100 protein-coding genes and 4 tRNA genes (2 of these 104 running past the window's edge) are annotated in these 115,343 nt (G+C 60.6%); 48 read left to right on the top strand and 56 right to left on the bottom strand.

Annotation, left to right across the window (positions count from 1 at the left end; translation table 11 throughout):
- From QMK55_RS23935 to QMK55_RS23915, 5 genes are all read right to left on the bottom strand, one after another.
- Positions 1–809, bottom strand: the 5' portion of a protein-coding gene (locus tag QMK55_RS23935; protein ID WP_007961985.1) for a DHA2 family efflux MFS transporter permease subunit. Its footprint begins 721 nt before the window's first position; 809 of the gene's 1,530 nt are visible here — the first part of the coding sequence; its start codon is at positions 807–809; its stop codon lies off the left edge, out of view.
- A 139-nt stretch (positions 810–948) separates the two neighbouring features.
- Positions 949–2,151, bottom strand: coding sequence for an efflux RND transporter periplasmic adaptor subunit (locus QMK55_RS23930; RefSeq protein ID WP_102356908.1), 1,203 nt, complete (start codon positions 2,149–2,151; stop codon positions 949–951).
- 14 nt (positions 2,152–2,165) lie between these two features.
- Complete coding sequence (locus QMK55_RS23925; protein WP_320330084.1) at positions 2,166–3,635, bottom strand: efflux transporter outer membrane subunit; 1,470 nt, start codon at positions 3,633–3,635, stop codon at positions 2,166–2,168.
- Positions 3,625–4,107 carry a MarR family winged helix-turn-helix transcriptional regulator gene (locus QMK55_RS23920; protein ID WP_064586973.1) on the bottom strand — a complete coding sequence of 161 codons (483 nt, stop codon included), beginning with the start codon at positions 4,105–4,107 and terminating at the stop codon, positions 3,625–3,627. The genes QMK55_RS23925 and QMK55_RS23920 overlap by 11 nt, the downstream gene beginning before the upstream one ends.
- Before the next feature lie 229 nt (positions 4,108–4,336).
- Positions 4,337–5,656 (bottom strand): HdeD family acid-resistance protein, encoded by a 1,320-nt coding sequence (locus QMK55_RS23915; protein WP_102356906.1) that lies wholly within the window; start codon positions 5,654–5,656, stop codon positions 4,337–4,339.
- 179 nt (positions 5,657–5,835) lie between these two features.
- On the opposite strand from QMK55_RS23915, the gene QMK55_RS23910 reads away from it, so the two are divergent.
- From QMK55_RS23910 to QMK55_RS23875, 8 genes are all read left to right on the top strand, one after another.
- Positions 5,836–6,807: a fimbrial protein gene (locus tag QMK55_RS23910; protein ID WP_320330083.1), complete on the top strand. Its 972-nt coding sequence runs from the start codon at positions 5,836–5,838 to the stop codon at positions 6,805–6,807.
- Between the two features lie 54 nt (positions 6,808–6,861).
- Complete coding sequence (locus QMK55_RS23905) at positions 6,862–9,675, top strand: ATP-binding protein (protein ID WP_320330082.1); 2,814 nt, start codon at positions 6,862–6,864, stop codon at positions 9,673–9,675.
- Positions 9,662–10,849 (top strand): EAL domain-containing protein, encoded by a 1,188-nt coding sequence (locus tag QMK55_RS23900; protein ID WP_102356903.1) that lies wholly within the window; start codon positions 9,662–9,664, stop codon positions 10,847–10,849. Before QMK55_RS23905 ends, QMK55_RS23900 begins: the two co-directional genes overlap by 14 nt.
- 86 nt (positions 10,850–10,935) lie before the next feature.
- A complete protein-coding gene (locus QMK55_RS23895) occupies positions 10,936–14,103 on the top strand; it encodes a hybrid sensor histidine kinase/response regulator (RefSeq protein ID WP_320330081.1) in 3,168 nt (1,055 codons plus the stop codon).
- A 21-nt stretch (positions 14,104–14,124) separates the two neighbouring features.
- Positions 14,125–14,772, top strand: coding sequence for a response regulator (locus tag QMK55_RS23890; RefSeq protein ID WP_102356901.1), 648 nt, complete (start codon positions 14,125–14,127; stop codon positions 14,770–14,772).
- A gap of 105 nt (positions 14,773–14,877) precedes the next feature.
- The gene (locus QMK55_RS23885; protein ID WP_102356900.1) at positions 14,878–15,471 is read left to right on the top strand and encodes a fimbrial protein; all 594 of its coding nucleotides are present in this window, start codon (positions 14,878–14,880) and stop codon (positions 15,469–15,471) included.
- A gap of 72 nt (positions 15,472–15,543) precedes the next feature.
- The gene (locus QMK55_RS23880) at positions 15,544–16,293 is read left to right on the top strand and encodes a molecular chaperone (RefSeq protein WP_320330080.1); all 750 of its coding nucleotides are present in this window, start codon (positions 15,544–15,546) and stop codon (positions 16,291–16,293) included.
- A gap of 85 nt (positions 16,294–16,378) precedes the next feature.
- Positions 16,379–18,865, top strand: coding sequence for a fimbria/pilus outer membrane usher protein (locus QMK55_RS23875; protein WP_320330079.1), 2,487 nt, complete (start codon positions 16,379–16,381; stop codon positions 18,863–18,865).
- Positions 18,866–19,070: 205 nt separating this feature from the next.
- On the opposite strand, the gene QMK55_RS23870 is transcribed toward QMK55_RS23875, so the two are convergent.
- From QMK55_RS23870 to QMK55_RS23860, 3 genes are all read right to left on the bottom strand, one after another.
- Positions 19,071–22,745 (bottom strand): translocation/assembly module TamB domain-containing protein, encoded by a 3,675-nt coding sequence (locus QMK55_RS23870; RefSeq protein WP_320330078.1) that lies wholly within the window; start codon positions 22,743–22,745, stop codon positions 19,071–19,073.
- On the bottom strand, positions 22,742–24,469 hold the full coding sequence (locus tag QMK55_RS23865; protein WP_102356896.1) for an autotransporter assembly complex protein TamA: 1,728 nt from the start codon (positions 24,467–24,469) through the stop codon (positions 22,742–22,744). The genes QMK55_RS23870 and QMK55_RS23865 overlap by 4 nt, the downstream gene beginning before the upstream one ends.
- Positions 24,470–24,535: 66 nt before the next feature.
- Entirely contained in the window at positions 24,536–25,186 is a 651-nt protein-coding gene (locus QMK55_RS23860) for a GNAT family N-acetyltransferase (RefSeq protein WP_102356895.1), read from the bottom strand.
- Between the two features lie 303 nt (positions 25,187–25,489).
- Between QMK55_RS23860 and xthA the strand changes: the two genes are divergently transcribed.
- Complete coding sequence (xthA, locus tag QMK55_RS23855) at positions 25,490–26,302, top strand: exodeoxyribonuclease III (protein WP_102356893.1); 813 nt, start codon at positions 25,490–25,492, stop codon at positions 26,300–26,302.
- 159 nt (positions 26,303–26,461) lie between these two features.
- Positions 26,462–27,796, top strand: a complete 1,335-nt coding sequence (locus QMK55_RS23850) for a phosphate ABC transporter substrate-binding/OmpA family protein (RefSeq protein WP_320330077.1) — start codon at positions 26,462–26,464, stop codon at positions 27,794–27,796.
- Between the two features lie 145 nt (positions 27,797–27,941).
- Here QMK55_RS23850 and QMK55_RS23845 read toward each other — a convergent pair whose 3' ends face one another.
- Positions 27,942–29,171 carry an acyl-CoA dehydrogenase gene (locus tag QMK55_RS23845; protein WP_102356891.1) on the bottom strand — a complete coding sequence of 410 codons (1,230 nt, stop codon included), beginning with the start codon at positions 29,169–29,171 and terminating at the stop codon, positions 27,942–27,944.
- A 157-nt stretch (positions 29,172–29,328) separates the two neighbouring features.
- Here QMK55_RS23845 and QMK55_RS23840 point away from each other — a divergent pair, with 157 nt between their 5' ends.
- The 3 genes from QMK55_RS23840 to QMK55_RS23830 all read left to right on the top strand — a co-directional run bounded on the left by QMK55_RS23840 (position 29,329) and on the right by QMK55_RS23830 (position 31,901).
- Positions 29,329–30,258 carry a LysR family transcriptional regulator gene (locus QMK55_RS23840; RefSeq protein ID WP_027614626.1) on the top strand — a complete coding sequence of 310 codons (930 nt, stop codon included), beginning with the start codon at positions 29,329–29,331 and terminating at the stop codon, positions 30,256–30,258.
- 197 nt (positions 30,259–30,455) lie between these two features.
- Complete coding sequence (locus QMK55_RS23835; RefSeq protein ID WP_064117756.1) at positions 30,456–30,857, top strand: MerR family transcriptional regulator; 402 nt, start codon at positions 30,456–30,458, stop codon at positions 30,855–30,857.
- A gap of 144 nt (positions 30,858–31,001) precedes the next feature.
- Complete coding sequence (locus QMK55_RS23830) at positions 31,002–31,901, top strand: hydroxymethylglutaryl-CoA lyase (protein WP_102356889.1); 900 nt, start codon at positions 31,002–31,004, stop codon at positions 31,899–31,901.
- Between the two features lie 667 nt (positions 31,902–32,568).
- Here the strand turns inward: QMK55_RS23830 and QMK55_RS23825 are convergent.
- A complete protein-coding gene (locus QMK55_RS23825; RefSeq protein WP_102356888.1) occupies positions 32,569–34,266 on the bottom strand; it encodes an AMP-binding protein in 1,698 nt (565 codons plus the stop codon).
- A 298-nt stretch (positions 34,267–34,564) separates the two neighbouring features.
- On the opposite strand from QMK55_RS23825, the gene QMK55_RS23820 reads away from it, so the two are divergent.
- The 4 genes from QMK55_RS23820 to QMK55_RS23805 all read left to right on the top strand — a co-directional run bounded on the left by QMK55_RS23820 (position 34,565) and on the right by QMK55_RS23805 (position 40,194).
- Positions 34,565–35,728: an isovaleryl-CoA dehydrogenase gene (locus QMK55_RS23820; protein ID WP_102356887.1), complete on the top strand. Its 1,164-nt coding sequence runs from the start codon at positions 34,565–34,567 to the stop codon at positions 35,726–35,728.
- 83 nt (positions 35,729–35,811) lie between these two features.
- Positions 35,812–37,416, top strand: a complete 1,605-nt coding sequence (locus QMK55_RS23815; protein ID WP_102356886.1) for a carboxyl transferase domain-containing protein — start codon at positions 35,812–35,814, stop codon at positions 37,414–37,416.
- A 13-nt stretch (positions 37,417–37,429) separates the two neighbouring features.
- A complete protein-coding gene (locus QMK55_RS23810) occupies positions 37,430–38,245 on the top strand; it encodes a gamma-carboxygeranoyl-CoA hydratase (protein WP_102356885.1) in 816 nt (271 codons plus the stop codon).
- Positions 38,245–40,194, top strand: coding sequence for an acetyl/propionyl/methylcrotonyl-CoA carboxylase subunit alpha (locus QMK55_RS23805; protein WP_102356884.1), 1,950 nt, complete (start codon positions 38,245–38,247; stop codon positions 40,192–40,194). Before QMK55_RS23810 ends, QMK55_RS23805 begins: the two co-directional genes overlap by 1 nt.
- Positions 40,195–40,234: 40 nt before the next feature.
- Here QMK55_RS23805 and QMK55_RS23800 read toward each other — a convergent pair whose 3' ends face one another.
- The gene (locus QMK55_RS23800; protein WP_102356883.1) at positions 40,235–40,894 is read right to left on the bottom strand and encodes a LexA family protein; all 660 of its coding nucleotides are present in this window, start codon (positions 40,892–40,894) and stop codon (positions 40,235–40,237) included.
- A 130-nt stretch (positions 40,895–41,024) separates the two neighbouring features.
- On the opposite strand from QMK55_RS23800, the gene QMK55_RS23795 reads away from it, so the two are divergent.
- Entirely contained in the window at positions 41,025–41,363 is a 339-nt protein-coding gene (locus tag QMK55_RS23795) for a DUF6124 family protein (protein WP_025108948.1), read from the top strand.
- A 219-nt stretch (positions 41,364–41,582) separates the two neighbouring features.
- Here the strand turns inward: QMK55_RS23795 and QMK55_RS23790 are convergent, their stop codons facing one another.
- The gene (locus QMK55_RS23790; RefSeq protein ID WP_158242601.1) at positions 41,583–41,747 is read right to left on the bottom strand and encodes a hypothetical protein; all 165 of its coding nucleotides are present in this window, start codon (positions 41,745–41,747) and stop codon (positions 41,583–41,585) included.
- A 97-nt stretch (positions 41,748–41,844) separates the two neighbouring features.
- On the opposite strand from QMK55_RS23790, the gene QMK55_RS23785 reads away from it, so the two are divergent.
- Both QMK55_RS23785 and QMK55_RS23780 read left to right on the top strand, forming a co-directional pair.
- Positions 41,845–42,996, top strand: coding sequence for a M14-type cytosolic carboxypeptidase (locus QMK55_RS23785; protein WP_320330076.1), 1,152 nt, complete (start codon positions 41,845–41,847; stop codon positions 42,994–42,996).
- A 151-nt stretch (positions 42,997–43,147) separates the two neighbouring features.
- Positions 43,148–44,347 carry an MFS transporter gene (locus tag QMK55_RS23780; RefSeq protein WP_102356881.1) on the top strand — a complete coding sequence of 400 codons (1,200 nt, stop codon included), beginning with the start codon at positions 43,148–43,150 and terminating at the stop codon, positions 44,345–44,347.
- On the opposite strand, the gene QMK55_RS23775 is transcribed toward QMK55_RS23780, so the two are convergent.
- Together QMK55_RS23775 and QMK55_RS23770 are read right to left on the bottom strand one after the other, a co-directional pair.
- A complete protein-coding gene (locus QMK55_RS23775) occupies positions 44,344–44,889 on the bottom strand; it encodes a cytochrome b (protein ID WP_102356880.1) in 546 nt (181 codons plus the stop codon). The genes QMK55_RS23780 and QMK55_RS23775 overlap by 4 nt on opposite strands.
- Positions 44,886–45,980, bottom strand: coding sequence for a catalase family peroxidase (locus QMK55_RS23770; protein ID WP_320330075.1), 1,095 nt, complete (start codon positions 45,978–45,980; stop codon positions 44,886–44,888). Before QMK55_RS23770 ends, QMK55_RS23775 begins: the two co-directional genes overlap by 4 nt.
- A 157-nt stretch (positions 45,981–46,137) precedes the next feature.
- Here QMK55_RS23770 and QMK55_RS23765 point away from each other — a divergent pair, with 157 nt between their 5' ends.
- On the top strand, positions 46,138–46,644 hold the full coding sequence (locus tag QMK55_RS23765) for an RNA polymerase sigma factor (RefSeq protein ID WP_102356878.1): 507 nt from the start codon (positions 46,138–46,140) through the stop codon (positions 46,642–46,644).
- Entirely contained in the window at positions 46,641–47,396 is a 756-nt protein-coding gene (locus QMK55_RS23760) for an anti-sigma factor family protein (protein WP_102356877.1), read from the top strand. The genes QMK55_RS23765 and QMK55_RS23760 overlap by 4 nt, the downstream gene beginning before the upstream one ends.
- 120 nt (positions 47,397–47,516) lie before the next feature.
- Here QMK55_RS23760 and QMK55_RS23755 read toward each other — a convergent pair whose 3' ends face one another.
- The 7 genes from QMK55_RS23755 to QMK55_RS23725 all read right to left on the bottom strand — a co-directional run bounded on the left by QMK55_RS23755 (position 47,517) and on the right by QMK55_RS23725 (position 54,127).
- Positions 47,517–48,488, bottom strand: a complete 972-nt coding sequence (locus QMK55_RS23755) for a spore coat protein U domain-containing protein (protein WP_102356876.1) — start codon at positions 48,486–48,488, stop codon at positions 47,517–47,519.
- A complete protein-coding gene (locus QMK55_RS23750) occupies positions 48,485–50,842 on the bottom strand; it encodes a fimbria/pilus outer membrane usher protein (protein ID WP_320330074.1) in 2,358 nt (785 codons plus the stop codon). Before QMK55_RS23750 ends, QMK55_RS23755 begins: the two co-directional genes overlap by 4 nt.
- 240 nt (positions 50,843–51,082) lie before the next feature.
- Positions 51,083–51,871 carry a molecular chaperone gene (locus QMK55_RS23745; protein ID WP_102356874.1) on the bottom strand — a complete coding sequence of 263 codons (789 nt, stop codon included), beginning with the start codon at positions 51,869–51,871 and terminating at the stop codon, positions 51,083–51,085.
- Positions 51,872–51,905: 34 nt separating this feature from the next.
- Complete coding sequence (locus QMK55_RS23740) at positions 51,906–52,406, bottom strand: spore coat U domain-containing protein (RefSeq protein WP_102356873.1); 501 nt, start codon at positions 52,404–52,406, stop codon at positions 51,906–51,908.
- A 4-nt stretch (positions 52,407–52,410) separates the two neighbouring features.
- Positions 52,411–52,947 (bottom strand): spore coat U domain-containing protein, encoded by a 537-nt coding sequence (locus QMK55_RS23735; protein ID WP_102356872.1) that lies wholly within the window; start codon positions 52,945–52,947, stop codon positions 52,411–52,413.
- 20 nt (positions 52,948–52,967) lie between these two features.
- A complete protein-coding gene (locus QMK55_RS23730) occupies positions 52,968–53,501 on the bottom strand; it encodes a spore coat U domain-containing protein (RefSeq protein ID WP_102356871.1) in 534 nt (177 codons plus the stop codon).
- 104 nt (positions 53,502–53,605) lie between these two features.
- The gene (locus tag QMK55_RS23725; protein WP_320330073.1) at positions 53,606–54,127 is read right to left on the bottom strand and encodes a spore coat U domain-containing protein; all 522 of its coding nucleotides are present in this window, start codon (positions 54,125–54,127) and stop codon (positions 53,606–53,608) included.
- Between the two features lie 286 nt (positions 54,128–54,413).
- On the opposite strand from QMK55_RS23725, the gene zapE reads away from it, so the two are divergent.
- Positions 54,414–55,535, top strand: coding sequence for a cell division protein ZapE (gene zapE / locus QMK55_RS23720; protein ID WP_102356869.1), 1,122 nt, complete (start codon positions 54,414–54,416; stop codon positions 55,533–55,535).
- A 215-nt stretch (positions 55,536–55,750) separates the two neighbouring features.
- Positions 55,751–57,064 carry a leucine-rich repeat-containing protein kinase family protein gene (locus QMK55_RS23715; protein ID WP_102356868.1) on the top strand — a complete coding sequence of 438 codons (1,314 nt, stop codon included), beginning with the start codon at positions 55,751–55,753 and terminating at the stop codon, positions 57,062–57,064.
- A 94-nt stretch (positions 57,065–57,158) separates the two neighbouring features.
- Here QMK55_RS23715 and QMK55_RS23710 read toward each other — a convergent pair whose 3' ends face one another.
- Positions 57,159–57,863: a YebC/PmpR family DNA-binding transcriptional regulator gene (locus QMK55_RS23710; protein WP_102356867.1), complete on the bottom strand. Its 705-nt coding sequence runs from the start codon at positions 57,861–57,863 to the stop codon at positions 57,159–57,161.
- A gap of 221 nt (positions 57,864–58,084) precedes the next feature.
- Between QMK55_RS23710 and QMK55_RS23705 the strand changes: the two genes are divergently transcribed.
- A complete protein-coding gene (locus QMK55_RS23705; RefSeq protein ID WP_320330072.1) occupies positions 58,085–59,473 on the top strand; it encodes a type VI secretion system Vgr family protein in 1,389 nt (462 codons plus the stop codon).
- A gap of 559 nt (positions 59,474–60,032) precedes the next feature.
- On the opposite strand, the gene QMK55_RS23700 is transcribed toward QMK55_RS23705, so the two are convergent.
- Together QMK55_RS23700 and QMK55_RS23695 are read right to left on the bottom strand one after the other, a co-directional pair.
- Complete coding sequence (locus tag QMK55_RS23700) at positions 60,033–61,424, bottom strand: FAD-dependent oxidoreductase (protein WP_320330071.1); 1,392 nt, start codon at positions 61,422–61,424, stop codon at positions 60,033–60,035.
- Positions 61,425–61,495: 71 nt separating this feature from the next.
- Complete coding sequence (locus QMK55_RS23695; RefSeq protein WP_102358955.1) at positions 61,496–62,821, bottom strand: MFS transporter; 1,326 nt, start codon at positions 62,819–62,821, stop codon at positions 61,496–61,498.
- A gap of 269 nt (positions 62,822–63,090) precedes the next feature.
- Between QMK55_RS23695 and QMK55_RS23690 the strand changes: the two genes are divergently transcribed.
- Positions 63,091–63,963, top strand: a complete 873-nt coding sequence (locus QMK55_RS23690; protein ID WP_102358954.1) for a LysR family transcriptional regulator — start codon at positions 63,091–63,093, stop codon at positions 63,961–63,963.
- A 108-nt stretch (positions 63,964–64,071) separates the two neighbouring features.
- On the opposite strand, the gene QMK55_RS23685 is transcribed toward QMK55_RS23690, so the two are convergent.
- A complete protein-coding gene (locus tag QMK55_RS23685; RefSeq protein WP_320330070.1) occupies positions 64,072–64,932 on the bottom strand; it encodes a LysR substrate-binding domain-containing protein in 861 nt (286 codons plus the stop codon).
- A gap of 113 nt (positions 64,933–65,045) precedes the next feature.
- Between QMK55_RS23685 and QMK55_RS23680 the strand changes: the two genes are divergently transcribed.
- From QMK55_RS23680 to QMK55_RS23670, 3 genes are all read left to right on the top strand, one after another.
- Complete coding sequence (locus QMK55_RS23680; RefSeq protein ID WP_102358952.1) at positions 65,046–66,155, top strand: 2-aminoethylphosphonate--pyruvate transaminase; 1,110 nt, start codon at positions 65,046–65,048, stop codon at positions 66,153–66,155.
- 147 nt (positions 66,156–66,302) lie between these two features.
- Complete coding sequence (gene phnX, locus QMK55_RS23675; protein WP_102358951.1) at positions 66,303–67,130, top strand: phosphonoacetaldehyde hydrolase; 828 nt, start codon at positions 66,303–66,305, stop codon at positions 67,128–67,130.
- Positions 67,131–67,322: 192 nt separating this feature from the next.
- Positions 67,323–67,874, top strand: coding sequence for a cytochrome b (locus QMK55_RS23670; RefSeq protein WP_102358950.1), 552 nt, complete (start codon positions 67,323–67,325; stop codon positions 67,872–67,874).
- A 158-nt stretch (positions 67,875–68,032) separates the two neighbouring features.
- Here the strand turns inward: QMK55_RS23670 and QMK55_RS23665 are convergent, their stop codons facing one another.
- Positions 68,033–68,956 (bottom strand): 1-aminocyclopropane-1-carboxylate deaminase/D-cysteine desulfhydrase, encoded by a 924-nt coding sequence (locus QMK55_RS23665; protein WP_102358949.1) that lies wholly within the window; start codon positions 68,954–68,956, stop codon positions 68,033–68,035.
- 162 nt (positions 68,957–69,118) lie between these two features.
- Positions 69,119–71,158: an NADPH-dependent 2,4-dienoyl-CoA reductase gene (locus tag QMK55_RS23660; RefSeq protein ID WP_102358948.1), complete on the bottom strand. Its 2,040-nt coding sequence runs from the start codon at positions 71,156–71,158 to the stop codon at positions 69,119–69,121.
- 206 nt (positions 71,159–71,364) lie between these two features.
- Here QMK55_RS23660 and QMK55_RS23655 point away from each other — a divergent pair, with 206 nt between their 5' ends.
- Both QMK55_RS23655 and QMK55_RS23650 read left to right on the top strand, forming a co-directional pair.
- A complete protein-coding gene (locus tag QMK55_RS23655) occupies positions 71,365–72,495 on the top strand; it encodes a nitrilase-related carbon-nitrogen hydrolase (protein WP_102358947.1) in 1,131 nt (376 codons plus the stop codon).
- A gap of 3 nt (positions 72,496–72,498) precedes the next feature.
- Positions 72,499–73,539 (top strand): AraC family transcriptional regulator, encoded by a 1,041-nt coding sequence (locus tag QMK55_RS23650; protein ID WP_320330069.1) that lies wholly within the window; start codon positions 72,499–72,501, stop codon positions 73,537–73,539.
- 4 nt (positions 73,540–73,543) lie between these two features.
- On the opposite strand, the gene QMK55_RS23645 is transcribed toward QMK55_RS23650, so the two are convergent.
- The 3 genes from QMK55_RS23645 to QMK55_RS23635 form a co-directional block, all read right to left on the bottom strand.
- Complete coding sequence (locus tag QMK55_RS23645; protein ID WP_178082180.1) at positions 73,544–73,693, bottom strand: hypothetical protein; 150 nt, start codon at positions 73,691–73,693, stop codon at positions 73,544–73,546.
- Positions 73,694–73,926: 233 nt separating this feature from the next.
- Entirely contained in the window at positions 73,927–74,796 is an 870-nt protein-coding gene (locus QMK55_RS23640) for a DUF2242 domain-containing protein (RefSeq protein WP_102358945.1), read from the bottom strand.
- 91 nt (positions 74,797–74,887) lie between these two features.
- A complete protein-coding gene (locus tag QMK55_RS23635) occupies positions 74,888–75,787 on the bottom strand; it encodes a LysR family transcriptional regulator (RefSeq protein ID WP_102358944.1) in 900 nt (299 codons plus the stop codon).
- A 120-nt stretch (positions 75,788–75,907) separates the two neighbouring features.
- Between QMK55_RS23635 and QMK55_RS23630 the strand changes: the two genes are divergently transcribed.
- Positions 75,908–77,104: an MFS transporter gene (locus QMK55_RS23630; protein ID WP_320330068.1), complete on the top strand. Its 1,197-nt coding sequence runs from the start codon at positions 75,908–75,910 to the stop codon at positions 77,102–77,104.
- A gap of 258 nt (positions 77,105–77,362) precedes the next feature.
- Positions 77,363–78,310, top strand: a complete 948-nt coding sequence (locus QMK55_RS23625) for an IS110 family transposase (RefSeq protein ID WP_320329975.1) — start codon at positions 77,363–77,365, stop codon at positions 78,308–78,310.
- 565 nt (positions 78,311–78,875) lie between these two features.
- Here QMK55_RS23625 and QMK55_RS23620 read toward each other — a convergent pair.
- The 10 genes from QMK55_RS23620 to QMK55_RS23575 all read right to left on the bottom strand — a co-directional run bounded on the left by QMK55_RS23620 (position 78,876) and on the right by QMK55_RS23575 (position 88,276).
- Positions 78,876–80,747, bottom strand: coding sequence for a SurA N-terminal domain-containing protein (locus QMK55_RS23620; RefSeq protein WP_102355838.1), 1,872 nt, complete (start codon positions 80,745–80,747; stop codon positions 78,876–78,878).
- A 236-nt stretch (positions 80,748–80,983) separates the two neighbouring features.
- Positions 80,984–81,256 (bottom strand): HU family DNA-binding protein, encoded by a 273-nt coding sequence (locus QMK55_RS23615; RefSeq protein ID WP_008077714.1) that lies wholly within the window; start codon positions 81,254–81,256, stop codon positions 80,984–80,986.
- A gap of 148 nt (positions 81,257–81,404) precedes the next feature.
- A complete protein-coding gene (lon, locus tag QMK55_RS23610) occupies positions 81,405–83,801 on the bottom strand; it encodes an endopeptidase La (RefSeq protein WP_102355837.1) in 2,397 nt (798 codons plus the stop codon).
- 163 nt (positions 83,802–83,964) lie between these two features.
- Positions 83,965–85,248 carry an ATP-dependent Clp protease ATP-binding subunit ClpX gene (gene clpX / locus QMK55_RS23605; protein ID WP_003223632.1) on the bottom strand — a complete coding sequence of 428 codons (1,284 nt, stop codon included), beginning with the start codon at positions 85,246–85,248 and terminating at the stop codon, positions 83,965–83,967.
- A gap of 112 nt (positions 85,249–85,360) precedes the next feature.
- On the bottom strand, positions 85,361–85,996 hold the full coding sequence (clpP, locus tag QMK55_RS23600) for an ATP-dependent Clp endopeptidase proteolytic subunit ClpP (RefSeq protein ID WP_003223631.1): 636 nt from the start codon (positions 85,994–85,996) through the stop codon (positions 85,361–85,363).
- 92 nt (positions 85,997–86,088) lie between these two features.
- A complete protein-coding gene (gene tig / locus QMK55_RS23595; RefSeq protein ID WP_102355836.1) occupies positions 86,089–87,399 on the bottom strand; it encodes a trigger factor in 1,311 nt (436 codons plus the stop codon).
- Positions 87,400–87,797: 398 nt separating this feature from the next.
- Positions 87,798–87,873: transfer RNA gene (locus tag QMK55_RS23590), tRNA-His, on the bottom strand.
- Between the two features lie 76 nt (positions 87,874–87,949).
- Positions 87,950–88,034 (bottom strand) — tRNA-Leu (locus QMK55_RS23585).
- A 57-nt stretch (positions 88,035–88,091) separates the two neighbouring features.
- A tRNA-His gene (locus QMK55_RS23580) sits at positions 88,092–88,167 on the bottom strand.
- A gap of 32 nt (positions 88,168–88,199) precedes the next feature.
- A tRNA-Arg gene (locus QMK55_RS23575) sits at positions 88,200–88,276 on the bottom strand.
- A gap of 275 nt (positions 88,277–88,551) precedes the next feature.
- Here QMK55_RS23575 and folD point away from each other — a divergent pair.
- Together folD and pbpG are read left to right on the top strand one after the other, a co-directional pair.
- Positions 88,552–89,406, top strand: coding sequence for a bifunctional methylenetetrahydrofolate dehydrogenase/methenyltetrahydrofolate cyclohydrolase FolD (gene folD, locus QMK55_RS23570; protein WP_320330067.1), 855 nt, complete (start codon positions 88,552–88,554; stop codon positions 89,404–89,406).
- Positions 89,407–89,635: 229 nt separating this feature from the next.
- Positions 89,636–90,574: a D-alanyl-D-alanine endopeptidase gene (pbpG, locus tag QMK55_RS23565; protein WP_102355835.1), complete on the top strand. Its 939-nt coding sequence runs from the start codon at positions 89,636–89,638 to the stop codon at positions 90,572–90,574.
- 53 nt (positions 90,575–90,627) lie between these two features.
- Here the strand turns inward: pbpG and QMK55_RS23560 are convergent, their stop codons facing one another.
- From QMK55_RS23560 to QMK55_RS23550, 3 genes are all read right to left on the bottom strand, one after another.
- Complete coding sequence (locus tag QMK55_RS23560) at positions 90,628–90,834, bottom strand: hypothetical protein (protein ID WP_102355834.1); 207 nt, start codon at positions 90,832–90,834, stop codon at positions 90,628–90,630.
- A gap of 12 nt (positions 90,835–90,846) precedes the next feature.
- On the bottom strand, positions 90,847–91,053 hold the full coding sequence (locus QMK55_RS23555; protein ID WP_320330066.1) for a DUF6021 family protein: 207 nt from the start codon (positions 91,051–91,053) through the stop codon (positions 90,847–90,849).
- 88 nt (positions 91,054–91,141) lie between these two features.
- Complete coding sequence (locus QMK55_RS23550; protein WP_102355832.1) at positions 91,142–91,813, bottom strand: hypothetical protein; 672 nt, start codon at positions 91,811–91,813, stop codon at positions 91,142–91,144.
- A gap of 234 nt (positions 91,814–92,047) precedes the next feature.
- Between QMK55_RS23550 and QMK55_RS23545 the strand changes: the two genes are divergently transcribed.
- On the top strand, positions 92,048–92,215 hold the full coding sequence (locus QMK55_RS23545; protein ID WP_178082123.1) for a hypothetical protein: 168 nt from the start codon (positions 92,048–92,050) through the stop codon (positions 92,213–92,215).
- Positions 92,216–92,287: 72 nt separating this feature from the next.
- Here the strand turns inward: QMK55_RS23545 and QMK55_RS23540 are convergent, their stop codons facing one another.
- Positions 92,288–93,037, bottom strand: coding sequence for a TerC family protein (locus tag QMK55_RS23540; protein ID WP_102355831.1), 750 nt, complete (start codon positions 93,035–93,037; stop codon positions 92,288–92,290).
- 29 nt (positions 93,038–93,066) lie between these two features.
- Positions 93,067–93,309, bottom strand: coding sequence for a hypothetical protein (locus tag QMK55_RS23535; RefSeq protein WP_320330065.1), 243 nt, complete (start codon positions 93,307–93,309; stop codon positions 93,067–93,069).
- Positions 93,310–93,462: 153 nt separating this feature from the next.
- Here QMK55_RS23535 and nhaR point away from each other — a divergent pair, with 153 nt between their 5' ends.
- Entirely contained in the window at positions 93,463–94,362 is a 900-nt protein-coding gene (gene nhaR, locus QMK55_RS23530; RefSeq protein ID WP_064586920.1) for a transcriptional activator NhaR, read from the top strand.
- Here the strand turns inward: nhaR and QMK55_RS23525 are convergent.
- On the bottom strand, positions 94,357–95,520 hold the full coding sequence (locus QMK55_RS23525) for an MFS transporter (RefSeq protein ID WP_320330064.1): 1,164 nt from the start codon (positions 95,518–95,520) through the stop codon (positions 94,357–94,359). The two genes, nhaR and QMK55_RS23525, sit on opposite strands and share 6 nt — an antisense overlap.
- A 335-nt stretch (positions 95,521–95,855) precedes the next feature.
- Here QMK55_RS23525 and sstT point away from each other — a divergent pair, with 335 nt between their 5' ends.
- Positions 95,856–97,088 (top strand): serine/threonine transporter SstT, encoded by a 1,233-nt coding sequence (sstT, locus tag QMK55_RS23520; RefSeq protein ID WP_102355828.1) that lies wholly within the window; start codon positions 95,856–95,858, stop codon positions 97,086–97,088.
- A 155-nt stretch (positions 97,089–97,243) separates the two neighbouring features.
- Here the strand turns inward: sstT and QMK55_RS23515 are convergent, their stop codons facing one another.
- Positions 97,244–97,753 (bottom strand): DUF1993 family protein, encoded by a 510-nt coding sequence (locus QMK55_RS23515; RefSeq protein ID WP_025108902.1) that lies wholly within the window; start codon positions 97,751–97,753, stop codon positions 97,244–97,246.
- A gap of 125 nt (positions 97,754–97,878) precedes the next feature.
- Here QMK55_RS23515 and QMK55_RS23510 point away from each other — a divergent pair, with 125 nt between their 5' ends.
- Positions 97,879–98,523, top strand: a complete 645-nt coding sequence (locus tag QMK55_RS23510) for a YceH family protein (protein WP_025108901.1) — start codon at positions 97,879–97,881, stop codon at positions 98,521–98,523.
- 115 nt (positions 98,524–98,638) lie between these two features.
- Here QMK55_RS23510 and QMK55_RS23505 read toward each other — a convergent pair whose 3' ends face one another.
- Both QMK55_RS23505 and QMK55_RS23500 read right to left on the bottom strand, forming a co-directional pair.
- Positions 98,639–99,157 carry a cupin domain-containing protein gene (locus QMK55_RS23505; RefSeq protein ID WP_320330063.1) on the bottom strand — a complete coding sequence of 173 codons (519 nt, stop codon included), beginning with the start codon at positions 99,155–99,157 and terminating at the stop codon, positions 98,639–98,641.
- A 176-nt stretch (positions 99,158–99,333) separates the two neighbouring features.
- On the bottom strand, positions 99,334–100,152 hold the full coding sequence (locus tag QMK55_RS23500) for a shikimate 5-dehydrogenase (RefSeq protein ID WP_102355825.1): 819 nt from the start codon (positions 100,150–100,152) through the stop codon (positions 99,334–99,336).
- 256 nt (positions 100,153–100,408) lie between these two features.
- Here QMK55_RS23500 and QMK55_RS23495 point away from each other — a divergent pair, with 256 nt between their 5' ends.
- From QMK55_RS23495 to QMK55_RS23485, 3 genes are all read left to right on the top strand, one after another.
- Positions 100,409–100,753 (top strand): hypothetical protein, encoded by a 345-nt coding sequence (locus QMK55_RS23495; RefSeq protein ID WP_025108898.1) that lies wholly within the window; start codon positions 100,409–100,411, stop codon positions 100,751–100,753.
- A 228-nt stretch (positions 100,754–100,981) separates the two neighbouring features.
- Positions 100,982–101,176, top strand: coding sequence for a hypothetical protein (locus tag QMK55_RS23490; RefSeq protein WP_025108897.1), 195 nt, complete (start codon positions 100,982–100,984; stop codon positions 101,174–101,176).
- A 102-nt stretch (positions 101,177–101,278) separates the two neighbouring features.
- Positions 101,279–101,461 (top strand): hypothetical protein, encoded by a 183-nt coding sequence (locus tag QMK55_RS23485; RefSeq protein WP_320330062.1) that lies wholly within the window; start codon positions 101,279–101,281, stop codon positions 101,459–101,461.
- On the opposite strand, the gene QMK55_RS23480 is transcribed toward QMK55_RS23485, so the two are convergent.
- Together QMK55_RS23480 and QMK55_RS23475 are read right to left on the bottom strand one after the other, a co-directional pair.
- Positions 101,458–102,519: an AI-2E family transporter gene (locus tag QMK55_RS23480; RefSeq protein ID WP_102355823.1), complete on the bottom strand. Its 1,062-nt coding sequence runs from the start codon at positions 102,517–102,519 to the stop codon at positions 101,458–101,460. The two genes, QMK55_RS23485 and QMK55_RS23480, sit on opposite strands and share 4 nt — an antisense overlap.
- 110 nt (positions 102,520–102,629) lie before the next feature.
- Complete coding sequence (locus QMK55_RS23475) at positions 102,630–103,316, bottom strand: cysteine hydrolase family protein (protein ID WP_320330061.1); 687 nt, start codon at positions 103,314–103,316, stop codon at positions 102,630–102,632.
- 209 nt (positions 103,317–103,525) lie between these two features.
- Between QMK55_RS23475 and yegQ the strand changes: the two genes are divergently transcribed.
- Positions 103,526–104,869 (top strand): tRNA 5-hydroxyuridine modification protein YegQ, encoded by a 1,344-nt coding sequence (gene yegQ / locus QMK55_RS23470; RefSeq protein ID WP_320330060.1) that lies wholly within the window; start codon positions 103,526–103,528, stop codon positions 104,867–104,869.
- Here the strand turns inward: yegQ and QMK55_RS23465 are convergent.
- Positions 104,860–105,726 (bottom strand): LysR family transcriptional regulator, encoded by an 867-nt coding sequence (locus QMK55_RS23465; RefSeq protein WP_102355820.1) that lies wholly within the window; start codon positions 105,724–105,726, stop codon positions 104,860–104,862. The genes yegQ and QMK55_RS23465 overlap by 10 nt on opposite strands.
- Positions 105,727–105,827: 101 nt before the next feature.
- Between QMK55_RS23465 and QMK55_RS23460 the strand changes: the two genes are divergently transcribed.
- Entirely contained in the window at positions 105,828–106,721 is an 894-nt protein-coding gene (locus QMK55_RS23460) for a DMT family transporter (protein WP_320330059.1), read from the top strand.
- Positions 106,722–106,925: 204 nt separating this feature from the next.
- On the opposite strand, the gene QMK55_RS23455 is transcribed toward QMK55_RS23460, so the two are convergent.
- Positions 106,926–107,642, bottom strand: coding sequence for a FadR/GntR family transcriptional regulator (locus tag QMK55_RS23455; RefSeq protein ID WP_102355818.1), 717 nt, complete (start codon positions 107,640–107,642; stop codon positions 106,926–106,928).
- Between the two features lie 368 nt (positions 107,643–108,010).
- Here QMK55_RS23455 and QMK55_RS23450 point away from each other — a divergent pair, with 368 nt between their 5' ends.
- Both QMK55_RS23450 and gudD read left to right on the top strand, forming a co-directional pair.
- Positions 108,011–109,357, top strand: coding sequence for an MFS transporter (locus QMK55_RS23450; RefSeq protein WP_320330058.1), 1,347 nt, complete (start codon positions 108,011–108,013; stop codon positions 109,355–109,357).
- Between the two features lie 35 nt (positions 109,358–109,392).
- Positions 109,393–110,736, top strand: coding sequence for a glucarate dehydratase (gene gudD / locus QMK55_RS23445; RefSeq protein WP_320330057.1), 1,344 nt, complete (start codon positions 109,393–109,395; stop codon positions 110,734–110,736).
- Positions 110,737–110,864: 128 nt separating this feature from the next.
- Here gudD and QMK55_RS23440 read toward each other — a convergent pair whose 3' ends face one another.
- Positions 110,865–111,737 (bottom strand): LysR family transcriptional regulator, encoded by an 873-nt coding sequence (locus QMK55_RS23440; RefSeq protein WP_102355815.1) that lies wholly within the window; start codon positions 111,735–111,737, stop codon positions 110,865–110,867.
- 159 nt (positions 111,738–111,896) lie between these two features.
- On the opposite strand from QMK55_RS23440, the gene ampC reads away from it, so the two are divergent.
- The gene (ampC, locus tag QMK55_RS23435) at positions 111,897–113,063 is read left to right on the top strand and encodes a class C beta-lactamase (protein ID WP_320330056.1); all 1,167 of its coding nucleotides are present in this window, start codon (positions 111,897–111,899) and stop codon (positions 113,061–113,063) included.
- Between the two features lie 101 nt (positions 113,064–113,164).
- Here the strand turns inward: ampC and QMK55_RS23430 are convergent, their stop codons facing one another.
- A complete protein-coding gene (locus QMK55_RS23430) occupies positions 113,165–113,431 on the bottom strand; it encodes a hypothetical protein (RefSeq protein ID WP_320330055.1) in 267 nt (88 codons plus the stop codon).
- A 16-nt stretch (positions 113,432–113,447) separates the two neighbouring features.
- Positions 113,448–113,777, bottom strand: a complete 330-nt coding sequence (locus QMK55_RS23425; protein ID WP_320330054.1) for a DUF6124 family protein — start codon at positions 113,775–113,777, stop codon at positions 113,448–113,450.
- A gap of 490 nt (positions 113,778–114,267) precedes the next feature.
- Here QMK55_RS23425 and QMK55_RS23420 point away from each other — a divergent pair, with 490 nt between their 5' ends.
- Positions 114,268–115,343, top strand: partial view of an AAA family ATPase gene (locus QMK55_RS23420; RefSeq protein ID WP_320330053.1) — the 5' portion only. It continues 292 nt past the right edge of the window; the window shows 1,076 of its 1,368 coding nt (coding positions 1–1,076); its start codon is at positions 114,268–114,270; its stop codon lies beyond the right edge, outside the window.

Below are 115,343 nucleotides of genomic sequence, written 5' to 3'. Positions count from 1 at the left end.
AAGTTGCGGTGCGCGAACAAGCGCAGGTTGACCACCGGATGCTGGTCAGTCATTTCCCAGATCACGAACACCGCCAGCGCAATCACCGAAATCGCCGCGCCGATGATGATGAAGTTCGACTCGAACCAGTCCAGATCATTGCCCTTGTCGAGGATCACCTGCAACGCGCCGACACCAATGATCAGCGTGATCAGACCGACGTAATCCATCGGCTGACGGCTGGTTTCCACCGGGCGTTTGGCCAGTTGCGAACGCACCACCATTACCGCAAAGATGCCGATCGGCACGTTGATGAAGAAGATCCACGGCCAGCTGTAACTGTCAGTAATCCAGCCCCCGAGAATCGGCCCGGCAATCGGCGCGACCACCGTGACCATCGCCAGTAACGCCAGGGCCATGCCGCGCCTCGCCGGCGGATAGACCGCGATCAACAGGGTTTGCGTCATCGGATACAGCGGCCCGGCGACCAACCCTTGCAGGACGCGGAAGCCGATCAATTCCGGCATCGACGTCGAGATACCGCAGAGAAACGAGGCCAACACGAACAGAATGGTGGCCCACAAAAACAGCTTCACCTCACCGAAACGCCGACTGAGCCAACCGGTCAGCGGCAGCGCAATGGCGTTACTTACGGCAAACGAGGTGATCACCCAGGTACCCTGCTCCGAGCTCACCCCGAGGTTGCCGGAAATCGTCGGCAGCGCCACGTTGGCAATGGTGGTGTCGAGCACTTGCATGAATGTCGCCAGCGACAGGCCGATGGTGCTGAGCAACAGGCTGGGCGGCGTGAAAGAGGCGTTATTGCTCATTGTCAATCCTGTGAAACCTGATTAGCGCCGGGCCCTCTGTAGGAGTGAGCCTGCTCGCGATAGCGGTGTATCAGTCGTGGAAACTGGGTCTGACACACCGCTATCGCGAGCAGGCTCGCTCCTACAAGGTCAGTGCAGGTCAGCGTTGCGCGGTTTTGCTGACCGCAGCGCTGTTGTCGTGGATCAGTTGCGCGATCATCGCGTCGGCTTCGGCCAGTTGCCGGTCGTAGACGTTGGTGCTGAACGAGGCCTTTTGTGGCGGCTGCTGGGCCAGCACCGGACCGCTCTGGTCGTGCAGATTCACTTCAACGTTGGTCGACAGGCCGACCCGCAGCGGGTTTTTCGCCAGCTCTTCGGCATTGATGTGAATCCGCACCGGCACGCGCTGCACGATCTTGATCCAGTTACCGGTGGCGTTCTGCGCCGGCAGCAAGGCAAACGCGCTGCCGGTCCCGGCGCCGAGGCTGTCGACGGTGCCGCTGTACTTCACGCTGCTGCCGTAGATGTCGGACTCGATGTCCACCGGTTGGCCGATGCGCATGTCACGCAGTTGGGTTTCCTTGAAGTTGGCGTCGATCCACAGCTGATCCAGCGGAATCACCGCCATCAGCGCCGTGCCCGGCTGGACGCGTTGACCGAGTTGCACGGTGCGCTTGGCGACGTAACCGGTGACCGGCGCGATCAGGGTGCTGCGCGCATTGGTCAGGTAAGCCTGACGCAGGTCGGCAGCCGCCGACATCACGTCCGGGTGCGACGAGACCACCGTGTCATCGACCAGTGCACTGGTGGTTTTCAGTTGCTGTTTGGCATTGGCCAGGGCGTTTTGCGCCGAGGTCAGGTCGTCGCGAGCGTGGGACAGTTCTTCCTGGGAAATCGCCCCGCCAGCGGCGAGGTTTTTCCGGCGGTTGAAGTTGTCCTGCGCCTTCTGCACTTCAGCCTGTTGCGCGTTGACCTGGGCTTTCATGCCATCGACGTTGCTGTACAGGCCGCGCACCTGACGCACAGTGCGCGCCAGTTTCGCCTGGGCACTTTGCAGGCCGACTTCGGCATCGTTCGGGTCGAAGTTGATCAGCACCTGGCCTTCGTGAACCAGATCACCATCGTCAGCGCCAATGCTGACCACGGTGCCGGTGACCAACGGGGTGATTTCCACCACGTTGCCGTTGACGTAGGCGTCATCGGTGCTCTCGTTCCAGCGCCCGATGAATTCGTGATACGCCCAGACGCCGGCACCGGCGAGCAGGACCACGACGGCCAGCACCAGCAGCATCACTTTGCGCTTGCGCGGATTGCCGGTGTCGGGGGTGTTGTCTTGAGTTTGAGTGTTTTCGGCAGTGGCCATGACAAATACCTGAATTAGTTGTGCGGCGTGGCTGGGGTGGCGTTGGCTGCGGTCAGGGTGTCACCCTGGAAGCCGCCGCCCAGCGCTTGCATCAGTTGAATCGACAGGTCGATCTGCTCGGCATTGAGGTTGGCCAGCTGACGCTGGGCCTGCAGCAATTGCTGCTCGATGCTGAGCACGTCCAGGTAGTTGCCGATGCCGGAACCGTAACGCTGGACGACGGTGTTGTAAGAATCCTGAGCAATGTCGGTGGCGTGTTGCTGCGCACCGATCTGCCGGCCGATATCACGCAACTGGTTGATCGTGTCGCTGACATCGCCCAGTGCTTTCACCAGGCTTTTGTTGTACTGCGCAACCGCCAGGTCGTAATCGGCGTCGCGCGCATCGAGGTTGGCGCGCAGGCGCCCGCCATCGAAGATCGGCAGCGAAATGGTCGGGGCGATGTTGAAGAAACGACTGGCCGAACCGAACATTGCGTCACCCAACAAGGATTCGGCACCGGCGGACGCCGTAAGGTTCAGGTTGGGATAGAAGCGGGTTTTCGCCGAGTCGATGTCTTTGCTCGCTGCTTCCACGCGCCAGCGCGCGGCGACCAGATCCGGACGGCGGCCCAGCAGCTCCGCCGGCAGCACCGACGGCACCGCTACAGCGCTGGCTTGCAGAACTTTCGGCCGGGCGATTTCGTTGCCACGATCCGGGCCTTTGCCGAGCAACACGGCCAGGGCGATCTTGGCGCTGTTCAGGCGTTTTTCCGCATCGATCAGGCTGGCTTCGGAACTGGCCTCAAGGCTTTGGGTTTGCTGGAACTGGTACTGGCTGTCGATCCCGGCACTCAAGCGACGCTGGCTCAGATCGAGCATCTGTTTGGTGCGTTTGAGGTCGTCGTTGGACAGGTCGTAAACAATGTGCGCCTGGCCCAGATCACTGTAGGCACGAGCGACGTCGGCGGCGAGGGTCAGTTGTGCAGCCTGACGATCGACTTCGGCGGCGCGAGCCTGACCGAGTGCGGCTTCCCAGGCATCACGCTGGCCGCCCCACAGGTCGAAGTTGTAATTGAAACCGGCGCTGACGTTCCGCACGGTGGCATAGGCATCGCCCTGCCCTCGCGGGTCCTGGTCCTTGGCCAGACGCGAACGGCTGATGCCGGCGCTGGCGTCGAGGGTCGGATAGCGTTCGGCGTCGGCGGCATACGCGGCAGCGCTGGCCTGATGCGCACGGGCTGCAGCGATCTGCATGTCCGGGCTGTCGTGCAGCGCTTCGCGGATCAGGCCGTCGAGTTGCGGATCGCCGAGACTTGCCCACCAGTCGCTTTTCGGCCACGCGGCCGGCGACAGGGTCACGCCGTTGAGGGACTGGCTGACGTTCAGGCTCTTCGCATCAAGGTTTTTGCCTTGAGTGTCGAGGCCGCTGTAGTTGGCGCAGCCGGCGAGGATCATCGCCGACAGCACCAGGGTCAGGCTGCTGCGCAAGGTTTTACCGCTCATTGTGTTCACCTAACCGCTGGATAGTGATCGGGTCACCGGCTGCCAGCAGGATTTTCTTGAGGATGTATTCCAGGGTCTTCAACTCGTCCGTGGTGACGGCGCCGGCCAGTTCATTCATTGCGTCGGCGCCGATGTGCGGCAGGCGATCGGCCAGTTGCTGGCCTTGTTCGGTCAGCTTGAGTTGCACCTGACGACGATCGCCTTCGCTGCGCTGGCGAGCCAGAAAGCCTTTCTGCTCCAGACGATCGAGCATGCGCGTCATCGAACCGCTGTCCAGCGACAGGTGTCGGCACAGCTCGGCCGGGGTATCGACGCCGAACTGGGCCATGATGATCAGCACCTTGAACTGCGCGGCGGTGATGCCGTGGGGTTCCATGTGGGTGTCGATGATCCGATCCTTGAGCAGCGCGGCACGGCCAAGCAACAAGCCGAGATGGCAATGTTTGAATTCGTCCGGGGTGAAGTGCTTCATGTGCTCACCTAATAACTGCCTAGGCAGTGAATGTATGTCGAGATGTTACTGCCTAGGCAGCGAATGTCAACGTAATAGTTAGGAAGCTTGGTAATTAGTTGACCAGTGGAGTGGGTTTTTGTGTCGCACAGGCGGACGCCATCGCGAGCAGGCTCACTCCTACAAGGGAACGCATTTCAAATGTAGGAGTGAGCCTGCTCGCGATTGGAGCGACTCGGTGTGAAGTCGGTCAGGACTCGTCGGAAGGATGCACTGGTGGCGGCTGCACCGGATGCACCTCACGCCCGCGCAAGGCAGTCGCCACATACCCAAAGGCACGCTTGCTCACCGCATAAATGCTGTGCCAGCCCGGCGGCGCGGGCTCGATGGCAGCGTGCAACGCTCGCGCATAGTCGAGCACCAGACCGGGCGTCCAGGCCATCACCTCGGCGCGTTTACGCACCTGCGCTGCCACCCAGAACTCAGGGCTGATGATGACTCGGACGAAATCCCGCATGCTCGAATGCCCCCGGTTCATCGCCCCTTCCAGGGCCGCTTCAAGGCTATGGGCAACGGCACTCGAACAATTGCGGCTGGTGAGGTTGTAGGTGCTGTTCTGCCGATACTCAGTCCAGAACGCCTGCAACCGCCGGGCGTCGTAGTGGGCGAAACTGACCTGAACCGAAGACGGGCACCAGTCAGCCACCTCGCCGGCATAGTCCGGCAGAAACCGACCGGCGACGTCGTTGTTCGGCGTTGCCCGCAACAAGCGCACAAAATCCCCTGCCGACCGGTCGATGTCGTCCAGCGGATAATGGCTGATGTAAATGTCCGGGCCACATTCGAGGGCCGCGTGGCCAGCGGAAATCACACCGTTGATGTCAACCGCCGCGATATATCGGTTGAGCAGGCGGTTGCGCACCAGGGTGTCATCAACGGTGCCGCTGGGTGTCCAGACATGAATCACCAGCGCCGCGCCGTCGGCCGGCACACTGACCGAGGAAGGGTTTGTCAGCGCCGGCTGTTTTTTGAAGCGCACGGCCTGCTGCAACAAGGCACAACCGGAGAGGAAAATGCTCATGCCAATGCAGAACGGCACCGTGCCCTTATAAAGCGTCGGATACGGTTCGAGGATAAACACGCCAAAGCCGATTTCGAACAACCCCGCCAGCAGCGACACTTGCCAACCGACAAAGCGCACCACCACCGCAGCCGCCAGCCGAAAGACCCCATCGATTATAAAAGCCCCGCCAAACAGCACCGCCAGAATCAGCCCGGCAGCATGTTGCCGGTCGACGATCAGCAACCCCAGCAAGAGAAAAGCCATACCTCGCGCTTTACGCAGGGCAGCAGCGGTACCGGTTTGCGGTGCAGGCACCAGCAGAAGGATCAGCGCTTCCAGCAACAACAGATAGCCGAAAAGATGCAGCGGAAAATACAAAACACCGTCCAGCGCATCAATGAAGATGCCCACACCGGCCGCACCCCAGACAACGCCCGTCAGCGCCAGCGCGGACCAGCGCTTGCGGACAAAGTCATTACCGAGCAAGACCATACTCAAGCGGACCATATGACCTCTCTGGTGAACCGGGGGCCGCACAACCTTTACGGTTTACAGGCTTCGGTGAGTCTAATACATCGTCACGTTTGCGGATTCGCGGGAGCGTGTTCTAAGAATCGCCTGATGTCCATCGGCAAACCGCGTGGTTAACGTACGCCGCTCTTTGGCCGACACGTATAGCCCTTTTCATGAAGCGAATAACTCTGCAGCGCCCCCTGCTCACTCTTGTCGCGGCGACGTTGCTGACCTGCGCGGCGGACGCGATGGCGGCGAATTGTAGCTTCAGCAGCTCCCCCTCCACGCAAACGCTCAGTTACGGCGGCAGCCTGGCCAATGGCGGCCTGACCATCCCCACCGACACACCGGATGGCACGGTGGTTTATCAGGAAACCGCGCAGCAATCGAACTCGCACAGTTGGTCGTGCACTGCGAGCTCGCTCTATGGCGTGGCGGTCAATCCCGCGTTTGGCACCCCGACCGGTACCGTAACGACCTTCCCGCTGGGCAAGACCGGGCTGTCGTTCCGTATCTGGATGGGTATGCTGGATCGTTATGAGCCCTCGCTCTTTTCGACCTACCCAAAAGGCTACGGAGTGGCGTCAGGCTCGATCCGCCTGGAAATCGTCAAGTCAGGCCCATTGGCGGCGCAGATCACGATACCGGCCGGCAACCTGGCCAGCCTGAAAGCCGGCGAGCTGATTCTGAACAACTTCAACCTGACCAACGCGCTGGTGTTGAATGCGGCCTCCTGCCAGACCCCGGCCGTGCCGGTCGCCATGGGCGACGACTATCAACTCCAGGAGTTTAGCGACGCCGGCGCGAAACCCCGCACGGTACGTTTCAACATCGCACTTAACCAGTGCCAGACCGGCATCAAGAAAGTCACCTATTCACTCAAGGCCACCACACCGGTCATCGACGCGACCAAGGGCATCGTCGCCCTCAACAGCACCTCTACCGCCAGCGGCATTGGCCTGCAATTGATGAACGACGCCGGGCAACCCATCGCCTTCGATACCACCTACCCGTTCAACGCCTTTTCCACCACCGGCACCGACTTCAAGATTCCCTTGTCGGCGGCGTACTATCGCCTGCCGACCGGCGATCTCAAGGCCGGCAGTGCCAACACCGAAGTCACCTTCATCGTCAACTACCTGTAGCCATCTAGGAATCGTCTGATTCTCCGCGCTCCCGGCCCTCCCTAGAGTGCCGGGATGAGATTGAAGAACTACCTCCATCAGATCAGCCCGATCCTGTCCTCGCCACATACCGCGCGTCGTCTGTTGCGCATTTTTGCTCTGGTGCTGCTGGTGGGCATACTCGGCGGCGTGTACAGCTTCCTGCTGTTTACCTTCAACAGTGAGATCTCCCAGCGGCGTAGCTACATGAGCAGCGCCATCGCCGAAGCGCATACTTTTTTCACCACCCGCGAAGCACTGCTGGAAAGCCTGAGTCTGTCGGCCACGCGCATGACCAACCTGGATCTGCCGATCTCCGAGGAAGAAATCCGCCTGTTGCTCGGGCACACGCCGGGCCAGCAATGGAGCATCTGGCTGACCCAACGCATGCGCGACTACCTCAAGGCCAGGCAACTCAACCTGGTCTACGTCAGCAGTGGCCCGCAGACCCAAGTGTTGCGCCTGTACAACGCAACCCCGGTGACCCGTGATTTCCCCCAGCCCCTGCTGGAGCAACTGCAAACCCTCAAGCACCACAATACCAGCGCCCTGAACGAACTCTGGCTGACCCATGCCGCTGACGGGCACTCGCAGTTGTACATCTTCATTCGCCTGGACAAGCGCGATGCGAGTTCCGGCTGGCTCGGCCTGGAAATGGACGACCGCGAAGTCTCCAGCGCCTTGAGCGACCACAGTGCCGGCGAGTTCACCATGTTCAACGCGCAAGGCATGCCGTTGTTCAGCAACAGCCACAAACCGCCGCCCGGGCAGAACCTGCCATTGCTGCGGCAGCAGGACTTCTTCGGGTTTGTCGGTGCTGGCTGGTTGCCCGAGCAACTGGTGTTGCGCAAGCAACTGAAATCATCGGACTGGCAACTCACCTACTCCATCGACTTGCTCGCGGTGTTGTCGGCGCTATGGCCGCAGATGCTCGGTGCGCTGCTGTTCTGTCTGCTGAGTATCAGCCTGGTGTGCCTGCTGACCCGGCGTCTGGAACACCGCGTGATCAACCCGGCAATTCACCGGATTCAGGCGCTGGTGGAAAGCGAGCTGTTCAGCCGCGACGTGATCCAGACCGCCCCGGTGGCGCTGTGCGTGTTGCGGCGCAGCGACGGCCAGGTGGTGCTGGAAAACACCCTCGCCCGGCAGTGGCTGGGCGACTGCGGCAAGCAACTGGGCGCCGGCTGGATTCGCGATGCCTTCGACGCGGCCAAGCCGTTCCTGACGGATTATTTCGAGACCCCCGACGGCCGTCACCTGTACCTGAGCTGCGCCCCCACCCGCTACAAAGGCGAGGACGTGTTGCTGTGTGCCTTCAGCGACATCAGTGCGCGCCGGCAAATTGAAGCCGCGCTGGAGCAGGCGCGGCAGTCGGCCGATGCGGCCAACGAGGCCAAGACCTTGTTCCTCGCAACCATGAGCCACGAAATCCGCACCCCACTTTACGGCGTGCTCGGCACCCTGGAATTGCTCGCGCGCACGCAACTCGATAGCCAGCAGAAAAGTTACCTGCAAGCCATCGAAGGTTCGTCCGCCACGTTGCTGCAGTTGATCTGCGACGTGCTCGATGTGTCGAAGATCGAGGCCGGGCAACTGGCGCTGGAACTCAGCGAGTTTTGCCCGGCGACGCTGGTGCAGGAAGTGGTGCAGGGTTACGCGGCGGCGGCGCAAAGCAAAGGTTTGCAACTGTACGCCTGCCTTGACTCGCAACTGCCAGACCGGCTGATCGGCGATGTCAGCCGCGTACGGCAGATCCTCAATAATCTGCTGAGCAACGCGGTCAAGTTCACCGACTCCGGGCGCGTGGTGCTGCGGGTCAAATTGCTCGGTCGCGAAGGCGAACGGGTATGCCTGCAATGGCAAGTGTCGGACACTGGCAAAGGCATCGCCCATGACGATCAGGCGTTTATTTTCGAGCCGTTCTACCAGACCGAAGGCAACACCAACGTGGTCGCCGGCACAGGCCTGGGTCTGCCGATTTGCCAGCGCCTGACGCACTTGATGAACGGCACGCTGCGCATGGTCAGCGAGCCGGGCCTGGGCAGCAGCTTTTCCCTGAGCGTGCCGTTGGAGCAACCCTCCTGCGGCGCCTGCCTTGTCGCTTCGCCGGTATTGGCCGCAGACATCGTCTACGTGGTGTCGCCCATCCGCGAACTGGCCGACAGTATCAGCGGCTGGTTACGCCGCTGGGGCGCACGTCCGCAAATCGGCGCACCTGACGCCACTGAGCTCGACGCGACAGCTGTGCTGCTGGAGCTGCATCCCGCGCCCGTCGGACAACCTTCGAACCCGCAATGGCACGGGCCACGGGTGCTCGCCAGCAGTGATGGCGCGCACGAACCGCAGTTCAGCGGTGACGGCTGGAAGGTCAATCTGAATGATCTCGCCGCGATCCAGCGCGCCGTCCGCCAGGCTCAGGGCGGCCAGATTACCCAGCACCCGCAACAACGAGAACCCCACGCGTTGCGGTCGTTGCACCTGCACATCCTGGTGGCAGAGGACAACGTCATCAACCAGCTGATCCTGCGCGATCAGCTCGAAGAGCTCGGTTGCACAGTGGCGCTGGCCAGCGATGGCGAGCAAGCGTTGTTGCTGTGGCACGACGGCGCATTCGACATCGTCCTTACCGACGTCAACATGCCCCGCCTCAACGGCTACGAACTGGCCAAAGCCCTGCGGCGTCTCGGTTGCAGCATCCCGATCATCGGCGCCACCGCCAACGCGATGCGCGGTGAAGACGCCCTGTGCCTGGCTGCCGGGATGAATCACTGCCTGGTCAAACCCTTTACGCTACGAGCCTTGTTCGCGGTCCTGGCTCCCTACGAACGAGTCGCCCATGAAGCCCTGTAGCATTTTGATTGTCGAAGACCACCCCTTCCAGCACCTGTACTTGCAGAACCTGTTCAACGAGCTGGGCGTCTTCGACGTGGTCTGCGCCAGGGACGGCGAAGCGGCACTGGCCTGCCTGAAAACACGCGACTTCGACCTGGTACTCACCGACCTGCTGATGCCGGGCATGGACGGCGTGCAGTTCATTCAGGGCCTCGCCGCGCAACGTTCACGGCCCGCACTGGCGATCATGAGCGCCGCTTCCCGGCGCATGTTGATGGGCGCCAGCCTGGTGGCGAGTAACCTGCAAGTGAAAGTCATCGGGCTGATTTCCAAACCGGTGAGCACGGCCGCCCTGCGCTGCCTGATCGATCAATTGCAGGCGCTGCGCCAGACCGCACCGGCCGAGACCCGCGAAGGCATCGACCGCCAGAGTCTGTTGCAGGCCCTGGACAATGGCGAGCTGCAAGCCTGGTTCCAACCCAAGAAAGCCCTGAGCAATGGCCGGATCGTGGCGGCCGAAGCACTGGTGCGCTGGATGCATCCCGAGCATGGCACGCTGCTGCCCGGGGCGTTCCTGCCGGCGCTGGTCGCCTGTGGTCTCGAAGAACGCCTGCTGTGGCGGGTGCTGGAACAGGCGATCGCCGCGCAGATCGTCTGGCGCCAGCAGGGCTATGACATTCCGGTGTCGGTCAACCTGCCCACGCACTTGCTCAACAGCCATGACCTGCCCGACCGCATCCTCGCGTTCGTGCTGGCCCATCAAGGCCTGCCGGCACGGATCTGCTTCGAATTGATGGAATGCTCGGTGCCCGATGACATCAGCAACTTCTACGCCGGCGCCTGCCGCTTGCGGATCAAGGGCTTCGACCTGTCCCAGGATGATTTCGGCAAGGGCTACAGCTCGTACATGAACCTGGTGTCGGCGCCCTTCACCGAGTTGAAGATCGACCGCACGCTGGTGCAAGGCTGCAACGCCAACGAGGAACTGGCCCAGGCCCTGACCAGCATTGTCAGCCTCGGGCGCCAGCTGGGCCTGACGGTGGTGGCCGAAGGCGTGGAAACCGCGCAAGAACTTGCTCTGTTGCGTAAGATCGACTGCACTCAGGTTCAGGGTTTCCTGATCTCCCACGCCGTGTCTTCGGATCAGTTCCAGCAATTGCTGACCCATGACGGGCCGGCGAACGCGTATTGACCCGCAAGCGGGTGTTGACGAACGTCACTTGCTATCGAGGTCACTGTGTCCAAAGACTCTCCCATCACTGTTGCCCAGGCACGCTGATGCCACGCCACAACGCCTTCCTGGAGAAACTCGCCAGCAGTTCATCGCGCCTGAACAAAGGCTTGCTGGTGCTCGGCGCCCTGGTGTTGCTGTTACTGGGCGTCAGCTATCTGGGGGTGACGCGCATGATCGAAGAGCGGCGCGAAACCTTGCAGTTTCACTTTGCCCGATTGATGGAGAATATCCGCGAACAGGAAGTGTTCCTGCGCGATATCTCGCAGGCAAGCACCAAGGGCGATCAGCCTTTCTGGGCTACCTTGCCCACCTATATGCAAAAGCCCCTGCCCGAAGAAGGCCCGAACATCTATGAGGGCCGGGGCATGCCGTTCTCCCTGCCCTACAGCGTAAAGATCGATCCGAACAGGATCACCGCCGATCAATCCCCAAAAGTCTTTGCGCTGGGTACTTACCTGGCCGCCTACTACAGCGCGTTCTGGGCCGCCTCCCATTATCAGTCGCCCCAGGTGATCCTGCTCAACGGCCCCGACAACTTCGATGTGGCGGTGCCTTCGGCTGGGCGCATACGCGGCGCCGTGCGGATGCAGGTGGGTGCGCTGGTAGAGGTGATGACCCAGGTCAACGAGCGACTGCGGGTACAAAACTCAACACAAGACGCTCATCAGGTGTACTGGGAACCCTACGCTCCCGCTCAGACAGACAAGAGCGCACCGACCCTTCTGGCTTACGTCGATATAAACCTGGCCACGACGACGCTGACCATCGAAGGGGCCAACACCTGGGTGGTGGTGGCCTCGCTGCTGAACCTTTCCCAGGTCAATAACATCGAGCGCTTAATGCAGTGGTCGATCTACGACGACTTCACCTTGATCACTCCGCGTGGCGTGGTATTGACCGGTGCCCTGAAACCCGGCCAAGTGCTGGATGAGGGGGTGAATTTCAACCGCGACGGCCTGGTGTTCAAACTGAGCAGCCCCGGCGAACAACACTGGACCGCGATCTACGTCATCAGTGTGCAGAGCTTCCTCGATTACGCGCTGTGGCCGTTGCTGGGCCTGATAGCGCTGGTAGTGGCGGTGCTCGGATGCAGCCGGGCGATCAATCGCTGGTACCAGACCCGGGTCATCCTGCCCGCACAAAGCGCGCACGCCAGCATCGCCGAAAGCGAGGCATTCAGCCGAGCGGTGATCGACACGGCGCCGATCGGCCTGTGCGTGATCCGTCGCAGCGATCACCACGTGCTTGTGCAAAACCAGCGCGCCCAGCAGTGGCGCGACAACGGCCAGTTGATGAGCCTGCTCACCTCGCGCACCGACCCCGGCCACGCCGATCTCGAACTCAACGGGCGCCACCTGCACGTCGCCTTCGTGCCCACCCGCTATCAGGGTCAGGATGCCTGGCTTTGTGCGCTGCATGACGTGACCCGGCATGTCGAAGACGCGGCGGCGCTGGAAGATGCACGCCATGCCGCCGACTCGGCGAACCAGGCCAAGAGCCGCTTCCTCGCGACCATGAGCCATGAGATTCGCACACCGTTGTACGGGGTGCTGGGCACTCTGGAACTGCTCGGCCTGACCGCGCTCGCCCCGCGCCAGCAGGATTACCTGCAGACCATCCAGCGCTCGTCCGCCACGTTGTTCCAGCTGATCAGCGATGTGCTGGATGTGTCGAAAATCGAAGCCGGGCAGATGACCCTCGAACTGCAGGATTTCTGCCCGCTGGAACTGACCGAAGACACCGTGCACACCTACAGCGCCTTCGCCCGCGCCAAGGGCTTGCAACTGTATGCCTGCATCGAGGCGACGTTGCCGGATCGGCTGCGCGGTGATCCGATACGCATTCGCCAGATCCTCAACAACCTGCTGAGCAACGCGATCAAGTTCACCGATAACGGCCGCGTGGTATTGCGGGTACGCGTGCTGGAAAGTGTCGACGGCCGCGCCAGCGTGCAGTGGCAGGTCAGCGATTCAGGGGTGGGGATTTCCCAGGCGCAGCAACAGCAATTGTTCGACCCTTTCTATCAGGTCAACGACGCCACCGAACAGGCCGGTGCCGGCCTCGGACTGGCCATCTGCAAATGGCTGTGCGAGTTGATGGCAGGCCAGTTGAACGTAGTCAGCGAACCGGGCCTGGGCAGCAGCTTCACCCTGCAACTGGCACTGGAACGCACGCCCGGCGCATTGGCCGATTGCCCTGCATTCAATCCCGGCACCCCCGCCGTTTATGTGCGTGCCCAGGTCACTGAACTGGCACAGCACCTGATAGCCTGGCTCAACCGTTTCGGCCTCGACTGCCGTGCGCTGACGGCCGATACGCCCCTGTCATCGGCGCTGCTGGTAGAGCTTTCGCCACTGGCAAACACCCCGCCGTGGCCAGGGCCACGGATCATTGCCACCGCATGCGGCCCCGACCCGTCGCAGTTGCGCGGTGCCGACCGGGAAGTCGATGCCGACGATGTCCGCGCAATTGCCTGGGCGATTCATCAGGCCCTGCATGGCGCCGGCAGCGACAGTCAGCCGTTGCCGACGGAAAAGACCCGGCGCTTGAATCTGCACGTACTGGTGGCGGAAGACAACGTGATCAACTCGGCGATCATCAAGGAGCAACTGGAGGTGCTGGGCTGCACGGTGGTCGTCGCCGCCAATGGCGAACAGGCGCTGGCGCAGTGGTCACCGGGAGGCTTCGATCTGGTGCTGACCGACGTCAACATGCCGCGCATGAACGGCTACCAACTGGCGGCGGCGTTACGCCAACAGGATCCGACCGTGCCGATTATCGGCGTCACCGCCAACGCCCTGCGCGAAGAAGGCGAACGCTGCGCCGCCGTGGGCATGAACGCCTGGATGGTCAAGCCGTTGAACCTTGCCACCCTGCGCGCGCACCTGGAAAAACACGGCAAGATTGCCCTGCCGGCCATCAGCGCACCGCCGATTCAGCTGTCAGCGAAAATGCGCGAACTATTTGTCACCACCCTGCGCCAGGACATACACACGACCCAGACGGCACTCGACAACGCCGATGCCAATCGCGTGGCGCAGCAACTGCACAGCATGGCCGGCGCGCTGGGTGCGGTGCAGGTCGAAGCCATGGCCACAACATTTATCGAGTTGGAGTGCCGTTTGCACGGCATGGCCGTGACCCGCGCCCTGGACCTGGAAGTCCGCCAGAATCTGGCTCGATTGAACGATCTACTGGATACCCTTGAATAATTTCACTCTGGATAATCACCCATGGAAACCCTCAACGTTGTCATTGCCGATGACCATCCCATCGTTCTGGTGGGGGTACGCGAGCTGGTTGAGCGGGACAGACGCTTTCACGTGGTGGGCGAAGCGGTTTGTTCCAACGAGCTGATCAACCTGCTGGAAACCCGGCAGGTGGACCTGGTCATCACCGATTTCAACATGCCTGGCGACTCACCCTACGGTGACGGCCTGAAACTGGTGGAGTACCTGACGCGGCACTTCCCCCGCGTGCGCGTACTGGTGCTGACGATGATTTCCAACCCGTTGATCCTCACGCGCCTGCAAGAGCTCGGGGTACTGGCGATCATTCAGAAAAACCAGCTGCATAATGAAATCGAAACCGCGCTCAAGGCCATTGCCCGGGGCAACCCGGTGCGCAGCTATGAGCCGCCGCCGACCTCGGTGATCGACGATGGCGCCGACCTCGACGAACGTTTTACCCGGCTGTCGCCCAAGGAACACGAAATATTGCGTTTATTTGTCTCGGGAATGGGTGTCAGCGAAATTGCCCGGGGTTTGAACAGAAGTGCCAAGACGATCAGCACGCAAAAAATATCGGCCATGCGCAAACTTGAAGTCAGCAGTGATCAGGACTTGCTGACGTATTGCATAGAACGCAACTTGTTCAACTAACAGGAGACTTGCAAACTTCAAAAACGGTTTCTAGGATTCGTCTGATGTCCCGTCAGAAGTGCGCGCTATATCGTGTTGTTTTAACCCCAACAAATGGTAAACAACATGAAAAAGCTGTCTCGCACACTGCTCGCCCTTTCGATCTTTGCCGCCGCCGGTAACGCCCTGGCCGCCGATCCACCGGTTACCCCGACCAAGGCCGGCAGCGGCACCATCAACTTCACCGGCACCATCAACAACGATGCCTGCTCGGTTGAAGGCGCCGGCAGCAACAAGACCATTTCGGTCGCCATGGGCGAAGTGTCGATCAAGGACATGGGCACCGCCACTGCACCTAAAGGCAACGGCACCCTGAGCGCCGAGAACTTCGACATGAAGATCAACTGCAACGCCGGGACCAAGGTCGCAATGATCTTCGAACCGACCAAGGGTGCAGGTTCGGGCATCGTTGCCGGGACTAAAGTGCTGAAGCTGATCGACGGTCTGGGCGCAGCGAAGAACATCGGTATTGCCTTGCTCGACTCCAACGGTGCGTTGATCGACCTGAGCTCGCCGTCCACCGCGAAGATCGAAAACACTCTGCAGGACAGCAACACCACGCTGAAATTCTCGGCCGCCTACGTCACCACCGCCGATGTGGCAACCGTGGTTGCCGGTCGCGGCGACGCCACCCTGCCGTTCACGCTGCAATACGAATAACCCGCGCGAACCTTCAAGCCTGGTGCGGGGCCGCTCGGCCCCGCACTCTCATTCAATTGCGCGGTAACCCTCATGTTTTATCGTCATTCATTGTCCCTTTGCGTGGGCCTTTTGGGCCTGCTCATGGTCGATCAGGCCATGGCCGGCATTTCATTGAGCAGCACCCGCCTGGTCTTCGACGGCCAGCACAAGGAAGCCGGGATCACCGTGCGCAACAGTGGCGCAGATGTGTTGATCCAGTCGTGGATCGACACCGATGCCAGCGACACCGCTGCGGTGCCGTTTGCCGTCACACCGCCACTGGTGCGCGTCAGCGGCGACGAGCAGCAGATCTTGCGGGTGATCTACGAAGGCACGGGCATGCCGACCGACCGTGAGTCGGTGGTGTGGCTCAACGTGCAGGAAATCCCCCAGGCCGCGAAAACCAGCAACACCTTGCAGCTCGCCGTGCGCCAGCGCATCAAGGTGTTCTTCCGCCCGGCGGGACTGAAAAACAATGCCTACCTGGCACCGAGCGAACTGACCTGGCGTCTGGTTGAACGCGGCGCAAAATACCTGCTGGTGGTGAACAACCCCGGCCAGTATCACGTGTCGATTGCCGATATCACGCTGCAATCGGGCGCCGTCAGCGAACACCCTTTTGATTCAATGATGATCGCCCCCGGCGAACAGAAAGAGTTCAGCCTAAAACAACTTCACAACGCTAATACAGCACGCCTGTTATTCAGCAGCATTAATGACTATGGCGCCCAAGACCGTTATGCCGCGCAACTTTCCAACAGTGCCGATACTCGTGCCAGTTTGAATAAAGAATCCCCATAACTTGAGTGCCGCTGTCACAGCCGCACTTTCACTGTATTTCTCTTCGCTCCGTTAGTTCGTATCGGAGGTGATATAGGGTTCCTGCATGTTTTTACTCAAGCGCGACGGATGGGCGCCGTTTTCGGTGGCTCTGGTGTTCAGCTCCGCCTGCCTGGCCGATGGCGATGAACAGTTCAATACCTCGTTTCTGCAAGGTGCGCCGTCCTCTGTCGACGTGCAATCACTGCTCGCCAGCAGTCGCGTACTGCCCGGCATTTACCGGGTCGACCTCTACGGCAACGAAACCCTGGTTGGCCGTCGCGATATCGACTTCCGGCGCCACCCGGGCACGGGCAAGATCGAGGCCTGCCTGACCCTGGAGATGGTCCAGCAATTGGGGGTCGATATCGGCAAACTGCAGGCCGCCGGCAAACTGCTCGGCGATGACCCGAACGCCTGCCTCGATCTGCCCGCGTTGATCGATCACGCCACCGTGCGTTACGACGTGCCGCGTCTGCGGCTGATGGTCAGTGTCCCGCAGAGCGCCATGGAGCGCGGCCGGCGTGGTTATGTCGACCCGGCCTTGTGGGACGCAGGCGTGCCCGCCGCGTTCATCAACTATCAGCTGAGCAGCAGCCGCAACAGCACTCAGGGTGTAAACACGCTGAGCAATAACGTTGGCTTGCGCAACGGCATCAACCTCGGCGCCTGGCGTTTGCGCAACGAGTCGAACTTCAACAGCACCACCGGCAGCCCCAGCACCTTCAACAGCAACCGCACCTACCTGCAACATGACGTGACCGCCCTGAAGGGCCAGTTCAGTGCCGGGGATATTTTCTCCGACGCCGACCTGTTCGACAGCGTGCGTTATCGCGGCCTGAAACTGGCGTCCGACGACGGCATGCGCGCCGACAGCGAGCGCGGTTATGCACCGGTGATTCGCGGTATTGCGCAGTCCAGCGCCACCGTGGAGATTCGCCAGAACGACTACATCCTCTATACCGCCAATGTGCCGCCGGGACCGTTCGAGATCAGCGACATCTACCCCAGCGGCTCCAACGGTGACCTGGAAGTGACGATCATCGAAGCCGATGGCCGGCGCCGGGTCAGCGTGCAGGCGTTTTCCAGTCTGCCGATCATGGTGCGCCAGGGCCAGTTGAAGTACAGCCTCTCGGCCGGCCAGTACAACAGCAACAGCGATGATCAGCAGTCACCGCAGTTTCTCAGCAGCACGCTGGCGTATGGCATCAGCAGCAACCTGTCGGGGATCGTCGGGGTACAGGCGTCGGAGAATTTTCAGGCGTTGTCGGTGGGTGCAGGTCGTAATACCGCCATCGGCGCAGTCTCGCTGGACCTGACCCACTCCAGCAGTCGCACCTTCGGTCAGGCGGTCACCGGTAACAGCTTGCGCGCCCTGTACGCCAAGACGTTCACCGGCACCGACACCAACTTCACCCTCGCCGCCTACCGCTACTCGACCGAGGGCTATCGCACCCTCACCGAGCACGTCGAGGAACTGAGCAGCGAGGGCCAGCCACGCACCGGCAACTCGAAAACCCGCACCGACCTGACCGTCAACCAGAGCCTGGGGCGCAACCAGGAATTTGGCAGCGTCTACATCAACGCCAGCGACCAGCGTTACTGGGGCCGTGGCGGTTCACAAAGCCTGTCGGCGGGTTACAGCAACTATTGGGGGGATGTCAGTTACAACCTCGGCGCGACGTATTCCAAGGATGTCGGCAACTACGGGCCGGCGAACAACGACACATTGGTCAACCTGTCCGTGTCGTTCCCGTTGGGTTCAAAACCCCGGGCGCCACGGGCCTTTGTCTCGGCCAGCACGCAGAAAGGCAACGACAGCACCCAAATGGGCATCAACGGCTATCTGTCGGAAGACAGCGACACTTATTACTCGGTGCAAGGCGGCAACAGCAGCACCGGCGGCAGCAGCGGTTCGGTCAACCTCAGCACCCGCACCTCGGTGATGGACATCAGCGCCGGTTACAGCCAGGGACGCGGCTACAACTCGCAGAACCTGAATCTGGCCGGTTCGATCGTCGGCCATGCCGGCGGCATCAACCTGGGACAAACCGTGGGCGAGACATTCGCGCTAGCGCAGGTCGAAGGCGTGGAAGGGGTGAAAATCGGCAGCTTCTCCGGGGCCAAAACCGGCAGCAACGGCTTCGCGGTGGTACCCAACGCGCAGCCTTATCGGGTGAACTGGATCAACCTCGATACCCGTGACCTGGGCGGTGATGTCGAGATCGACAATGCGACCCGGCAAGTGGTGCCGCGCCGCGGTGCGGTGGTGCTGGCGCGTTACACCAGCAAGACCGGACGACGCGTGCAGTTCGCCTTGTTCGACGCGCAGCACCAACCGATCCCGTTTGGCGCGTCGCTCGAAGACAGCGCCGGCAAGCAACTGGCGATCTCCGACCCGAGCGGCAAGGCACTGGCGCTGGTGGAAGCCGACACCGGCACCCTGACCATCAACTGGCAGGGCCAGCGCTGCGAGGCGCCGTATGCACTGTCCGAACGTGACAAAGCGTTGAACTACGAGCGGGCCTCGCTGGTGTGCCGCCCGTCCCAGTAATGCCAACAGATCGAATCAGGCGCGAGTCTGCTCGCGAAGAGGTCGTCAGCCTCAGCGTTATCGATGAATGAGAAGACGCCTTCGCGAGCAGGCTCGCTCCCACAGGGGATTTCGAGCGCACACAAATCCGTGCCTGGCACAGATCGAATGTGGGAGCGAGCCTGCTCGCGAAGGCCGCGCCTCGGTTCAAATAAACAGGTGCGACCTAGAAATCGCGCTTGTAGAAGATATCCAGCGAGCTGGCGACGCCGCTCGCTGCTTCCAGATAGACCTTCTTGCTCAGCTTGTAACGCAGCGCGATGGTGTTGGCCGGTTCGAACACGCCGACGCCATAACGCAGACTGAGCTTCTCGGAAATGTTGCCGCTGGCGACCACGCTGGTGGTGTTGCCACTGCCCTGGGTGTCGAGCTGGAAATCCTGAATCCCCAGGTCTTTGGCCAAACCGCTGGTGACCCCGGAACTGCCCATCAAACCCAGACCCAACGCCGCTTGCGCGAGCATGTTGTTGTCTTCGCCGTTGGTGCTCAGCGGACGGCCCAGCACCAGATACGACAACGCCTGCTCCTGGCTCATGGCCGGTTCGGAGAAGATCTGCGTGGTCGGTTGCTCGGCGCTGCCGCTCAGGCGAATGCCGGCGATCACGTCGTCGGTCTGGCGAATCGCTTCGATGTCCAGATACGGCTGATCGATGGGGCCGGCAAACAGCAGCCGCGCACGACGCACCGTCAGCCGTTGGCCGTAGGCGCGGTACTTGCCGTCGTTAAGCCAGAGCTCGCCACGGGTGTCCATGTTGTCGCCGATGTGCACGTGACCTTGCAGGTTGGCGGTCAGGCCGAACCCGGCAAAACTCAGTTTGTCTTCGCCGACCACCACGTCGATGTCCATCTTCATCGCCATCGGTGGTTTGCCCTCTTCGGTCTGCGCGCCGACGATGATCGTGTCATCGGAGACTTTCACCGTTGATGGCGGCAGTTCACGCACGGTGATTTCGCCTCTGGGCACCTGCACCTTGCCGGCAATCTTCAGCTCATCATCGGCCATGGAAATCTTCAGATCCGGTGCCACTTCCAGCTTGGCGTACGGCTCGACAGTCACCGGCAGTTGCGTGCCCTTGAGCGCCAGATCGACCACCAGCGCCTGACCCCAGGCGACATTGCCGTTGAGGCTGCCCTGCCCGGTCTTGCCGCTTTTCCAGCCGCCATCCAGACGTACCGACTCACCGGCAATCACCGCTTGCAGTTGCAGGTCCTTGAGTTCCATCGGCAGCTCGGCACCGGACACTTCGCCGTCGCTGAGTTTGACCGTGCCGTTGACCAGCGGCGCCAGCAAGCCGCCGGAAATCGTCCCGCTGCCGTTCAGGCGCCCAGTGAGTTTCTCGACCATTGGCACAAACGGCCGCGCCACCGACAGGTCCAGACCGCTGAGACGGAACGAGCCACTCAGCGGTTTGTTTTTCGGCAGTGGATTAAGCTGCGCCTGCACCATCAGTTCACCCAGTTTGCCGCCGACAAAGTTGAGGTCGGTGTCGATGCGCTTCGGTGTGAGTTTGCTGCTGAGCTTGAGGGTCTGGTACGGGAAGTCCAGCCACTGATCCTTTTCCTTCATGCGCAAGGTGCCGCCACTGGCATCGATGCTGACCACGCCGTTGGGGCCGCTGGCCGGCAGGTCCAGTTGCAGGTCGGCGTTGAGCTTGCCCTGCCAGGCGAAGTCTTTGGGCAACCATTGCGCGAGGCTTTCGATCGGGAATTGCTTGAGGTGGTAGCGCAGTTTCGGCTCGGGCATCAGCCGCTGGTCTTCACCGCACAGGCTGGCATTGCCGGACATCCAGCAATGCGCGCCGAAGTTGATCTTGCCGTCGGCCAGGCGTTCCAGTTTGGCCGGATTCTGCAGTTTCCAGTCCTGACCGCCGGCCTGAATATCGCCGCTGGCCAGACGCCCGCGCCAGTTGCCCTGGTTCAGATTGCCGTCCAGGCCGAGGGCCAGTTTCAGCTTCGGCCCGAGCAGGTCGAGGTTGAGTTTCTGGCTCTTGATGTCGCCCTGGGCGCTGGCAGTCAACACGCCGAGGTTGGTGTCACCGGCCTGAATGCCGCTGCCCTTCAGATCGATCTTCGCCCGTTGCGCACTGTCGAGGCTGGCATCGAGGTTGAGGCTTTGCAGGCGATTGTCCTGGAACGCCAGTTGCGAACCTTGCAGGCCGAGTTTGCCTTGCGGTGCTTTCAGCGTCCCGGCGACGTTGACCTGGCCGGTGACCTGACCACGCAGCTGCGGCCAGAGTTGGGCCAGACGCGCCAGCTTGATATCGATCTGCCCGGTGAGTTTCTGTTGCAGATTGCCCTTGCCGCTGATGCTGTTGTCACCGAGGCGAATTTGCAGGGCGTTGAGGTTCCATTGCTCGCCGGCACCGTCAGCCTTGGCCTGGAGGATCGCCGGTTGCCCGCGCAGTCTGCCTTTGAGGTCGAGGTCGGCGGTGAGGCTCAGGCGCTCGTTCTTCATTTCGCCTTTACTTTTCAGCGGCCCGGCCAGGGTGCCCGGCAACTCCGCGACCCAGTACGCCGGGTTCAGCGCCGACAGCTCCAGCGCGGTGTCCCAGGCGATACCGTCGGCGAACTGCACGTTGACATGACCTTCGGCCTTGCCCTGCCCGGCTTCCATCTTCAGTTGCGGCAAGGCGATCTGTTTCAGGCTGCCGCTGAACGGGCTGCTCAGGCTGAACGCCCCCGCAGGACCGTCCAGTGCGGCGGCGAAGTTACCGATGTACTGACCGTCGGTGTAGGAGACTTCGCCGGTGAAGGTACGCAACGCGACTTGCGGCTCGTCGATTTCGTTATAGAGCCGATGCCACGGGAAATCCTGCCAGTTGATGTTGGCTTGCGCGGTAAGGCCTTTGCTCCAGTCGACACTGCCGGTGAGCTTGAGACTTTGCTTGTCGTTCGCCGTCAGGTCGAGGCCGGCGATCTGCGCACCGCTGGCGTCAACCTTGCCGTTGAGCAGCAGCGCCACCGGGCCTTTATCGGCCGGCAGCGTGGCGTTGCCGTTTAACTGATAACCGTTTTTCAGATCGCCTTCGCCGGTCAGCACCAATTGATTGAGCTGCAGAGTGTCCGGCAGATCGGCGCTCGGTTTGAACGCGTCCGAGGTGATGCGCACCTTGGCCGGGAGGTTTTGCGCCAGCGGTTGCAGCTCGCCGCTCAACTGGCCGTCGAGGTAACCGTGGCTGTCGGCATGCAGGTTGAGGGTTTTCAGCAGATCGCCGTCAACCTTCAGCGCCAGCGTCCAGGGGCCGGTGCCCGGCGACGGCAGGGTCAGGTCGCCGGCAATGTTCAGCGGCCAGTTGCCGGTCGGTTGCAGCAGGCCGGAGAGGTTCAGGCTCAAATCGTCGCGTTGCAGTTTGACGCTGTCGATCTGCAGGCCCTGGGCAGTCCAGTGCGCCGCCAGCTGCAGGCCCTTGAGCTGCTCGCTGCCGTTGAACAGCAGACTGCCAACCTGCACGTCGCCCAGCTCGATCGCCACCGGCAGTTGCAAGTCCGGCAGTTTGACCGGACCACTTTCAGTGGTGTCTGCACTCGGTGGGAATTGCAGGATGACCTGATCTGCCTTGAGCTGTTCGATGCACAGGGTCATGCGGGTCAGGCACAGCGGCGACCAGGCGAAGATCGGCTTGTTCAGCTCGACCCGACTGCTGTCCTGCTGCCACAAAAGATGATCGGCGCTCCATTGTCCGCCGAGGCGACCCTGGAAATTTTCGACCGTCAGGCCGGGCACGAGGCCCAGCGCCCAACGACTGCCCGCCTGCGTTCCGAGTACCGCGCTGATGCTCAATACAATCAACAACAGCAACGCCAGCAGCGTCAGTGCCGCTATTTTCAAACCACGCTTCACAGCTCAGGCCCCATGGAAAAGTGCAGCCGGATGCCGCCATCGTCGTCCAGCGCGTGGGCCAGGTCGAGGCGGATCGGCCCCACCGGCGAGACCCAGCGCACACCGATACCGACCCCGGTCTTGAGGTTCGGCAGTTCGAGTTTGTTGAAAGAGTTGCCCTGGTCGACGAAGGTCGCGACCCGCCATTTCTCGGCGATCGAATATTGATACTCGACGCTGCCGGCCACCATGTAACGCCCACCGATGCGGTCGCCCTTGGAGTTTTCCGGAGACAGGCTCTGGTAGTCGTAACCGCGCACGCTCTGATCACCACCGGCGAAGAAGCGCAGCGATGGCGGTACCGAGTTGTAGCCGTTGGTGGCGCTGCCGCCGACCTGCACCCGACCAAGGAAGCGGTGGTTGTCGAATACGGTGGTCAGGCCTTTGATCAACGCGGTGCCATAGAGCAAGTTGTTGTCCGAGCCGAGGCCTTCTTTCGCCACTTTGCTTTCAAAGGTCAGGCGATAGCCGTTGTGCGGGTCGATGCGGTTGTCGCTCTTCAGGTACGAATAGCTGATGCCTGGCATCAACAAGGTACTGAGGCCCGAGTCGTCGCCGAGCTGATATTCCTCACGCTGCCATTTCAGCGAGATGACCCGCTGCCAGCCGCTGGGCAATTTGCTGTGCCATTCCGGGCCGAAGGTCAGCAGCTTGCTGAGGGTGTCGGAGCCGTCGATGTCTTCGTATTGATAACCACCGGCCCAGCGCAGTTTGTCGGTCAGCGGCGGGTCGAGCGGGATGTCATAGAACAGCCCGACGTTCTGCCGTGGCGCCGACAGTTCGGCCTCCCAGCCATAGCTGTCGCCCTGCGGGTTGACCCAGTGGCGGGTCCAGTTGGCCTTGATCCGTGGGCCGACGTCGGTCGAATAACCGAGGCCCAGGCCCATGGTGCGCGGCTTGCGCGTGTCGAGTTTGACGTCCACCGGGATCACGTCGTTCTTCGCCGCCGTCGGCGCCGCATCGACCCGCACGCCTTCGAAATAGCCGCTCGATTGCAGGTCGCGGTTGAGTTCGGCGATCAGCTCGGAGTCGTACGGATCGCCCGCCTTGAACGGCACCATGCGCTGCAGCAGGTCTTCGTCGAACGGCGTATCGCCCTCGAAACTGACGTTGCCCAACGCATAACGCGGGCCGCTTTCGTAGATCAGTTCGACGTCGGCCACCCCGGCGCGAGGATCGACCATGAGTTTCTGGCTGGTGAAATGGCCGCTGAAAAAGCCGAAGCGCGAGGCCTGGTTCTGGATCAGGCGTTTGGCGTCTTCATAACGCCCATGGTTGAGGACGGCACCGGACTTGAGCGTGTCGCTGCTCGGCACACGAAAGGATTTGAGGGAGGCGGCAGGCCCGTCGACCCGGAGGGTGACGTTGCGCAGGCGAATCGGTTCGCCGGGATCGATGTTCAGCACCAGGCGCGGTTTTTCACCGCCCTTCACGTCACTGTCGATCTGCGGCTGGTAATAGCCCAGGGCCTGCGCGGCTTTGCGCGCCTGCTCTTCGGCCCCGCGACTGAAGCGCAGCAAGGCTTGTTCGTCACGATCGCCGAGGCTACCGATATAGCCTTCTATATTGGCTTTCAGTTCATCGTTGGACGGTTTGATCCGCACGTCCAATTCACTTTGCGCCAGCGCCGCACAGCTGGTTAACAGCATGAGCACGCCACTGGTAAATCTTCCTGGAAACTTCATAGGGGCGGATGCTATCACGGGCTTGGGAGCGTGATAGAACAGGAAATTTCCCAAGAAGTTCGATTGTCATGCTGTTGCAGTTTGTAACACCTGCGGATTGGCGTGGAAAAATACGTGTTCGCGCACCGGGCCGATGGCAACTTCGCCAATCTCCTCATAACCCTGGCGTTTATAGAATTCCAGGTAACGCGGGTTGCCGGTGTCGAGTACCACGCCTTGGGAGGTTTCGTCGACTGCGCACCAATTGTGCACCGCTGTCAGCAACTGCTCGCCGAAGTGTTTGCCTTGAAACTGCGGGTGAATCCCCAGCAGCGGCAACATGTGCACCGAGTCGCTGGGCACACACGCGGCCACCGCATCGTGATATTCCAGATAACGCCGGGTGCAGCGAAAACCAGTGCTGAGCACCATGCGCAGGCGCCACGCCCAACTCTCGGTGATGCCCAGGCGCCGCTGCGGCGGCGCGATCAGGGCAATGCCGATCAGGCGGTCGTTGACCAACAGGCCGATCGCTGGCAGATCCTGCAGAAAATGCTGTTTGACCAGTTCGCGCACCGTGGCCCGCACGCGTTGCTCATAGCCGGGGCGCTCGGCTTCGAACAGGAAGCCGAAGGTCGGTTCGTGGCGATAGGCCTGATACAGCAGCGATCGGGCTTCACGCGAGTAGCCGCGGTCGAGCATGTGGATGTCGGCGATGGCGGTCTGGGTTTCAGGCATGACGGTGATTCTCCCCCGGGGCGCGTTCAGATGGCGGCGCTCTTGTTGGTACGAACCTGTTGCGGGTGGCGTGGTTCCCCACAGGTATAGACCAAGGCTGGATCTTCATCGACCGAGCGGCCGTCAATCGCGAGCAGGCTCACTCCTACAGGGGTACGCATTCCAAATGTAGGAGTGAGCCTGCTCGCGATGGCGCCATTGCAGACAACACAAATCCCACAACCAAAAATGATTTCTCCCACCCCACACTGGCCCATCTCCCCCATGTCAGCTAGCATCGCCCTTTTGCCAGGACTGCCGACCATGAAGATCGTTTCCTTCAACATCAACGGACTGCGCGCCCGTCCGCATCAGTTGGCAGCGCTGATCGAAAAGCATCAGCCAGACGTGATCGGCCTGCAGGAAACCAAGGTCCACGACGACCAGTTCCCGCTGGAAGAAGTGCGCGCGCTGGGCTATCACGTTTATTTCCACGGCCAGAAAGGCCATTACGGCGTTGCCCTGCTCTCGCGCAACGAGCCGATTGCCATTCACAAAGGCTTCGCCACTGATGAAGAAGACGCCCAGCGCCGCTTCATCTGGGGCACCTTCGCCGACGCCAATGGTGTACCGGTGACGATCATGAACGGCTACTTCCCACAGGGCGAAAGCCGCGACCACCCGACCAAGTTCCCGGCCAAGCAACGCTTTTACAGTGACCTGCAAACCTTGCTGGAAAGCCAGTTCCACAACGAACAGCCGCTGGTGGTGATGGGCGACGTGAACATTTCCCCGGAAGACTGCGACATCGGCATCGGCCCGGACAACATGAAGCGCTGGCTGAAAACCGGCAAATGCAGCTTCCTGCCAGAAGAACGCGAGTGGATGGCCCGCCTGAAAAACTGGGGCCTGACGGATAGCTATCGTCACCTGAACCCGGACGTGACCGACATGTTCAGCTGGTTCGACTACCGCAGCCGTGGGTTTGAGGATGAGCCGAAACGTGGGCTGCGGATCGACGTGATCCTCGCCTCCCACGGCCTGTTACCGCGGGTGAAAGATGCCGGTGTGGACTATGAACTGCGCGGGATGGAGAAACCTTCCGACCATGCGCCGATCTGGCTTGAGCTGGCCTGATCCCGAACTCAACACATTTCCCTTGCAGGCCTTCGCCTGTGGTGAGGGGATTTATCCCCTCACCACAGGCGAAGGCCTGCAATTGGATCCTTGTCATGTTTTGGTCATGCGCCTGACTTAATCTCCCCGGCAATCCCCTTGGCTTGATTCGGTGCCGGCATGACCCTGCGTGTTCTGTTCGTCTTTGTGTTGAGTGCATGGCTGTCGGTGTCTGCCGCCACCCTGCCCATCCCGGAAAACGGCCCGGCACTGCGCATTCAGGGTTCCAACACCATTGGCGCCGATCTCGGCCCCGCGCTGGTCGAAGGTTTTTTGCAGGAACAGGGCCTGTTGAAGATCCACCGCGAAAACCCCGACACCGCCAACGAACAACACATTGTTGGCCAGAACGCACAAGGCAAACGGGTCGTGATTGAAGTCGCCGCCCACGGTTCCAGCACCGGTTTCACCGCGCTGAAAAGCGCCACTGCCGACCTGGCCGCCTCCTCCCGCCCGATCAAGGACAGCGAACTCCTCAGCCTGCAAGCGCTCGGCGACATGAAGAACCCTGAGGCCGAGCAAGTCATCGCCATCGATGGCCTGGCGATCATCCTGCATCCCGAAAATCCGCTGAAGCAACTGGACACCGAGCAACTGGCGCGGATCTTCGCCGGTGAGGTGAAAACCTGGGAGGACCTCGGCGGTCGCGGCGGTGCGATTCATCTCTATGCGCGGGATGATCAGTCCGGCACCTACGACACGTTCAAGGAACTGGTACTGAGTCGTCGCGGGAAAAGTCTGAGTGCCACGGCGAAACGCTTCGAATCCAGTGAGCAATTGTCCGATGCCGTGAGCAGCGATCAGCAGGGCATCGGCTTCATCGGCCTGCCGTATGTACGCCAGGCCAAAGCCGTGGCCATCGCTGACGGCGCGTCGCAATCGATGCTGCCGCTCAACAGTCTGATAGCGACGGAAGACTATCCGCTGTCCCGCCGCCTGTTCTTTTATCTGCCGCCTGACAGCCAGAATCCTTGGGCGAAAGCGCTGGTGGCATTTGCGCAAAGTCCACAGGGCCAGAAGATTGTCGCGGCCAACGGTTTCATCAGCCAGACCGTGCACGCGATGACCGTCACCCCAAATGCGCTGATGCCCGAGGGTTACCAATCCCTCAGCCGTCACGCCCAGCGTCTGACCGTCAACTTCCGTTTCGAAGAAGGCAGCGCGAGCCTCGACAACAAGGCGCGTCAGGATCTGGCGCGGGTGTTCGACTATATAAAGCGCCACGACAAGACCGAACGCGCGGTGACACTGGTGGGTTTTGGTGACGAGAAAGACGACCCGGCGCGGGCTGACCTGCTGTCCAAGTTGCGGGCCATGGCGGTGCGGCGCGAGTTGGTGAAGAACGGCGTGGTGTTGCGTGAGGTGCGCGGCTTTGGCGCGCTGATGCCGGTGGCGACCAATAGCGCGGATGAAGGGCGGATCAAGAATCGGCGGGTTGAGGTTTGGGTGTATTGAGCCTGATGTCGGTGTGCTGGATGCACCGGCCCCTTCGCGAGCAAGCCCGCTCCCACAGTTTTCTCTGGCGTACACAAAATTTGTGTTCAGTGGAGATCCCTGTGGGAGCGGGCTTGCCCGCGAAGAACGATAACGCGGTGCTGAATCAGCGCTCGCTGCGCAGCAGCTCCTTCGGCACATATTTGCCGATCTCGAACTTGCCGATCGCCGCGCGGTGTACTTCGTCCGGGCCGTCGGCCAGGCGCAGGGTGCGTTGCATGGCGTACATGTAGGCCAGCGGGAAATCGTTCGAGACCCCGGCGCCGCCATGGATCTGGATCGCCCGGTCGATCACTCGCAGCGCGACGTTCGGCGCGACGACCTTGATCTGTGCGATCTCGCTTTTTGCCACTTTGTTGCCCACGGTGTCCATCATGTACGCCGCTTTCAGGGTCAGCAGGCGGGCCATGTCGATTTCCATCCGCGAGTCGGCGATCTTGTCGACGTTGCCACCCAGACGCGCCAGCGGCTTGCCGAATGCGGTGCGGCTCACCGAACGTTTGCACATCAACTCCAGAGCGCGCTCAGCCATGCCGACCGAACGCATGCAATGGTGAATCCGCCCCGGGCCAAGGCGACCCTGAGCAATTTCGAAGCCGCGTCCTTCACCCAGCAATACGTTTTCGTATGGCACACGCACGTTGTCGAACAGCACTTCGGCATGACCGTGCGGTGCATCGTCGTACCCAAACACTGGCAACGGACGGACGATTTTCACCCCGGGGGTGTCGACCGGCACGAGGATCATCGAGTGTTGCGCGTGGCGCGGTGCATCGGGATTGCTCAGGCCCATGAAGATCAGGATCTTGCAGCGTGGATCGCAGGCGCCGGAGGTCCACCACTTCTTGCCGTTGATCACCCACTCGTCGCCATCACGCACGGCGCGGGCGGCCATGTTGGTGGCGTCGGACGAGGCCACGTCCGGCTCGGTCATGGCGAACGCCGAGCGGATCTCGCCGCGCAGCAGCGGTTCGAGCCAGCGCTGTTTCTGTTCTTCATTGGCGTAGCGCACCAGCACTTCCATATTGCCGGTGTCCGGCGCCGAGCAGTTGAACGGCTCCGGCCCGAGCAACGAGCGGCCCATGATTTCCGCCAACGGCGCATATTCGAGGTTGGTCAGGCCCGCGCCGAGCTCCGATTCCGGCAGGAACAGGTTCCACAGGCCTTCGGCTTTGGCCTTGGCCTTGAGCTCTTCCATGATCGCGGTCGGCTGCCAGCGATCGCCTTCGGCAACCTGGCGTTCGAACACGGCTTCGGCCGGATAAACGTAAGCGTCCATGAACGCGGTCACGCGCTCACGCAGTTCTTGCACCTTGGGCGAATAAGCGAAATCCATGAGCAATTACCTTCTTTCGGCAGAGGTTGTTCAGATCATGCAATCGATGCTAGAACAGCGCTGATAATTTACCTAGCCTATTCTCGGCGTGTATAAACATTCATCACCGATATATGATCCGCTGATTGTCAGCCCATAGAACAAGAGAAGCCGCGTTATGAATCTGAGTAAGGTCGACCTCAACCTTTTCATCGTCTTCGACGCGATCTACACCGAAGCCAACCTGACCCGCGCCGGGCAGATTGTCGGCATTACCCAGCCGGCGGTGTCCAACGCGTTGGCGCGGCTGCGCGAGACCTTCAACGATCCGCTGTTCGTGCGCACCGCCCAGGGCATGGTGCCGACGCCGATGGCGCAGAACATCATCGGTCCGGTGCGCAACGCGCTGTCATTGCTGCGGGTGTCGGTGCAGGAGAGCCGGATCTTCAACCCGGCCCAAGCGGTCAAGACTTACCGCATCAGCATGACCGACCTCACTGAAGCGGTGATTCTGCCGCCGCTGTTCCAGCGTCTGCGCCGTCTGGCGCCGACGGTGATCATCGAAAGCTTCCTGTCCAAACGTCGCGAAACCACCAAGGAACTGGCCGCCGGACGGCTGGACTTCGCCGTCGATGCGCCGCTCAACACCGACCCGCAGGTGCGCCACGTCAAGCTGATGGAAGACCGTTACGTCTGCGCGATGCGCAAGGGCCATCCGCTGGCGGGCAAGGAAAAACTCTCGCTGGATGATTATTTGTCGCTGACGCATATCCATATCTCCAGCCGCCGCAGCGGTCTGGGTTATGTCGATCTGGCACTCGGCAAAATGGGCATTCAACGCAAGATCGCCCTGCGTTCGCAGCATTACCTGATGGCGTCCCAGGTCATGCAACAGACCGACATGGTGATGACGGTGCCCGAGCGCTTTGCCCGGCGTAACGACTTGCATGCGTTCAACCTGCCGGTCAACGACGTGCCGCCCTTGGAGACCCACCTTTACTGGCATGAAAGCACCGATCAGGACCCGGCCAACCGCTGGATGCGCGAGCAGATCATCGAGTTGTGCCAGCAGGTGGCGGCGCAGGAGAAGAAGCTCGACAAGGTGTAGGGCTTTTTACCGCGTTATCGTTTTTCGCGAGCAGGCTCGCTCCCACAGTGGATTGCATTTTATCTGGAGAAGCGCGGTCGGAAGTGGGAGCGAGCCTGCTCGCGAAGGGGCCATCAAATACACCACAGATCATCCTGCTTGACGTAAACGTCAACTCGCCATTAGCTTAGCGCCAAGACCTTTTTTCGAGCGCTTTCATGAGCAGCCAGACCTACAGCATTTCCGACCTCGCCCGCGAGCTGGACATCACCACCCGGGCGATCCGCTTTTATGAAGAGCAGGGCTTGCTCAGCCCTGAGCGCCGTGGCCAGGAACGCATCTACTCGCCGCGCGACAAGGTCAGCCTGAAGCTGATCCTGCGCGGCAAGCGCATCGGTTTCTCGCTGGCCGAATGCCGCGAGTTGATCGAACTCTACGACCCGTCCAGCGGTAACACCAAACAGCTCAACAGCATGCTGGCGAAAATCAGCGAACGCCGCGAACAGCTGGAGCAGCAGTTGCTCGACATCGAACAGATGAAACTGGAACTCGACACCGCTGAAGAACGCTGCGTGCAGGCGTTGGAGCAGACGCTCAAGAGTCAGCAGGCGGTTCAGTAAACCTACACAAATCCCCATGTAGGAGTGAGCCTGCTCGCGATTGCCATTTCACATTCAACAGTCATGTTGACTGGTCTACCGCGATCGCGAGCAGGCTCACTCCTACAAGGGTTCTCCACGATTTCAAAAGAGCAGGTCAATCCCATGTCCCTCCCCTCCCAAGTACGCCTGATCGAAGTCGGCCCGCGCGATGGCCTGCAGAACGAAGCCCAGCCGATCAGCGTGGCTGACAAGGTGCAACTGGTCGACGCCTTGAGCGCCGCTGGTTTGGGTTACATCGAAGTCGGCAGTTTCGTCTCGCCGAAATGGGTGCCGCAGATGGCCGGCTCCGCTGAAGTGTTCGCGCAGATCCAGCGCAAACCCGGCGTGACCTACGGTGCGCTGGCGCCGAACCTGCGCGGCTTTGAAGACGCGCTGGCCGCCGGCGTAAAAGAAGTCGCCGTGTTCGCCGCTGCGTCCGAAGCGTTCTCGCAGCGCAACATCAATTGCTCGATCAGCGAAAGCCTGGCGCGATTTGCGCCAATCATGGAAGCGGCGAAACATCACGGCGTTACCGTGCGCGGTTACGTGTCCTGCGTGCTCGGCTGCCCGTATGAAGGCACGGTCGCCCCGGAGCAAGTGGCGGTGGTTGCCCGGGAGCTGTACGCGATGGGCTGCTATGAAGTGTCCTTGGGCGACACCATCGGCACCGGCACGGCAGGCGCGACCCGCAAGCTGTTCGAAGTGGTCTCGGCGCAGGTCCCACGAGAAAAACTCGCCGGGCACTTTCACGACACCTACGGCCAGGCCATGGCCAATATCTACGCCAGCCTGCTGGAAGGCATCGCGGTGTTTGACAGCTCTATCGCCGGCCTCGGCGGCTGCCCATATGCAAAAGGCGCGAGCGGTAACGTCGCCACCGAAGACGTGGTGTACCTGCTCAACGGCCTGGGCATCGAGACCGGTATCGACCTCGACGCCTTGATTGCCGCAGGTCGGCAGATCAGTGCGGTGCTCGGTCGCCCGAGTGGTTCGCGTGTGGCCAAGGCCCGTAGCGCACAGTGAGGGCGAAGGTGTTACCGCTGTGTCCGAAACGTGGGCATAGACGAGTAACACGGAAACAAATTTTCTGGATTGCGCTGAAAGAAAAATCCTTCAAAAAACTCAAACCATTGATTTACAAGGATTTTAAAAAGTTGGCACGGCTTCTGCTATCTCTATGGCATAACAAGAATAAAAAGCAGCAAACCAATAAAAACAAGACGTACCGACTCTGACATAACAAAAACAACACGGCAGAGACGCAGCTAACAGATTTTTTTGGAGAAGGTGTGCTTTTCAGGGTGCTCTCAGGAGTGACCCGCAACCGGGCAGAGAACAATAAAACTACCTTCAGGTAGCTCCCGAATCGGTTGGATCGCTTAGCGAGAAAGCAGATCAGCGCTCAAAAAAATACGTTTGCTCTTGACCCCGGATGGGGGTCGCCAAAAACAGCGGTAAAGGGCCACGGTTGCCAAAAACAACAACAGACCGCCCCTCAATAATAAGAAAGAGCACGCGACGACAAAATTAAAGGGGAGCTTCGGCTCCCCTTTGTGCTTTCTGTGATTCCTGAAAATACTCTATCTCCATTGTGGGAGCGGGCTGGCTCGCCAATGCGCGTGTATCAGGTACAAATTTGTCGCCTGACACTCCGCATTCGCGAGCAAGCCCGCTCCCACAGGGATTGTGCTTACCGCTCGATTGTTTTCAGTTCCTCGATGCTTATTTCACGCATCCTGAATTTCTGAATCTTGCCCGTCACCGTCATCGGAAACTCTTCGACGAACTTGAAGTAACGCGGCGTCTTGAAGTGCGCGATGCGCTCCTTGCACCAGGTTTGCAGCTCCAACTCGGAGGCATTGTGGCCGGGGTGGAATTTGATCCAGGCGACAATCTCCTCGCCGTAACGCGAGCACGGAATGCCGATCACCTGCACGTCCGCCACCGCCGGATGAGTGAAGAAGAACTCCTCCAGTTCACGCGGGTAAACGTTCTCGCCACCGCGAATGATCATGTCCTTGTTACGCCCGGCGATGTTCACGTAACCCTCATCGTTCATGCTCGCCAGGTCGCCGGTGTGCATCCAGCCGGCCTCATCGATGGCCTCGGCGGTGGCCTGCGGGTTGTTCCAGTAACCGAGCATTACGCTGTAACCACGGGTGCACAGCTCGCCGATGGTGCCGCGTGGCACTGGATTGCCGGCCTCGTCGATGATTTTGCTTTCGAGTTGTGGCTGGGTGCGGCCGACGGTGGTGACGCGCAGTTCCAGTTCATCCGCCGGCCCGGTTTGCAGCGACACCGGGCTGGTTTCGGTCATGCCGTAGGCAATCTGCACTTCGCTCATGTGCATCTCGCTGATGACCCGGCGCATCACCTCGATCGGGCACGTGGCACCGGCCATGATCCCGGTGCGCAGGCTCGACAGATCGAAGTCGGCACGCAGCGGTTGATCGAGCATGGCGATGAACATGGTCGGCACGCCATAGAGGCCGGTGGCCTGTTCTTCAGCGACGGTTTGCAGGGTCAGTAGCGAATCGAAAGCGTCATTGGGATAAATCATCGTACTGCCGTGGGTGATGCAGCCGAGATTGCCCATGACCATGCCGAAGCAGTGGTACAGCGGCACCGGGATCACCAGGCGGTCGCTCGGGGTCAGGCCGAGGCTTTCGCCGACCATGTAACCGTTATTGAGGATGTTGTAGTGACTGAGGGTCGCGCCCTTGGGGAAACCGGTGGTGCCGGAGGTGTACTGAATGTTCACCGGTTGATCGAAGTGCAGGCTGTCGCTGCGTTCACTGAGTTGTTTGGCAGAGACGCTGCTCGCCATATCAGTCAGTTGCGACCACGGCAGGAAACCTGACGGCGGCTGCGGATCGAGGCTGATCACCCCGCGCAACTCAGGCAAACGTTCACTGCGCAGTTGACCAATGGATTGCTCGGCCAGTTCCGGCACTAACCCTTGCAACATGCCGTGATAGTTCGAGGACTTGAACGCCCCGGCGCACACCAGCCACTGGCAGCCGGACTGTTTGAGCACGTACTCCAGTTCGGAGCTGCGGTAGGCCGGGTTGATGTTGACCAGAATTACGCCGATTTTCGCCGTGGCGATTTGTGTGATGCACCACTGCGCGCAGTTTGGCGCCCAGATGCCAAGCCGATCCCCCGCCTGCAAACCCAGCGCCAGCAAAGCTCTGGCGTGCAGATCCACCGTGTCGGCCAGTTGCCGCCAGGAGTAGCGCAACTGCTGATGACGCACCACCAGCGCTTCGCCGTCGGGGTATTGCGCCACCGTCTGGTCGAACTGCTGCCCGATGGTCATCGCCAGCAAGGCTTTGTCCTGGGAACCACGGGTGTAGCTGCGCTGCGGGTTTGCACTGGGTTGATCCATGACGACCCCTATTGTCTTTATTAGTGGGTTTACCGGGATTTAGCTCTTGGTGGGAGCGGGCTTGCTCGCGAATGCAGTGTGTCAGTCCATACATCTGGCGACTGAACCTCCACATTCGCGAGCAAGCCCGCTCCCACAAGGTCTACTCCGTTTCAATCTTGAACTGCCCCTACTCTCGCTCAAGTTGACGTTAACGTAAAGGGTGATTGACAGCCATTCATCACAGGCTTACGTTAACGTAAAGGTGAGAGCCGAATGACTGCCCTCCCCGCCCTACAAAAAAGCCAAAAGGTGACCCATGAGCTATCCATCCCTGAACTTCGCCCTCGGTGAAACCATCGACATGCTGCGCGATCAGGTTCAGTCCTTTGTCGCCAAAGAGGTCGCTCCGCGCGCCGCGCAGATCGACAGCGACAACCTGTTCCCGGCCGACATGTGGCGCAAGTTTGGCGACATGGGCCTGCTCGGCATCACCGTCCCGGAAGAGTACGGCGGCGCGGGCCTGGGTTACCTGGCGCACGTGGTGGCGATGGAAGAAATCAGCCGTGGTTCGGCCTCGGTGGCACTGTCCTACGGCGCGCATTCCAACCTCTGCGTCAACCAGATCAACCGCAACGGCAACCACGAACAGAAAACCAAATACCTGCCGAAACTGATCAGCGGCGAACACGTCGGCGCCCTCGCCATGAGCGAGCCAAACGCCGGTTCCGACGTGGTTTCGATGAAACTGCGCGCCGACAAACGCGGCGATCGTTTCGTCCTCAATGGCAGCAAAACCTGGATCACCAATGGCCCCGACGCCAACACCTACGTGATCTACGCCAAAACCGACCTGGAAAAGGGCCCGCACGGCATCACCGCGTTCATCGTCGAGCGCGACTGGAAAGGCTTCAGCCGCAGCAACAAGTTCGACAAGCTCGGCATGCGCGGCTCCAACACCTGCGAGCTGTTCTTCGATGACGTCGAAGTGCCGGAAGAAAACATCCTCGGCGTACTCAACGGCGGCGTGAAAGTGCTGATGAGCGGCCTCGATTACGAGCGTGTGGTTCTCTCGGGTGGCCCGACCGGGATCATGCAGTCGTGCATGGATCTGATCGTGCCGTACATCCACGACCGCAAACAGTTCGGCCAGAGCATCGGCGAATTCCAGCTGATCCAGGGCAAAGTCGCTGACATGTACACCCAGCTCAACGCCAGCCGCGCCTATCTGTACGCGGTGGCCCAGGCTTGCGAGCGCGGCGAAACCACCCGTAAAGACGCCGCCGGGGTGATCCTTTACACCGCCGAGCGCGCCACGCAAATGGCCCTCGACGCGATCCAGATTCTGGGCGGCAATGGTTACATCAACGAATTCCCGGCCGGGCGTCTGCTGCGTGACGCCAAGCTGTACGAAATCGGTGCCGGCACCAGTGAGATCCGCCGCATGCTGATCGGCCGCGAACTGTTCAACGAAACGAAATGAATTTCGTCAGCTGCGAACTGCAAGTTTCAAGCTGCGAGGGAACAGCTTTAGCTTGCCGCTCATAGCTGCTTACGGAGTAAGCCATGATCCTGCATACCCAGCTCAATCCCCGTTCAGCAGAGTTCGCCGCCAACAGCGCGGCGATGCTCGAACAGGTCGACGCCCTGCACACCCTGCTCGCCCAAGTGGCGCAGGGTGGCGGCGCGAAAGCCCAGGAACGTCACACCTCGCGGGGCAAACTGCTGCCGCGTGAGCGGATCAATCGTCTGCTCGACCCCGGATCCCCCTTCCTGGAAATCAGCCAGCTCGCCGCGCACGCGGTGTATGGCGAAGACGTACCAGCAGCAGGCGTGATCGCCGGGATCGGCCGGGTCGAAGGCGTCGAGTGCATGATCGTCGCCAACGACGCGACGGTGAAGGGCGGCTCGTACTACCCGCTGACCGTGAAAAAACACCTGCGCGCGCAGACTATCGCCCAGCAGAACCGTCTGCCGTGCATTTATCTGGTGGACTCGGGCGGCGCCAACCTGCCGCGTCAGGACGAGGTGTTCCCGGATCGCGAACACTTCGGCCGGATCTTTTTCAACCAGGCCAATATGAGTGCCATGGGCATCCCGCAGATCGCCGTGGTCATGGGCTCGTGCACCGCTGGCGGCGCGTATGTGCCGGCGATGGCGGACGAAGCGATCATGGTGCGCAACCAAGCGACGATCTTCCTCGCCGGCCCACCGCTGGTGAAAGCTGCGACCGGTGAAGTGGTGAGCGCTGAAGACCTCGGCGGTGCCGATGTGCACTGCAAGATTTCCGGGGTGGCCGACCATTACGCAGAGAGCGACGAACACGCCCTCGCCCTCGCCCGCCGCAGCGTTGCCAACCTCAACTGGCGCAAGCTCGGCGAGGTGCAACAACGCACGCCGATTGCGCCGCTGTACGCCAGCGATGAGTTGTATGGGGTGGTCTCGGCCGACGCCAAGCAGCCGTTCGACGTGCGCGAAGTGATTGCGCGGCTGGTCGACGGCTCGGTGTTCGATGAATTCAAGGCGCTGTTCGGCACCACGCTGGTCTGTGGTTTTGCCCACCTGCACGGCTACCCGATCGCGATCCTCGCCAACAACGGCATCCTCTTCGCCGAAGCCGCGCAGAAAGGTGCGCACTTTATCGAACTGGCCTGCCAGCGCGGTATCCCGCTGCTGTTTTTGCAGAACATCACCGGCTTCATGGTTGGGCAGAAATACGAGGCCGGCGGCATCGCCAAGCACGGCGCAAAACTGGTGACGGCGGTGGCCTGCGCCAAGGTGCCGAAATTCACCGTGATCATCGGCGGCAGCTTCGGCGCCGGTAACTACGGCATGTGCGGGCGGGCTTACGATCCGCGCTTCCTGTGGATGTGGCCGAATGCGCGCATCGGCGTGATGGGTGCCGAGCAGGCCGCCGGCGTGCTGGTGCAAGTCAAGCGTGAACAGGCTGAACGCAGCGGCCAGGCCTTCAGCGCCGAGCAGGAAGCCGAGATCAAGCAACCGATCCTCGACCAGTACGAAGAGCAGGGTCACCCCTACTACTCCAGCGCACGACTGTGGGACGACGGCGTCATCGACCCGGCGCAGACCCGCGATGTGCTGGCCCTGGCCTTGTCCGCGTCGTTGAACGCGCCTATCGAACCGAGCCGCTTCGGCGTGTTCCGGATGTGATCAGGAGAATCTCATGAGTGATTTCAACACCCTCGAACTGCAGAGCGACCCACGGGGTTTCGCGACGCTGTGGCTCAACCGCGCCGAAAAGAACAACGCGTTCAACGCCGAGATGATCCGCGAGCTGATCCTCGCTCTCGACAAGGTGGCCAGTGACGCCAGCCTGCGTTTTCTGCTGGTGCGCGGCCGCGGCAAACACTTCAGCGCCGGCGCCGACCTGGCATGGATGCAGCAATCGGCCGAGCTCGACTACCACACCAATCTCGACGACGCCCGCGAACTGGCGGAGCTGATGTACAACCTCGCCAAGCTGAAAATCCCGACCCTGGCCGTGGTGCAAGGCGCGGCGTTTGGCGGCGCGCTGGGCCTGATCAGTTGCTGCGACATGGCGATTGGCGCCGATGACGCGCAATTCTGCCTGTCGGAAGTGCGCATCGGTCTGGCACCAGCGGTGATCAGTCCGTTCGTGGTGCAGGCCATTGGCGAACGCGCCGCCCGTCGTTACGCGCTGACCGCCGAACGCTTCGGTGGGCAGCGGGCGCGGGAGATCGGTTTGCTGTCCGAGAGCTACCCGGCCGCCGAGCTTGATCAAGCCGTCGAGCAATGGATCGATAACTTGCAGCTCAACAGCCCCGCCGCGATGCGCGCCAGCAAAGACCTGCTGCGCGAAGTCGGCAACGGTGCGCTGACTCCGGCCCTGCGCCGCTACACCGAAAACGCCATCGCCCGCATCCGCGTCAGCCCTGAAGGCCAGGAAGGCTTGCGCGCCTTCCTGCAAAAACGTGCACCCAGCTGGCAAGCCGCAACCACCACCAAGGAGCCGCGTTGATGAACGCACCTGTTCTCACCACCCTGCTGGTGGCCAACCGTGGCGAAATCGCGTGCCGGGTCATGCGTACCGCCAAGGCGCTGGGCCTGACCACCGTTGCCGTGCACAGCGCCACCGACCGCGAAGCACGGCACAGCCGGGAAGCGGATATCCGTGTCGACCTGGGCGGCAGCAAAGCCGCCGACAGCTATCTGCAAATCGACAAACTGATCGCGGCGGCCAAGGCCAGCGGCGCGCAGGCGATTCACCCAGGTTATGGCTTTCTGTCGGAGAACGCCGGTTTCGCTCGTGCTATTGAACAGGCAGGACTGATTTTCCTCGGCCCGCCCGCTTCGGCCATCGACGCCATGGGCAGCAAGTCTGCGGCCAAGGCCTTGATGGAAACCGCTGGCGTGCCGCTGGTGCCGGGCTACCACGGCGAAGCGCAGGATCTGGAAACCTTCCGCGATGCCTGTGAACGCATTGGCTATCCGGTGCTGCTCAAGGCCACTGCCGGTGGCGGCGGCAAGGGCATGAAAGTGGTCGAGGACGTCAGCCAGTTGGCCGAAGCCCTGGCCTCGGCCCAGCGTGAGGCGCAGTCGTCGTTCGGCGATTCGCGGATGCTGGTGGAGAAATACCTGCTCAAACCACGTCACGTGGAAATCCAGGTGTTCGCCGACCAGCACGGCAACTGCCTGTACCTCAACGAGCGTGACTGCTCGATCCAGCGCCGCCATCAGAAAGTCGTCGAAGAAGCCCCGGCGCCAGGTCTGACCCCGCAGCTGCGCCGCGCCATGGGCGAAGCGGCGGTGCGTTCGGCACAGGCGATCGGTTACGTCGGCGCCGGCACCGTGGAGTTCCTGCTCGATGCGCGGGGTGAGTTTTTCTTCATGGAAATGAACACGCGCCTGCAAGTTGAGCACCCGGTCACAGAAGCAATCACCGGCCTCGATCTGGTGGCGTGGCAGATTCGTGTAGCGCGCGGTGAAGCGTTGCCGATCACCCAGGATCAGGTGCCGCTCAATGGCCATGCGATTGAAGTGCGGCTGTATGCCGAAGACCCATCGAATGACTTCCTGCCCGCGACCGGGCGTCTGGAACTGTATCGTGAATCGGCTGCTGGCCTGGGACGACGGGTCGATAGCGGGGTTGAAGAAGGCGATGAGATTTCGCCGTTCTACGACCCAATGCTCGGCAAGCTGATTGCCTGGGGCGAGGATCGTGAACAGGCACGCCTGCGACTGTTGAGCATGCTCGATGAGTTCGCGATTGGCGGTTTGAAGACCAACATCAACTTCCTGCGGCGGATCATCGCGCATCCGGCCTTTGCCGCGGCGGAGCTGGATACCGGGTTTATTCCGCGCCATCAGGAACAGCTGTTGCCGGCGCCGGGTGAGCTCAGCGATGAGTTCTGGCAGACCGCCGCGCAGGCGTTCGCGCAGAGTCTGTCGGGCGCAGTACGGGCCGACGATCCGGGTTCGCCATGGGCGCTGAACAATGGTTTGCGCGCAGGTCTGCCGACGGAAATCACCTTGCACTTGAGCTGCGAAGGTCAGGATCGGGCGTTGACCTTGAGCACTGCTGGCAACGCCAAACTGTCGAGCGAAGCACTGGTGGTCGAGCACGACGGTGTGCGCCGTACCTTGCGTGCCATTCGCCAGGGCGATGGGTTGTACCTGCAATGGGACGGTGAACTGCGCCGCATCGAAACCTACGACCCGATCAGCGCCGTCGACGCCAGCCACAGCCATCAGGGTGGACTGACTGCACCAATGAACGGCAGCATCGTGCGAGTGTTGGTGGAGGCCGGGCAAGCGGTCGAGGCCGGTGCGCAACTGGTGGTGCTGGAGGCGATGAAGATGGAGCACAGCATCCGTGCGCCCCATGCGGGAGTGATCAAGGCGCTGTATTGCCAGGAAGGCGAAATGGTTGGCGAAGGCAGCGCCTTGGTTGAACTGGAAGCGGTGTAAATGAGCAGATCGATCCTACGCCCGGCGAGGATCGATCTGACTAGTAACGCGCCGTTGCCTGAACCACGACACCGATGATTCGACACTCGTCGGTGAACAGGGCTTTCGGCCAGGTCGGATTGAGCGGTACCAGGTAACGCTGGCCGCCCTCTTCGTCCAGTTTGCGGAAGATCGCTTCTTCGCTGTCCTGCCACTGGGCGATCACCAGTTTGCCGGGTACCGCTTCCACCTCCGGATCCACCAGGATCAGCATGCCTTCGGCAATGCTCTGGCCGGTGGGTGCGGTCATCGAGTCCCCCGCCACCGTGAGCCAGAACGCCGCACCACGGGCATGATAATCCGTCAGTTCGAAGCGCGGCTTGTCCTGCGTCGGGGTATAGGCCGTGGCTGCACTTTCGCGTGTTTCGCACGAGGTGCGCCAGTCGCTGACCGGGTAGCGAAAGTACGGGTTGTACTTCTGCGCCAGTGGCATTTCGTCATCCGCCGCTTCCTGCGGTTCACGGATCACCAGCACCACTTCGAGGAACTCCATCCCCAGCGCCTGCAACACGCGGTTCATTTGGGTGATGCCCGGTTCGCGACGCTTGTTCAGCCAATGGCCGATGCCGCCCTGGGACATGCCGACGCGCTCTCCGAGCTCTGTTTGAGTGATTTTGAGTTCACTCATCTTGGCCTTGACCAACTCAATCCATTTATCCATGTGGGGCACCTTACGTGGACGCCTTCGGCCAGCAAAACACATATTGTAGTATTTAAATTCTGGTCACAACTACGTACCGTACTATTCTGAAAGCACGGATTTTCAATCGAACAAGGAGTGACCTTTCACCATGAATATCAGCAGCAAAGACTTGCCCGATCTGCAAATGGACACCACGTTCACCTCTCCTCAAGGCAACGCGGCAGCGCAGCGAGCACTGGATTATTACTTGAAACCAGCTGTGTCAGAACCCGAAGTCGAAGAGCGTTTTTTCGATGTAAAACGTCATCTCAGTGGCGAAGAAGCCCTGGTGCATGCCTCCGATCTACTGCGCTGTGCAGCGGCCACCGCGTTCAAGGCAGCTGAAAACCTGCAAGGCGCAAGCCGCGACCTGGCCTTTTCGGTTGTGCATATGGTGGATATGGCGCGGGCGATGGTCGACCATTCAATTGATGGCGAGCAGCTCTGACGAACACGGCAAACAGACGGACAAGAAAGAATTTCCCCATCGCGCAGATAAAAACATTTGACTTGCAAATGATAATGATTATTATTGCAAGCAGCTGATCGCGAGATCAGTCGATGGACCAGAGACCTTAGGTCGGTCTTCTGGACTATCTCCTCATCAGGCTAATCACGGTTTTTGACCCGGCTTTTTGCCGGGTCTTTTTTTTGCCCGTTTTCGGGCTTATGGCTTCAGGCTAATGAAGTCTTTGGGCGTTGCAAATTCGATGGCGCGGATAATATCAAAAGAATATCGCTTGGCAAGCGAAGCCCGGCCACATTGAGGAAAACTGATGACAATTAGCACTTGAGAATCAATCGCACAGTCTCTAAGCTGCTTGCGCGTCATGGAGGACGCCCCCCACCGCAACCCGCAATTTCCCTCGGTTTCACCCCTGTCTTGCGTGTAAAGTAGCCGCCATAAAAATCATATTCAGGAAGCGATTATGACCGTGGCCAAATCTTCGTTCGACATCAGCGCCAACTTCGACAGCGGCAACATTCAAGTCATCGACATCTCCAATCCGCTCAATCCGGTTCTGGCTATTCGCCCGGATACCCGCAGCGCGCATTTTCAGTGGTTCCACTTCAAGGCCAGCGGCCTGCATGTTCATCAGGAGCACTGGTTTCGCTTGGTCAACGCCAGCCAATCTTCCTATAACAAGGCGTGGACCGGCTATCAGGCAGTCGCTTCCTACGACCACGTCAACTGGTTCCGCATTCCCACCAGTTTTGAGGGCGACAGCCTGCGCTTTTGCCTCGAAGCCGAGCAGACCCACGCCTGGTTCGCCTACTTCGAACCCTACAGCCGTGGTCGTCATGACTGGCTGATCGAGCAGGCGCTGACCAAGGCCGGCACTGAACTCCTGGCCACTGGCAAGAGCGTCGAAGGGCGTGACATTCAGTTGCTGCGCAAGGGCAGCGGCGCCGAAGGCCAGCGCAAAGTCTGGATCATCGCGCAACAGCACCCGGGCGAGCACATGGCCGAATGGTTCATGGAGGGCGTGATCGAGCGTCTGGAGCGCCACGAAGACCCGGTCTTGAACAAACTGCTCGCCAGCGCCGACCTGTTCCTGGTGCCGAACATGAACCCAGACGGTGCCTTCCACGGCCACCTGCGCACCAACGCCATGGGCCAGGACCTGAACCGTGCCTGGCAGAGCGCCAGTCAGGACGTCAGCCCCGAGGTACTTTTCGTACAGCAGCAGATGGAAAAGTACGGCGTCGATCTGTTCCTCGACGTACACGGTGACGAAGAAATCCCCCACGTGTTCACCGCCGGTTGCGAAGGCAACCCGGGGTACACGTCGCGTATCGAGAAGCTCGAAGAGCATTTCCGCACGCACCTCAAGCACACCACCAAAGACTTCCAGACCAAATACGGCTACACCCGCGACGAACCGGGCCAGGCCAACATGACTCTGGCCTGCAACAGCGTCGGCGAGAAATACGACTGCCTGTCGCTGACCCTGGAAATGCCGTTCAAGGACCACGATGACGCGCCGAACCCGCTCACCGGCTGGTCGGGCAAACGCTCCAAACAGTTGGGCAAGGACGTACTGACCACCATCGCCGACATGGTCGATACCCTGCGCTGATCCCTACCCCGCCACACCCAAAAGATCGCAGCGTTGTCTGCGATCTTTTTTTTGCCCAATCAAATGCCTCGCCCAATCAGGTTGCAAAATAAAACCACAGTGCTTACCGTAACTCTGGTTTTAATATGAAACCCAAAAAAGGAATCAGGGCATGCAACCTCAACCCCTCAAAAGCAGCGTGGTGCTGCTGTTCGCCGTCGCCTGTGGACTGGCCGTGGGCAATGTGTATTACGCGCAGCCGCTGCTGGATGCCATGGCCGAAGCATTTGCCATGTCGCCGGCGACCATCGGCATCGTCATCACCTTGACGCAGTTCGGCTACGGCATCGGTCTGGTGTTGCTGGTGCCACTCGGCGACCTGCTCAACCGACGGCGGCTGATCGTCACCCAGACCCTGCTCTCGGCAGCGGCCCTGCTACTGATCGCGCTGGCGCCCAACAGCGCGTGGTTACTGCTCGGCATGACCCTGACCGGTTTGCTCGCGGTGGTGACGCAAGTGCTGGTGGCCTACGCCGCGACACTGGCCGTCCCGGCACAACGCGGCCGGGTGGTCGGGGTCGTCACCAGCGGCATCGTCGTCGGTATCTTGCTCGCGCGCACCGTTGCCGGGGCCATGGCTGACCTGGCCGGATGGCAGGCGATTTACATGCTGTCGGCGGGGCTGACACTGCTGATGGCGCTGCTGCTGTTGCGCGTCCTGCCCAAGGGTGAGTCCGCGCAGCCGGCCAGCAGTTACAGCGCGCTGATCGCTTCGGTGTTCCGCCTGTTCAGACAAGAACCGGTGCTGCGACAACGGGCGATACTCGCCCTGCTGACCTTCGCCAGCGCCATGGTCCTGTGGACGCCGATGGTGCTGCCGCTGGCCGCGCCACCGCTGTCGTTGTCTCACAGTGAAATCGGTCTGTTCGGACTGGCTGGAGCCGCCGGTGCGCTGGCGGCGGCGCGTGCCGGACACCTGGCCGACCGGGGTCTTGGCCAATGGGTCAGTGGGCTTTCGTTATTGCTGATGCTGGCTTCGTGGCTCCCGATCGCCCTCACCCAGTCGTCGCTGTGGGCGCTGTTGCTCGGCGTGATCACCCTCGATCTGGGCTTGCAGGCCGTGCACGTCACCAGCCAGAGCATGATCTACAGCGTGCGCCCCGAAGCACAAAGCCGCCTCACCGCCGGCTACATGCTGTTCTATTCGATCGGTAGCGCAGTGGGTTCGCTCATTTCGACGGCGATGTACGCGTGGGCCGGCTGGACCGGTGTGTGCCTGCTCGGCGCCGGTATCAATGCGCTGGCGCTGGGTTACTGGTGGCTGACCCTGAAAAGTGGCGCACCGCAGCAGTGCGCCACCCAGGCAGGCTAGTCGCGATCCCGACCGCGCAGCATGCTGTCGAGCACCTCGTCGCGGCGCACCCAACCATGGAACAGCGCCGCCGCCAGGTGCAGCAGCACGGTCAGGAACAGCAGATACGCCAGATAGCCATGCGTCTTGCGCAGCACGGCGAACAGTTGTGCATCGGCCGGCAGGATCGACGGCAGCTGCAACGTAGTGCTGAGCATCACCGGCTCGCCCGACGCACTGATCATCGCCCAGCCGAGCACCGGCAGCACCAGCATCAACGCGTACAACAACACGTGCGAAGCCTTGGCCGCCATCACCTGCCAGCCCGGAAGATCCGCAGGCAGCGGCGGCTGTCGGGTGGAAAACCGCACCAACAGGCGCACGACCACCAGCAGCAGAATCGCGATGCCCAGCGGTTTGTGCAGGTGAATCAGCCATTCATGCCGCTGCGAAACGGAAGTGACCATGCCGGCGCCAATGAACAACATGGCAATGACCATCAGCGCCATCAGCCAGTGCAGCAGCCGCGCCAACAGCGCGAAATGAGTCGGTTGCGTGCTCATGGGCGAGCCTCCTGCTTGGCGGCGGGCAATTGGCTGACTTCACTGGTACGGCGCAGGTAGGAATCGGCGTAACCGGCAGAACGCGCAGCAAGCAATGGGTCGTCGGAACCTTCGATACCGGCCGGCAGCACCAGCGGATCGTAGTTGATGTCACGGCATTCGCCGCTGAGTTGCGGCTGAGTCTTCTCCAACACCAGCGTGCCGGCATTCAACACCTTGCGCCCCTCGGGCCAGGTCTTGCTGGCGTCGTTCACCGGATCACCGGGGTTGGCCAGGGTGATGTTCAACTGCCAGCGCAACGGCCCTTCGGCCAGACGCTGCACCAGATCCTTCTCGAGAAAGTCCGCACCCTCCGGCGCCGTGGCTCCGGCGGCATCACGCGCCAGTGGCGTAACGCTCCAGCGCACGGCCTGCTTCTGGCCACTGGCGTTGACCAGATAGAACGCATTCACGCTATTGTAGGTTTCGGTGGCATAGCTGGCCGACGGTTTGGCGGTCTTCACCCAGGTCAGGAACGGCACCGCCTCCGGATGCGCGGCGAAGAACGCCGGGACTTTCGACGGATCCGGCTTGCCCGTGGCCGGGTCCGGCGACTGCGCCTGCTGCAACTGATAGAACGCCTCGGGCGTGCCGACCGGAAACACCGGCATGCTGTTCATTCCGGTGCGCCATTGCTGACCGTTGGCCTGGGTGAAACGCAATGCCAGACTGCGGATCGGCACGCTGTTGTCCGGTGCGTAGGGATTACCCGCCGGTAGTGCGAAACGCCCGACCACCGGAGTCTGCGCCTCGTTGAACACCTGCGCGGAAGAGAACGCCCGCGCCTCGCCGCTGCTCTCGAAATGCCCGATCACGCACACGCCCTTGCCGTGGTTGCGACGAAACCCGGGATGCACGCCGTTGTTTTTCTCCAGCACGTCAACCAACGCCTTGGGCGTCAGACGTTGTGGGTCAAAGTTACCGTGCACGTAGGCAAACGCCCCGGCGACAGCGGCAACCACCACGGCAATCGCCGTCAGGCGCAACACTGCGCTCGCGGCGCTCAAGGGCGGACGCGGTGGCCTGCCCGGCGGTGAAGTGCGATCAACCATGAATAACTCCAGGGCCATCGGCCACAAGTAGGAAGAATCAGCAAGACGCACCCCAGCGGGATTTATTCCATGACCCGGTATTTATTTTTCCGAACGTGGAATAACCTCCAGCGGCGGACGTCTTCCTAGTCCACAGCGTAGTGACTAGCAGAATTTCATGAGCGAATTCGACGAACAGTTGAAAGAAATCATTCCCAGATTGCGCCGCTTTGCCGTGTCACTGACCCGCAACAGCAGCAGCGCCGACGATCTGGTGCAGGCCAGCCTTGAGCGGGCCCTGTCCGGCTGGGGTGGCAAACGCGCCGAGGGCGACGTGCGCGCGTGGCTGTTCGCGATCCTCTATCGGCAATTTCTCGATGCCCACCGGCGCTCGCGTCGTTATGCACGAATGCTCGAATTCTTCACCGGTCGCGACGACGCCGAACCCTCAACCGAGCGTACCGTGATCGCTCAATCGACCCTGCAAGCCTTCGATCGCCTGCCCACCGAGCAGCGTGCCCTGCTGTTGATGGTCTCGGTGGAAGGCCTGAGCTACCAGGAAGTCGCCGACATCCTCGACGTCCCCACCGGCACCGTGATGTCGCGCCTGTCCCGCGCCCGCCAGGCGTTGCGCCAACTGAGCGACGGCGAAATCAGCAGCCCTTCTTTGCGGATACTCAAATGATCAGCATGCCCCCCAGCGAGCGCGACCTGCACGCTTACGTCGACCACCAACTCAACGAGGCTGATCGGCGCGTGCTCGACACTTGGTTAGCCACCCACCCGGAAGCCGCTGCGCAGGTGCGCGCCTGGCAACAGGACGCCCAGCAATTGCGCGCTGCCCTCGGCAATGCATTGCAGCTACCGGCCAATCCGGAACTCGATCCGGCACTGATTCGCCAGCGCCTCAAGCGTCAGTCGCGGCGCCACCTGGCCAGCGCGGCGGTGTTGCTGATCGCGGTCGGCATCGGCGGCTTCAGCGGCTGGCAGGCACGGGAAATGACCCTGGTGCGCCCTTCCCTGTTACCGATGACCGACGCCCTGCAGGCCTATCGACTGATTGCCCAGCAAGGGATGTTGCCGGCGGACTACAAGGTCGACACTGACGGCGACATGCAGCGCTGGCTCGACCGTTATTTCACTCAGGCCAGTCGCTTGCCGGACCTGAAAGCCGCAGGGTTCGAACCGGTCAGCGGCCGCCTGCTCAGCACCGACGAAGGCCCGGCGGCGATGGTGATGTACGAGGATCGCAGCGGCCACAAGGTCAGCTTCTACGTGCGTCCACCGGGGCCGAAGAACACCTTCCTGCCACGCGGCAGCCGCAGCGATGGTGATCTGCAGGCCGATTACTGGTCCGGCGGCGGATACAACTATGCAATGGTCAGCCCGACTGACTCGCCGGCGGCAAAACAACTCAAGCAATCAATGCAATTCTGAGAGCTTCATAGATCCCCTGTAGGAGTGAGCCTGCTCGCGATAGTGGTGCACCAGTCAGATCAGATGTAACTGACAGAAAGCTATCGCGAGCAGGCTCACTCCTACAGGGACTGTGTGAATTCAGAACCCTACGTCGAGCACCACATTGTCCAGGTACGTCCCCGCCGGCGGCGTGGTCTGGTCGGTATAAATCTTCGCGTTGTAATTGAAGATCTGGCTCCCGGTGCCTAGCCCGTTCCCCGGATTGACCTCGGCATCCGTGCTGGCCCGACGCTCGCTGCCAACGCTGCCCCAACGGGTGGTGCCGGCACTTTTGAAGATGTCGTAGGCCAGATAATTGCTCCCGGAAATCATCCGCCGCCGGCCACCGACACCGACCGGGTTCTGCCCGTCGCTCAAACCCACGGTGTAGGCGCTGCCCTTGGTGCAGGCCAGATTGATTGTCTGCCCGGTCACCGGGGTAAAGGCGCTGATCACCGGCGCGCTGCCGAACGCGATGTTCGGCGCGGTAATCGTGCAGTCGTTGGACACGGTCAGATTCACCGTCAGCGTCGCCGTACCGCTATTGATGTCGCGCCCCAGGCAAACACTGCCGATACCGATCCCGGAGCAGTAATTCCAGTTCCAGAAAATGCTCAGGGTTTCCGTATAGACCCCGGCGGCGACGTTGCTGCCGATGGTCGTGCCCAGGTACAGCGGCACGGTTTTCGGGGTGGTGCCGTTGAGTAACCCCAGCGCGTCGATGATGCCGTTGCGGGCGAAATCGTAAGCTGTGCCGCGGGTCACCGGGTAACTGGTGCTGTTGTTGGCGTAGATCGTGTAACCGATGACGTCCCCGGTCGGCCCGAGCAACCCGCTCTGGGTCGAGGTGATGGTGGCGTAGAAATGGTCGTTGCTGGTCAGCAGTGACAGCAGCGACCCGGTGCAACTCAACCCGGCATTGAGCGTGGAACTCGACTGGGTGGTGGTGCGCACGGCAATCGAACTGATCGAGCCGAACGCCGCCGGCGTGGTGCCGGGCACCGAACACAAGGCCTGCGCCGCCCCCGGCAGCAGCAGCGCCAGGCACAGACAGATTCGGGCTGCGATCACTGGCACACCAACGGGCCGATCAGCGGCACCTGGCTCTGCTGCATGTCCACGCTGAACTGTGCCTTGCAGGTCTTGCCGCCCGCCAGTGTCACCTGCAACGCGTTCTGCGCCTGCAGGTTTTCCAGATACACCAGCCCATCCCAGCCGACCACCGTGCGCGTCCCACTCTGCTCATGCAGCACGCCCGCGCCCAACGGCAGTTCACGTTGCTGCGCATCCACCAGCACGATGCTCGCGGCGATCACCCGGGACAGTGGAAACTCCAGCAAATAACCACTGCCCCGGCGCACGGCGATGCGTTGTTCGACGTTGGGGCTGCGCACGTTGGCCGGCAGATTCAGTGGATCGATTTCGTATTTGCCGCGGTAGTAAGCGCTGCTCCACGGCACCAGCAGATGGCCGTTCTTGTCGGTCTGACCGACCTGCTGGTTTTCGTAGCGCACCGGAATATCGGCAAAGCCATCGGTGCTGACCACCACAAATGCATCGTCGATACGATTGGCGGCGAACACCTGCCGGTCCAACCACACCAGCGAGCCACTGGCGTCGGCCCAACGGGTTTCGGCGTCTGAGGTGCCGTAGACCCCGGCCTGCAATTGCACCGATTGCAGGCGCCAGGTCACGTCGGCCTGACGATAATCGGGACCGTCACCCTTGGCGTAACCCAGATTGAAACCGACGCCGCCCTCGGTCGGCACCGAGCGGCTGTAGTTGACCCGCTGCTGACTTTGCCCGGTCTTGCTGCGTTCACTGCTGATCGCCAGGCTGCCGCGCAAATCGAACGGAATCACCAGTTGCGCCTGCACCGCCCAGTTGCTGTCGCCGATCTCGCGGTTGGCCGACAGATAAAAACTGCTGTTGCGCCACAGTGACTTGCTCCAACTCAGGTTGAGCAGCCGCGTGCGCGAATCGTCCGCAGCACGCACGTCGAAATAGCCCGCACCGAGGCTGCCCCAGCGGTCGAGGTTGACGCTCAGGGTCGCCTGTTCGCTACGGCGGCTGAGGCTGACGTACGGAGTGTCGATCACGCTCAGGTCGGCGTACTGGTCGCGGCGTTGCAGGCGTTGATAGGCAAAGCTGTAGCGTTGGCTGCTGTATTGATAGCCAAGGCTCAACTGGTCGCCACCGTCACCTTCGAAACGGCTCTGACTGATGGCGCTGTTGAGCACGCCGAAATTGCCCAGGCGCAGGTTGCCGCCGATCCCGCCGAGGGTCAGCGAGTCCGCGGCTTCGGCATGGCTTTCCAGGGTAAAACTGTCACTGACGCCATACCGCAGGCTGCCGGAGGTGACGCCGGTGCCGTAGCTGAAATCCTTCAAACCGTAATCGCGGCGCAACGTACCGGCCGCCACGGAAAAATCGCTCAGGCCCTTTTGCAGCAAGCTGCTGGTGACATAGAACGGCACCGTGGTCGACACCTGCCGCCCCAGTGCATCGGTGGTCACCACCACCGCCTCTCCGGCGCCGTTGATGAACGGAATGTTGGTCAAGGTGTACGGGCCCGGTTGCAGATCGGCGCTGCTGGATTTGTAGCCGTTGATGAACAGATCCACCGACGACGGCACCGCCGCTTCACCGGCAAACTGCGGCAAGGGGTAGGTCACCAGGTCCGGGCGCACGGCAAAATCCCGCGAGAACTGCACGCCGCCCAGCCGCACCGAGTTGCTCCAGGGCAAGGCACCGCTGATCACGTCACCGCCCTCGTAAGTGAGCATTCGTTCGTCGTCGGAGTAACGCCAGGTGGTGTCGTAGCGCAAATAGCCGTTGTCCAGCGTACTGACCGAGTCACCAGACAAGGTGCGCCGGTACTGCCCGGTGTTGGACAGCGTGCCCCAGCTGTCGAACAGCCGCACCTCGTTCCAGGCCGCCAGATAGGTGCCGGCATCGGCGGTGTCGTTGAGGTACAGGTCATAGTTGAACAGCGCACCGAAACTGCTCAGTGCCGGGGTGCGCGGATAGTTCTGGCGATTGCCGATGAACTGGTCCGGCAGCCACTGCGGCGGCACCTCCAGCAGCAGGCGCTGACCGACGCTGTCGTATTCACTGTGCAACCCCGGCTGTCCGTCGAGGTCGACTTCGGCACCAGGATTGCCTGGCAGTTTCATCCCGGTTTCGGTCAATACGCTGACCGGCAGGAACAGATGCCCGTCGCGCTGCTGCACCGCCACCACCCGCCCGGTGTTCATCTGATTGACCACCAACTCCAGAAACAACTGAGCATCACTCACGGCCTCCATGCCGCTGGGAGGCGGCGGCAGTTCCCCGGCCCCGGATGGTTGAACGAACATCAGGCACCACGCGCCAGTCATGAGCCACAACGGACGCTGAATACGGCGAGCCCATCCCGGGCTCATACACGCTTTACGTCCGTCAATGGACTGAATCCTCCTGATGCCACCGCCCTCAATGGCAGGTTGCTACTCTCATTGTGGCGAGGGGATTTATCCCCGATGGGGCGCGCAGCGGCCCTGCTTTCCCCTGATGTACCCAGTTGCCCGCCATGACGACTGCTGCGCAGCCGATCGGGGCGGTGCGACTTTTCGCTAAATCCCCTCACCACAGGTAAACCTGCTCACCTCAAACCACTGACTCGATCACCGCCCCGGCGCAATGCTCTGCACCTGCGCCCCACCATTGACCCTCACCTGCAGCGCCGACTCGCCCGCCAGCGGTCCCGGCGCCGGCCAGCGCATCACCGCTCCCGGCAGCACGTAACCCAGCAGTCCCTCGGCCACTGGCTTGCTCTGTCCACCCTGTTTGATCACCACATCGGTCAGCCGCGCGTGCACCGCGCCCTGATTGCGCACTTCGACATACGGCCGACCCTCCACCGCCACCGTGCGCCAGCTCAGCTGCGGCAGACCAATACCCTTGGGATCACGCGGGCGAGTGGTGTCTTCCTTGCTCCACAACCCGGCACCGTAGGCAAATAACGGCACCGAATAACGCATCTGGAAGCGAATCGCTGCCGCCGTTTTGCCGCCCTCGGCAGCCGGTGGCTGAACGGCAGGGATTTCGTCGATGATGATCCGGTAAGCCAGTTCCTGCCCCGGCGGTACGTCCTTGGTTCGGGTCAGACGCACCAGCTGTTTCTGGCCCGGCTCGATCTTCGCTACCGGCGGGCTGCCGATCACGTCGCGCTGGTTCTGGTATTGCTCTTCAAAACCGCTCTGGCTCCAGCCGAACACGCGGATCTGCAAGTTGGCGGTTTCCGTGCCGCGGTTCTCCAGCCAGAGCGCACTCGCCTGTTGATCGGCTTCCAGCACCGGATCGATCGGCCAGATCAGCACCGAGCTGGCGGCCTGCACCTGACCGGCCCCGAGCATGACCAACGCCAACATCGCGTACTGCACAACCCAATGCCGTGACGTAACTGCCCCCATGAACCTGCTCCTTGTCGGCCATTCAAATGTCGCCTCACCACGACAGTTGCACCTGCAACACGTCGCTGTACGTCCCCCCAGGCTGATTGCCCGGCAACTGCACCTGACCGTAAATCGGCAGGCTGATATTGTTCGCATCGCTATAGGCCACCGCCACGCTCTGGCTGATGCCCAGGCTCTGGCTGTATGCCGCATCGCGAAACAGCGCGTAAGCCACCCGCGCACTGCCGCTGTTGAGCTGCATGTGGCGGCCGCTGCTGTTGTACTGGCCGCCATCGACGGTCATGTTCAACGTCACTCCCGGTGTGCATTGCAGTTGCACGCCACCCGTCAGTGCCACTTGCACCGTGCCGGTGGAAAGCGCCGAACTGGAACCGAAATTCAGCCCGCCGTAATTCGAGACCCCGCCCACCACCAGACACCCCGGTGTGATGGTGGCGCTGACCTGAAAACTCTGGCTGGTCGCCGCCCCCAGCGGCAGCGGCACACTGCCCGCACAGAGCAGGAGCAGCGCGGCGCAGCCCTGACAGCGCATGGCATCAGAACGTCAGTTCGACAGCGACAGTGTCGGTGTACGTCCCTGCCGGCAACCCGGCCTTGCCCACCGCCTGACCGTAGAGGTTCACCGTCTGCGCCACGCCGGTGCTGGTCGCCAGGTTGATCGTCCCGTCAATCGGCAGCAGTGTCGAATGCCCGGCATCGGTGTAGAAATCGTACGGAACGTAGTTGGCGACACCGTCGTACAGCGCACGAGCGCCACCCGGCGATTGCCCGTCGTGAGCGCCAGCGCGCACCTTGACCACCGGGGTCGTGCCACTGGAGCAGAGAATCGACAGCGCCCCGCCACCACCGCCCAATACCTGGCCGCTGGCGGTGGTGAACAGGCTGTTGGCGGTGCCGAAGTTCAACGCACCGAAGTTCAGCCCGGTGGAGCCGCCGGCACCGTTGACCTGACAGCTGCTGATCAAGGTCAGGCTGGCGGTGATCTGGCCGGTGACGGTGGTGGCGGCGTTGGCACTGGAAACCAGCGTCAGGCCGAGCAACGACAAACCAATCCTTGATGCAAACTTGCGCATGGTGTCCGTCCTCTACGGGGTTACCAGTCGAGCGTCACTGTCAGCGTGTCGGTATAGACACCTGCCGGTACCGCGCGGGTATTCGCCACCACCGAGCCAAATACCGGAATCGGTATCTGCGCACCGCTGGTGACAGCGAAATTGTGTTGTTGGCCGATGCTGTAGCGCTGGCTGCCCGAGGCATCCAGGAACAGTTGATAAGGCAGGGTCTGGCGCCCGTTGCTCAGGCGCCGCGTGGTGCCGTCACCGTGGGTGCCGCCGTCGATGCTGACGGTGAACCCGGTGACCGAAGGATTGCAGGCGACGTTCAGCTTGCCGCTGCTGTCGCCGTCGAGACTGGCCTTGATCGGCGCGTCCCAGGTCGGCCCCTGCTGACCGAAATCGAGGGTACCGAAATTGCTCACCGGGGTCGCGGGGGTGGCGCTGTTGGTGACTTCGCAGCCGGCAATCAGGATCAGCCGCGCATGTATCTGCCCACTGACCGCCGCCTGTGCGTCGTCAGCGAGCAACAGCAGCGTACCTGTGGCGATGACCATCCAGTGCTTGCCTGTCATTGCGCCCGTCCCTACTCCTTCAGGATGCCTGCGAACCTTGCGTTCAGCATTGAACGCCCCTTCCCTGTGCAACCCCCTCCAGCGGATTGCCTGAAACCCTGCACTCACCAGGTCACGGTGACTTTCAGCAGATCCGAATAAAGGCTGACCTGCGGCACCTGCGCCAGGCGCTCGATCCGCGCGTACAGCGGCAACTCCACTGTGCCGGTGTCCGGCACCCGACCGCTGACCGGCACATCCACCACCAGCGGCACCCGGCGCGCCGCGTCCTGATACAGGCGATACGGAATCGGTTGGCTCCCAGCCGCCCCCGCCATGTAGCGAACCTCACCGACGCCGCCGTGCAGGCCACCGTCGACACGCAACTGATACGGCGTGTCGGGATTGCACTCCAGGCGTGGCAAACGCTGGTTGGTCAGCGCCGCCCCCAATGGTCCGGCCGGATCATCGAGGCGCGCGGTGCTGCCGAAATCCAGTACGCCCAGTTGTTCGATGCCCGCCTCACGCTGCTGGCCGACCAGTTGGCAACCACGTTGCACGTCGACGCGGACTTCAACCTGAAGATCCGCCGCGTACACCGAGGCCCCGAGCAAGCCGAGCAGGCCCACCACCACGCGTGCAATCACTGTCCCATTCCTTGTGAGGGAACCCCTGGATGACGTTACTGTGTTTCAGGTTAGCAACGGTCGACGAATCCGCCAGTCGATTGGATCCATCGATCTGCCGGGATATGTTTCGAAAGATTGGCAACAAGGCGAATTACATCGCTGAAAATTGCTGTACGTTGCGCACAATGTTGTTCAGTTATCGCCCACTGTCGACGAGCCGCGATGGCCGGTTGCCGCAGCCTCTGGTTACACTACGTCGCCGCGCTCCCGGGAGCCGGTTTGATGAACACGGAGTGACCGCACTGTGCCCTCTCAAGCGCCCAAACGATCACCACTGACCCAACGCTGGTCGGCGTTGCGCCGCTGGCTCGCGAAAGGCCGGCCGGGCAACAGCGGGCATGACGCCAGTGGCCAGTCGATCCGTGATTACTTCCGGCACAAGGCCCATGGCCAGGGTTACACCCTCAGTCACAGCCAGCAGCGGGTGATCGACTGCATGGCGCAACAGGCCAGCCAGTTGTTCGGTGCCAGCGCGCAAACGCCACCGAGCCTGTACCTGCACGGCGCAGTCGGACGCGGCAAGAGCTGGCTGCTCGATGGCTTCTTCCAGGCGTTGCCGACCGCGCAGAAACAGCGCGTGCATTTTCATGAATTCTTTGCCCGGCTGCATCAGGGCATGTTCAACCATCGTCAACGCGACGACGCCCTCGCCGTCACCCTCGACGAGCTGCTGCACGATTGCCGGGTCCTGTGTTTCGACGAGTTTCATGTGCATGACATCGGCGATGCGATGCTCATCACCCGACTGTTCAAGGCCTTGTTCCAACGCGGCGTCCTGCTGCTGGTGACCTCCAACTATCCGCCGGAAGGCTTGCTGCCCAACCCGCTCTATCACGCTCGCTTCAAACCGGTGATCGATTTGATCAACGCGCGGATGCAAATCATGGAAGTCGGCGGCGCGCACGATTACCGCAGTCACGCGAGCAACCATGCGCATCAAGTATTCACTCAGGGCCACTATGTGTGGCCGGCCACGGCAATACAGCGCCAGACCCTGAACCTGCCGCCCGAGGGTGCCCCGGCCATTGCGCTTCCGGTGGGCACCCGACACGTTCAGGCGCGCCTGTGCGATGGCGGCCGGGTCGCGTTTACCTTCAACGACCTGTGCGAGCAACCGACAGCGGTGATGGATTATCTAGAGCTGTGCCGGCGTTTCGACCACTGGATCATCGACGACCTGCCGGAACTGGACGAATGCTCAATCGCCGCGCAACAGCGCTTCATCAACCTGATCGACGTGCTCTACGACCAGGACAAACACCTGACCCTGCTCGGCCGCTTGCCACTGCGTGAGGCCCTCGGCGGCAACGTCATCGACCTGGCCCGCACGCGCAGCCGTTTGGGGCAATTGCAGGAAATTCACTGACCCTAAAGATCCCTTTTTGTGGGAGCGGGCTTGCTCGCGAAAGCGCAGTGTCAGCGACGAGTTACTGACTGACAGGACGCCTTCGCGAGCAAGCCCGCTCCCACAGGGTTTACGGAGTTATCGAGGGTCAGATCAGTGCAAATCCAGCCATTGCCGTTATCATGTCGCCCATTCCGAGCGCCCGGCGCTTCTTTCCCTTGATAGTGAACATCCACATGCACACCCTTGCTCAATTGCGCGCCGGCGAGTTGTCGGGCATTACCCGGCTTGACCTGTCTTGCGGCCTGACCGAGTTCCCCCGGGAAATTTTCGAGCTGGCCGATACGCTGGAGGTGCTCAACCTCAGCGGCAATGCCTTGAGCAGCCTGCCGGACGACCTGCATCGGCTGACGAAGATGCGCATTCTGTTCTGCTCGGACAACCGCTTCACCGAAGTGCCGGTCTGCGTCGGTCAATGTGTGGCACTGACGATGGTCGCCTTCAAGGCCAACCGCATCCGTCACGTGCCGGGCGCAGCCCTTCCGCCGCTGTTGCGCTGGTTGATCCTGACCGACAACTGCATCGAAACCTTGCCGAACGAACTGGGCGAGCGCCCGTACCTGCAAAAATTGCTGCTGGCCGGCAATCGCCTGCAAACGCTGCCAGCGTCGATGAGCCAATGTCATCGTCTGGAACTGATCCGCATCGCCGCCAACCGCCTGCGCGAACTACCGCAGTGGCTGCTGACCCTGCCGAGCCTGACCTGGCTGGCGTATGCCGGCAATCCGCTGGAAACCGAAGCCGACGCCGCCGCGCTGGAGGCCACGCCGCTGATCGACTGGTCGGCGCTGCGTCTGGAACAACGCCTGGGCGAAGGCGCTTCCGGGGTAATTTCCCGGGCGCTGTGGCAACGTACCGAGCACTCGCAAGTCCCGGTCGCGGTGAAGCTGTACAAAGGCGAGATGACCAGCGACGGTTCGCCGTTGCATGAGATGAACGCCTGCATCACCGCCGGCCTGCACCCGAACCTGATCCGCGTCGAGGGCCGCATTCAGGGTCATCCTGACGGGCAACAGGGCTTGGTCATGCAACTGATCGACCCGAGTTTCCGCAACCTGGCGGCATTGCCGAGCCTGGCCAGTTGCTCGCGGGATGTTTACCGCGAGGATTGCCGGTTCAGTGCCGAGGTCGCGTTGAACATTGCCCAAGGCATCGCTTCGGCGGCCGAACACCTGCATCAACAGGGCATCACCCACGGCGATCTCTACGGGCACAACATTCTGTTGAACGAACACGGCGATTGCCTGCTGGGGGATTTTGGCGCGGCGTCGTTCCATGCCACCACCGACAATCTGGAAACACAGGCGCTGCAACGCATCGAAGTGCGGGCGTTCGCGATTCTGCTCGGCGAATTGCTGGCGCGCATCGACTCGGGGTTGAGTGTCGAACGGCGCAAGGTACTGGAGAATCTGGAACGGCGTTGCTGCCAGGCGGATGTGCTGGCGCGGCCGGGGTTCAGCGAAGTGATTGAGGTGCTGGCGCTGCTGTGACCGCTGCGCACGCTCCCACACTGGATCTGTGGCGTTCACAAATCCCCTGTGGGAGCGAGCCTGCTCGCGAAGGCGGTATCAGTGACTCAGCCGATCAACCTGCCAGACCGACAAACATGTCCTGCACGTCATCATGGTTGTCGAGGCCTTCGAGGAACGCTTCGACTTCAGCCATCTGCTCGTCGCTCAGGCCGCTGACCGGGTTCTTCGGCTGGTAGCCGAGTTTGGCCGACAGCACGGTGAAACCTTGCTCGGGCAGGGCTTTCTGCACGGCGTCGAGGTCGGTCGGATCGGTCAGGAACAGGGTCGCGCCCTCTTCAGCCGGCTCGAAGTCCTGGGCACCAGCCTCGATCGCGGCCATTTCCGGATCGGCGTCCGGGGTGTCCGGCGACGCTTCGATCATGCCGACGTGGTTGAAGTCCCAGGCCACCGAACCGGAAGCCCCCAGTTGACCCTTGCGGAACGCCACGCGGATTTCCGCAACGGTGCGGTTGATATTGTCGGTGACGCACTCGACGATCAACGGCACCTGATGCGGCGCGAAACCTTCGTAAGTCACGCGGTGGTACTGCACGGTTTCGCCCAGCAGACCGGCGCCTTTCTTGATGGCGCGGTCCAGGGTTTCCTTGGGCATCGAGGCTTTCTTGGCCTGTTCGACCACCAGACGCAGGTGTGCGTTGGTGGCGGTATCGGCACCGTTGCGGGCAGCGATGGTGATTTCTTTCACCAGTTTGCCGAAGATCTTGCCCTTGGCGTTGGCTGCCGCTTCTTTGTGTTTAACCTTCCACTGTGCGCCCATTACTCACTCTCTTGATCTGTGGCGCCGAGACATCTATTGGCCGACGCGTGGCGCCAAGTTTATACGGCCTAAAGTCGGCAATCGACCAAAAAAATGCATTGTTGAATCGACATCTTCACCACACCTTGTAGGGCGATTCTGAAAAACCCACTGGCCATGACCATTCGTGCTCGCGTTTTCGTACCCTCTGCCGTCCGTACTGCCCCACAGAGCCCGTATGCATGCTCAATGATCAGCAAAGCCCGTTCACCCTGACCCTGACCGACGGCCCACTGTGCCTGCCAGTGCTGCGTTTCAGTGGCAAGGAAGCCCTCAATCAGCCTTTTCGTTTCGAGATTGAAGTGATGGGTCTGGCCCCGGCCCTCCCCCCAGGCAGCCTGCTGCGACAACCGGCGTACCTGCGTCTGGGTGCCGATCACGGGATTCATGGCCAGATCCACAGCGTCAGTTGCGAGCATCGCGCCAGCCACCGGATCGCCTACCGGCTGACCCTGGTCCCGCAGTTGCTGAGCCTGGCGCAGGCGCCGCGGCGCCGGGTCTTCGTGCAATCAAGCGTACCGGCGATCCTCGCCCAACTGCTCGGCGAACACGGGCTGACTGCGGACAGTTACCGGATCGAGATGAGCGTCGGTCATTACCCGGTGCGGCCGTTTTGCATTCAGTACGAGGAAAGCGACCTGGCCTTGCTGCAACGGCTGTGCGAGGAGGAAGGCATTCACTATCACTTCGAACATTACCCGCTGGGGCATGTCGTGGTGTTTGCCGATGACAACCTGAGCCTGCCGCAGGAGCCGATGCCGCTGCCGTTCGCCGTCGCTGACGACAGCCCTTCACCTCGCCTCAATACAGTGTTTCAACGCCACGACGCGACACCGATCATGGCCGCGCCGGGCATTCGCAACCGGGGCCAACAGGTGATTGCCGAAGACGCGGCCAATCACTCTGTGCCCACGGTCATACCCTTGCAGCTGTCGGGCACACAGCGCCACGCCGAACAACGCAGCCGTCGCCACCTGCAGCGCCAACGCTGCCAGTCCCGTTCGATCCACGGGCGCAGCGATTGCAGCGCACTGCGCAGCGGGCACCTGTTGCAGATCAGCGAGCACCCGATCAATGCGTTCAACGAGCAATGGCTGATGACCGAGCTGCAGCATCAAGGCCAGCACCCCTCGATCCTCGACCCGACAAGCGAGGAGCATCACTATCGCAACCACTTCACCGCCCTGCCCTGGTCAACCGAGTTCCGCCCGCCCCTGGCTCAGCCGCGTCCGAACATCGCTGGATATCACCTGGCCCGAGTGCTGGGTACGTCCGGCCAGCCGGCGCAACTGGATGAGCTGGGGCGCATCGGCGTCAGCCTGTGGCCTGCGCAGGAAGCGGACGCTGCTTGTCTGTGGTTGCCGATTGCACTGACCGGCGCCAATGGCCGCCTCACCGCCCATGAACTGCCCCGCGCCGGCAGCGAAGTCTGGGTGAGCTTTCTCGACAGTGATCCGGATCGACCGATCCTGTGTCTCGCCAACCCGCGCCCTGCGCCACCGCGTGAAACTCCGCCAACCCGCGACAGCAGCCTGCTGCTCGATTGGCTGCTCAACAGCGCCGGGCCGTAGCCGCGCCATACACTGGATTCGAGTACACCTGCCAGAAACCGGTTGGCTGACAGGCCGCCTTCGCGAGCAAGCTCGCTCCCACAATGGGATTGGGTGCGTTCAGTTCGAAATTGGTCGGCTGACAGGCCGCCTTCGCGAGCAGGCTCGCTCCCACAGAAAGGCAAAAGCAGACCGCATCCGCTTCTCACCACTCAACAGGATGAGCGTTAGCTCGGCTGCAGCTTTTGATTTTGATCTCGGAGCCCGTCGGCAGGCCTCGTTCCGGGGTTTATCCGGGGGTGGGAGCGCAGCGACCGTTTGGCGTAGCCAAACACATCGAGAGGAGGTGCAGCGAAGCAAACCGGAGGCGATGCCCCACGGATGAATCCCGGAGCGAAGGAACCCGAGCCACAGCGAGGGCCGAACGTCAGGGTAAAGCCTTTTTGGTTACTTTTTCGGCGTCTGGAAAAGTGACCCGCCGTAAGGGCGGAACCCTAAGCAGCCGTTACCGCAGAAACGGATATGTACCCCTCGATCAAAAGCCAAGCCGAGCACCAGTTCCCACACGTTCCCTGTGTATTCAACCCTTGTCAGCCTTACCCGCCGCCGCCGCAAATTTCGCCAGACGCACATCCAGATGCCGCGGCCGACGCCCATGATCTTCGGCATGTTCCTTGCGGCGAATCGCATTACGCACCATCAATGACCCCAGATAACGAATCGGCTCCGGCGGAAAATACCCCAGCGGCCCATTGACCAATGGCGAACGGGTCCACGGGTTGTCGAGCCCCTGAACCAACGAGGCGAGAATCTGCCCGCCCATATGACACGGACCGACGCCACTGCCGGAATAACCGAAACCGTAGAACACATTGCCACTGGCACTCATCTGCCCGAAAAACGGCAGACCGGTGACCGAACGATCCGACGGCCCGTTCCACGTCGCATCGACCTTGATCTCGGCGAACGCCGGAAAAAAGTCGCCAAGACTGCGCTTGAGCAACCCGGCATACGGCGATGGCTGATCGAACACCGGCAGCATTCGCCCGCCATAGGCAAAGGTGTTGCCGCCCTTGCCGAGCATGATCCGGCCGTCCGGGGTGTTGTGGTAGTAGTGCACGAAGATCCGCGAGTCGAGCACCGTGACACCACTGGTCAAACCGATTTCCTGTAGCAGATCCGGGCGCGGTTCGGTGATCAGCATGTCGCTGGACACGATCGCCACGCTGCGTTCGAACTGCGCAAACGCCCGGGCCATCCACGCGTTCATCGCCAGCACCACACGGTCGGCGATCACGCTGCCATTGGCCGTGTGGATTCGCGCCGGACGGCCTTCTTCCAGACCGGTCATCGCCGTGTTTTCGTGGATCTTCACCCCCAGTTGCAATGCCACCCGACGCAGCCCGCGCACCAGTTTGCCCGGTTGCACACTGGCCGCCGCCGGCGAGAACCAGCCTTCCAGATGCTTACTCGAACCGGCCATGCGCTGCACGTCAGCGACTGGACGCTGGGTGAAGGAGTTGATGCCATTGCGCTCCAGCGCCGCGATCACCGCGTCGGTCGAGCCGACCTGAGCGTGGTTGGTGGCGGTGTACAGCGTGCCGTCGAGGCGGTAATCGGCGTCGACGCCGTACTGTTCGCAGAACTCGCCGATGGCGTGAATGCTGCGCTCGGATTCCTTGACCAGGCGCACCGCTTCCTCGACCCCAAACAGGCGCTCGAGGGTGAAATACTTGGCCGACCACGACAGCGCACAACCACCGTTGCGCCCACTGGCACCGGCGCCGCAGATGTCGGCTTCGATCAGCAAAACATCGAGTTCAGGGTTCTGCTGCTTGAGCATGATCGCCGTCCACAACCCGGTGTAGCCGCCGCCGACGATACACACGTCAGTGCGCACTTCGCCTTGTAACGGCGGGCAAGTCGCGGATGGATCAGCCTGCAAGGCTTGCTCGAGCCAAAACGGTCTCATGGGATTCTCCAGTCATCGGGCCACGCCACAGCCTGCCGCGAACACCGCAGCAGGCCGCGAGGCAAAGGGTTTCAGGAACGCAGCGGTTTGATCGTCAGCGGGCAATTGGGAATGGACGCGCGCGGCTCCATCACCTCGACCGGGCGGCTATTCCAGTGCGGGATCAGCACCAGTGCCGAGAACAACGCGCAGCCGGCAAAGACGATGAACACCGTCACCGAGTCGAAGTAACCCGGCAGCAGTCCGCCGAGCACCGCGCCGACCGAGCCACAACCGTTGACGAAACCGGCAGCGGTCGCGCCAGCCTTGGCCTTGCCGAAATCGATGGCGGCGGCGCCGCTGATCATCGAATCCGGGCCGTACAGGGTCAGGCCCATGACAAACAGCAGCGCCACCACCAGCATCACGCTGCCGGTGTGCAACGCGCCCATGAACAGCGCCAGGGTTACGGTCAGCGCCAGCAGGCTGAGGACGCAGGCCGGCATGCGCCGGGCACCGAACAGTTTGTCCGAGGCCATGCCGATCATGATCGGCCCGAGCAACCCGGCCAGTTCGAACGAAGTGGGAATGATCGCCGCGCCGACCTTGCCGACACTCGGCATCTGTTCGAAGACGATCACCGGCCCCCACAACAGAATCGCGTAGCGCGCCGGTTTCAACATGAAGTACGCCAGGCCCAGGACCAGCACCGTGCGGTTGCGCAGGATCTCCTTCAATGGCTCCCAGACGCTGAGTTTGCTGTTGGCTGCGGTCTCTTCGGCACTCAGTTCCGGCTCCGGCTCTACTGCCGGCAGGCCGACGTCTTCCGGTTTGTTGCGCTGGAAGATAAAGAACAGCACCGCCACCGCCGCAACCACTGCCGCGCTGGAAATGAACGCAGCGTGCCAGGTGCCCATCAGCGTATACGCCCACCAACCGGCGAACGGCGAAGCCACCAGCCCCCCAAACGCGTAGCAGGAACTCCATAAGCCGAGCACGCGCCCGCGCTGTTCGGCGGGGAAGAAACTGCCGAGGTTCTTGCACAATCCCGACCAGCCGGTGGACTGCGCCAGCCCTTGAATCAGCATGCAGGTGGCGAAGATCGGCAGCGTGGCAAAACTGCCCATCACCAACGCGGCAGCGGCGGAAATCAGCAAGCCGCCCAGCACCACGACCCTTGGGCCAAAGCGGTCGGCGAGCATGCCCCAGGTGAATTGGCCGATGGCGTAGGCCGCCAGATAGATGGCGTCGAGGTTGGCCATGGCCATCTTGTCGAGCATGAAGGTCGGGTCTTCGGCGATGCCCAGTTTGGCCACCGAAAAGGCTTTGCGGGTGAAGTAGAAAGCGGCGTACGCGAGCCAGGTGATAGCGAAAATCTGCATGCGCCAACGCGCAATGGTGCCGATGTGCTTGTTCATTGTGGTTCTGACCTCAGGGTGTGAGTGTGCCGGCAGAATCGTTAAGTAAACGCCTGTGTTTTTTATTGTTGAGCACTGCGTTATCGCCCCATCCCTGTGGCGATAACGGTCAGATGAGTCCTGTTGTTGCACGCCCAGGCTCATCGCCAGGGTTGCTGCCCGCACGGGCAGTCAGCGCTGGCGTGAGCGGATCAAAGCAATTACTGTTTAATAAATAAAATCGATTTATCGTATTTCACACATAAGCTCAGCTTGTTACTGGAGTCACGATGTCTGTCTCCCACGCCCAGCTCAAAGCCTTCCACGCCGTGGCCGTGCATGGAAGCTTCACCAAAGCCGCCGAACGGCTTTTTCTCACGCAACCGGCAATTTCCGACCAGGTGCGCAAACTTGAAGAACGCTTCGGTGTGTTGCTGTTTCACCGCAATAAACGTTCGGTACGCCTGACCGATCTTGGCGAACGCCTGCTGGCCATCACCCAGCGGCTGTTTGTGATTGAGGCTGAAGCACAGGAATTGCTGCAGGAATCCCAGGCGTTGCAAACCGGCAGCCTGATTCTCGCGGTCGACGCCCCGGTGCATGTGTTGCCGCAGATCGCGCGGTTCTGCGAGCGCTACCCAGGGATCAGCGTGAAGATCGAGACCGGCAACACCGATGAATCACTGTTTCGCCTGTTCAACTATCAGGCCGATCTGGCATTGCTGGGGCGCGATGTCAGTGATGAACGCCTGCTCTGCGTGCCGCTGCGTAACGACCCGATGGTGGCGTTTGTCTCGCGCCATCACCCGTGGGCCGAACGCGAGTCGATCTGCCTGGCGGATCTGGATGACACGCCCCTGGTGTTGCGCGAACACGGTTCGGTGACCCGCCAGACCCTGGAAGAGGAAATGGCCCGCGCCGGGTTTCGCATTCGTCCGGCGATTCAGGTCGAAGGCCGGGAAGCGGCGCGCGAGGCGGTGGTGGTGGGGATTGGTGTGGGGGTGGTGTCGGCGGCGGAGTTTGGTGCGGATTCGCGGGTGTGTGCGTTGCCGATTACCGATTGCACCCGGCGTTTGACCGAGACACTGGTGTGCTTGCGTGAGCAGAGTTCGCGGCGGGTGGTGGCGACGTTTCTCGAGATGGTTCGCGAGAGTCTTGTGTAAGGCAGGTCCGGCCTCATCGCGAGCAGGCTCACTCCTACATTGGACTTGCGGCGAGAACAAATCCCCCTGTAGGAGTGAGCCTGCTCGCGATTGGGGCACCACGGTGTATCAGGCCGGCGCCAGACCAAAAAACGCCTGAATCAAGCGCAACTCCCGCCGCCGCTCCATGCAGCCGATCATGTGCCGATTGACCAGCCCGTCCCCGACAATCGGAATCGCCACCACTCGCGGGTCATGGCTGACTTCTACCGATGACACCACACCCACCCCGAGTTCCGCCGCCACCGCCTCGGTCACCGCCTCGCGGCTGTCCAGTTCCAGCAGCACTCGCGGATTGACCGCCGCCTGCGCACACGCCTGATCGAAGGTGCGCCGGGTAATCGAACTCGGCTCACGCAGCACCATGATCACCTGATCCAGCTCCTTGAGCTGCACCTCGCCGGCACGCTGCGCCCACGGATGTGTGGCGGGCACCAGTGCGCAGATCCGCGACTCGCTCAAGGCTTGCAGGTGCAGGCCCTTGCGCGGTTCGACCTCGGTCAGCACCGCCACATCGGCGTGTTCCGACAGCAGCGCGGCGAGGGTTTCCTGGGCATTGCCCAGTCGCAGGTTCACCGTGATCCCTGGATACCGCGCGCGCAGGCTGGCAAGCATCGGCATGACCATGTGCGGGCCGTCTGCCGCCACTTCCAGGCGCCCGGTGAGCAACTGGCGGTTGGCTTCGAGCAGGGTCTGCGCTTCCTCGGCCAGACCGAACATGGCCCGGGTGATCGCCGCCAGTTTGATGCCCTCCTCGGTCAGCTCCACCCGGCGCGCGGTACGCCGTAACAAGGTGATCTGGTAATGCTCCTCCAGCGCCTTGATGTGACCGGTGACCGCCGGCTGGCTGATGAACAGGCGCGCGGCGGCGCGGGTGAAGCTGCCTTCCCGGGCCACGGCGTCGAAGGCGCGCAGCTGGAACAGATTCATGAATAACCCTCACTGATGGCTGGCATAACAACAAACAATTTGATTGATGCGACGCTCAATTGCAACGTATGCCCCGTAGCTTCATCCCACAGCGCTATCGCGAGGACACACGAATGAGTACTGCCGCACCCATCCTGCTCACTCCCGGCCCGTTGACCACCTCGGCCCGCACCCGCCAGGCAATGATGGTTGACTGGGGGTCATGGGATGACCGCTTCAATCAGCTGACCGCCAGCCTTTGCGAACAATTGCTGGCGATCCTCAACGGCGCCTCCAGCCACCATTGCGTGCCGTTGCAAGGCAGCGGCACCTTCGCCGTCGAAGCGGCCATCGGCACGCTGGTGCCGCGTGACGGCAAAGTCCTGGTGCTGATCAATGGCGCTTACGGCAAGCGCCTGGCGAAGATCTGCGAAGTGCTCGGGCGCTCATTCAGCACCTTTGAAACCGCCGAAGACGAACCGACCACCGGCGCCGACGTCGACCGTCTGCTGCGCGCCGATGGCGATATCAGCCACGTCGCGCTGATCCACTGCGAAACCAGCACCGGCATCCTCAACCCGCTGCCGGAGATTGCCGAGGTTGTTGCGCAACACGGCAAGCGCCTGATCATCGATGCCATGAGCTCGTTCGGCGCACTGCCGGTGGACGCGCAAAAGGTACCGTTCGATGCGTTGATCGCCGCTTCGGGCAAGTGCCTGGAAGGCGTGCCGGGGATGGGCTTCGTCTTCGCTCGCAAGGAGTCGCTGGCTGCAGCCGCCGGCAACTCGCATTCGCTGGCGATGGACCTGTATGACCAGCACACCTATATGCAGAAGACCGGCCAGTGGCGCTTCACCCCGCCGACCCACGTGGTCGCCGCGTTGCACGAAGCGTTGCTGCAATACAACGAAGAAGGTGGCCTGCCAGCGCGACATGCGCGCTACGCCGCCAACTGTCAGGCGCTGATGGAAGAGATGGGCAAGCTCGGTTTGCGCAGCTTCCTGCCGGCGGCGATCCAGGCGCCGATCATCGCCACCTTCCATGCGCCGAAAGACCCGAGCTACCAGTTCAAGGACTTCTACGAACGGGTCAAGGCCAAGGGCTACATCCTGTACCCCGGCAAACTGACCCAGGTCGAAACCTTCCGCGTCGGCTGCATCGGCCACGTCAACCCGGACGAAATGCGCCAGGCCGTGGCGGCAGTGGGTGAAGTGCTGCGCGAGATGGAAGTGCTAGAGATCTAACCCACACCAAAAATCCCTTTGTAGGAGTGAGCCTGCTCGCGAAGGCGTCGTGTCAGCCGCCATCAATGTTGAATGTGCCACTGCATTCGCGAGCAAGCCCGCTCCCACCGTTTTGAATTGCATTGCCAACTCAGGAATTTGCTCAACATGAACTACACCAACCCAAGCAAACTGCAAGCCGCCATCCTCGACTGGGCCGGCACCGTGGTCGATTTCGGCTCGTTCGCGCCAACGCAGATCTTCGTCGAGGCCTTCGCCGAATTCGACGTTCAGGTGTCCATCGAAGAGGCCCGTGGCCCGATGGGCATGGGCAAGTGGGACCACATCCGCACCCTGTGCGATCAGCCGCAGGTCGCCGAGCGTTATCGCAAAGCCTTCGGCCGCACCCCGACCGACGATGACGTGACCGCGATCTACAACCGCTTCATGCCGCTGCAGATCGAGAAGATCGCCGAACACTCGGCGCTGATTCCCGGCGCGCTGGAAACCATCGCCAACCTGCGTCAGCAAGGAATCAAGATCGGTTCCTGCTCCGGCTACCCGAAACAGGTGATGGACAAGGTCGTGGCCCTCGCCGCCACCAACGGCTACGTCGCCGACCACGTGGTGGCCACCGACGAGGTGCCGAACGGTCGCCCATGGCCGGCTCAGGCCCTGGCCAACGTGATTGCGCTGGGTATCGACGACGTCGGCGCCTGCGTGAAGATCGACGACACCGTGCCGGGCATCCTCGAAGGCCGTCGCGCCGGGATGTGGACCGTGGCGTTGATCTGCTCGGGCAACGCGCTGGGCCTGGATTACGCTGGCTACCGCGCGCTGGGCAGCGACGAACTGGCCAGCGAGCGCGAGCGCATCCACGCGCTGTTCGCCGGTTCGCGCCCGCACTACATGATCGACACCATCAGCGACCTGCCGCAAGTGATTGCCGACATCAACAAGCGTCTGGCCAAGGGTGAGATGCCGCAGTCGAGTTGATCGCGCCTATTCGTCAAAACAACAAAAAACGCCAGGGTCTTCGCGACACTGGCGTTTTTTTTGGCTAAAGCCCTGACTCAGCGCATTGAAACTCCGATCAGCATCAGGCAAATCCGCCAAAGCGGATTACAGTTAAAGCATGCCGTCGCACAAGAGCGGCAGTAGCGACCCTGATCTGTGAGGAAATACCGTATGCCGTGGACAAGTTCCGAATCACGCTACAGCACCGTATCCGTCCTGTTGCACTGGCTGATGCTGGTCCTGTTGGTGCTGGTGTACGCCAGCATGGAGTTGCGCGGGATCTTTCCCAAAGGCAGTGGTGGCCGCTCACTGATCCGCGAAGTGCACTACATGCTCGGCCTCACCGTGTTCGTGCTGGTGTGGTTTCGCCTGGTAGCGCGCAGTATTGGCCCGGCACCGAAAATCTTCCCGGCCTCGCCGCAGTGGCAAACCCTGCTGGCGCGGGCGATGCACTGGCTGTTGTACCTGTTCATGATCAGCATGCCGATTCTCGGCTGGCTGATCACCAGCGCCGAGGGGCATCAGGTGATGTTTTACGGTTTCGACTTGCCGTTGCTGGTCCATGAAGACAAGGCGCTCGCCAAGCAGGTGGAGCACTGGCACGTACTGATCGGCAACATCGGCTACTGGCTGATCGGACTGCATGCGCTGGCGGGGCTTTATCACCATTATGTGGTGGGCGATAACACGCTGTTGCGGATGATGCCCAAGCGTAGTCAATAAGGTCAGGCAGTACCCTGTGGCGAGGGGATTTATCCCCGACGGCTGCGCAGCAGCTCCGCGCATGCAATGGGCAATTAAATCTGATACACCGCATGCACAGGTTTTGGGCCGCTTCGCAGCCCTTCGGGGATAAATCCCCTCACCACAGAGTTACTCATTCATCTTGTGATGAATCCGCGGCGCCCCTGCAAACCGCCGGTATGTACGAATATCAACCGCGTACCGTGTTCGAACCCTCCTGTTTCAATCTGCTGTTTCAGCGCCATCAACGCTTTGCCGGTATACAGCGGCTCAAACGGGATGCCGCTGCTCTGTTCAGTGTTGTCGATGAATTCAAGCAACACCGGATCAACCTTGGCGAAACCACCCCGGCTTGCGTCGAACAACGCGTAGTCCGCCGCCGGCAGGTCCGCCTCGCGAACAATCGCCTCAACCTGCGGCGCCACCCCATGATCATCAGGCACCGCCAGCGCGCCGTACACCGGATGCGCACCCGCCTCGGCGAGCACCAGCCCTGCCAGGGTCGTCCCGGTGCCACACGCCAGCCACCAGCCGTGATAATCGCTCCAGCCCAATTTGCTCAGTTGCCCGCTCACCTGTTCCTTGAGCGCTTTGCAGCCCAGTGCGCCGGCCAATCCGCCGCCGCCCTCCGGCACTGCGTACAGATTCGGGTACTGCGCCTGCCAAGGCTCCCAGAAGCCGGGTTCATGTCGCGCCCGATAGCCACCGTAACCGAGCCAATGCAATTGCATGCCAAACGCCTGCAAGTCCATCACCGTGGGCGTTTGCTGCGGATGGCCGCGCAACAGGCCGACGGTTTCGAAGCCCAGGCGTTTACCGGCAGCCGCCAACGCATGCAGATGATTGGAATGCGCGCCACCGAGGCTGATGACGCCCTGCGCGCCGACGCGGTCGGCAGCCTTGAGGTGTTCGATGAGCTTGAACCATTTGTTGCCGCTGATCAGCGGGTCGATCTGATCCAGACGCAGGATCGCGACCTCGATTGCGGCGCGGGTGAGCCAGTCGAGTTGCAACAATTCGAGGGGGGCCTGGGGTAGCCAGTGGGCGGGAGGAAGCAGCATGAGTGGCGGTTCCGGAACAAGAACCGCCATGTTAACAGTCAAAAACACTTTCCCCTGTGGGAGCGGGCTTGCTCGCGAATGCGGTGTATCAGTCGACATATGCAATGACTGACCCGACGCATTCGCGAGCAAGCCCGCTCCCACCCTAGAGATGTGTTGGGCTTACAGTTCAGCCGCCAGACGCGAACCCTGATTGATCGCGCGCTTGGCATCCAGCTCCGCCGCCACATCGGCGCCGCCGATCAGGTGCACGTTCTGCCCCGCTGCCACCAGACCTTCCTGCAGATCGCGCAGCGGATCCTGCCCGGCGCAGATCACGATGTTGTCCACCGCCAGCACTTGCGGCTCGCCGGTTTCGCCGATGCGGATGTGCAGCCCTTCATCATCGATCTTCAGGTATTCAACGCTGTTGAGCATCTGCACCTGCTTGTTCTTCAGGCCCGTGCGGTGAATCCACCCAGTGGTCTTGCCCAGACCGTCGCCGACCTTGGTTTTCTTGCGCTGCAACAGGAACACTTCACGGGCCGGCACGTGCGGCGCGGCTTTGATCCCAGCCACGCCACCACGGGCTTCCAGATGGGTGTCGATGCCCCACTCTTGCCAGAACGCGGTGCGATCCAGACTGGTAGCCACGCCTTCGTGCACAAGAAACTCCGAGACGTCGAAACCGATACCGCCCGCGCCGATCACGGCAACGCGTTTGCCCACCGGTTTGCGTTCGAGGATCACGTCCAGGTAACTCAGCACCTTGGCATTCTCGACGCCCGGAATCGCTGGCACACGCGGCGCGATGCCGGTGGCGAGGATGATTTCGTCGTAGCCGCCTTCAACCAGTTTCGCCACGTCGACGCGGGTGTTCAGGCACACCTCGACGTGGGTGGTCTGCAACTTGCGCTTGAAGTAGCGCAGGGTTTCGAAAAACTCTTCCTTGCCCGGCACACGCTTGGCAATGTTGAACTGGCCGCCAATCTCGCTGGCCGAATCGAACAGCGTCACCTGATGCCCGCGCTCGGCGGCCACGGTCGCGGCGGACAAGCCCGCAGGCCCGGCACCGACTACGGCGATTTTCTTGATCTGCTGCACCGGCAAGTAATTAAGCTCGGTCTCGTGGCAGGCACGCGGGTTGACCAGGCAACTGGTGAGCTTGCCGCCGAAGGTGTGATCCAGACACGCCTGGTTGCAGCCGATGCAGGTGTTGATTTCGTCGGCACGGCCTTCGGCGGCCTTATTGACGAAGTCCGGGTCGGCGAGGAACGGCCGGGCCATCGAGACCATGTCGGCGTCGCCCTCGGCGAGAATCTGTTCGGCGATTTCCGGAGTGTTGATGCGGTTGGTGGTGATCAGCGGAATGCTCACCGATCCGCGCAGCTTGGCGGTGACCTTGCTGAACGCCCCGCGCGGCACTTTGGTGGCGATGGTCGGGATCCGCGCTTCGTGCCAGCCGATGCCGGTGTTGATGATGGTCGCGCCGGCCTGCTCGATGGCTTTGGCCAGGGTCACGATCTCATCCCAGGTGCTGCCGCCCTCGACCAGGTCGAGCATCGACAGACGGAAAATGATGATGAAGTTCGGGCCGACCGCTTCACGCACGCGGCGGACGATTTCCACCGGCAGGCGCATACGGTTTTCGTAGCTGCCGCCCCAGCGGTCGGTGCGGTGGTTGGTGTGGGCGGCGAGAAACTGGTTAATGAAATAACCTTCCGAGCCCATGATTTCCACACCGTCGTACTCTGCGGTCTGGGCCAGCACCGAGCAGGTGACGAAGTCGCTGATCTGCTTCTCGATGCCTTCCTCGTCCAGCTCTTTGGGCTTGAACGGGTTGATCGGCGCCTGGATCGCACTCGGCGCGACCTGTTTCGGGCTGTAGGCATAACGCCCGGCGTGAAGGATCTGCATGCAGATCTTGCCGCCCGCCTCGTGCACCGCGCGGGTGACAATGCGGTGCTTGAGCGCCTCTTCCTCGGTGGTCAGCTTGGCCGCGCCGGAGTACACGCCGCCCTCGTCGTTCGGGCCGATACCCCCGGTAACCATCAGGCCGACGCCGCCACGGGCACGTTCGGCGAAGTACGCCGCCATGCGTTCGAAGCCGCCCGGTTTTTCTTCAAGGCCGGTGTGCATCGAGCCCATCAGGGTGCGGTTGCGCAGCGTGGTGAATCCCAGGTCCAGCGGGGCCAACAGGTGCGGGTAATGAGCGGCGGTCATCGGTAACTCCACAACGAGCGATCACGGAAATTGCGGGAGCTCTGCGTCCCCCGTCAGTCATGTTCGACAGACTAAGAGTCGCACCGCTGTCACTCAATGACCGAAACTGACAACTTATTGATCCAAATGCGCAGCACCCCTTGGCAAGCGCAGACATGCGCCCTACCCTAGTCGCCACACCCTGTACCCGGCTGTTGTTGGTTTTCATGCGCAAACTTCTGTACCTGTTCTTTTCCATGGCCATCGTTGCCGCCCTTACCACCTACGCCATGTGGGCGGCGGACCGGCCGGCGGGGCATTACCTGTCGGACCTGCGGATCAAACTGGCGGTCGATCAGGGCACACCGGCCGACCGTGGCAACTTGCTGGGAATTCAACCGGAACTGTTCCCCACCGACTACCAAAGCCCGGAGCGCCTGCACCGCAAACTCGCGGCCTATCTGCAGCAGGCGCAGGACCAGGGGCTGTTGAACGAAAAAACCGTGGTGGTACTGCCCGAGCACGTCGGCACCTGGCTGATGATCAGCGGCGAGAAAGACGAGTTGTATCAGGCCCCCACCCTCGCCGAAGCGATGAACTGGCTGGCGGCAAGCAACCCGCTGCTGTTCGCCCGCGCCTGGCTCAGTGCCAAGGGCGAAAATCGCCTCGACGACGCGCACCTGCGCATGAAGTCCAGGGCCATGGCCAAGGATTATCAGGCGCTGTTCGGTGGTCTTGCCAAAGAGTTCCATATAACGCTGGTGGCCGGCTCTATCGTGCTGCCCGAACCAAGTATTCGCGACGGCCAGCTCAAGCCCGGCAGCGGTGCGCTGTTCAACAGCAGCGTGGTGTTTGGCCGTGATGGTTTGCCGCTGGGCCAGCCACAGCGGCAGATGCACCCGATCTTCGAACAGCGTGACGTGATCGAGAGCGAAGACGAGCACGCAATCACCGTAGTCGACACCCCGGCCGGGCGTTTGGGGGTGCTGATCGGCAGTGACAGCTGGTATCCGGACAACTATCGCCAACTCGATGAGTTAGGCGCACAACTGGTGGCGGTGCCGGCGTTCGTGGTCGGTCACGGTGCGTGGAATCAGCCGTGGGGCGGCTACAAGGGCTCGAACACACCGGGGTCGGTCAGCCTCAAGCCCGGGGAAATCAGTGAGGGTCAGGCGTGGCATCGCCTGACGCTGACCGCGCAGCCGCCGAGCAGCCGCGCCATTGCCGGCATGAGTGTGTTCCTGCGCGGGCAGTTCTGGGATAAACCCAGTGCAGGGCAAAGCTTCCTCAGCAGCAACGGCCAGCAATTCGCCGATGGCGAAGCCCGTGGCGCACGTCTGCTGAATATCTGGTTGTAAACCATGCAGCCGCTGCCGATGCGCCTCGGGGATCTGTCGGTAGGTTTCGTCCACAGCCTTGCCGATGCGGTGCGCAGCCATGGCGCCGATCCGCAACCGTTGCTCGAACAATACGGCCTGGACACCGCGCGACTGGCCGAGGCCGGTGCGCGGCTGTCGATCCCGCGTTACATGCGTCTGGGGCACAGCGCAATTCAGTTGACCGGCGATCCGGCGCTGGGCCTGCGCATGGGCCAGCTCAGCCGTCTGAGCCAGGCCGGACTGGCCGGGGTCACCGCCGCACAGGCACCGACCGTGCGTGAAGCGGCCCGTTGCCTGATCCGCTTCGAGCCGCTGTACGGCTCCAACTATCGCGGGCAATCGAGTTTTCACGAAGACGCCCACGGCGCTTGGCTGCGTTTCTACTCGATCAGCCCGTACAACGCCTATAACCGCTTTGTGGTGGATTCGATCATCGCCGGCTGGCTGCATCAGTTATCCAGCGTCGGCCGCGAGCCACTGCGGGCCGAGCACATCGACATCGAATTCGACGAGCCGGACTACCGCGACGCGTACAGCGTGCTGGGTGACTGCCCGATTCAGTTCGGCGCCGAACGCAATCAACTGCGCCTGAACCTCCACAGCCTCGCCCTGCGCAACCCGGAACACTGCCCGAGCACCTGGAAGCATTTGCTTGCGTTGTGTGAGCGGGAACTGGAGCAATTGACCCGCACCCGCAGCCTGCGTGAACGCATCACTCAACTGCTGGGGCCGTTGCTCAATGGTGGCCGGGAACCCGATCTGGAAGAAGTGGCGGCACGCCTGAAGCTGCCGACCTGGACCTTGCGACGCAAACTGGCCGAGGAAGGCACGCAGTTTCGCGCGATCCTCAATGACACCCGCCGCGACCTGGCAATGACCTATATTCGTGACACCGAACTCGCGTTCGGCGAGATCGCCTACCTGCTGGGCTTTGCCTCAGCCGAGGCGTTTCAACGCGCCTTCAAACGCTGGAACGGCCAGACCCCCGGCGAGTTTCGCCGCAGTCACCGCAAAAGCGCCTGACGCCTTACAGCTCGGTGGCGTCTTCGGCCGGCTCTGGCTGATCCAGTTCAAACGCCTGGTATTCGAGCAGTTCTTCTTGATAGTCGTCCATCGTGTCATCCCCTTGCTGCCCGCTTGAAAAATAGCCCGGCCAAATGACCAGTGCTTCGAGCATATCGTGCCCGTATGAAGGAAAAGTGAAACCCGGCCTTCATGAAATAAAACGTAGCAGGTGGTCAGGAATTTATCGCGGGATTTTTGTCAGGGGAATGTAACGAGATTTCACGTACTGCAGAAACAACTGTGGGAGCGTGCTTGCTCGCGAAAGCGTCAGTACATTCAGCATCGATGTGACTGAACAACCGCTTTCGCGAGCAAGCCCGCTCCCACAGGGGATGTGCGTGTGAGTTATTGCATCGCCGGAATCGGCTCGGATGGCGGCGGGATATTGCTCGGGTTGGGCGGTGGCGTGATCGTTTCGGTGGCCGGTGCCGGGGTGATCGGCGCGGACTCGGCTGGCGGCACCACCGGCTCGGAACCCACCGGCGTCGGTGAAACCGGGGCCGGCGTCGGTGTTGCTGCCGGGGCTACCGGAGCAGTGGTCTGGGCTGGCTCGACAATCCCGGCCGGCAGCGGCGCGGGAGTTGTTTCTACCGCCGGCGACGGTGTTGCCGGCGCGACAGAGGCGGGTTTGGGCTCCGGCACACCCAGATCAGTCTTGGGCTTTTCTTCGATGTGCGCGGCTTTCTTCGCATCGGCCGGCAGGAACAGTTCGACCAGAGTGAAGAAACGCTCATAGAACTTCTGCGAGGTCACGGTCTCACTGGCGACCTTGACCATCGAATCGTCCGAGGAGCCAATCGGCATCGACACCGAACCCAACACGCCGACCCCGAGGCTGGCAGAGTTGTTGGTCTTCTTCAGCGCATAACGGTCCTGCAAGGCGTTGGCAAACACCGTGGCATGATGCTTGGCACTGCCATCTTCGGCACACACCACGTTGAAACTGATCTCCAGGTGGGTTTCACCGGTCTGCTGGAAGCTCTTGTGGCCGCTGACCAGTTTCGGGTCACTGCTGGTGATGATGTAACCCTGGCTGAGCAGCGCACGACGGGCCGCCTCGCAGCTGGCGACATCGGCCACCGGGTAATTGCGAGAATACGTACCGGAATCGTCGAAATTCTCATGCTCATAGATCGGCTTGTCTTTCGAACAGCCGGCGACAGCGGTCAACAACAGTGCCAACCCAACGACACGCATGGGAGTTGAAATCAACATTAAACATCCTGAGGGAAAACGGTCCGGGGCGTATTGTGCAACAGAACTTGGCCCTGCGGCGCATGGATTGTGTCTTAAAGCCGTTACAACCCTATTGACCATTGTTTGCCGGGAAAAGTCGCAGCGACAAGTGATCGATGAAGACACGTAATTTGGCGGTGGCATGGCGACTGGAAGGCCATAACACCCAGAACTGACCGACATGCTGCAGATGCGCATCCAGAACTCGCTGCAGGCGCCCATGCGCCACATCCTCATGAGTCATGAAGTCCGGCAGACAGGCGATGCCCATTCCGGCCAGCGCCGCATGACTGACAGCTTCGATGGACGTGCTGACCAGCCGCGTCGGCAAGCTCGGCTCCGGCGCGCCCTCCTCGCGGATCAACGGCCACGGCTCCAGCTTGCCGGTGGCGTGGAAGGTGTGCCGCAGGCACGCATGCTCAGCCAGATCGGCTGGTGTCTGCGGCACTCCGCGCTGCTGCAGATACAACGGACTTGCCACCAACACCATGTGAAACTCGCCCAAGGGCCGTGCCATCAGCCGTGAATCGCGCGGCTTGCCGGTACGAATCACCGCATCAAAGCCCTCCTCGACCACGTCGACCATGCGATCGGTCAGGTCCAGATCCAGTTCGATCTGCGGGTACAACGCCATGAACTGGTTCATCACCGGCATCACCAGCCCGTGCACCTGCGGCAGACTGATGCGCAGCTTGCCGTGGGGCTGCGAGGCCGAATTGCACAGTTCGAACTCGGCCGCTTCCACCTCGGCGAGAATCTTGCGACAGCGCTCAAGGAACAGCGCGCCTTCACTGGTCAGCGTGATGCTGCGGGTGGTGCGATGAAACAGCCGCACACCGAGTCGCGCCTCAAGCCGCGCAATACTTTTGCCGACCGCCGAGGACGACACGCCCAGCAGCCGTCCGGCCTCGGTAAAACTGCGGGTCTCGGCGACCTGCACAAACACCGAAATACTGCCCAGGCTGTCCATTCCAATCCTCCCATTCACGACATCCGTGTCCGATATGTTCGGAACCGTAACCCATTTTTCTCTAATGCGCAGCGCCCTAGCCTAAGGACTTCACCCCCTTGGGCAAATGGACGCAGACTCATGAATGATGCACAACTGACCTCCGCAGACCTCACCCAACCGGCCGAGGCGCGCGAACGATTACCCCTCGGCGCCCTGCTGGCCCTGGCCACCGCCGGCTTCATCACGGTGCTGACCGAAGCCATGCCCGCCGGCCTGCTGCCGCAAATGAGCGCGGGCCTGAATGTCTCACAGGCGCTGATCGGGCAACTGGTGACGCTGTACGCCATCGGCTCGATGCTGGCGGCCATCCCGCTGACCATCGCCACCCGAGGCTGGCGTCGTCGGCCATTGTTGTTGTCCGCCATCGGCGGCTTTGCCATCGCCAACAGCATCACCGCCCTATCGGAGCTGTACTGGCTGACCTTGATCGCACGCTTGCTCGCCGGGATCTTTGCCGGACTGTTGTGGGCGCTACTGGCCGGCTATGCGAGCCGCATGGTTGCCCCGCACCTGCAAGGCCGGGCGATCACCGTGGCCATGCTCGGGGCGCCGCTTGCACTGTCGCTGGGCATACCGGCCGGCACGTTGCTCGGCACCCTGGTGGGTTGGCGCCTGAGCTTCGCCATCATGACCGCGCTGACGCTGCTGCTGGTGATCTGGGTGCGCTGGCAAGTGCCGGACTTTGCCGGCGAACGGACAGGAAAGCGCCTGCCCCTACGTCAGGTCTTTACCCTGCCCGGCGTGCGATCGGTGCTGTTCGTGACCCTGTCCTACGTGGTCGCCCACAACCTGCTGTACACCTACATTGCCCCGTTCCTGCAACCGTCGGGGCTGGGCGGCGATATTGATCGCGTGCTGCTGGTGTTCGGCCTGGCCTCAGTGCTGAGCCTGTGGATCGTCGGCAGCCTGATCGATCGCTGGCTGCGCGAACTGGTGCTCATCAGCACGGTGCTGTTCATGCTCTCAGCCGTCGCTCTGGGCCTGTGGCGCGAATCGGCGCCAGTGATATACATCGCCGTCGCCATATGGGGATTGGCGTTCGGCGCGATGCCCTCGCTGCTGCAGACTGCCTTGGCGAAAACCGCTGGAAAGGCTGCCGATACAGCGCAGTCGATGCTGGTGACGCTGTGGAATGTCGGGATTGCCGGGGGTGGGCTGGCGGGTGGATTGTTGCTGGGGAATCTGGGGGTTGGGGGCTTTCCGTGGATTGTGGTGGGATTGCTGGTATTGACCTTGTATGCGGCGCTCAGGGCGCGGGGGCATGGGTTTGAGTGATTGGGATTGTGAGGAGATGGGTGGCTGCTAGGCCGCCTTCGCGAGCAGGCTCGCTTGTATGGTAGGACTTGAAGGGAGGAGGAGGGACAAGGCTCGATTCTGACTGTTAGCGCAGTACAGACCGTGGGAGATTTCACCCCTCCTCCTTTCACCCAAGCGCCGATAAAGAATGCATCTGGCCTAGACCGACGATAGGAACAAGCCTGCGCCTCTGGGTGAACCCTTCAAGCGTTCAAACCTTAGCCCGGAGGATTTCTCATGGCAATGCCCGTCGTTACCACTCAGTCGATTATCGGGGTTGATGTCGCCAAGGACGAACTGGTGATTTATCACGCCGAATCAGATCAGCTCGAGACAATCTCCAATACCAAAGCGGCGATCAAGAAATGGCTCAAAACCGCTGCCAAGCCAGTGGCAATCGCCATCGAAGCCACCAATATCTATCACCAGGAATTTGCTGATCTGGCGTATGCCGATGGTTGCGTGATCTATATGGTTGGCGGTTATGAGCTCAGCCATTACCGCAAAGGTGTGAACGTTCGCGCCAAAACTGATGCGCTGGATGCCCGATTACTGGCCCGTTATCTGACAAACGAAGGGGACCACTTACGCCCTTGGACACCGCCGTCGCCCTTGTATTGCCGGCTCATCAGTCTTTTCCGGCGCCGTGCGGCTCTGGTCCAGGCTCGTGTTAGCCTCAAGCAGAGCTGGGAGAATGAGCCATTGCTCAAAACCGTTTTCAAAAATCAGATAAACGCCATGCAAAGACTGGAAATCCTGCTGGAGAAAACGATCCTGGCGCAGATAGACGAAGCCGGTTTAGGCGCTCAGCTCAAGCGTTGCATGAAGGTAGAAGGCATCGGTACGTTGACCGGCGCCCGCTTGCTCGCATCCTTTCAGCGTGGGGACTTCAGGAATGCCGACGCTTTCATCGCCTTTCTGGGCCTGGATCTGCGCATATCGGACTCAGGCAAAAAGAAAGGCCGTCGCTGCCTGACCAAACGAGGCGACTCAGAGGCACGTCGATTGCTGCACAACGCTGCAATGGCGGCGAGCCGGACCTCGGCGTGGAAAGGGTTTTATGAGGCTTTAAGAGAGCGCGGATTGAGCACTACCCAAGCACTGGTCGCACTAGCCCGCAAGCTTGCCCGGGTGGTATTTGCTCTGTTGAAAAACCAGAGCGAATACTCACCTAAAGCCGTTTAGGGGCTAGGCATGAACCATAGAATCTCCCACAGTGGGATTGGGTGCAGGCAGTTGGAGAGTGGTCGGCTGTCAGGCCGCCATCGCCAGCAGGCTGGCTGGCTCCCACAATTTTGAACTGTGTGCATCGCACGCGGCGCAGCCGCCCCACTCAACAGGATGAGCGCAAGCTCGGCTGCAGCTCTTGATCTGCTGGCCCCATCGGCAGGCTGAGTGGAGGGGTTTATCCGGGGGTGGGAGCGCAGCGACCGTTTGGCGAAGCCAAACACATCGAGAGGAGGTGCAGCGAAGCAAACCGGAGGCGATGCCCCCGGATGAACCCCGCAACGAAGGAACCCGAGCCACGGCGAGGGCCGTACGCCGGGGCCCAGCGTTTTGGTTACTTTTTGGCGTCTGAAAAAGTGACTCGCCGTAAGGGCGAAACCGCCAGCCGCCACACCCGAAACAACGGATATTCACCCACCCCCCAAGAACATGGCCGGCGCAAAGGCCGCCACGACCAAAAACCCAGACAAAAAAAAGCCCCGACCATAAGATCGGGGCTTTCCTGTCACCACTCAGTCAAACATCAATACCGCTTGATGTCCGCCTGACTTTCCAACTGCTTGCGGAACGCCGCAAAGTCCTGCTGCCCCTCACGAGAAGCGAGGAAGCGACGATACTGCGCCTTCTCTTCATCGGTCGGCGCCACCGCTTCGTTCACGCCATTGAGGCGCACGATCATCAGGCTACCGTCCTGCAGCGTTACGCTGCTGAAGGTCGGCTTGTCCTTCGCTGCCGGCTTCGGCATGCGGAACAGCGCCTGCAGCACAGTCGGGTCAACCCCTTCCTGAGCGCGAGTTGCCGCTGCAACAACCTTCCAGCTCTGACCATCAACCGCTTTGTCCAACGCAGTCTTGCCATCGCGCAGGCTGGCGATCAACTGATCAGCCTTGGTCTTGGCAGCAGCGCTGGCGTGCTCTTTGGTCAACTGGGCACGGATTGCCGTGTTAACGGCTTCCAGCGGCAGTTGTTCTGGCTTCAGGTGTTCCTTGGCGCGCAGCACGACCACGGTTTCCGGGTCCAGCTCAATACCGGTGCTGTTGGCGTTTTCTTCCAGCACTTCCTGGCTGAATGCAGCCGCCACCACAGCACGATTGGCCGAAATGCCTTCGCCACCTTCACGGCCGAACGGCTTGGAAGTGTGCACGGTCAGCTTCAGATCCGCCGCTGGCTGAGCCAGGTCAGACGCTTCGAACGCCGAGTCTTCCAGTTGCTTGGTCGCCTCGACGAAACGCTGCTCGACCTGTTGCGTCTTCAGCTCGCGGGTCAGCTTGTCTTTCAGGCTGGCCAGGGTCGGCACCTCAGGCGCTTCAACACCCAGCAGCTTGATCAGGTGGTAACCGAAATCGGTACGCACCGGCGCGGACACCTGGTCCTTGTTCAGCGAGTACAGGGCTTTTTCGAAGGCTGGATCGTAGACGCCAGGACCTGCGAAACCGAGGTCACCGCCATTGTTCGCCGAACCCGGATCCTGCGAGAACTCCTTGGCCAGCGCGTCGAACTTCTCGCCCTTGGCCAGACGCGCCTGGACGTCTTCGATCTTCGCCTTGGCTTGAGCGTCGGTGGTCTTGTCGTTGACTTCGATCAAGATGTGCGCGGCACGACGCTGTTCCGACAGATTGGCGATCTCTTTCTGATACGCCGCCTGCAGGTCTTCGTCCTTGACGGCGACCTGGTCGAAGAACGAAGACTTCTTCAGCTCGACGTAATCGACAACCACCTGTTCAGGGGTCATGAATTCCTTGGCGTGCTCGTCGTAGTAAGCCTTGACCTCATCGTCGGTCAGCTTGACTGCGGCCGGATCGGCCTTGACGTTCAGCGAAGCGAAATCACGGGTCTGTTTTTCCAGACGGGCGAAAGCCAGTACTTCGGCATCGGTGACGAAACCGCTGCCGGCAACACCTGCACGCAGCTGGCCGATCAGCATTTCCTGAGCCAGCATCTGGCGGAATTGCATGCGGGTGTAGCCCAGTTGACGGATCACCTGGTCGAAGCGCTCGGAGCTGAACTTGCCGTCCACCTGGAATTCAGGGGTCTGCAGGATCACCTGATCCAGTGCACCTTCGGAGAAAGCGAATTTCGATTGTTCTGCACCTTGCAGCAGCAGCTTGCGATCGATCAGACCCTTGAGGGCCGATTCGCGGAGCATTTTTTCGTCAAGCAAGGAAGCATCGAAGTCCTTGCCCAGCTGTTGCATCAGCTGACGGCGTTGCATGTCAACGGCCTGGCTCAGCTCGTTCTGGCTGATTTCTTCACCATTGACCTTGGCCGCATCGTTGGTGTGCGTCGTGGCCTTGAAAATGGCATCGAAACCGGTCAGAGCCATCAGTGCAACGATGACCCCGATAATGGTCTTGGCAATCCAGCCTTGTGAATTGTCCCTGATATTCTGCAGCATGCGTCCCCCAGAAACGGTTGAACTTCAAAAATTTGGCAACCGTGGAGCGTGGGTAGAATCCGGATAGAAGAAAGGCGCATCCGAGGATGCGCCTTCTCGTAACTGGCGGAGCGGACAGGGCTCGAACCCTCGATCCCGGCGTTACAAGCCACTGCTTCAGCGACCTGCTCTACCGCTCCGCTGCCAAGTCAGGCATGACCCCGACCCGGATGGGTAAAAACCTGAAACAAACTAACTTAGTTAACCGCTTCTTTCAGTGCTTTACCGGCTTTGAAACCTGGCTTTTTAGCAGCAGCGATTTGCAGCGTCTTGCCGGTCTGTGGGTTACGACCAACGCGAGCTGGACGATCAGTCACGGAGAAAGTGCCGAAACCAACCAGAACAACGGAGTCGCCAGCCTTGAGAGCGCCAGTGACGGATTCGATTACAGCGTCCAGCGCACGGCCAGCAGCAGCTTTCGGGATATCAGCGGATGCAGCGATAGCATCAATCAGTTCCGACTTGTTCACTCTAAGTCCCCTTATATCTATTTTGAGATGATTCTAAGTTTTTTGGTGAAAGCAAAAACGAGTGCTGAATGGCCTACAGACACTTAAGAGCCGCTTTATAACAAGGGCTCTAAAAAGCTGTCAAGGAAGCCACCCAGGCAAAAACGTATTAATGCGTGCTAATTCTTTCCTTTGAATCAGACTCACGTTTTTCGTCCTTGGAAACTATCTCCGGAGCCACATCCGGCAAGGGCTCCGGCGCGTATTGCAGCGCAATTTGCAGGACCTCGTCAATCCATTTAACCGGTTTAATCTGCAGATCCTGCTTGATATTGTCAGGAATCTCCTTCAGATCGCGCACGTTCTCTTCCGGAATAATCACAATCTTGATTCCGCCGCGGTGGGCCGCGAGCAGTTTTTCCTTCAGACCACCAATCGCCAGCACCTGACCCCGCAGGGTGATCTCACCAGTCATGGCGACATCGGCGCGCACCGGGATCCCGGTCAATGCCGAAACCAATGCCGTGCACATGCCTACACCAGCACTAGGGCCGTCTTTGGGCGTTGCCCCTTCCGGCATGTGGATGTGCGTGTCGCGCTTCTCGTGGAAGTCCAGGGGAATACCCAGGCTCTTCGCGCGGCTGCGCACCACGGTCAGGGCGGCAGTGATCGATTCGACCATTACATCACCCAGCGAACCGGTCTTGATCAACTGGCCTTTACCCGGCACCACAGCAGCTTCGATAGTCAGCAATTCACCGCCAACCTGCGTCCAGGCCAGGCCAGTCACCTGCCCAATCTGATCCTGTTGCTCGGCCAGGCCGTAGCGGAACTTGCGCACACCGAGGAAGTGTTCCAGCAAATCAGCTGTCACTTTCACCGAGAAGCGTTTTTCCAGCGCGTGCTCTTTCACAGCTTTGCGGCAGACCTTGGCGATCTGACGTTCGAGGCCACGCACACCGGCTTCACGGGTGTAGTAACGGATGATGTCGCGGATCGCTTCCGCGTCGAATTCCAGTTCGCCCTTCTTCAGACCATTAGCTGCGATCTGTTTTGGCGAGAGGTATTTGACGGCAATGTTGATCTTTTCGTCTTCGGTGTAGCCTGGCAGGCGAATGACTTCCATCCGGTCCAGCAGTGCCGGCGGGATGTTCATCGAGTTCGAGGTGCACAGAAACATCACATCGGACAGGTCGTAATCGACTTCCAGATAGTGATCGTTGAAGTTGTGGTTCTGCTCCGGATCGAGCACTTCCAGCAACGCCGACGCCGGGTCGCCACGCATGTCGCTGCCCATTTTGTCGATTTCATCAAGCAGGAACAGTGGGTTGCGTACGCCCACTTTTGTCATCTTTTGAATCAATCTTCCCGGCATCGAACCGATGTAGGTTCGGCGGTGACCACGAATTTCCGCCTCGTCACGCACACCACCGAGGGCCATACGCACGAATTTACGGTTGGTGGCATGGGCGATCGACTCCGCCAGCGAGGTTTTACCCACGCCAGGAGGACCGACCAGGCACAACACCGGCCCACGGATCTTCTTCACGCGCTTCTGCACGGCGAGGTACTCAAGGATGCGCTCCTTGACCTCTTCGAGGCCGTAGTGATCGGCATCGAGAATATCCTCAGCACGCGCCAGGTCGAGGCGTACCTTGCTTTGTGCCTTCCACGGCACCTGCACCAGCCAGTCGATGTAGGAGCGCACCACGGTGGCTTCAGCGGACATCGGCGACATTTGCTTGAGCTTGTTCAGCTCGGCGGTGGCCTTGGCCAGAGCATCTTTCGGCAAGCCGGCAGCATCGATGCGCTTTTTCAGCTCTTCGATTTCGTTGTGACCTTCATCACCGTCGCCCAGCTCCTTCTGAATGGCCTTCATCTGCTCATTCAGGTAGTACTCGCGCTGGCTGCGCTCCATTTGCTTTTTGACGCGGCCGCGAATGCGTTTTTCAACTTGCAGCAGATCGATCTCGGCATCCAGCAAGGCGAGCACATGCTCGACCCGGGCCGACAGATCGATGATTTCGAGGATTTCCTGCTTCTGTTCGATTTTCAGCGCCATGTGCGCGGCCATGGTGTCGACCAGGCGCCCAGGCTCATCGATGCTGTTGAGCGACGACAGGACTTCAGCCGGGACTTTCTTGCCCAACTGTACATATTGTTCGAACTGCGACAGCAGGCTGCGCACGAAAACTTCCGACTCGCGCTCGGCGGCGTCGACTTCGTCGATCAGCGAGACCTCGGCGCGGCAATGCCCGTCGACTTCGCTGAAGCGCTCTACAGCGCCCCGCTGCTCACCTTCGACCAGAACCTTGACGGTGCCATCCGGCAGCTTCAACAGCTGCAGCACAGTGGCGATGGTACCTACGCGATAGAGAGCGTCTTCACCGGGATCATCATCAGCCGGGTTTCTCTGGGCCAGCAGCAGGATCTGCTTGTCACCCGTCATCGCAGCCTCGAGGGCTTCGATGGATTTCTCGCGCCCCACGAACAGCGGGATAACCATGTGCGGATAAACCACGACATCACGCAATGGCAGGAGAGGCAATTCGATGGTTGTCTTCATGATTTCGCCTCTACGGCGGCCATATGGCCGTAATCAGATGGAATTAAGCTTGAAACCAAGATGGGGGCTGCCTTGAAAAAAAACAAGCGCAAAGCGGATGTAAAAAACGACATAAAAAAAAAGAGGCCCGAAGGCCCCTTCTTTGTTTCGACAGAGTGGACGCTTACGCGTCCGGCGCTGCCTTGGCCGTCGGCTCACTGTTTTCGTAGATATACAGTGGCTTGGACTTGCCTTCGATCACGCTTTCATCGATGACGACTTTGCTCACCTCGGACTGCGAGGGGATTTCGTACATCGTGTCGAGCAACACACCTTCGAGAATCGAACGCAGACCACGGGCACCGGTTTTACGCTCCAGGGCACGCTTGGCGACCGATTTCAGTGCGTCGGTCCGGAACTCCAGATCCACGCCTTCCATCTCGAACAGCTTGGCATACTGCTTGGTCAGAGCATTTTTCGGCTCGGTGAGGATCTGCATCAGCGCAGCCTCATCAAGCTCGTCCAGCGTCGCGAGGACCGGCAGACGACCGACGAATTCCGGGATCAGACCGAACTTGACCAGATCGTCAGGCTCGACTTCACGCAGGGATTCACCGACTTTCTTGCCCTCTTCCTTGCTGCGCACTTCTGCGTTGAAACCGATGCCGCCCTTGGTGGAACGGTTTTGAATAACCTTTTCCAGACCGGAGAACGCACCACCGCAGATGAACAGGATGTTACGGGTGTCGACCTGCAGGAATTCCTGCTGCGGATGCTTGCGGCCACCTTGCGGTGGAACGGAAGCGACCGTGCCTTCGATCAACTTGAGCAAGGCCTGCTGCACGCCTTCACCGGAAACATCGCGGGTGATCGACGGGTTGTCGGACTTGCGGGAAATCTTGTCGATTTCGTCGATATAGACAATGCCCATCTGGGCTTTTTCCACGTCGTAATCGCACTTTTGCAGCAATTTCTGAATGATGTTCTCGACATCCTCACCTACGTAACCGGCCTCGGTGAGGGTGGTTGCGTCGGCGATGGTGAACGGAACGTTCAGCAGGCGGGCCAGTGTTTCGGCCAGCAGGGTCTTACCCGAGCCTGTCGGGCCGATCAGCAGGATGTTGCTCTTGCCGAGTTCGACGTCGTCAGCCTTTTTGTCACGCTGGTTCAGACGCTTGTAGTGGTTGTACACCGCTACGGCCAGAACCTTTTTCGCACGTTCCTGACCGATTACATACTGGTCAAGGATGCCGCTGATTTCTTTAGGCGAAGGCAATTTATGCGCGCTGCTTTCGGCCTGTGCTTCCTGCACCTCCTCGCGGATGATGTCATTGCACAGGTCGACGCACTCGTCGCAGATAAAGACCGAGGGGCCGGCAATCAATTTGCGCACTTCATGCTGGCTTTTGCCACAGAAGGAGCAATAGAGCAGCTTGCCGTTGTCCTCGCCGTTGCGGGTGTCAGTCATTCGTTCGATCCAAATCCGATAGGCTTGCAACACAAGATGAAGGCTATTGCGGGCTTTTTCAAGCCCGCTGGTGGTCGGACCTGCCGACCAACCTTATTTTGAGCTGCTTATTTTACGCGGGACGCTGGCTGATGACTTCGTCGATCAGGCCGTATTCCTTCGCAGCTTCTGCACTCATGAAGTTGTCGCGGTTGGTGTCACGCTCGATTTCTTCAAGCGTACGACCGCTGTGCTTGGCCATCAGCGTGTTGAGACGCTCGCGAATGAAGAGGATTTCCTTGGCATGGATTTCAATGTCCGACGCCTGGCCCTGGAAACCGCCCAGTGGCTGGTGAATCATCACGCGCGAGTTCGGCAGGCAGAAACGCTTGCCGGGAGCACCGGCCGTCAGCAGGAATGCACCCATGCTGCACGCCTGACCAATGCAGGTTGTCGATACGTTTGGCTTGATGAACTGCATGGTGTCGTAGATCGACATACCCGCTGTCACCGAACCGCCCGGGGAGTTGATGTAAAGATGGATGTCCTTGTCCGGGTTTTCCGCTTCAAGGAACAGCAATTGCGCACAGATCAGGTTGGCCATGTAGTCCTCTACAGGACCCACCAGAAAAATTACGCGCTCCTTCAGAAGGCGCGAGTAGATGTCATAGGCGCGCTCGCCACGAGCAGATTGCTCGACAACCATCGGGACCAGGCCGCCTGCGGCCTGGATATCAGAGTTCTGCTGAATATACGAATTACGGAACATGCTCTGCAGTCACTCCCAAATAGTTATGTCTTGAATACGCATAAGCCAGCTCGAAGGCTGGCTTATGTGTGTACTTCTTAACGCAAAAACAATCAGTCGGCTTTTGGAGCTTCTACCGGCTTGACCGCTTCTTCGTAAGAGACCGATTTGTCGGTCACGCTAGCTTTCTGCAGAACAGTATCCACAACTTGTTCTTCCAGCACAACCGAACGAACTTCGTTCAGTTGCTGCTCGTTCTTGTAGTACCAGGACACGACCTGCTCAGGCTCTTGGTAAGCCGAAGCCATTTCCTGAATCATTTCACGAACGCGGGCGTCGTCAGGCTTCAGGTCGAATTGCTTGACCACTTCAGCCACGATCAGACCCAGCACTACACGGCGCTTGGCTTGTTCTTCGAACAGCTCGGCCGGCAGCTGGTCAGGCTTGATGTTGCCACCGAACTGCTGAACAGCCTGCACGCGCAGACGGTCAACTTCGTTGGACAGCAGAGCCTTTGGCACTTCGATCGGGTTGGTGGCCAGCAGACCGTCCATTACCTGATTCTTGACCTTGGACTTGATGGCCTGACGCAGTTCACGCTCCATGTTCTTGCGAACTTCGGTGCGGAAGCCTTCCAGACCGGTTTCCTTGATGCCGAATTGAGCGAAGAACTCTTCGTTCAGCTCAGGCAGTTTTGGCTCGGAAACGGTGTTTACAGTCACGGTGAACTCGGCGGTTTTGCCAGCCAGGTCCAGGTTCTGATAGTCCTCTGGGAAGGTCAGGTTCAGAACGCGCTCTTCGCCCGCTTTAGCGCCAACCAGGCCTTCTTCGAAGCCCGGAATCATGCGACCGGAACCCAGCACCAGCTGAGTACCCTTGGCGGAGCCGCCAGCGAATGCTTCGCCGTCAACCTTGCCAACGAAATCGATGTTCAACTGGTCTTCGTTCTGAGCAGCGCGATCGGCCACTTCGAAACGGGTGTTCTGCTTGCGCAGGACGTCCAGCATTTTGTCCAGATCAGCGTCAGCCACGTCAGCGCTCAGGCGCTCGACAGTAATGCCGTCGAAACCAGCAACAGTGAACTCAGGGAACACTTCGAATACGGCTACGTATTCCAGGTCCTTGCCTGCTTCCAGCGACTTAGGCTCGATCGAAGGCGAACCGGCAGGGTTCAGCTTCTGCTCAACCACAGCTTCGTAGAAGGAGGACTGAATGACATCACCAACAGCTTCCTGACGAGCGTCAGCACCGAAACGGCGCTTGATTTCGCTCATTGGCACTTTGCCTGGACGGAAGCCAGCAATCTTGGCCTTTTGGGCAGTCTGCTGCAGACGCTTGTTGACCTGGCTCTCAATGCGCTCAGCCGGCACGGTGACGCTCATGCGGCGCTCAAGAGCAGTAGTATTTTCAACAGAAACTTGCATGGATATTCCTCGTTGCACAGACGTTAGCCGGCCGTTTCCGACCCCAGAATCAAGGGCATGCATTCTAGTGGGTCAAACTCAAGAAGTCACCCTACTGAAAACGGGTAAAAAAACAGCAGGCCATTTATAGGTGTGAATGCAGCAATGCACTCCACCCCGAAGACGAATAAGGACCATCACGCCAGGGCTCTGCTTCAACCGCTTCTATATATAGAAGCAACTGCGAGCCATCTCCCTGACAGCCGATCCCGTGAACATGGCCGGCGGTCGGCACGACAGTCTCAGCTCACGAGCACGACGAAACGCCCCGCCCTTGCGACCCGAAACCTGCGCGACCAAACCACAAGCCGTAAAACAAAAAAGGCGCCAGACTGTTAAATCTGGCGCCTTTCGAAATATGGGGTGGACGATGGGGATCGAACCCACGACAACGGGAGTCACAATCCCGTGCTCTACCAACTGAGCTACGCCCACCATATTGCAGTGCAAACAAGCCTTTCGACTTTTTTGCTGAACCTCACCAGGCCTGCGGCATGAATGAAGCTTTAATTGGTGCGGATGAAGAGACTCGAACTCTTACGCCTCGCGGCGCTGGAACCTAAATCCAGTGTGTCTACCAATTCCACCACATCCGCAGATGAAGCTTTTAAAGCAAAGGCGCCAGACTGTTACATCTGGCGCCTTTCGAAATATGGGGTGGACGATGGGGATCGAACCCACGACAACGGGAGTCACAATCCCGTGCTCTACCAACTGAGCTACGCCCACCATATCGCGTTACTTGTGCCAAAGCTGCCTAATGGCGCACCCGGCAGGACTCGAACCTGCGACCATCCGCTTAGAAGGCGGATGCTCTATCCAGCTGAGCTACGGGCGCCTTATTAATCTGTACCCTTGAAGGACTACAAACTAAATGCTTTCCAGCCTTGCAGAACCGTAATTCCGCTCGACCTTCCTAACCAGTGCTAGGCTGTGCCCGACAAGTGCGACGAATAGTATAGAGCGCTCCCAAGGTCGTCAAATCCTTTTTGAAAAAAATTCATTTAATTAAAGGAGTTAGGGGAATTTGCTGACCAAGCGCCTTTGCCCTCACCGCTCGACATGCGAGAATGCGTTCTCTTTTTTTCCCCTCTCGATGGTTAATCACGCGCAATGACTGCACAACTAATCGACGGCAAATCGATCGCCGCCAGCCTGCGCCAGCAGATCGCCAAACGAGTTGCCGAGCGTCGCCAGCACGGCCTGCGCACTCCCGGCCTCGCGGTGATCCTGGTCGGCAGCGATCCTGCCTCTCAGGTTTATGTCTCGCACAAGCGTAAAGACTGTGAAGAGGTCGGCTTCCTCTCTCAAGCCTACGACCTGCCTTGCGAAACCACTCAAGAAGCGCTGACCGATCTGATCGATCGCCTCAACGACGACCCGGCCATCGACGGCGTGCTGCTGCAACTGCCGCTGCCCGAGCACCTGGACGCTTCCAAACTGCTGGAACGCATCCGCCCGGACAAAGACGTCGACGGCTTCCATCCTTATAACGTCGGTCGCCTGGCCCAGCGCATCCCGCTGCTTCGCCCATGCACCCCGAAAGGCATCATGACCTTGCTGGAAAGCACGGGTGTGGACCTTTATGGTCTGGACGCGGTGGTGGTTGGCGCATCCAACATCGTCGGGCGTCCGATGGCGATGGAGCTGCTGCTGGCCGGTTGCACCGTGACCGTCACGCATCGTTTCACCAAGGATCTGGCCGGCCACGTCGGTCGTGCAGATCTGGTGGTCGTAGCTGCCGGCAAACCAGGCCTGGTCAAGGGCGAGTGGATCAAGGAAGGCGCGATCGTGATCGACGTCGGCATCAACCGTCAGGACGATGGCAAGCTGGTCGGTGACGTGGTGTACGAAACCGCCCTGCCCCGTGCCGGCTGGATCACTCCGGTTCCGGGTGGCGTCGGTCCGATGACCCGTGCCTGCCTGCTGGAAAACACCCTCTACGCGGCAGAAACCCTGCACGCCTGAGGCGTTTTTCCCCAATAAAAGAACCCCGCCCTGTGCGGGGTTTTTTGTATCCGAGAAAAAACACTAACCGTTCGCCGGAAACCCCTCTTTTTACAGGCGTTTTCACGAGATTTTCAGGTCATTCAAACAACCATCGACAGAACTTCAGCCATACTCCTAGAATGCGACGTTTTTAAGAAACAACCCGTTACAAACTAACGGAATATCCAACCTTTATGAGTTCGCCCGCGTGAAAATTCGTCTTTCGATCCTGAGCCTGGTTTTTGCTGTTTCAGGCACATTCGTCACGCCAACTGTCAACGCCGCTGAAACCACCGCTGCGCCACGTGATGCTTCGCAACTGAAAATCGCCTCCGGCAGCGCCCTGCTTATGGATTTGCAGACCAATAAAGTCATCTATTCGAGCAACCCCGACGTGATCGTGCCGATCGCCTCGGTGAGCAAGCTGATGACTGGACTGGTCGTGGTTGAAGCGCACCAGAACATGGACGAATGGATCGACGTCGACATCAGTCACACGCCAGAAATGAAAGGTGTGTTTTCCCGGGTCAAGCTTCGCAGCGAACTACCGCGCCGAGAGATGCTGCTGATCGCCCTGATGTCCTCGGAAAACCGCGCTGCCGCCAGCCTGGCCCATCACTATCCGGGCGGCTACGCAGCCTTTATCGCAGCGATGAACGCCAAGGCCAAGGCGCTGGGCATGACCAACACGCACTACGTTGAGCCAACGGGCCTGTCCGAGCGTAACGTCTCCACCGCCCGCGACCTGAGCAAGTTGTTGGTGGCCGCGAGCAAGCACCCCATCCTCAGTGAGCTGACCACCACCAAGGAAAAAACCGTGTCGTTCCGTAAACCCAACTACACACTGGGTTTCCGCAATACCGATCACCTGGTGAACAAGGCCGACTGGGACATCAAGATCACCAAAACCGGCTTTACCAATCCGGCCGGGCATTGCCTGGTATTGGTCACAAAGATGGGCAACCGCCCAGTCGCCCTGGTGATTCTCGACGCGTTCGGCAAGTACACCCATTTCGCTGATGCGAGTCGCATCCGCAGTTGGATGGAAACCGGCCGGAGCGCCAGCGTCCCGGCGGTCGCGCAACAATACAAGGCCGAGAAAAACCTGAAGAGTCGCCAGAGCGGCGTGGTCGAAGCGTCCAAGTAATTCGCGCAGCAATAAAAAGCCCCGATATTTCGGGGCTTTTTATTGCCTGTGAATCAGTCATTGGGCAGCGGCATCTGCTCATCATCGGGAATGCCATCACCGGCACTCGGGTCACGATGATGCTCAGGCGTCACCACATAGGGTCGGGCGAGCGGATCACGCAGCGGGCTGTCCGGATCCAGCACCGGATCCACCTCTTCTTCGGGCGTGGTCGGCACAGTGTCCGGATGTTTATCGTCGAAGCTGGAATCGGTACTCATACGCACCTCACTTCAAGGTTTCAGATCGGCCAACGGGTCATAAGGCTTGGCCGGGCGCTTGCTGTCTTCACCGGGCTGTACGTCTTTCGGTGCCTTGGCGGGGCCTACCGGGTCAACCTGGGGGTCATCGAGGTCCGGCGAATCCGGATCGAAGTCCAGCTCATGACCCGAGGAATGCTCGCTCGAGTGCGGGCCTTGGGGGGATGGGGAATCTGCCATGCTCGCCTCCTGATTCAACCGCAAAGAAGGTTGTTTCCTTTAAGAGGCTTGCCGGGCCCAGTGGTGCCCGGCAAATGACGAACGGAACTCAGTGCGCCGCGAGGGCCTTCTTCGCTTGCGCCGCTTCACGCTCCTGACCGGCCTGTGCCAATTCGTCAGCAGCCTTGAGCCAGCGCTGGCGATCAACCTCGGCGGGAATCTGCGACGGTTTCTGGATCAACACGGCCCAGCCACCTGATTTTTCGAATGCCGATTCAAAGGCGCTGAAACTCATCAACTCACGATGGTTCATGCCAGCGCGCAACAGCACTTTCTGCTTGCGCCGGTCGTAACCGGAAAGAATCGCGTAACGTGGTTCAGCCCAAAACGCCGAGCCTTCGCTGAAACGCACCATCACCGGATAACCGGCCGCGACCTGGGTCAGCAAGGCCGGCAAGTTGCTGTCCAGCGGATAGACCACCATGCCGTATTCGCGGGCAAGGTTCTGCAGGTTCTGCTGCAACTGATCCTGTGCACCTGGCAGATGCAACGGTTTTTCGAGCAGGCCCGGCGTGATCATGACGCCCTGCTGCGACAACAGGCTGGCCAGCACTTGCGGGCCACTCTGGTTGGCTTCACCCCGATAGAAGGTGCCGCTGAGTTCGACCCGCTCCGGCAGGCGCTTGACCTGCGGCGCCACACTGCCCGCACACCCCGCCAACACGGCCGCGCAACCGGCCACCAGCAATGCCCCTCGCAATCGAGTCAATACCTGCACCATCGTCACTCTCTGATCAGACGCCGGTCATCGTGTTCCGGCAACGCCTGCGATCATAGGACGGCGCACGCCTGCGGTATAGCCTTAAACCACAGACCCATCGATTACATAGAGCGAACTGATTGGTCATCACCGACCTTTGGTCAATAGTCTGAAACACCTCATTGACTAGACTGTCACTGAAACAGAGCGAATTGAAAAAGTGTGCGCCCGACGCAGGGCAAAGAGGAGGCACTGATGAGCCTGACCATGACCATCGTGATGTTGATAGCCGGCTGGCTGGCCGTTGCCGCCGCCATGCTGTGGGGCGTGCTGCGCATTGCCCGGCGCCACCATCACCCGCTGCCGCCTGCCGCGGTCGAGAAACCGCAAAAACACAGCGCAGGCCACGCGACCGCGCACTGAAACCGCAAATGCTCCAGCCACAAAAAAGCCCCTGAACGCCAAGCGTTCAAGGGGCTTTTGGCTTTACGGTGCTTACGCGTGCTCAGTCAGCTTCTTCTGCTTCGCCCGGCGCGACATCATGTTCAGCACTTCAATCGCTGCCGAGAAAGCCATGGCCGCGTACACATAACCTTTCGGTACGTGGGCGCCGAAGCCTTCGGCGATCAGCGTCATGCCGATCATGATCAGGAAGCCCAGGGCCAGCATCACCACCGTCGGGTTGTCGTTGATGAACCTGGCCAGAGGCTCGGCCGCAAACAGCATCACCATTACCGATACCACCACCGCGATCACCATGATCGGCAAGTGCTCAGTCATGCCCACTGCGGTAATGATGCTGTCGATGGAGAACACCATGTCCAGCATCAGGATCTGACCGATGGCGGCAGCAAAGCCCAGCGTCACAGTCGATGTTGCGCTTTTCGGGTCTTCCGGCGCCGGGTCCATGCTGTGATGGATCTCGGTCGTGGCTTTCCACACCAGGAACAGACCACCGGCAATCAGGATCATGTCCTTCCAGGAGAACGCCTGGCCCATGATTTCGAGCACAGGTTCGGTCAACTGCACGATGAAGGCGATGGTGCTCAACAGGGCCAGACGCAGGATCAGCGCCATGCCGATACCGATGCGACGGGCTTTCTGCCGGTGCTGCACAGGCAGTTTGTTGGTCAGGATCGAAATAAAGATCAGGTTATCGATGCCGAGCACGATCTCCATCACCACCAGTGTGGCCAAAGCAACCCAGGCGGCGGGGCTGGCGGCGAGTTCTAACAGATATTCCATGGGTCAGTCCTGACTCTTTGTAAGACGGTTTAGATGGTCTTGGAGGAAGATTCGGATATTTCCTCGTCTTTTTTCGGTGCTGCTTTTTTCTCGATCAGGCCGCCGGTGGCGTCACTGAGCGCTTGCTCAGCGGCTTTGTGCGTATCGTCGATCGCCTGCTTGGCGCTTTCCGCCGCCTTGCCCATCAACTGCTGAGCGCTTTTCTCGGCCTGGTCGCAACCGGCCATAAGCAGTAAAGACGTAAACATCAGTGCTGGAATTGTGTATTTCATGAGGTTTCCTTCGAATGAACAGACCGGGTCACAGACCACACGTCGATGGCTGGGCATTCTAGGGAGACAAACACTTCAGGAAAATTCGTATTTTTAGCGGCTATACTTCGATTTTTACGAATCCAGAATTCTCCCCGCAGAGGCCATTGCGCGATGCTCAATTACCGACAACTGCATTACTTCTGGGTGGTCGCCAAGACCGGCAGCATCGTGCGCGCCTGCGAACAGCTGAACCTGACGCCGCAGACCATCAGCGGGCAGATTTCGCTGCTCGAACAAACCTATGGCATCGAATTGTTTCAACGGGTCGGCCGCCAACTGGAACTGACCGAAGCCGGGCGCCAGGCCCTGCCCTACGCCGAGCAGATGTTCCAGTTAGGCGGTGAGCTGGAGTTGATGCTGCGTGCCCAGCCCAACGAACAGCAGATCCTGTTCCGCGTCGGCGTGGCGGATGTGGTGCCCAAATCCATCGTCTATCGCCTGATCGCGCCGACCATGGAGCTCAACGAGCCGCTGCGCATCACCTGCCGCGAAGACAAACTCGAACGTTTGCTGGCGGACCTGGCGATCCAGCGTCTGGACCTGGTGATCTCCGACAGCCCCATGCCCTCGCACCTCGACATCAAGGGCTACAGCCAGAAGCTTGGGGAATGCGGGATCAGTTTCTTCGCCACCGCGCAGTTGGCGGCGCAATACGGGCAGGACTTCCCGCGCAGTCTCAATGGCGCACCGTTGTTGATTCCCGGCGCCGAAACCGTAGTGCGCAGCCGTTTGCAGCGCTGGTTCGCCGAGCAGCAGATTCAGCCGCAAATCGTTGGGGAATTCGATGACAGCGCCCTGATGCAGGCCTTCGGCCAATCGGGCAGCGGAATTTTCATCGGCCCGAGCGTGATTGCCGATGAGGTCAAACGCCAGTACGGCGTCGAGGTGATTGGCCAGACCGACGCGGTGACCGAGTCGTTCTATGCCATTTCGGTGGAGCGCAAGGTCAAGCACCCCGGCATCGTTGCGATTACCGAAGGTGCCCGACGCGAACTGTTTACTGCGTTATGACGCTTCGGCGCACATTTCGCGCGGCTTGAGCGTCATCAACACCATGGCGAGGAACACCGACAACAGGATGAAGCCGGCGGCGGCAAAGCCCAGGAAGCCCAGACCTGCACTGTCGATGACCCGGCCACCGACGATGGCGCCCAGGCCGATCCCCAGATTGGCCCCGGCGATATTCAAGGAGGCGGCAAAGGCTGGTGCTTCTGGCGCCGCTTTCATCAGGCGCACATGGCTGACCAGAAACAACGCGGCCTGGGTCACGCCCCAGATCCCCATCGCCACCGACAACCCCAGCGGCGAATGAATGTTCGGCACCAGCGACACCATGCCGGCAATCATGAACGCACAGAACAGCACTGACGCGCCCAGCGGATGCCGGTCCACCGCACGACCGCCCAGCGAGTTGCCGATCAGCCCCACCGCACCGAAGGCCATCAGGCACCAACCAACCACAGTGCCGTTGAACCCGGCAAGGCGCTCAAGAATGTCGGCCAGATACGTGTAAGCGGTAAACATGCCGCTGAACACCAGAATCGACAGCACGATATGACCGATCATCAACGGGCTGCGCAGAATCTTGAACTGCGAGGCGAAGCTGACCTGATGCTGGTGCAGGCTGGTTTTCGGCAAGTAAACAAACAGCAGCAAGGCCTTGGCAAAGGCGATCACCGCCAGAATGCCAAAAGCACTGCGCCAACCGAACGCATCGGAAATCAGCGTGCCCACCGGAATGCCAAACACCGTGGCGCAGACGATGCCGAAGCCGATCTTGGCAATCGCGCGGCCGGCGTAGTCCGGGCCGACGATGTCCACCGCCGTTTCACTGGCCAGCGCCCAGAACACCGGCAGGCCGAGCGCAGGGATCAACCGGGCAATGGCCATCACCCAGATGTTCGGCGCCAGCGCCGCCACGGTGTTGGCCAGGCCGAACATGATCAGGATGGTGATGAACAGCTTGCGCCGCTCGAAGCGGGCGAAATACGCGGTCAAAAATGGACCGAACATCGCCACTGTGAAAGCGAATAGAGTCACCAGCAGACCGGCTTGCGGAATGGTCACCGCCAGGTCGCGGGCAATCGCCGGCAGCAGTCCGACAATGACGAACTCCGTGGTCAGCACCGTGAATCCGGCAGCGGACAACAGAAGGATGGGCAACAGCATGGGCAACTCCAGCAAAACGACGACACCAGCGATGACCGAAAGGCCCGCTGGCAACTATTAAAATGAGGATGGCGAATCTTAACAGAGTGTTTCAGCGCTGACTTGCACAAACCTGCCGACTTGCCGATCAATCGGGTGGCAGATCGTCACAGGCCTGAAGGATAACGCCTACCCTGTGATAAAGTCCGCGCCCCGAAAAACGTACACCCTGATCAACGACCGGTTTAATGGCGTTGATGTCGCGTCAGCCCTTTCGGTTCGTGCCAGTGGCCTGCCCCCGATGTTGTCGCTGGTTTCACGTAACTTGCACCCTATAAAAAACCAGAGATGCCGTTATGACCGCTTCATCCCCTTCTCTATTGCAACGCCTGAAAAACCTAAGCCTGGTCACGCAGATCCTGATCGGCCTGATTGCCGGCATAGCCCTGGCGCTGTTCGCCCCGGAAGTGGCGAAAGGCTCGGCGTTCATCGGTAAAGTGTTTGTCTCGGCGCTGAAAGCCGTGGCACCGATTCTGGTGTTCGTGCTGGTGATGGCCTCGATTGCCAACCACAAACACGGTCAGGAAACGCACATTCGACCGATCCTGTTCCTGTACCTGCTCGGCACCTTCGCGGCAGCCGTGGTCGCTGTTGTCGCCAGCATGGCCTTCCCCTCTCATCTGGTGCTGTCCACCGACAACGTGGCAGTCACCGCGCCGGGCGGCATCGCCGAGGTGCTGCAAAGCCTGCTGCTGAGCGTGGTCGATAATCCGGTCAGCGCGCTGATGAACGCCAACTTCATCGGCATTCTGGCCTGGGCGATCGGCATGGGCGTCGCCATTCGCCACGCCGGTGACACCACCCGCGAAGTGGTCGGTGACCTGTCCAACGGCGTGACGCTGATCGTACGTGTGGTGATTCGTTTCGCCCCGCTGGGCATCTTCGGTCTGGTGGCCTCGACCCTCGCGACTTCGGGCTTCGGCGCGCTGATCGGTTATGCGCACCTGCTGGCCGTGCTGCTGGGCTGCATGCTGTTCGTGGCGTTGGTGATGAACCCGCTGATCGTGTTCTGGAAACTGCGTCGCAATCCGTACCCGCTGACCCTCAAGTGCCTGCGCGAGAGCGGCATCACCGCATTCTTTACCCGCAGCTCGGCGGCGAACATTCCGGTCAACCTGGAACTGAGCAAGCGCCTGGGCCTGCACGAAGACACCTATTCGGTCTCGATCCCGCTCGGCGCGACCATCAACATGGCCGGCGCGGCAATCACCATCACCGTGCTGACCCTGGCCGCGGTGCACACGCTGGGCATTGCGGTGGACATTCCGACCGCGATCCTGCTCAGCCTCGTGGCCGCGATCTGCGCCTGTGGCGCCTCGGGCGTGGCCGGCGGTTCGCTGCTGCTGATCCCGCTGGCGTGCAGCCTGTTCGGCATCCCGAGCGAAATCGCCATGCAGGTGGTGGCGGTCGGCTTCATCATCGGCGTGTTGCAGGACTCGGCGGAAACCGCGCTGAACTCCTCCACTGACGTGCTGTTCACTGCAGCGGCATGCCTGGGTGAAGAGGCAAAAGCCCAACGCACCGCATAACCCCTGCAGGAATGAGCTTGCTCGCGATGGCGTCTGATCTGCAAACGTACCTTTGAATGACACACCGCTGTCGCGAGCAGGCTCACTCCTACAGAAAAGCAATAAAAAGCCCGCCAAGGCGCAAACCTTGGCGGGCTTTTTTGTTGCCAGGTGTTTTAGTACGCGCCCATGAAATCGCGTTTACCCACTTCAACACCGTTGTGACGCAGCAGCGCGTAGGTGGTGGTGACGTGGAAGAAGAACTGCGGCAGACCGTAGCTCAGCAGGTAAGCCTGGCCGCTGAAGCGCTTCTCTTTCGGGGTGCCCGGACGGGTAACGATCTCGATGCCTTCCTTGCCGTTGATCTGCTCAGGCTTGATCTCGCCGATGTAGGCCAGGACCTTGGCGATCAACGCTTGCAGCTCGGCGAAGGTGGTTTCGGTATCGTCATATTTCGGGATTTCGACTTCGGCCAGACGCGAGGAAACGCCCTTGGCGAAATCGACCGCGATCTGTACCTGACGCACCAGCGGGAACATGTCCGGGTACAGGCGCGCTTGCAGGAAGGCGTTCGGGTCGATGTTTTTCTCGGTGGCGTGGGCTTCAGCCTTTTTCAGGACATCGCTCAGGGCGTTGAGCATTTGTTGAAAAACCGGGACGGATGCGGCGTACAGGGAAATGGTCATGGCAGTCTCGTGTGGTGGCTGGGTGGAACGTGGAGGCGATTATAGCCATGCTTGATGACCACACGGCTTGCCTTTTGTTAGCCAAGGATTAGGCTAGGCGCCTTCGACTGCAGAGGGAACGCGCGATGACCACCGAACTTGAAACCATCACCGACGAACCACGGCTCAACGCCACGGAAATCCGCATTCTGGGTTCGCTGATCGAAAAACAGGCCACCAGCCCGGAAACCTACCCGCTGACTCTCAACGCACTGGTGCTGGCCTGCAATCAGAAAACCAGCCGCGAGCCGGTGATGAACCTGACTCAAGGCCAGGTCGGCCAGAGCCTGCGGGCGCTGGAGAGCCACGGTTACACCAAGCTTGTCATGGGCAGTCGCGCTGATCGCTGGGAGCACAAGATCGACAAGGCGCTGGAGCTGGTGCCGGCCCAGGTGATTCTCACCGGGCTGATGTTTCTGCGCGGCCCGCAGACCGTCAACGAACTGCTGACCCGCAGCGGCCGCATGCATGATTTCGAAGATGCCGAGCAAGTGGTGCATCAGCTTGAACGCCTGATCGCGCGCGGGCTCGCGGTGTTGATCCCGCGTCAGGCCGGTCAGCGCGAAGACCGCTACACCCATGCGCTGGGCGATCCGGCGGACATCGAGGCGATTCTCGCGGCACGGCACAATCCCGGGGAACGCGCGAGCGGCGGTGTTTCGGTCGAGCGCATCGAGGAGCTGGAAGCACGGATCGCCGCGCTGGAAGAGCGCCTGGCCCGCCTCGAATAGCACCACACCCCCTTGTAGGAGTGAGCCTGCTCGCGATTGCGGTGGTTCATTCAGAAATTCATTGCCTGACAGGCCACCATCGCGAGCAGGCTCACTCCTACATGGGATCTACGGATTATTCGCCATCCCAGTAATCCACCCCATCCGCCTGCCGCGCCACGGCAACGAAGCCTGACGCATTGCCCTGGGCGTCGACCTTGAAGTTATCCATCACCACGTATTTATCCGAATCCGGGTACTCACAGATGTCCGGTTGCTGCTGCGTACTGACCGCCAGATAACGCAGTTCTGCATCGCTGGTGTTGATGATCTGGTGCGCCGTTTCGCGGCCACCGGGCGGACAGGCAATCACATCGCCAGCACGGATCGGGAAGCGCTCGGCGCCCAGCCGCACCTCGCCCTCGCCCGCCACCACATAGAACATCTCTTCATTGACCCGATGGCTGTGAAACGGACTGCCGCGCATGCCCGGCGGCAATGCGTACAGCCGATAGCCAAGCTTCTGCGCGCCAAGCTGCTGGCCGATACGGGCCATGCTCTGCTGATAGCGACCAGCGGTTTCGCCTTCAGGAGCGAGGGCTTCGGGAAGGGGTTCGAGTTCGACCTGGTGCAGGTTGAGGATGGGCGGATGCATGGGCAGCCTCGATCACGGTTTTTATGAGGGGCAAGTCTTTGCTTGCTGATGCCGCAGTATAGGCACCCGATCTGAACCGGGTTGCGGCCTTCGCGAGCAGGCTCGCTCCCACAGAGAAACGCATTTCATTGTAGGAGTGAGCCTGCTCGCGATGAGGCCAGTCCGGCAAACACACATCAGCTACGAGCAAACGCGACCGCCGCCGCAAACTGCTCTTCAGTCGGCCGCACGCCCGTGTACAGGACAAACTGCTCCAGCGCCTGGATAGCAATCACCTCCAGCCCGGTAATCACCTTTTTACCCTCGGCCCGGCCGCGCACGATCAGCGGCGTCTCCGACGGGATCGCTACCACATCGAACACCGTGTCGGCGGTTTTGATCACCTCAGGCGTGAACGCCAGTTGCCCTGCCTCCGGCCCGCCGTCCATACCTACCGGGGTGACGTTGATCAGCATCTGCGGGCGTTCTTCGCCCAGTTCCGCCTGCCAGCGATAGCCTAGCGAATCCGCCAGTGCCCTGCCCGCGCGCTCGTTACGGGCCACAATCAAACCGTGTTTGTAGCCACCATCGCGCAAGGCGCTGGCCACCGCTTTGGCCATGCCACCGCTGCCGCGCAGGGCGAACGTCGTATCTTTTGGCACCGCGTGGGTTTGCAGTAGCTGGGCGATGGCGATGTAGTCGGTGTTGTAGGCCTTGAGGTGGCCGTGGGTGTTAACAATGGTGTTGATCGACTGGATCGCCGCCGCCGACGCATCCAGCTCATCGACCAGCGCAATGCAGGCTTCCTTGAAGGGCATCGACACACCGCAACCACGAATGCCCAGTGCGCGAATTCCGCCCACGGCACCCGGCAAGTCCTGACTGCTGAACGCCTTGTAGTAGAAATTCAGGCCCAACTGCTCATACAAATGGTTATGAAACCGCAGACCGAAATTCCCGGGGCGCCCCGACAGGGACATGCACAGCTGGGTGTCTTTGTTGGGATTCATCTGCATGAAACTTCTCCTTCAAACGGACTTTCGGATGGACGGAGTTAGCCATTCCATCGGGTTCTGAACGATCATGAGCGCCTGTCTGCAACGGGCCGCAGGCCCCTTTGACCCACCGGTAAAGAAGCCGGTACAGACCTTACACAAAATTTACCCAGCGGCTGTGCTGATTTTCAGAATTTCGCTGTCATAGAAGTATCCCCGCGACAACTTTGGGCCTGGTGCAGGCCCGGACGCCGGGTCGAAGAACCGAGGAATTATCATGATTCGTAAACTCCCCATCGTGGCCTTGTTGATTGGTGCATTCGCTATCACAGGTCAGGCAGAAGCCCACGGCGGTGGCTGGCAAGGCCCGGCGGTATTTGGCGCGATCGTCGGCTCGGCCATCATCGGCTCAGCGTTGATCAACCAGGACCGGCCGGTCTACGTCCAACAGCCTGTTTACGCTCAACCGGCACCGGTTTATGTGCAACAACCGCCGCCACCGGTCTACTACCAGCCGGCCCCGGTCTACGTACAACAACCGGTTTACGTACCGGGCCCGGTTTACTACGGCCCACCACGCGGCTACTACGGTCACCCGCACTACTACGGTGGTCGCTGGTAACAGCAAGACAGAGCCCTGCTTTATAGCGGGGCTTTTTTATGACCGTCGGTCGGGTAGAGTCTGAAAAAATCTCGCCAAGGTCGCTGTGAGGACAGTTTGAGCAGCTAAAGTCGGCATGATGAACCTGACCGTTGGGGGCAAAACACAGAACGGTCATCTATTTGTCATGACGGAACCGCAATCTGAATCCGTCCGTAAACAACAGGTTGATAAAAACAAGGACGACTCATGCCTACACAAAATCCGCACCGCATCGTCGGTTTATGCACTTCCAGCAAGGTGTACAGCGCGCTGACCGAACTCAAGCACCTGGAAGGCCACCGCTGCGCCAAGTTTCTTTCGCTATTGGCCGAGAACCTGGTGCACAAGGGCCTGCTCAACGAGCGCGAAGTGGTGCACATGCTCGACCAGGTTGTCGACTGAAACAGTCCTCACGGTTATCAATGACGACTATCGAAAGCGTTGATTGTCCCTGAGCGCGGCGAATCCATAAGGTAGCTCCATCGATTGATGGAGGTACGTGTCATGGCTCAGGTTCAAATCATGTCGGTGGTCGGCAGCGCGGTTCCCGCATCCCTCAGAGAGTCGGGATTGCTGGCCTGCTGGTATCTGGTGCGCGACGGCGAGCCAATCAGTGGCCCGCTCACGTCCTTGCCGGCGGCGCAGGCCCTGTCGCAGAAAATCATCAGCGCGCCGTTCCACGTTTAAGGTAATTGGACCTTTGGTTTGGTCTCGATGAACAGCGCCCAACTCGACATGAACAGCGCCGCAATCAGCGGGCCGATCACGAAACCGTTGAGACCGAACACCGCCAGCCCGCCGAGGGTCGAGATCAGAATCATGTAATCGGGCATACGCGTGTCCTTGCCCACCAGAATCGGCCGTAGCACGTTGTCCACCAAACCGATCACGAACACTCCGAACAGCGCCAGCACCGCGCCCTGCCAGATCATCCCGCTGAGCAGGAAGTACAGCGCCACCGGCGCCCAGACGATCCCCGCCCCCACTGCTGGCAACAGCGACAGAAAGCCCATCAGCACCGCCCACAGCAACGCGCTGGGGATGTCGAGAAACCAGAAAATCGCCCCGCCCAATGCGCCCTGAGTGACCGCCACCACCAGGTTGCCCTTCACGGTCGCGCGCACCACCCGGTTGAACTTCAACTGCAAACGCCGTTTGTGACTTTCTTCCAGCGGCACGGCCGTACGGACCTTGCGCACCAGTTCGGCGCCATCGCGCAGAAAGAAAAACAGCAGGTAGAGCATGATGCCGAAGCTGACCACGAACTCGAACGTGCCCTGGCCGAAACTGAAGGCCTGAGTGGCCAGCACCTGGCTGCCCTGCATCGACGCCTTGACGATTTTTTCGCGCAGACCGTTGAGTTCGCCCATGCCGAAGCGATCGAGCAAGTGCTGAAAGTACGGCGGCAGGCTGTGTTTGAACTGCGCCAGATAGGCACCGATGTCCAGTTGGCCGCTTTCGATGTTGTTGTACAACGTCGCGCCTTCCTGGACCAGCAACACGCTGAGGATGATCACCGGCAGAATCGCGATGACCAGGCAAATACCCAGGGTGCATAAAGATGTCAGGTTGCGCTGCCAGCCGAACTTCTGCTGCAACCGGCGTTGCATCGGCGCAAACAGAATGCCGAGGATCACCGCCCAGAACACCGCACCGTAGAACGGCAGCAGAATCCAGATGAAGGCGACCGTCACCAACAGCAGCAACACGGTGAGGGATTTGAATTGCAGGGTTTTCTCGTTCATGTCCGGTCCATGTCAGTCAGGCGTCTCGCACGCCACGAACCTTAGTCCGCCGGGGCGCGCGCGAGTGCCATCTTTGTTCATGGAGCATAGTTGCCGATCGGCAAACGCCGTCAGCGCACCGGCAACTGCACAATCTGTTCAGTCGTGAGCACGTCGCCGAAGGTGTCTTCGACTTCCGCCAGTGCCGCCTTGTGCAGGGAATCCTTGTCGATGGACACACCGTTGCTCCGGGTAATGGCGCGGGTCGCCGAGGCATCGGCAGCGACGATCACGTTGTAGCCCAATGGCGCAGCATCCCGTGCCGCACCCGCCACGCAAGCGTGGGTCATCAGGCCGGAAATGATCAGCGTCTGGATACCGGCTTTTTTCAGTTGCTCGTCAAGGTCGGTGCTGCCGAACACGCTGACCGTGGTTTTCTGCAGAACTACATCCTGCGGACGCGGCTGCATGTCCTTGTGGAACTTCACTGTCTCACCGTCGATGGCAAACACCGCCGAACCGGCCGGCGCGACGTGCTGCACGTGATACACCGGGATTTTGTGGCTGTCGGCGAAGGCGATCAGTTCACCGGTTTTCGTCAGGGCAGTGGCGCCGTCCGGGATCGGCATCTTGCCGCTGAAGTATTCATTCTGGAAATCGATCACCAGCAATGCCGATTTGCCGGCGGGTAGATGATCGACCGGCGTGGCGCCGGACATCGCCCGAATGGTCGGGTGGTTGTCGGCCATGGCCGCGCTACTGGTCAACACACCGGAAAATGCACAAGCGGCAAGTAAACGACGGGTGAAGTTCTGCATGGGATGTTCCTGCTTCGGTTGAGTGGATGCGCCAATCTTAAGCAGCCACCCCCCCACCGAACACAGTGAAACCGGCACATGATTTGTGCCAGTCCTGCACAGATCAGCTGCGCAGATCAGCGCGACCCGCGCAAAGGTAGATCCAGATCAATAAACCACGATGGCCACTGCACTACCCTGCCGCGCTTTTGCGACCGATGCCTGCCGCCATGATCCCTGACCTGCCCCTCGCCGCCCCGGAGCTGCTCGCTCCCGCCGGCACCCTGAAGAACATGCGCTACGCCTTCGCCTACGGCGCCGATGCGGTCTACGCCGGGCAGCCGCGTTACAGCCTGCGGGTGCGCAACAACGAGTTCGACCACGCCAACCTCGCGCTCGGCATTCGCGAAGCGCAGGCTCAGGGCAAGCGCTTCTACGTGGTGGTCAACATCGCCCCGCACAACGCCAAGCTGAAGACCTTCCTCAAGGACCTGGCGCCAGTGATCGAGATGGCACCCGATGCGCTGATCATGTCCGACCCGGGGTTGATCATGCTGGTACGCCGGCATTTTCCACAGATGCCGATCCACCTCTCGGTGCAGGCGAATACGGTGAACTGGGCGAGCGTCGAGTTCTGGCAGCAACAGGGGCTGAGCCGGATCATCCTCTCGCGGGAATTATCGCTGGAGGAAATCGGCGAAATCCGCGAGCAGGTGCCAGGCATGGAGCTGGAAGTGTTCGTTCACGGCGCGCTGTGCATGGCCTACTCCGGGCGCTGCCTGCTGTCGGGTTACATGAACAAACGCGACGCCAATCAGGGCACCTGCACCAACGCCTGCCGCTGGAAATACTCGACGCAGGAGGCCACGGAAAATCAGCGCGGCGAAATCGTGCAGACGTTCCAGCCCGAGCCGACCCTGGGCATCGGTGCACCGACCGATCAGGTGTTCCTGCTGCAGGAAGCCAATCGCCCCGATGAGCTGATGCCCGCATTCGAAGACGAACACGGCACCTACATCATGAACGCCAAGGACCTGCGCGCGGTGCAACACGTTGAACGCCTGACCCGCATGGGCGTGCATTCGCTGAAGATCGAAGGCCGCACCAAATCGCACTTCTATTGCGCGCGCACCACTCAGGTCTATCGCCGAGCGATCGACGATGCGATGGCCGGGCGCGAGTTCGACCGCAGCCTGATGACCGACCTGGAATCACTGGCGCAGCGCGGCTACACCGAAGGTTTCCTGCGCCGGCATGTGCATGACGAATACCAGAATTATCAGAACGGCAGCTCGGTGTCCGAGCGTCAGCAGTTCGTCGGCGAACTGACCGGCGAGCGCCGCGACCGGCTGGCCGAGGTCAAGGTGAAGAACCGCTTTGCACTGGGTGATCACCTGGAGCTGATGACGCCCAAGGGCAATTTCCACTTCGATCTGCACCAGTTGCAGAGTGCCAAGGGCGAGGCCATTGAAGTCGCCCCGGGCGATGGGCACACGGTGTATCTACCGATTCCGGATGCGGTGGATTTGCGCTTTGGATTGTTGATGCGCGATGTCACCGGCCCTCAGGCCTGAAACTCCTCGCGCAACATCGCCACAAACGCCTCGCGCGCCGGGTGCACCCCGGCGTTTTCGTGCCAATAGAACAGGTTTTCGATGGCCGTCAGCTCAGGGAACTCATAGCCGACACACCCGGCGCCTTTGGCGTATTGCTCGAACACGCCCTTGGGCACCAGCGCGACCCCGGCGCCGGCACTCACGCAACCGACAATCGCCCCGTAACTCGCCAGGCTGACGATCGGCAGCGCCTGCCCCTGACGCAACAACCAGTGCTCCAGCGCCGCCCGATAGGGGCAGCCCTGCGGCCACATGAACACGGTCTTGTCCTGCAGGTCATGGATATCGTGCACCGGTCCGAATGACGTCGAGGCAATCAGCAGCAGTTCTTCGCGGTACATCGGTGTGCGTTTGAGTTGCGAGCGCTCGACGTCCACCGCAACGATGGCGCCGTCGAGTCGATGGCTGACGGTGTCGTCGAGCAACTGGCCCCAGGTGCCGGTGGTCAGTTCCAGCGCGACCTGCGGATAGCGCTGGTGAAATTTCGCCAACAGCCGCGGCAAACGCCCGGTGGCCGAGGACTCGATGGCACCGATGCGCAGCGGGCCGGACGGTTCGGCGGCGGGATCGAGCGCACGCTTGGCCTCGGCAGTCAGCGCCAGAATCTTCTCGGCATATACCAGAAACGTCTGCCCCGCCGGGCTGATCCGTAGCCCGCGCCCTTCGCGCAGAAACAGCGCCACACCCAATTCCGCCTCCAGCGCCTTGATCCGCGCGGTGATGTTCGACGGCACACAAAACATCTTTTCAGCGGCCCGGGCAATGCTGCCTTCATCGGCCACGGACTTGAACATGCGGATCTGAGCCAGCTCCATACTCATCACTCAAAGTGAATATTCAGCACAGTATAAGTCAGTTGTGACGAATGATTGCGCGCCCGGATACTCGGCGCATCAACCTCACTGGTGCGCTCATCATGCCGTCCCCCTCCCCTTTGAAAGTCGTTCTGGCCATGGTCTTCGTGGTCGCCTGCTGGGCCTATTCGCCGACCGGCATCCATCTCGGACTGCAAGCCTATGAACCCGGCCATCTGGCGTTGCTGCGGTTTCTCCTGGCATCGCTGTTCATGGCGCTGATCGCGGCGTTCAAGGGCATTCGCCTGCCACAGCGGCGCGACGTGCCCCTGCTGTTTGCATTGGGATTGTTCGCGGTCAGCCTGCATCACGTGGCGCTGAACATTGGCCAGCAAAGCGTCAGTGCCGGCGCCAGCAGTGTACTGGCGCAAACCAGCCCGCTGTTCAGCACGCTGCTGGCGCGCTATCTGTTCAAGGATCAGGTCAGTGCCTGGCGCTGGGGCTGTGTGCTGCTGGGCCTGATCGGCGTGGTGATCGTGGTCAGCGCCGACCGTGGCCTCGGGCAGATCGACGCGCATGGCTTGCTGATCCTGCTGGCGGCGCTGTCGTGGAGCATTTATTTCGCCCTGCAGAAACATCACGCCCGGCGTTACGACGGTTTTAGCCTTGCGTGTTACGCGGTGTGGTCGGGGACGCTGCTGTTGCTGATTTACCTGCCGGGGCTGAGTGACGCAGTGCTGAAGGCGCCATTGCGGGTGCAGTGGGCGGTGCTCGCGCTGGGGGTGTTTCCCAGTGCGCTGGCGTATCTGGCCTGGGGTTTTGTGCTCAAGCATGTGGACTTGAGCCGGGCAACGATGAGCCTGTACCTGATTCCGCCGACGGCGATGGGCATTGCTTCGGTGGGCCTGGGCGAGCGGCCGACGCTGATGGTGCTGGTGGGGGCAGCGGTGGTGTTGATCAGTGTGCTGGCGTTGAATCTGGAGCGGCGGGTGGTGGTTCGACCGGTTGAAGTCTGATCGAAGATCTTTAGTGAGGCTGATGACCTTATCGCGAGCAGGCTCACTCCTACAGGGGGCGCGTTCAACCTGTGGGAGCGAGCCTGCTCGCGAAAGGGCCGACACAGACAATAAATCTCTCGCGCCGGGTTACCCTCAGCGTCTGTCATCCGACAACGGCGTCGGCTCATGCCCGGCGGCGCATCGTGATCGGCCAGTGCCAGCTCATCCGTGCCGGGCACCGAAGCGGTCGCGGCTGTTGGTCAGGTGCAGCCACATGGCGGCGCGCGCGGCATCCGGATCCTGACGCTTGATCGCATTCAAAATTGCTTCGTGCTCCAGATGGGCCAACTGTCCCAGCTTGCTCAAGTCCGCCGCACCGCGTTCGGCAGCGTTGAGCCGTTGACGCGGAATCATCGCGCTGCCCAGGTGCTGCATGATTTCGCTGAAGCAGACGTTGCCGGTAGCTTCGGCGATCAGCAGATGAAAGCGTCGATCGGCCTCGACGCAACTGTCGTTGCTGTCCAGCAGACGCTGGTAGTCATCCAGCGCCTGACGCATGTGCAGCAATTGCTGATCGCTGCGCCGTTGCGCCGCCAACGCGGCGGCCTGCGTCTCCAGGCCCAGGCGCAATTCAAGAATGCTGCGCACGCCGAGCGCGGTGTCGACATTCAGCCGCAAGCCCTGCTCGGCAGCGCGTTCGATGACGAAGCTGCCGATGCCGTGCCGCGTTTCCACCAGCCCCGACGCCTGCAATTTGGAAATTGCCTCGCGCACCACCGTGCGACTGACGCCGTGTTCCTGAACGATGGCGTTCTCCGACGGCAGCTTGTCGCCTGGCAACATCTGGCCCAGCAGGATGCTCTGGGTGAGCTTTTCCACCAGATCATGCGCAAGGTTATGCGCGCGTTTGCGGGCGGGGGCGTCGAGGTCTTCTTGCATGTTCGGTTCCGGTCATCGGGGCTTGCGGATCGTAGCACTGCGCAGTGGCTGACGAGATTGATATTAGTCCTGAAACGACTGCCAGCTTGTATGACAACACTCAATAAAATCAAAAGTATCACGCATACGACAGGTATCTCAGCCACCCAAACCTCGACACCGATGACTGTACGGCCGGTCCAATCCAGTCACAAACCTCCAATAAACACGGTAAAAATCAATAAAAAGGCATAAAAAATCTGCTCTCCAGACAAATTTAATCGCTCCACCCCACTTGTAGGACAAAAAATCTCAGTTGTATGATGTCTATCAACAACGCAGCACCCAGTCCCTACCCCGCATAAAAATAATCAGTGGGAGAAAACCAAGTGAAAACCTCCGTCTCCGGGATGAACGAGGGCGTCGACTCGACACTCGCGTCCGCCATCTCGAAAGTGAAACGCCACGTCCTGCCGCTCTTCGTGATCATGTTCATCGTCAATTACATTGACCGGGTGAACATCGGTTTCGTCCGCACCCACATGGAACATGACCTGGGTATCGGGGCTGCCGCCTACGGCTTCGGCGCCGGGCTGTTCTTCATCGGTTACGCGCTGTTCGAAGTCCCCTCCAACATGCTCTTGCAGAAAGTCGGTGCGCGGATCTGGCTGACCCGCATCATGCTCACCTGGGGCCTGGTCGCCGCCGGCATGGCGTTCATCCAGAACGAAACGCACTTTTACATCCTGCGCTTTCTGCTGGGTGTGGCCGAGGCCGGGTTCTTTCCCGGAGTGATCTATTACTTCACCCGCTGGCTGCCGGGTGCCGAGCGCGGCAAGGCGATCGCGATATTCCTCAGCGGTTCGGCGGTCGCCTCGCTGATCTCCGGCCCGCTGTCCGGCCTGCTCTTGCAGATCAACGGCCTGGGCATGCACGGCTGGCAGTGGATGTACTTCATCGAGGGGATGTTCTCGGTCGGGCTGTGCGTGTTCGTCTGGTTCTGGCTTGATGCCAAACCCCACGACGCAAAATGGCTGACCCGCGCCGAACAGGATGCCTTGGTCACGGCGATCGACGATGAGCAGAAGGCCCGCGAAGCCGCAACGCCGATCCGGCCCTCGATGGGCAAACTGCTCAAGGACCGGCAGATCATCCTGTTCTGCCTGATCTACTTTTTCATCCAGCTGACCATCTACGCCGCGACGTTCTGGCTGCCGAGCATCATCAAGAAAATGGGCGAGATGAGTGACTTCCAGGTCGGGTTGTTCAACTCGATTCCGTGGCTGCTGTCGATCATCGGCATGTACGCCTTCGCCGCCTTCTCGGCCAAGTGGAAGCACCAGCAGGCCTGGGTCGCCACCGCGCTGTTGATCGCAGCGGCGGGGATGTTCATGTCCACCACCGGCGGGCCGATCTTCGCCTTTGTCGCGATCTGTTTTGCCGCGCTGGGCTTCAAATCCGCTTCGTCGTTGTTCTGGCCGATTCCGCAGGCGTATCTGGATGCGCGGATCGCCGCTGCAGTGATTGCGCTGATCAATTCGGTGGGCAACCTCGGCGGCTTCGTCGCGCCGACCACCTTCGGCCTGCTCGAAGAGCACACCGGCTCGATTCAGGGCGGCCTCTACGGTTTGGCTGCGACCTCGATCATCGCCGCGATCATCGTCTTCGCCGCGCGCACCACACCCAAACCCGCTGCTGACCTCGCCGTCGCCGAAGCCGCGGCGAAACACGCCTGACTTACGTTTTGAAGAATGCTGACAAGGATAAGAATATGACCAATCACGACACCGCCAAAGCCCCGATCATCACCGAAATGCAGGTGATTCCAGTGGCCGGCCACGACGGCATGCTGCTCAATCTGAGCGGCGCCCACGGGCCGTTTTTCACCCGCAACATCGTCATTCTCAAGGACAACGCCGGTCACACCGGCGTCGGTGAAATCCCCGGTGGCGAGCGCATCCGCCAGACGCTGGAAGACGCCCGCAGCCTGGTGCTCGGCAGCCCGATCGGCAACTATCAGAAAATCCTCAATCAGGTGCGCCAGACCTTCGCCGAGCGTGATGCCGGCGGCCGTGGCCTGCAGACGTTCGACCTGCGCATCACCATTCACGCGGTCACCGGGCTCGAAGCCGCCCTGCTCGACCTGCTCGGCCAACACCTCGACGTACCGGTCGCGGCGTTGCTCGGTGAGGGACAGCAGCGCGATCAGGTGAAGATGCTCGGCTATCTGTTCTACGTCGGTGATCAGCGCGAAACCAGCCTCGCCTACCGCAGCGAACCGGACGCCGACAATGACTGGTTCCGTGTGCGTCACGAGAAGGCCATGACCGCCGAAGCCATCGTGCGCCTGGCCGAAGCGGCGCAGGCGAAGTACGGCTTCAAGGACTTCAAGCTCAAGGGCGGCGTACTCAGCGGCGATGCGGAAATCGAAGCGGTAACGGCGCTGGCCGAACGCTTTCCCGAGGCACGGATCACCCTCGATCCGAACGGCGCCTGGTCATTGAAAGAAGCGATCCGCCTGTGCCGTGACCAGCATCACGTGCTGGCTTACGCAGAAGACCCGTGCGGTGCGGAAAACGGTTACTCGGGTCGCGAAGTCATGGCCGAATTTCGCCGCGCCACGGGACTGAAAACCGCCACCAACATGATCGCCACCGACTGGCGCGAGATGGGCCACGCCATCCAGTTGCAGTCGGTAGACATCCCGTTGGCCGACCCGCACTTCTGGACCATGCAGGGTTCGGTGCGTGTCGCGCAGTTGTGCCATGAGTGGGGCCTGACCTGGGGTTCGCACTCCAACAACCACTTCGATATTTCCCTGGCGATGTTCACCCATGTCGCGGCGGCGGCACCGGGCGATATCACTGCCATCGACACTCACTGGATCTGGCAGGACGGCCAGCGCCTGACCAGGGCGCCGCTGCAAATTGTCGACGGTTGCGTGCAAGTGCCGCACAAGCCAGGGCTGGGGGTGGAGCTGGACATGGATCAGGTGGCCAAGGCTCACGAACTGTACAAAGGCATGGGCCTCGGTGCGCGGGATGACAGCGTGGCGATGCAGTTCCTGGTGCCGGGATGGACGTTCGATAACAAGCGGCCGTGTCTGGTGCGCTGAATCCGATCTCCAATCCACCACTGTCCCTGTAGGAGTGAGCCTGCTCGCGATAGCGGTGTGTCAGTTGATATCAATTTTGACTGACACACCGCTATCGCGAGCAGGCTCACTCCTACAAGGGTTTTGCATTAACCAGATATTTGCAGCAGCCAGTTTTTGAAAGCGAGCATCGCCGCTGTTTCAGGGCGCGACTGCAAGCGCGTCAGCCAATAGCTGCCGGTGGTGATTTCAATCGCAAACGGCTGGCGAATCACCTCCGCCGCCAGTTGCCGGGCGAACATCAGCGGCGGTGCCAGCGCCACCCCACTGCCCTGCAGCGCGGCCTCCATCATCGCCAGCGATGAGTCGAACACAATGCTCTGCGGCGGCGCTGCGTGGGTTGCCAGGCCTGCGGCGTGAAACCATTCCGGCCATTCATCGGTGCGATAGGAACGCAGCAAGCGCTGTTGCAGAAGATCCCCCGGCGTGTGCAGTTGCCGGGCGATTTCCGGCACGCACAACACTGACAGTGGCGCCTCGAGCAGTCGCGTTGCCTCAATGCCATGCCACGCCCCGGCGCCGAAACGAATCGCGTAATCCAGCCCTTCGGCAGCGACGTCAACCCGGTTGTTGTGGGTCGACAGGCGCAAATCGATCAGCGGGTGTTTCGTCTGAAAGTCCGCCAGCCGCGGCAACAACCACCCGACCGCGAACGTCCCTACCGCCCCGACGGTCAAGGTTTCGCGGTACTGTCCGCCGGCCAGCCGTTCGAGCATCTGCGCGATGTGATCAAATGAGGTGGTCAGCACCGGCAACAGGGTTTCGCCCTCCCCCGTGAGCATCAGCCCACGCGGCAGACGCTTGAACAAGGTGACGTTGAGTTGCGCTTCGAGGCTTTTCACCTGATGGCTCACCGCCGCCTGGGTCACGCACAGCTCCACGGCAGCACGGGTAAAGCTCAGATGCCGCGCCGAAGCTTCGAATGCGCGCAGTGCATTGAGCGGCAATTGCGGTCGAATCATGCCCAGTCCCAAATTTTTCTAATGGCTCATGCGAAAATTCATCGTTTGTCGATTACCCCAGGACTGCCTAAATTGACGGCGCTGATCAGCCGCCCAACGGGAAATCGTCCGCAGTGTAGCGGGATAACACTATCAACACTCATGGAGAGTGGTTCACTCATGTACTTCGTCAACCCGAGCAAAGTCATTTCCTGCAGCGCCTTCGGCCTTATTTTCGGCGCTACAACGTGCCTCGCCGCCACACCCAGCGACGAGCAACTGCAAGCTGTGGTGAAAAACGCCGTGGCCCCGGTGATGCAGCAACAGCACATTCCCGGCCTCGCGGTTGCGATCACGCTTAACGGTCAAGCGCATTACTTTAACTACGGCGTTGCCGCCAAGGACACCGGTCAAGCGGTCAGCGAAAACACCCTGTTCGAAGTCGGCTCGGTGAGCAAGACCTATACCGCGACACTCGCCGGTTACGCGCAAGCCACCGGCAAACTGGACCTGTCGACCCAGGCCAGCCAACTGTGGCCGCAACTCAAGGGCAGCGCTTTCGACCACATCAGCGTGCTGCAACTGGGCACCTACTCCGCCGGTGGCCTGCCGCTGCAATTCCCGGCCGAGGCGGATTCGACGGACAAGATGCTCGGCTACTACCAGCACTGGAAACCGGATTATCCGGCGGGCAGCCATCGCCTGTATTCCAATCCGAGCCTTGGGCTGTTTGGCTATTTGACGGCGAAAAGTCTGGGCCAGCCGTTTGATCAGGCCATGAGCGAAACCCTGCTGCCAAAACTCGGCCTGCAACACACCTACCTGCAGGTGCCGGCGTCCGAGGAAAAACTCTACGCTCAGGGCTATGACAAGAACGACCAGCCGGTGCGCGTCAGCCCCGGCGCACTGGATGCCGAAGCCTACGGCATCAAGACCAGCGCGGCGGACCTGCTGCGTTACGTGCAGGCCAACCTGAAACCGGCAGGCCTTGAAGCACCGCTGCAAAAAGCCATCGCCGCGACCCACACCGGTTACTACACCGTTGGCGACATGACCCAAGGTCTGGGCTGGGAGCGTTACGCCTACCCGATCAGCCTCGATAAATTGCAGAACGGCAACTCGACGCCGATGGCCATGCAAGCGCACAAGGCCACATGGCTGACCCCACCCCAGTCTGAACCGGCCAATGTGCTGTACAACAAAACCGGCGCGACCGGTGGCTTCGGCGCATATGTGGCGTTCGTGCCCTCGAAGGATCTGGGCATCGTGATTCTGGCGAACAAGAACTATCCGAATGCGGAGCGGGTGAAGATTGCGCATGAGATTTTCAGTCAGTTGACCGAATAAAGATCAAAAGATCGCAGCCTGCGGCAGCTCCTACATTGACCGAGTGAAAACCCGATCCTGTAGGAGCTGCCGCAGGCTGCGATCTTTTTTCGTTTCAGCGTTTAAAGCTGCGCCTGCAAGCGCCAGCCGATGAGATCCATCAAGTCACAGCTATCACGCAACGGAATCGCCAGCACCCGGGCGAAATCCTGCAACAGCAACGGATCGTGTCCCTTGCCCTCGTCCAGCGCAAGGCTCTCCATCAACTGCGTCACACAGCGCAAGCGGTACGCCGCGGTGCCGTGCAACACGTCGATGAGAGCTTCGCTGTCGATCAGCACACAGGGGATTTTGCAGTCAATCCCGGTGATCGGTATGTAACGCGCCATGAGTGCACCTCCCTGCTCAATATTGAGTCGCGGCTGGCGGCGGATCGAGATTGTCCAGTGCGCGATTGACCAGCAACTCGCCGACCACCGCCAACTGCTGAATCGACAGAGCAAGGCTGCGCTGCGAATCGTCGAGTTTGCAGGCCATGTCAGTGGTCAGGACGTTAAGTGAAGCAAGGGTTTCGCTGGCGTGGGTCAGTAGCGTGGGGGTATCGATGCCGGGGCGGATGGTGAAGACGTAGCTGACGGGATCGGGGTGATGCGGGTGGCGCAAGCGTGTGTTGCGGGAGTCGAAGTATCCTGAATCGGTTGAAGATTCGGGGGGATTCGGTGTGTGTTTTTTCATGTAAGAAGTTCTCTATTGAATTTTATGGAGCCACCCAACTCACTTCCACATGAAAAGGTGGCAGCTGTACGCAGGTGTGGAAGACCTGGGAGAGAACGAAACCCCGGCGCACTCGAAAGTGCTCCCGCGCACAGCCGCCATAAAACGCGGCAATGTTGACATAAAAAATGTCTACCTGCGCTTCACGAAAGCTTGCTTCATTCTTTACCCAGCGGACTTCCACATCCGACCACTGCTTTTTTCAGCGGCCACAGAAAGTTATCCCCCTCCCCCACAGCGCACCAGTTCACCAACGCCGCCGCGTCTTGCAGGAAAAATCCACGGTACATGCAGGCCTTTGCCTCAGACATTTCTGTAGGAATATGCTGCAACGAATTTTGAGGAGCGACTGAATTTGTTGTATCTACACTGCATCGAATCAATCCGTGGCCTGGGATGACATAATGCGCGCCAAAGCTGTCAAATCGACTGACCCTCAAAGGGCGTTGTAATGGAAATACACAATTTCAAAATCACCAATATCGGTCGGTTTACCGAGTTGCAAATTCTGCTGGCCCCCACACTTCAGCACTCCTCAAATGTGACGGTTCTTGTAGGAAACAACGGTGCAGGTAAAACCACCCTGTTAAAATCGCTCGCGACTTCGTTGAGCTGGCTGGTCGCTAGAGTTCGAACTGAAAAAGGCAATGGCATTCATTTGGTGAATGAAGATGTTCGAAACGGCGAATCGACTGCTGCGATTTCGATTTGTGTAGTAGATCTAATAGAATCTTCGACGATTGATCGCAATGCCATCCCTAGAGATAACGTTTTCGTATGGAGCGTTGCTCGCGCCAAACAGGGAAGAAAAGCTGCTTTCAATAGCTCGTTTACCGATGCTACTCGTCTTGCAGATAGCTACCGCAAACGACTTACCGCTAACGACAAAGCCTCCCTCCCCCTAATCGCCTACTACCCGGTCGAACGCTCAGTCCTCGAAATCCCGCTGAAAATCCGCACCAAACACACCTTCGACCAACTCGACGGCTACGACAACTCGCTCAACCGAGGTGTCGATTTCCGCCGTTTCTTCGAATGGTTTCGCGAGCGCGAAGACAGTGAAAACGAGACCGGCATTTCCGACACCGCACTGGCCGAAATCTCCGAGAAATTTGGCACCGACAGTGACGTGTGGAAAACCCTGGCCAATCTGAAAGCCTCCTCCCGCGACCGCCAGCTGACCGCCGTGCGCTCGGCCATCGCCGCATTCATGCCCGGTTTCACCAACCTGCGTGTGCAACGTAAACCGCGTCTGCACATGGCCATCGACAAGGACGGCGTCACCCTCAACGTCGCCCAACTCTCCCAAGGTGAGAAGTCGATGATGGCGCTGGTCGGCGACATCGCGCGTCGCCTGGCGATGATGAACCAGTCGCTGGACAACCCGCTGCACGGTGACGGCATCGTGCTGATCGACGAGGTCGATTTGCACCTGCACCCGAGATGGCAGCGCAGCCTCATTCGGCAGTTGAGCGAAACCTTCCCGAACTGCCAGTTCGTCCTGACCACCCACTCGCCGCTGGTGAT

Origin of the sequence: Pseudomonas sp. P8_229 (genome assembly GCF_034008635.1) — a bacterium.
Taxonomy (GTDB): Bacteria; Pseudomonadota; Gammaproteobacteria; order Pseudomonadales; family Pseudomonadaceae; genus Aquipseudomonas.
This window is presented reverse-complemented; position numbering and strand designations above follow the sequence as displayed.

Excerpts from the sequence above, each read along its gene's own strand:
- QMK55_RS23650 (WP_320330069.1), top strand. The coding sequence starts at position 72,499 with ATGCAGCCGCTGCCGATGCGCCTCGGGGATCTGTCGGTAGGTTTCGTC.
- clpP (WP_003223631.1), bottom strand. The coding sequence starts at position 85,996 with ATGTTCCGTAATTCGTATATTCAGCAGAACTCTGATATCCAGGCCGCA.
- QMK55_RS23910 (WP_320330083.1), top strand. The coding sequence starts at position 5,836 with ATGAAGCGAATAACTCTGCAGCGCCCCCTGCTCACTCTTGTCGCGGCG.
- QMK55_RS23425 (WP_320330054.1), bottom strand. The coding sequence starts at position 113,777 with ATGAAAAAACACACACCGAATCCCCCCGAATCTTCAACCGATTCAGGA.
- QMK55_RS23625 (WP_320329975.1), top strand. The coding sequence starts at position 77,363 with ATGGCAATGCCCGTCGTTACCACTCAGTCGATTATCGGGGTTGATGTC.
- QMK55_RS23455 (WP_102355818.1), bottom strand. The coding sequence starts at position 107,642 with ATGCAAGAAGACCTCGACGCCCCCGCCCGCAAACGCGCGCATAACCTT.
- QMK55_RS23620 (WP_102355838.1), bottom strand. The coding sequence starts at position 80,747 with ATGCTGCAGAATATCAGGGACAATTCACAAGGCTGGATTGCCAAGACC.
- QMK55_RS23665 (WP_102358949.1), bottom strand. The coding sequence starts at position 68,956 with ATGCTGCTTCCTCCCGCCCACTGGCTACCCCAGGCCCCCCTCGAATTG.
- QMK55_RS23640 (WP_102358945.1), bottom strand. The coding sequence starts at position 74,796 with ATGTTGATTTCAACTCCCATGCGTGTCGTTGGGTTGGCACTGTTGTTG.
- QMK55_RS23550 (WP_102355832.1), bottom strand. The coding sequence starts at position 91,813 with ATGGTGCAGGTATTGACTCGATTGCGAGGGGCATTGCTGGTGGCCGGT.
- QMK55_RS23705 (WP_320330072.1), top strand. The coding sequence starts at position 58,085 with ATGCTCAATGATCAGCAAAGCCCGTTCACCCTGACCCTGACCGACGGC.
- QMK55_RS23430 (WP_320330055.1), bottom strand. The coding sequence starts at position 113,431 with ATGGCGCGTTACATACCGATCACCGGGATTGACTGCAAAATCCCCTGT.
- QMK55_RS23645 (WP_178082180.1), bottom strand. The coding sequence starts at position 73,693 with ATGCTCGAAGCACTGGTCATTTGGCCGGGCTATTTTTCAAGCGGGCAG.
- QMK55_RS23925 (WP_320330084.1), bottom strand. The coding sequence starts at position 3,635 with ATGAGCGGTAAAACCTTGCGCAGCAGCCTGACCCTGGTGCTGTCGGCG.
- QMK55_RS23680 (WP_102358952.1), top strand. The coding sequence starts at position 65,046 with ATGAGTACTGCCGCACCCATCCTGCTCACTCCCGGCCCGTTGACCACC.
- QMK55_RS23775 (WP_102356880.1), bottom strand. The coding sequence starts at position 44,889 with ATGAGCACGCAACCGACTCATTTCGCGCTGTTGGCGCGGCTGCTGCAC.
- QMK55_RS23875 (WP_320330079.1), top strand. The coding sequence starts at position 16,379 with ATGTTTTTACTCAAGCGCGACGGATGGGCGCCGTTTTCGGTGGCTCTG.
- QMK55_RS23785 (WP_320330076.1), top strand. The coding sequence starts at position 41,845 with ATGACCGTGGCCAAATCTTCGTTCGACATCAGCGCCAACTTCGACAGC.
- QMK55_RS23515 (WP_025108902.1), bottom strand. The coding sequence starts at position 97,753 with ATGACCATTTCCCTGTACGCCGCATCCGTCCCGGTTTTTCAACAAATG.
- QMK55_RS23730 (WP_102356871.1), bottom strand. The coding sequence starts at position 53,501 with ATGACAGGCAAGCACTGGATGGTCATCGCCACAGGTACGCTGCTGTTG.
- QMK55_RS23790 (WP_158242601.1), bottom strand. The coding sequence starts at position 41,747 with ATGACGCGCAAGCAGCTTAGAGACTGTGCGATTGATTCTCAAGTGCTA.
- QMK55_RS23890 (WP_102356901.1), top strand. The coding sequence starts at position 14,125 with ATGGAAACCCTCAACGTTGTCATTGCCGATGACCATCCCATCGTTCTG.
- QMK55_RS23745 (WP_102356874.1), bottom strand. The coding sequence starts at position 51,871 with ATGGGGGCAGTTACGTCACGGCATTGGGTTGTGCAGTACGCGATGTTG.
- QMK55_RS23525 (WP_320330064.1), bottom strand. The coding sequence starts at position 95,520 with ATGCTGTTGCCCATCCTTCTGTTGTCCGCTGCCGGATTCACGGTGCTG.
- QMK55_RS23895 (WP_320330081.1), top strand. The coding sequence starts at position 10,936 with ATGCCACGCCACAACGCCTTCCTGGAGAAACTCGCCAGCAGTTCATCG.
- QMK55_RS23670 (WP_102358950.1), top strand. The coding sequence starts at position 67,323 with ATGCCGTGGACAAGTTCCGAATCACGCTACAGCACCGTATCCGTCCTG.
- yegQ (WP_320330060.1), top strand. The coding sequence starts at position 103,526 with ATGATCCCTGACCTGCCCCTCGCCGCCCCGGAGCTGCTCGCTCCCGCC.
- folD (WP_320330067.1), top strand. The coding sequence starts at position 88,552 with ATGACTGCACAACTAATCGACGGCAAATCGATCGCCGCCAGCCTGCGC.
- QMK55_RS23735 (WP_102356872.1), bottom strand. The coding sequence starts at position 52,947 with ATGCGCAAGTTTGCATCAAGGATTGGTTTGTCGTTGCTCGGCCTGACG.
- QMK55_RS23835 (WP_064117756.1), top strand. The coding sequence starts at position 30,456 with ATGAGCAGCCAGACCTACAGCATTTCCGACCTCGCCCGCGAGCTGGAC.
- QMK55_RS23535 (WP_320330065.1), bottom strand. The coding sequence starts at position 93,309 with ATGAAATACACAATTCCAGCACTGATGTTTACGTCTTTACTGCTTATG.
- QMK55_RS23815 (WP_102356886.1), top strand. The coding sequence starts at position 35,812 with ATGATCCTGCATACCCAGCTCAATCCCCGTTCAGCAGAGTTCGCCGCC.
- QMK55_RS23540 (WP_102355831.1), bottom strand. The coding sequence starts at position 93,037 with ATGGAATATCTGTTAGAACTCGCCGCCAGCCCCGCCGCCTGGGTTGCT.
- QMK55_RS23915 (WP_102356906.1), bottom strand. The coding sequence starts at position 5,656 with ATGGTCCGCTTGAGTATGGTCTTGCTCGGTAATGACTTTGTCCGCAAG.
- nhaR (WP_064586920.1), top strand. The coding sequence starts at position 93,463 with ATGCTCAATTACCGACAACTGCATTACTTCTGGGTGGTCGCCAAGACC.
- QMK55_RS23440 (WP_102355815.1), bottom strand. The coding sequence starts at position 111,737 with ATGATTCGACCGCAATTGCCGCTCAATGCACTGCGCGCATTCGAAGCT.
- QMK55_RS23505 (WP_320330063.1), bottom strand. The coding sequence starts at position 99,157 with ATGCATCCGCCCATCCTCAACCTGCACCAGGTCGAACTCGAACCCCTT.
- QMK55_RS23860 (WP_102356895.1), bottom strand. The coding sequence starts at position 25,186 with ATGCCTGAAACCCAGACCGCCATCGCCGACATCCACATGCTCGACCGC.
- QMK55_RS23840 (WP_027614626.1), top strand. The coding sequence starts at position 29,329 with ATGAATCTGAGTAAGGTCGACCTCAACCTTTTCATCGTCTTCGACGCG.
- QMK55_RS23930 (WP_102356908.1), bottom strand. The coding sequence starts at position 2,151 with ATGGCCACTGCCGAAAACACTCAAACTCAAGACAACACCCCCGACACC.
- QMK55_RS23485 (WP_320330062.1), top strand. The coding sequence starts at position 101,279 with ATGGCTCAGGTTCAAATCATGTCGGTGGTCGGCAGCGCGGTTCCCGCA.
- QMK55_RS23740 (WP_102356873.1), bottom strand. The coding sequence starts at position 52,406 with ATGCGCTGTCAGGGCTGCGCCGCGCTGCTCCTGCTCTGTGCGGGCAGT.
- QMK55_RS23690 (WP_102358954.1), top strand. The coding sequence starts at position 63,091 with ATGTCTGTCTCCCACGCCCAGCTCAAAGCCTTCCACGCCGTGGCCGTG.
- gudD (WP_320330057.1), top strand. The coding sequence starts at position 109,393 with ATGACCAATCACGACACCGCCAAAGCCCCGATCATCACCGAAATGCAG.
- QMK55_RS23885 (WP_102356900.1), top strand. The coding sequence starts at position 14,878 with ATGAAAAAGCTGTCTCGCACACTGCTCGCCCTTTCGATCTTTGCCGCC.
- QMK55_RS23560 (WP_102355834.1), bottom strand. The coding sequence starts at position 90,834 with ATGAGTACCGATTCCAGCTTCGACGATAAACATCCGGACACTGTGCCG.
- QMK55_RS23630 (WP_320330068.1), top strand. The coding sequence starts at position 75,908 with ATGAATGATGCACAACTGACCTCCGCAGACCTCACCCAACCGGCCGAG.
- QMK55_RS23900 (WP_102356903.1), top strand. The coding sequence starts at position 9,662 with ATGAAGCCCTGTAGCATTTTGATTGTCGAAGACCACCCCTTCCAGCAC.
- QMK55_RS23810 (WP_102356885.1), top strand. The coding sequence starts at position 37,430 with ATGAGTGATTTCAACACCCTCGAACTGCAGAGCGACCCACGGGGTTTC.
- QMK55_RS23770 (WP_320330075.1), bottom strand. The coding sequence starts at position 45,980 with ATGGTTGATCGCACTTCACCGCCGGGCAGGCCACCGCGTCCGCCCTTG.
- QMK55_RS23865 (WP_102356896.1), bottom strand. The coding sequence starts at position 24,469 with ATGAAGTTTCCAGGAAGATTTACCAGTGGCGTGCTCATGCTGTTAACC.
- clpX (WP_003223632.1), bottom strand. The coding sequence starts at position 85,248 with ATGACTGACACCCGCAACGGCGAGGACAACGGCAAGCTGCTCTATTGC.
- QMK55_RS23765 (WP_102356878.1), top strand. The coding sequence starts at position 46,138 with ATGAGCGAATTCGACGAACAGTTGAAAGAAATCATTCCCAGATTGCGC.
- QMK55_RS23685 (WP_320330070.1), bottom strand. The coding sequence starts at position 64,932 with ATGAATCTGTTCCAGCTGCGCGCCTTCGACGCCGTGGCCCGGGAAGGC.
- QMK55_RS23880 (WP_320330080.1), top strand. The coding sequence starts at position 15,544 with ATGTTTTATCGTCATTCATTGTCCCTTTGCGTGGGCCTTTTGGGCCTG.
- QMK55_RS23460 (WP_320330059.1), top strand. The coding sequence starts at position 105,828 with ATGCCGTCCCCCTCCCCTTTGAAAGTCGTTCTGGCCATGGTCTTCGTG.
- QMK55_RS23695 (WP_102358955.1), bottom strand. The coding sequence starts at position 62,821 with ATGAACAAGCACATCGGCACCATTGCGCGTTGGCGCATGCAGATTTTC.
- QMK55_RS23500 (WP_102355825.1), bottom strand. The coding sequence starts at position 100,152 with ATGCAGATGAATCCCAACAAAGACACCCAGCTGTGCATGTCCCTGTCG.
- QMK55_RS23760 (WP_102356877.1), top strand. The coding sequence starts at position 46,641 with ATGATCAGCATGCCCCCCAGCGAGCGCGACCTGCACGCTTACGTCGAC.
- QMK55_RS23475 (WP_320330061.1), bottom strand. The coding sequence starts at position 103,316 with ATGCAGAACTTCACCCGTCGTTTACTTGCCGCTTGTGCATTTTCCGGT.
- tig (WP_102355836.1), bottom strand. The coding sequence starts at position 87,399 with ATGCAAGTTTCTGTTGAAAATACTACTGCTCTTGAGCGCCGCATGAGC.
- QMK55_RS23700 (WP_320330071.1), bottom strand. The coding sequence starts at position 61,424 with ATGAGACCGTTTTGGCTCGAGCAAGCCTTGCAGGCTGATCCATCCGCG.
- QMK55_RS23480 (WP_102355823.1), bottom strand. The coding sequence starts at position 102,519 with ATGAACGAGAAAACCCTGCAATTCAAATCCCTCACCGTGTTGCTGCTG.
- QMK55_RS23715 (WP_102356868.1), top strand. The coding sequence starts at position 55,751 with ATGCACACCCTTGCTCAATTGCGCGCCGGCGAGTTGTCGGGCATTACC.
- QMK55_RS23495 (WP_025108898.1), top strand. The coding sequence starts at position 100,409 with ATGATTCGTAAACTCCCCATCGTGGCCTTGTTGATTGGTGCATTCGCT.
- phnX (WP_102358951.1), top strand. The coding sequence starts at position 66,303 with ATGAACTACACCAACCCAAGCAAACTGCAAGCCGCCATCCTCGACTGG.
- QMK55_RS23820 (WP_102356887.1), top strand. The coding sequence starts at position 34,565 with ATGAGCTATCCATCCCTGAACTTCGCCCTCGGTGAAACCATCGACATG.
- QMK55_RS23655 (WP_102358947.1), top strand. The coding sequence starts at position 71,365 with ATGCGCAAACTTCTGTACCTGTTCTTTTCCATGGCCATCGTTGCCGCC.
- QMK55_RS23635 (WP_102358944.1), bottom strand. The coding sequence starts at position 75,787 with ATGGACAGCCTGGGCAGTATTTCGGTGTTTGTGCAGGTCGCCGAGACC.
- QMK55_RS23805 (WP_102356884.1), top strand. The coding sequence starts at position 38,245 with ATGAACGCACCTGTTCTCACCACCCTGCTGGTGGCCAACCGTGGCGAA.
- QMK55_RS23710 (WP_102356867.1), bottom strand. The coding sequence starts at position 57,863 with ATGGGCGCACAGTGGAAGGTTAAACACAAAGAAGCGGCAGCCAACGCC.
- QMK55_RS23830 (WP_102356889.1), top strand. The coding sequence starts at position 31,002 with ATGTCCCTCCCCTCCCAAGTACGCCTGATCGAAGTCGGCCCGCGCGAT.
- QMK55_RS23845 (WP_102356891.1), bottom strand. The coding sequence starts at position 29,171 with ATGGATTTCGCTTATTCGCCCAAGGTGCAAGAACTGCGTGAGCGCGTG.
- QMK55_RS23490 (WP_025108897.1), top strand. The coding sequence starts at position 100,982 with ATGCCTACACAAAATCCGCACCGCATCGTCGGTTTATGCACTTCCAGC.
- QMK55_RS23905 (WP_320330082.1), top strand. The coding sequence starts at position 6,862 with ATGAGATTGAAGAACTACCTCCATCAGATCAGCCCGATCCTGTCCTCG.
- QMK55_RS23800 (WP_102356883.1), bottom strand. The coding sequence starts at position 40,894 with ATGGATAAATGGATTGAGTTGGTCAAGGCCAAGATGAGTGAACTCAAA.
- QMK55_RS23795 (WP_025108948.1), top strand. The coding sequence starts at position 41,025 with ATGAATATCAGCAGCAAAGACTTGCCCGATCTGCAAATGGACACCACG.
- xthA (WP_102356893.1), top strand. The coding sequence starts at position 25,490 with ATGAAGATCGTTTCCTTCAACATCAACGGACTGCGCGCCCGTCCGCAT.
- QMK55_RS23750 (WP_320330074.1), bottom strand. The coding sequence starts at position 50,842 with ATGAGCCCGGGATGGGCTCGCCGTATTCAGCGTCCGTTGTGGCTCATG.
- QMK55_RS23850 (WP_320330077.1), top strand. The coding sequence starts at position 26,462 with ATGACCCTGCGTGTTCTGTTCGTCTTTGTGTTGAGTGCATGGCTGTCG.
- QMK55_RS23510 (WP_025108901.1), top strand. The coding sequence starts at position 97,879 with ATGACCACCGAACTTGAAACCATCACCGACGAACCACGGCTCAACGCC.
- QMK55_RS23545 (WP_178082123.1), top strand. The coding sequence starts at position 92,048 with ATGAGCCTGACCATGACCATCGTGATGTTGATAGCCGGCTGGCTGGCC.
- QMK55_RS23920 (WP_064586973.1), bottom strand. The coding sequence starts at position 4,107 with ATGAAGCACTTCACCCCGGACGAATTCAAACATTGCCATCTCGGCTTG.
- QMK55_RS23825 (WP_102356888.1), bottom strand. The coding sequence starts at position 34,266 with ATGGATCAACCCAGTGCAAACCCGCAGCGCAGCTACACCCGTGGTTCC.
- QMK55_RS23465 (WP_102355820.1), bottom strand. The coding sequence starts at position 105,726 with ATGGAGCTGGCTCAGATCCGCATGTTCAAGTCCGTGGCCGATGAAGGC.
- QMK55_RS23555 (WP_320330066.1), bottom strand. The coding sequence starts at position 91,053 with ATGGCAGATTCCCCATCCCCCCAAGGCCCGCACTCGAGCGAGCATTCC.
- QMK55_RS23660 (WP_102358948.1), bottom strand. The coding sequence starts at position 71,158 with ATGACCGCCGCTCATTACCCGCACCTGTTGGCCCCGCTGGACCTGGGA.
- ampC (WP_320330056.1), top strand. The coding sequence starts at position 111,897 with ATGTACTTCGTCAACCCGAGCAAAGTCATTTCCTGCAGCGCCTTCGGC.
- lon (WP_102355837.1), bottom strand. The coding sequence starts at position 83,801 with ATGAAGACAACCATCGAATTGCCTCTCCTGCCATTGCGTGATGTCGTG.
- QMK55_RS23780 (WP_102356881.1), top strand. The coding sequence starts at position 43,148 with ATGCAACCTCAACCCCTCAAAAGCAGCGTGGTGCTGCTGTTCGCCGTC.
- sstT (WP_102355828.1), top strand. The coding sequence starts at position 95,856 with ATGACCGCTTCATCCCCTTCTCTATTGCAACGCCTGAAAAACCTAAGC.